The 112362-nt window shown below is 71.4% G+C and carries 113 protein-coding genes and 1 tRNA gene (1 of these 114 only partly in view); 72 read left to right on the plus strand and 42 right to left on the minus strand.

The genetic code is table 11. The annotated features are described in order from the left end of the window. Nucleotides 1-417: 417 nt before the first annotated feature. From BMW99_RS20305 to rox, 5 genes are all read left to right on the plus strand, one after another. On the plus strand, nucleotides 418-1365 hold the full coding sequence (locus BMW99_RS20305; RefSeq protein ID WP_069465475.1) for an SDR family NAD(P)-dependent oxidoreductase: 948 nt from the start codon (nucleotides 418-420) through the stop codon (nucleotides 1363-1365). A gap of 58 nt (nucleotides 1366-1423) precedes the next feature. Continuing rightward, nucleotides 1424-2059: a TetR/AcrR family transcriptional regulator gene (locus BMW99_RS20310; protein ID WP_176735594.1), complete on the plus strand. Its 636-nt coding sequence runs from the start codon at nucleotides 1424-1426 to the stop codon at nucleotides 2057-2059. A gap of 277 nt (nucleotides 2060-2336) precedes the next feature. Continuing rightward, nucleotides 2337-2885: a GNAT family N-acetyltransferase gene (locus BMW99_RS20315; RefSeq protein WP_069465473.1), complete on the plus strand. Its 549-nt coding sequence runs from the start codon at nucleotides 2337-2339 to the stop codon at nucleotides 2883-2885. A gap of 69 nt (nucleotides 2886-2954) precedes the next feature. Continuing rightward, a complete protein-coding gene (locus BMW99_RS20320) occupies nucleotides 2955-3707 on the plus strand; it encodes a 3-oxoacyl-ACP reductase family protein (RefSeq protein ID WP_218159308.1) in 753 nt (250 codons plus the stop codon). A gap of 176 nt (nucleotides 3708-3883) precedes the next feature. Further along, a complete protein-coding gene (gene rox / locus BMW99_RS20325; RefSeq protein WP_265737207.1) occupies nucleotides 3884-5350 on the plus strand; it encodes a rifampin monooxygenase in 1467 nt (488 codons plus the stop codon). A 32-nt stretch (nucleotides 5351-5382) separates the two neighbouring features. On the opposite strand, the gene BMW99_RS20330 is transcribed toward rox, so the two are convergent. From BMW99_RS20330 to BMW99_RS20390, 13 genes are all read right to left on the minus strand, one after another. Beyond that, on the minus strand, nucleotides 5383-6396 hold the full coding sequence (locus tag BMW99_RS20330; protein WP_079139061.1) for an MBL fold metallo-hydrolase: 1014 nt from the start codon (nucleotides 6394-6396) through the stop codon (nucleotides 5383-5385). Beyond that, on the minus strand, nucleotides 6368-6967 hold the full coding sequence (locus BMW99_RS20335) for an ArsR/SmtB family transcription factor (RefSeq protein ID WP_075017285.1): 600 nt from the start codon (nucleotides 6965-6967) through the stop codon (nucleotides 6368-6370). The genes BMW99_RS20330 and BMW99_RS20335 overlap by 29 nt, the downstream gene beginning before the upstream one ends. A 229-nt stretch (nucleotides 6968-7196) precedes the next feature. Then, nucleotides 7197-8453 (minus strand): DUF4032 domain-containing protein, encoded by a 1257-nt coding sequence (locus BMW99_RS20340; RefSeq protein WP_075017286.1) that lies wholly within the window; start codon nucleotides 8451-8453, stop codon nucleotides 7197-7199. A 244-nt stretch (nucleotides 8454-8697) separates the two neighbouring features. Then, on the minus strand, nucleotides 8698-9465 hold the full coding sequence (locus tag BMW99_RS20345; protein WP_069464725.1) for an enoyl-CoA hydratase/isomerase family protein: 768 nt from the start codon (nucleotides 9463-9465) through the stop codon (nucleotides 8698-8700). A gap of 6 nt (nucleotides 9466-9471) precedes the next feature. Next, a complete protein-coding gene (locus BMW99_RS20350; protein WP_107451624.1) occupies nucleotides 9472-10620 on the minus strand; it encodes a cytochrome P450 in 1149 nt (382 codons plus the stop codon). A gap of 352 nt (nucleotides 10621-10972) precedes the next feature. After that, on the minus strand, nucleotides 10973-12352 hold the full coding sequence (locus tag BMW99_RS20355; RefSeq protein ID WP_069464723.1) for a cytochrome P450 family protein: 1380 nt from the start codon (nucleotides 12350-12352) through the stop codon (nucleotides 10973-10975). Between the two features lie 7 nt (nucleotides 12353-12359). Beyond that, the gene (locus BMW99_RS20360) at nucleotides 12360-12917 is read right to left on the minus strand and encodes a GTP-binding protein (RefSeq protein ID WP_407640304.1); all 558 of its coding nucleotides are present in this window, start codon (nucleotides 12915-12917) and stop codon (nucleotides 12360-12362) included. Nucleotides 12918-12929: 12 nt separating this feature from the next. After that, complete coding sequence (locus BMW99_RS20365) at nucleotides 12930-13307, minus strand: DUF742 domain-containing protein (protein WP_069464721.1); 378 nt, start codon at nucleotides 13305-13307, stop codon at nucleotides 12930-12932. Further along, nucleotides 13307-14149, minus strand: coding sequence for a roadblock/LC7 domain-containing protein (locus BMW99_RS20370; protein WP_079176126.1), 843 nt, complete (start codon nucleotides 14147-14149; stop codon nucleotides 13307-13309). Before BMW99_RS20370 ends, BMW99_RS20365 begins: the two co-directional genes overlap by 1 nt. Then, a complete protein-coding gene (locus BMW99_RS20375; protein ID WP_069464720.1) occupies nucleotides 14146-15330 on the minus strand; it encodes an ATP-binding protein in 1185 nt (394 codons plus the stop codon). The genes BMW99_RS20370 and BMW99_RS20375 overlap by 4 nt, the downstream gene beginning before the upstream one ends. Before the next feature lie 761 nt (nucleotides 15331-16091). Next, nucleotides 16092-17375 carry a glycoside hydrolase 5 family protein gene (locus BMW99_RS20380; RefSeq protein ID WP_075017287.1) on the minus strand — a complete coding sequence of 428 codons (1284 nt, stop codon included), beginning with the start codon at nucleotides 17373-17375 and terminating at the stop codon, nucleotides 16092-16094. Between the two features lie 114 nt (nucleotides 17376-17489). After that, complete coding sequence (locus BMW99_RS20385; RefSeq protein WP_079176127.1) at nucleotides 17490-18548, minus strand: ornithine cyclodeaminase family protein; 1059 nt, start codon at nucleotides 18546-18548, stop codon at nucleotides 17490-17492. Further along, nucleotides 18541-19299: an IclR family transcriptional regulator gene (locus BMW99_RS20390; RefSeq protein WP_245791556.1), complete on the minus strand. Its 759-nt coding sequence runs from the start codon at nucleotides 19297-19299 to the stop codon at nucleotides 18541-18543. Before BMW99_RS20390 ends, BMW99_RS20385 begins: the two co-directional genes overlap by 8 nt. A gap of 153 nt (nucleotides 19300-19452) precedes the next feature. On the opposite strand from BMW99_RS20390, the gene BMW99_RS20395 reads away from it, so the two are divergent. The 4 genes from BMW99_RS20395 (at nucleotide 19453) to BMW99_RS20410 (ending at nucleotide 25797) form a co-directional block, all read left to right on the plus strand. Then, a complete protein-coding gene (locus tag BMW99_RS20395) occupies nucleotides 19453-20760 on the plus strand; it encodes an amidohydrolase family protein (RefSeq protein WP_075017288.1) in 1308 nt (435 codons plus the stop codon). After that, nucleotides 20757-21842 (plus strand): dipeptidase, encoded by a 1086-nt coding sequence (locus tag BMW99_RS20400; protein ID WP_069466522.1) that lies wholly within the window; start codon nucleotides 20757-20759, stop codon nucleotides 21840-21842. The genes BMW99_RS20395 and BMW99_RS20400 overlap by 4 nt, the downstream gene beginning before the upstream one ends. A gap of 1010 nt (nucleotides 21843-22852) precedes the next feature. Beyond that, a complete protein-coding gene (locus tag BMW99_RS20405; protein ID WP_075017289.1) occupies nucleotides 22853-23725 on the plus strand; it encodes a PhzF family phenazine biosynthesis protein in 873 nt (290 codons plus the stop codon). 179 nt (nucleotides 23726-23904) lie between these two features. Further along, nucleotides 23905-25797, plus strand: coding sequence for an arabinofuranosidase catalytic domain-containing protein (locus tag BMW99_RS20410; RefSeq protein ID WP_075017290.1), 1893 nt, complete (start codon nucleotides 23905-23907; stop codon nucleotides 25795-25797). A gap of 89 nt (nucleotides 25798-25886) precedes the next feature. On the opposite strand, the gene BMW99_RS20415 is transcribed toward BMW99_RS20410, so the two are convergent. Continuing rightward, nucleotides 25887-26297 (minus strand): Fur family transcriptional regulator, encoded by a 411-nt coding sequence (locus tag BMW99_RS20415; protein WP_069466761.1) that lies wholly within the window; start codon nucleotides 26295-26297, stop codon nucleotides 25887-25889. 150 nt (nucleotides 26298-26447) lie between these two features. Between BMW99_RS20415 and katG the strand changes: the two genes are divergently transcribed. Continuing rightward, nucleotides 26448-28679 (plus strand): catalase/peroxidase HPI, encoded by a 2232-nt coding sequence (gene katG, locus BMW99_RS20420; RefSeq protein WP_069466757.1) that lies wholly within the window; start codon nucleotides 26448-26450, stop codon nucleotides 28677-28679. A gap of 118 nt (nucleotides 28680-28797) precedes the next feature. Here the strand turns inward: katG and BMW99_RS20425 are convergent, their stop codons facing one another. Next, nucleotides 28798-29841, minus strand: a complete 1044-nt coding sequence (locus BMW99_RS20425) for a sigma-70 family RNA polymerase sigma factor (protein ID WP_069466758.1) — start codon at nucleotides 29839-29841, stop codon at nucleotides 28798-28800. Between the two features lie 140 nt (nucleotides 29842-29981). Between BMW99_RS20425 and BMW99_RS20430 the strand changes: the two genes are divergently transcribed. From BMW99_RS20430 to BMW99_RS20440, 3 genes are all read left to right on the plus strand, one after another. Further along, nucleotides 29982-30710 (plus strand): SDR family NAD(P)-dependent oxidoreductase, encoded by a 729-nt coding sequence (locus tag BMW99_RS20430; protein WP_069466759.1) that lies wholly within the window; start codon nucleotides 29982-29984, stop codon nucleotides 30708-30710. Between the two features lie 83 nt (nucleotides 30711-30793). Continuing rightward, a complete protein-coding gene (locus BMW99_RS20435) occupies nucleotides 30794-31531 on the plus strand; it encodes an SDR family oxidoreductase (RefSeq protein WP_075017291.1) in 738 nt (245 codons plus the stop codon). A 317-nt stretch (nucleotides 31532-31848) separates the two neighbouring features. After that, nucleotides 31849-32241: a RidA family protein gene (locus BMW99_RS20440; protein WP_075017292.1), complete on the plus strand. Its 393-nt coding sequence runs from the start codon at nucleotides 31849-31851 to the stop codon at nucleotides 32239-32241. A gap of 86 nt (nucleotides 32242-32327) precedes the next feature. Here BMW99_RS20440 and BMW99_RS20445 read toward each other — a convergent pair whose 3' ends face one another. Beyond that, the gene (locus BMW99_RS20445; protein WP_075017293.1) at nucleotides 32328-33437 is read right to left on the minus strand and encodes a hypothetical protein; all 1110 of its coding nucleotides are present in this window, start codon (nucleotides 33435-33437) and stop codon (nucleotides 32328-32330) included. Between the two features lie 192 nt (nucleotides 33438-33629). After that, the gene (locus BMW99_RS40765; RefSeq protein WP_143080548.1) at nucleotides 33630-34364 is read right to left on the minus strand and encodes a hypothetical protein; all 735 of its coding nucleotides are present in this window, start codon (nucleotides 34362-34364) and stop codon (nucleotides 33630-33632) included. Nucleotides 34365-34485: 121 nt separating this feature from the next. Between BMW99_RS40765 and BMW99_RS20455 the strand changes: the two genes are divergently transcribed. Beyond that, nucleotides 34486-35730: a LuxR C-terminal-related transcriptional regulator gene (locus tag BMW99_RS20455; protein WP_143080549.1), complete on the plus strand. Its 1245-nt coding sequence runs from the start codon at nucleotides 34486-34488 to the stop codon at nucleotides 35728-35730. 225 nt (nucleotides 35731-35955) lie between these two features. On the opposite strand, the gene BMW99_RS20460 is transcribed toward BMW99_RS20455, so the two are convergent. Continuing rightward, nucleotides 35956-37197, minus strand: a complete 1242-nt coding sequence (locus tag BMW99_RS20460) for a glycosyltransferase (protein ID WP_075017320.1) — start codon at nucleotides 37195-37197, stop codon at nucleotides 35956-35958. A 168-nt stretch (nucleotides 37198-37365) separates the two neighbouring features. On the opposite strand from BMW99_RS20460, the gene BMW99_RS20465 reads away from it, so the two are divergent. Further along, entirely contained in the window at nucleotides 37366-38082 is a 717-nt protein-coding gene (locus tag BMW99_RS20465) for a VOC family protein (RefSeq protein WP_069465985.1), read from the plus strand. 47 nt (nucleotides 38083-38129) lie between these two features. On the opposite strand, the gene BMW99_RS20470 is transcribed toward BMW99_RS20465, so the two are convergent. From BMW99_RS20470 to BMW99_RS20480, 3 genes are all read right to left on the minus strand, one after another. Then, nucleotides 38130-38849: a class F sortase gene (locus BMW99_RS20470; protein WP_075017296.1), complete on the minus strand. Its 720-nt coding sequence runs from the start codon at nucleotides 38847-38849 to the stop codon at nucleotides 38130-38132. A gap of 115 nt (nucleotides 38850-38964) precedes the next feature. After that, nucleotides 38965-39561, minus strand: coding sequence for a hypothetical protein (locus BMW99_RS20475; protein ID WP_141726359.1), 597 nt, complete (start codon nucleotides 39559-39561; stop codon nucleotides 38965-38967). 198 nt (nucleotides 39562-39759) lie between these two features. After that, nucleotides 39760-40194 carry a nuclear transport factor 2 family protein gene (locus BMW99_RS20480; protein ID WP_069466079.1) on the minus strand — a complete coding sequence of 145 codons (435 nt, stop codon included), beginning with the start codon at nucleotides 40192-40194 and terminating at the stop codon, nucleotides 39760-39762. A 225-nt stretch (nucleotides 40195-40419) separates the two neighbouring features. On the opposite strand from BMW99_RS20480, the gene BMW99_RS20485 reads away from it, so the two are divergent. Both BMW99_RS20485 and BMW99_RS20490 read left to right on the plus strand, forming a co-directional pair. Then, nucleotides 40420-41226: a hypothetical protein gene (locus tag BMW99_RS20485; protein WP_075017297.1), complete on the plus strand. Its 807-nt coding sequence runs from the start codon at nucleotides 40420-40422 to the stop codon at nucleotides 41224-41226. A gap of 163 nt (nucleotides 41227-41389) precedes the next feature. After that, complete coding sequence (locus BMW99_RS20490) at nucleotides 41390-41917, plus strand: DUF6985 domain-containing protein (protein ID WP_069463345.1); 528 nt, start codon at nucleotides 41390-41392, stop codon at nucleotides 41915-41917. Between the two features lie 98 nt (nucleotides 41918-42015). Here BMW99_RS20490 and BMW99_RS20495 read toward each other — a convergent pair whose 3' ends face one another. Then, complete coding sequence (locus BMW99_RS20495; protein WP_069463344.1) at nucleotides 42016-42324, minus strand: DUF7677 family protein; 309 nt, start codon at nucleotides 42322-42324, stop codon at nucleotides 42016-42018. Between the two features lie 102 nt (nucleotides 42325-42426). Continuing rightward, nucleotides 42427-42930, minus strand: a complete 504-nt coding sequence (locus tag BMW99_RS20500; protein ID WP_069463348.1) for a hypothetical protein — start codon at nucleotides 42928-42930, stop codon at nucleotides 42427-42429. A 301-nt stretch (nucleotides 42931-43231) separates the two neighbouring features. Between BMW99_RS20500 and BMW99_RS20505 the strand changes: the two genes are divergently transcribed. Continuing rightward, nucleotides 43232-43753: a GNAT family N-acetyltransferase gene (locus BMW99_RS20505; RefSeq protein ID WP_069463343.1), complete on the plus strand. Its 522-nt coding sequence runs from the start codon at nucleotides 43232-43234 to the stop codon at nucleotides 43751-43753. A gap of 142 nt (nucleotides 43754-43895) precedes the next feature. Here the strand turns inward: BMW99_RS20505 and BMW99_RS20510 are convergent, their stop codons facing one another. Next, nucleotides 43896-46262, minus strand: a complete 2367-nt coding sequence (locus BMW99_RS20510; protein WP_079138377.1) for a GH92 family glycosyl hydrolase — start codon at nucleotides 46260-46262, stop codon at nucleotides 43896-43898. Nucleotides 46263-47111: 849 nt separating this feature from the next. On the opposite strand from BMW99_RS20510, the gene BMW99_RS42170 reads away from it, so the two are divergent. The 3 genes from BMW99_RS42170 to BMW99_RS20525 all read left to right on the plus strand — a co-directional run bounded on the left by BMW99_RS42170 (nucleotide 47112) and on the right by BMW99_RS20525 (nucleotide 48742). Further along, nucleotides 47112-47357 (plus strand): lactococcin 972 family bacteriocin, encoded by a 246-nt coding sequence (locus BMW99_RS42170; protein WP_245791557.1) that lies wholly within the window; start codon nucleotides 47112-47114, stop codon nucleotides 47355-47357. Between the two features lie 170 nt (nucleotides 47358-47527). Beyond that, a complete protein-coding gene (locus BMW99_RS20520; protein ID WP_245791558.1) occupies nucleotides 47528-48163 on the plus strand; it encodes a hypothetical protein in 636 nt (211 codons plus the stop codon). A gap of 240 nt (nucleotides 48164-48403) precedes the next feature. Continuing rightward, a complete protein-coding gene (locus BMW99_RS20525; protein ID WP_075017298.1) occupies nucleotides 48404-48742 on the plus strand; it encodes a putative quinol monooxygenase in 339 nt (112 codons plus the stop codon). Between the two features lie 195 nt (nucleotides 48743-48937). On the opposite strand, the gene BMW99_RS20530 is transcribed toward BMW99_RS20525, so the two are convergent. Beyond that, nucleotides 48938-50074, minus strand: a complete 1137-nt coding sequence (locus BMW99_RS20530; RefSeq protein WP_075017299.1) for an FUSC family protein — start codon at nucleotides 50072-50074, stop codon at nucleotides 48938-48940. A gap of 276 nt (nucleotides 50075-50350) precedes the next feature. After that, nucleotides 50351-50905 carry a hypothetical protein gene (locus BMW99_RS20535; protein ID WP_143080550.1) on the minus strand — a complete coding sequence of 185 codons (555 nt, stop codon included), beginning with the start codon at nucleotides 50903-50905 and terminating at the stop codon, nucleotides 50351-50353. Nucleotides 50906-51177: 272 nt separating this feature from the next. Between BMW99_RS20535 and BMW99_RS20540 the strand changes: the two genes are divergently transcribed. The 4 genes from BMW99_RS20540 to hemC all read left to right on the plus strand — a co-directional run bounded on the left by BMW99_RS20540 (nucleotide 51178) and on the right by hemC (nucleotide 54680). Further along, the gene (locus BMW99_RS20540) at nucleotides 51178-51663 is read left to right on the plus strand and encodes a hypothetical protein (RefSeq protein WP_075017301.1); all 486 of its coding nucleotides are present in this window, start codon (nucleotides 51178-51180) and stop codon (nucleotides 51661-51663) included. Between the two features lie 47 nt (nucleotides 51664-51710). Continuing rightward, the gene (locus BMW99_RS20545) at nucleotides 51711-52625 is read left to right on the plus strand and encodes an acyl-CoA thioester hydrolase/BAAT C-terminal domain-containing protein (RefSeq protein WP_245791559.1); all 915 of its coding nucleotides are present in this window, start codon (nucleotides 51711-51713) and stop codon (nucleotides 52623-52625) included. Nucleotides 52626-52680: 55 nt separating this feature from the next. After that, nucleotides 52681-53502 carry a phosphotransferase gene (locus BMW99_RS20550; protein ID WP_069464982.1) on the plus strand — a complete coding sequence of 274 codons (822 nt, stop codon included), beginning with the start codon at nucleotides 52681-52683 and terminating at the stop codon, nucleotides 53500-53502. Between the two features lie 242 nt (nucleotides 53503-53744). Continuing rightward, a complete protein-coding gene (gene hemC / locus BMW99_RS20555; RefSeq protein ID WP_069464985.1) occupies nucleotides 53745-54680 on the plus strand; it encodes a hydroxymethylbilane synthase in 936 nt (311 codons plus the stop codon). A gap of 71 nt (nucleotides 54681-54751) precedes the next feature. Here the strand turns inward: hemC and BMW99_RS20560 are convergent, their stop codons facing one another. The 5 genes from BMW99_RS20560 to BMW99_RS20580 form a co-directional block, all read right to left on the minus strand. Beyond that, nucleotides 54752-55285 carry a 2'-5' RNA ligase family protein gene (locus BMW99_RS20560; protein WP_069464981.1) on the minus strand — a complete coding sequence of 178 codons (534 nt, stop codon included), beginning with the start codon at nucleotides 55283-55285 and terminating at the stop codon, nucleotides 54752-54754. Then, entirely contained in the window at nucleotides 55285-56475 is a 1191-nt protein-coding gene (locus BMW99_RS20565; RefSeq protein ID WP_069464980.1) for a serpin family protein, read from the minus strand. The genes BMW99_RS20560 and BMW99_RS20565 overlap by 1 nt, the downstream gene beginning before the upstream one ends. Nucleotides 56476-56674: 199 nt before the next feature. Continuing rightward, a complete protein-coding gene (locus BMW99_RS20570) occupies nucleotides 56675-57340 on the minus strand; it encodes a hypothetical protein (protein ID WP_069464984.1) in 666 nt (221 codons plus the stop codon). Between the two features lie 81 nt (nucleotides 57341-57421). Then, the gene (locus BMW99_RS20575; protein ID WP_069464979.1) at nucleotides 57422-57622 is read right to left on the minus strand and encodes a hypothetical protein; all 201 of its coding nucleotides are present in this window, start codon (nucleotides 57620-57622) and stop codon (nucleotides 57422-57424) included. Nucleotides 57623-57770: 148 nt separating this feature from the next. Next, nucleotides 57771-58169: a hypothetical protein gene (locus BMW99_RS20580; RefSeq protein ID WP_069464978.1), complete on the minus strand. Its 399-nt coding sequence runs from the start codon at nucleotides 58167-58169 to the stop codon at nucleotides 57771-57773. A 644-nt stretch (nucleotides 58170-58813) separates the two neighbouring features. On the opposite strand from BMW99_RS20580, the gene BMW99_RS20585 reads away from it, so the two are divergent. Together BMW99_RS20585 and BMW99_RS20590 are read left to right on the plus strand one after the other, a co-directional pair. Then, nucleotides 58814-59716 (plus strand): hypothetical protein, encoded by a 903-nt coding sequence (locus BMW99_RS20585; RefSeq protein WP_141726243.1) that lies wholly within the window; start codon nucleotides 58814-58816, stop codon nucleotides 59714-59716. Between the two features lie 111 nt (nucleotides 59717-59827). Then, nucleotides 59828-60433: a class F sortase gene (locus BMW99_RS20590; RefSeq protein ID WP_069464976.1), complete on the plus strand. Its 606-nt coding sequence runs from the start codon at nucleotides 59828-59830 to the stop codon at nucleotides 60431-60433. A gap of 136 nt (nucleotides 60434-60569) precedes the next feature. On the opposite strand, the gene BMW99_RS20595 is transcribed toward BMW99_RS20590, so the two are convergent. Both BMW99_RS20595 and BMW99_RS20600 read right to left on the minus strand, forming a co-directional pair. Next, complete coding sequence (locus BMW99_RS20595) at nucleotides 60570-60722, minus strand: heme-binding protein (protein WP_079138643.1); 153 nt, start codon at nucleotides 60720-60722, stop codon at nucleotides 60570-60572. Nucleotides 60723-60804: 82 nt separating this feature from the next. Further along, complete coding sequence (locus BMW99_RS20600; protein WP_069464975.1) at nucleotides 60805-61503, minus strand: type 1 glutamine amidotransferase domain-containing protein; 699 nt, start codon at nucleotides 61501-61503, stop codon at nucleotides 60805-60807. Between the two features lie 335 nt (nucleotides 61504-61838). Between BMW99_RS20600 and BMW99_RS20605 the strand changes: the two genes are divergently transcribed. Beyond that, nucleotides 61839-62132, plus strand: coding sequence for an acetate uptake transporter (locus tag BMW99_RS20605; RefSeq protein ID WP_069464974.1), 294 nt, complete (start codon nucleotides 61839-61841; stop codon nucleotides 62130-62132). Between the two features lie 66 nt (nucleotides 62133-62198). Beyond that, nucleotides 62199-62438: a DUF6197 family protein gene (locus BMW99_RS20610; protein ID WP_456049151.1), complete on the plus strand. Its 240-nt coding sequence runs from the start codon at nucleotides 62199-62201 to the stop codon at nucleotides 62436-62438. Here BMW99_RS20610 and BMW99_RS40770 read toward each other — a convergent pair. Continuing rightward, nucleotides 62435-62713 (minus strand): hypothetical protein, encoded by a 279-nt coding sequence (locus tag BMW99_RS40770; protein WP_143080551.1) that lies wholly within the window; start codon nucleotides 62711-62713, stop codon nucleotides 62435-62437. The genes BMW99_RS20610 and BMW99_RS40770 overlap by 4 nt on opposite strands. 551 nt (nucleotides 62714-63264) lie before the next feature. On the opposite strand from BMW99_RS40770, the gene BMW99_RS20615 reads away from it, so the two are divergent. Beyond that, nucleotides 63265-64374: a hypothetical protein gene (locus tag BMW99_RS20615; RefSeq protein ID WP_069463465.1), complete on the plus strand. Its 1110-nt coding sequence runs from the start codon at nucleotides 63265-63267 to the stop codon at nucleotides 64372-64374. Nucleotides 64375-64445: 71 nt separating this feature from the next. Here the strand turns inward: BMW99_RS20615 and BMW99_RS40775 are convergent, their stop codons facing one another. Beyond that, complete coding sequence (locus BMW99_RS40775; RefSeq protein ID WP_141726118.1) at nucleotides 64446-65252, minus strand: DUF6602 domain-containing protein; 807 nt, start codon at nucleotides 65250-65252, stop codon at nucleotides 64446-64448. A 153-nt stretch (nucleotides 65253-65405) separates the two neighbouring features. Between BMW99_RS40775 and BMW99_RS42175 the strand changes: the two genes are divergently transcribed. Further along, a complete protein-coding gene (locus BMW99_RS42175; protein ID WP_245791561.1) occupies nucleotides 65406-65912 on the plus strand; it encodes a DNA cytosine methyltransferase in 507 nt (168 codons plus the stop codon). Continuing rightward, nucleotides 65861-66418 (plus strand): DNA cytosine methyltransferase, encoded by a 558-nt coding sequence (locus BMW99_RS42180; protein ID WP_407640305.1) that lies wholly within the window; start codon nucleotides 65861-65863, stop codon nucleotides 66416-66418. Before BMW99_RS42175 ends, BMW99_RS42180 begins: the two co-directional genes overlap by 52 nt. Nucleotides 66419-66765: 347 nt before the next feature. Here the strand turns inward: BMW99_RS42180 and BMW99_RS40780 are convergent, their stop codons facing one another. Beyond that, complete coding sequence (locus BMW99_RS40780; protein ID WP_141726119.1) at nucleotides 66766-68262, minus strand: hypothetical protein; 1497 nt, start codon at nucleotides 68260-68262, stop codon at nucleotides 66766-66768. 595 nt (nucleotides 68263-68857) lie between these two features. Here BMW99_RS40780 and BMW99_RS20630 point away from each other — a divergent pair. Beyond that, on the plus strand, nucleotides 68858-69430 hold the full coding sequence (locus BMW99_RS20630) for an Imm21 family immunity protein (protein ID WP_069463451.1): 573 nt from the start codon (nucleotides 68858-68860) through the stop codon (nucleotides 69428-69430). A gap of 64 nt (nucleotides 69431-69494) precedes the next feature. Here BMW99_RS20630 and BMW99_RS20635 read toward each other — a convergent pair whose 3' ends face one another. The 3 genes from BMW99_RS20635 to BMW99_RS20650 all read right to left on the minus strand — a co-directional run bounded on the left by BMW99_RS20635 (nucleotide 69495) and on the right by BMW99_RS20650 (nucleotide 71086). Beyond that, on the minus strand, nucleotides 69495-69875 hold the full coding sequence (locus BMW99_RS20635) for a hypothetical protein (protein WP_075017304.1): 381 nt from the start codon (nucleotides 69873-69875) through the stop codon (nucleotides 69495-69497). Nucleotides 69876-70194: 319 nt separating this feature from the next. Beyond that, on the minus strand, nucleotides 70195-70632 hold the full coding sequence (locus BMW99_RS20645) for an ATP-binding protein (protein WP_069463453.1): 438 nt from the start codon (nucleotides 70630-70632) through the stop codon (nucleotides 70195-70197). Between the two features lie 46 nt (nucleotides 70633-70678). Continuing rightward, nucleotides 70679-71086 (minus strand): NUDIX hydrolase, encoded by a 408-nt coding sequence (locus tag BMW99_RS20650; protein WP_069463467.1) that lies wholly within the window; start codon nucleotides 71084-71086, stop codon nucleotides 70679-70681. A 106-nt stretch (nucleotides 71087-71192) separates the two neighbouring features. Here BMW99_RS20650 and BMW99_RS20655 point away from each other — a divergent pair, with 106 nt between their 5' ends. The 10 genes from BMW99_RS20655 (at nucleotide 71193) to BMW99_RS20705 (ending at nucleotide 78604) form a co-directional block, all read left to right on the plus strand. Next, the gene (locus BMW99_RS20655) at nucleotides 71193-71981 is read left to right on the plus strand and encodes a GntR family transcriptional regulator (RefSeq protein ID WP_069463454.1); all 789 of its coding nucleotides are present in this window, start codon (nucleotides 71193-71195) and stop codon (nucleotides 71979-71981) included. 177 nt (nucleotides 71982-72158) lie between these two features. Further along, nucleotides 72159-72509 (plus strand): SCO3933 family regulatory protein, encoded by a 351-nt coding sequence (locus BMW99_RS20660; RefSeq protein WP_069463455.1) that lies wholly within the window; start codon nucleotides 72159-72161, stop codon nucleotides 72507-72509. 5 nt (nucleotides 72510-72514) lie between these two features. Then, complete coding sequence (locus BMW99_RS20665; protein WP_069463456.1) at nucleotides 72515-73891, plus strand: FtsK/SpoIIIE domain-containing protein; 1377 nt, start codon at nucleotides 72515-72517, stop codon at nucleotides 73889-73891. 74 nt (nucleotides 73892-73965) lie between these two features. Continuing rightward, a complete protein-coding gene (locus BMW99_RS20670) occupies nucleotides 73966-74562 on the plus strand; it encodes a DUF2637 domain-containing protein (protein ID WP_069463457.1) in 597 nt (198 codons plus the stop codon). A gap of 328 nt (nucleotides 74563-74890) precedes the next feature. Next, nucleotides 74891-75082, plus strand: a complete 192-nt coding sequence (locus tag BMW99_RS20680) for a mobile element transfer protein (RefSeq protein WP_069463459.1) — start codon at nucleotides 74891-74893, stop codon at nucleotides 75080-75082. A 15-nt stretch (nucleotides 75083-75097) separates the two neighbouring features. Beyond that, nucleotides 75098-75292: a hypothetical protein gene (locus BMW99_RS20685; RefSeq protein WP_069463460.1), complete on the plus strand. Its 195-nt coding sequence runs from the start codon at nucleotides 75098-75100 to the stop codon at nucleotides 75290-75292. Between the two features lie 199 nt (nucleotides 75293-75491). After that, nucleotides 75492-75620 (plus strand): hypothetical protein, encoded by a 129-nt coding sequence (locus BMW99_RS42695; RefSeq protein ID WP_256090268.1) that lies wholly within the window; start codon nucleotides 75492-75494, stop codon nucleotides 75618-75620. A gap of 151 nt (nucleotides 75621-75771) precedes the next feature. Beyond that, complete coding sequence (locus tag BMW99_RS20695) at nucleotides 75772-77061, plus strand: replication initiator (RefSeq protein ID WP_069463462.1); 1290 nt, start codon at nucleotides 75772-75774, stop codon at nucleotides 77059-77061. Then, complete coding sequence (locus tag BMW99_RS42185; RefSeq protein WP_069463463.1) at nucleotides 77037-77234, plus strand: helix-turn-helix transcriptional regulator; 198 nt, start codon at nucleotides 77037-77039, stop codon at nucleotides 77232-77234. The genes BMW99_RS20695 and BMW99_RS42185 overlap by 25 nt, the downstream gene beginning before the upstream one ends. Next, nucleotides 77231-78604, plus strand: a complete 1374-nt coding sequence (locus tag BMW99_RS20705; protein WP_069463464.1) for a tyrosine-type recombinase/integrase — start codon at nucleotides 77231-77233, stop codon at nucleotides 78602-78604. Before BMW99_RS42185 ends, BMW99_RS20705 begins: the two co-directional genes overlap by 4 nt. 92 nt (nucleotides 78605-78696) lie before the next feature. Here the strand turns inward: BMW99_RS20705 and BMW99_RS40785 are convergent, their stop codons facing one another. Together BMW99_RS40785 and BMW99_RS20710 are read right to left on the minus strand one after the other, a co-directional pair. Then, complete coding sequence (locus tag BMW99_RS40785; RefSeq protein WP_141726117.1) at nucleotides 78697-79284, minus strand: hypothetical protein; 588 nt, start codon at nucleotides 79282-79284, stop codon at nucleotides 78697-78699. A 314-nt stretch (nucleotides 79285-79598) separates the two neighbouring features. After that, nucleotides 79599-79670: transfer RNA gene (locus tag BMW99_RS20710), tRNA-Arg, on the minus strand. A 244-nt stretch (nucleotides 79671-79914) separates the two neighbouring features. Here BMW99_RS20710 and BMW99_RS20715 point away from each other — a divergent pair. The 26 genes from BMW99_RS20715 to BMW99_RS20840 all read left to right on the plus strand — a co-directional run bounded on the left by BMW99_RS20715 (nucleotide 79915) and on the right by BMW99_RS20840 (nucleotide 108370). After that, a complete protein-coding gene (locus BMW99_RS20715; protein ID WP_075017305.1) occupies nucleotides 79915-80334 on the plus strand; it encodes a response regulator transcription factor in 420 nt (139 codons plus the stop codon). A gap of 204 nt (nucleotides 80335-80538) precedes the next feature. Continuing rightward, nucleotides 80539-81612 carry an ArgS-related anticodon-binding protein NrtL gene (gene nrtL / locus BMW99_RS20720; protein WP_075017306.1) on the plus strand — a complete coding sequence of 358 codons (1074 nt, stop codon included), beginning with the start codon at nucleotides 80539-80541 and terminating at the stop codon, nucleotides 81610-81612. A gap of 48 nt (nucleotides 81613-81660) precedes the next feature. After that, nucleotides 81661-83052 carry a diaminopimelate decarboxylase gene (gene lysA, locus BMW99_RS20725; protein ID WP_069467157.1) on the plus strand — a complete coding sequence of 464 codons (1392 nt, stop codon included), beginning with the start codon at nucleotides 81661-81663 and terminating at the stop codon, nucleotides 83050-83052. A gap of 216 nt (nucleotides 83053-83268) precedes the next feature. Next, a complete protein-coding gene (locus BMW99_RS20730; protein ID WP_069467158.1) occupies nucleotides 83269-84615 on the plus strand; it encodes a homoserine dehydrogenase in 1347 nt (448 codons plus the stop codon). A 43-nt stretch (nucleotides 84616-84658) separates the two neighbouring features. Then, nucleotides 84659-85723 (plus strand): threonine synthase, encoded by a 1065-nt coding sequence (gene thrC, locus BMW99_RS20735; protein WP_069467160.1) that lies wholly within the window; start codon nucleotides 84659-84661, stop codon nucleotides 85721-85723. 219 nt (nucleotides 85724-85942) lie between these two features. Beyond that, complete coding sequence (gene thrB, locus BMW99_RS20740) at nucleotides 85943-86866, plus strand: homoserine kinase (RefSeq protein WP_069467159.1); 924 nt, start codon at nucleotides 85943-85945, stop codon at nucleotides 86864-86866. Nucleotides 86867-87288: 422 nt separating this feature from the next. After that, a complete protein-coding gene (gene rho, locus BMW99_RS20745; protein WP_245791562.1) occupies nucleotides 87289-89262 on the plus strand; it encodes a transcription termination factor Rho in 1974 nt (657 codons plus the stop codon). Between the two features lie 424 nt (nucleotides 89263-89686). Beyond that, nucleotides 89687-91513: a trypsin-like serine protease gene (locus BMW99_RS20750; RefSeq protein ID WP_069465606.1), complete on the plus strand. Its 1827-nt coding sequence runs from the start codon at nucleotides 89687-89689 to the stop codon at nucleotides 91511-91513. A 202-nt stretch (nucleotides 91514-91715) separates the two neighbouring features. Next, nucleotides 91716-92816, plus strand: a complete 1101-nt coding sequence (locus BMW99_RS20755) for an LCP family protein (protein ID WP_069465605.1) — start codon at nucleotides 91716-91718, stop codon at nucleotides 92814-92816. 124 nt (nucleotides 92817-92940) lie between these two features. After that, entirely contained in the window at nucleotides 92941-93165 is a 225-nt protein-coding gene (gene rpmE / locus BMW99_RS20760) for a 50S ribosomal protein L31 (RefSeq protein ID WP_069465604.1), read from the plus strand. Nucleotides 93166-93262: 97 nt separating this feature from the next. Further along, nucleotides 93263-94342, plus strand: coding sequence for a peptide chain release factor 1 (prfA, locus tag BMW99_RS20765; protein WP_069465208.1), 1080 nt, complete (start codon nucleotides 93263-93265; stop codon nucleotides 94340-94342). A gap of 17 nt (nucleotides 94343-94359) precedes the next feature. After that, nucleotides 94360-95205: a peptide chain release factor N(5)-glutamine methyltransferase gene (gene prmC, locus BMW99_RS20770; protein WP_069465207.1), complete on the plus strand. Its 846-nt coding sequence runs from the start codon at nucleotides 94360-94362 to the stop codon at nucleotides 95203-95205. A gap of 37 nt (nucleotides 95206-95242) precedes the next feature. Then, entirely contained in the window at nucleotides 95243-95890 is a 648-nt protein-coding gene (locus BMW99_RS20775) for an L-threonylcarbamoyladenylate synthase (protein WP_069465206.1), read from the plus strand. Next, nucleotides 95887-96567, plus strand: a complete 681-nt coding sequence (locus tag BMW99_RS20780) for an arsenate reductase/protein-tyrosine-phosphatase family protein (RefSeq protein WP_079138683.1) — start codon at nucleotides 95887-95889, stop codon at nucleotides 96565-96567. The genes BMW99_RS20775 and BMW99_RS20780 overlap by 4 nt, the downstream gene beginning before the upstream one ends. Before the next feature lie 77 nt (nucleotides 96568-96644). Then, nucleotides 96645-97979 (plus strand): serine hydroxymethyltransferase, encoded by a 1335-nt coding sequence (locus tag BMW99_RS20785; RefSeq protein WP_079176129.1) that lies wholly within the window; start codon nucleotides 96645-96647, stop codon nucleotides 97977-97979. Between the two features lie 222 nt (nucleotides 97980-98201). Continuing rightward, on the plus strand, nucleotides 98202-99509 hold the full coding sequence (locus BMW99_RS20790; RefSeq protein WP_075017307.1) for an MraY family glycosyltransferase: 1308 nt from the start codon (nucleotides 98202-98204) through the stop codon (nucleotides 99507-99509). A gap of 372 nt (nucleotides 99510-99881) precedes the next feature. Further along, nucleotides 99882-100337 carry a hypothetical protein gene (locus BMW99_RS20795; protein ID WP_069464195.1) on the plus strand — a complete coding sequence of 152 codons (456 nt, stop codon included), beginning with the start codon at nucleotides 99882-99884 and terminating at the stop codon, nucleotides 100335-100337. Nucleotides 100338-100622: 285 nt separating this feature from the next. Next, nucleotides 100623-101429 carry a F0F1 ATP synthase subunit A gene (atpB, locus tag BMW99_RS20800; RefSeq protein WP_069464194.1) on the plus strand — a complete coding sequence of 269 codons (807 nt, stop codon included), beginning with the start codon at nucleotides 100623-100625 and terminating at the stop codon, nucleotides 101427-101429. Nucleotides 101430-101508: 79 nt separating this feature from the next. Beyond that, the gene (gene atpE / locus BMW99_RS20805; RefSeq protein ID WP_069464193.1) at nucleotides 101509-101754 is read left to right on the plus strand and encodes an ATP synthase F0 subunit C; all 246 of its coding nucleotides are present in this window, start codon (nucleotides 101509-101511) and stop codon (nucleotides 101752-101754) included. A gap of 42 nt (nucleotides 101755-101796) precedes the next feature. Continuing rightward, the gene (locus BMW99_RS20810) at nucleotides 101797-102348 is read left to right on the plus strand and encodes a F0F1 ATP synthase subunit B (protein WP_069464192.1); all 552 of its coding nucleotides are present in this window, start codon (nucleotides 101797-101799) and stop codon (nucleotides 102346-102348) included. Beyond that, complete coding sequence (locus BMW99_RS20815; protein ID WP_069464191.1) at nucleotides 102345-103160, plus strand: F0F1 ATP synthase subunit delta; 816 nt, start codon at nucleotides 102345-102347, stop codon at nucleotides 103158-103160. Before BMW99_RS20810 ends, BMW99_RS20815 begins: the two co-directional genes overlap by 4 nt. Nucleotides 103161-103276: 116 nt before the next feature. Then, the gene (gene atpA / locus BMW99_RS20820) at nucleotides 103277-104848 is read left to right on the plus strand and encodes a F0F1 ATP synthase subunit alpha (protein WP_069464190.1); all 1572 of its coding nucleotides are present in this window, start codon (nucleotides 103277-103279) and stop codon (nucleotides 104846-104848) included. Between the two features lie 4 nt (nucleotides 104849-104852). Next, complete coding sequence (locus BMW99_RS20825; RefSeq protein WP_069464189.1) at nucleotides 104853-105785, plus strand: F0F1 ATP synthase subunit gamma; 933 nt, start codon at nucleotides 104853-104855, stop codon at nucleotides 105783-105785. Between the two features lie 5 nt (nucleotides 105786-105790). Continuing rightward, the gene (atpD, locus tag BMW99_RS20830) at nucleotides 105791-107230 is read left to right on the plus strand and encodes a F0F1 ATP synthase subunit beta (protein ID WP_069464188.1); all 1440 of its coding nucleotides are present in this window, start codon (nucleotides 105791-105793) and stop codon (nucleotides 107228-107230) included. 126 nt (nucleotides 107231-107356) lie between these two features. After that, nucleotides 107357-107731 (plus strand): F0F1 ATP synthase subunit epsilon, encoded by a 375-nt coding sequence (locus BMW99_RS20835; RefSeq protein WP_176735522.1) that lies wholly within the window; start codon nucleotides 107357-107359, stop codon nucleotides 107729-107731. Nucleotides 107732-107935: 204 nt separating this feature from the next. Then, entirely contained in the window at nucleotides 107936-108370 is a 435-nt protein-coding gene (locus BMW99_RS20840; RefSeq protein ID WP_407640306.1) for a DUF2550 domain-containing protein, read from the plus strand. 88 nt (nucleotides 108371-108458) lie between these two features. Here the strand turns inward: BMW99_RS20840 and BMW99_RS20845 are convergent, their stop codons facing one another. Further along, nucleotides 108459-109031, minus strand: coding sequence for a cob(I)yrinic acid a,c-diamide adenosyltransferase (locus BMW99_RS20845; RefSeq protein WP_069464185.1), 573 nt, complete (start codon nucleotides 109029-109031; stop codon nucleotides 108459-108461). Between the two features lie 147 nt (nucleotides 109032-109178). Here BMW99_RS20845 and BMW99_RS20850 point away from each other — a divergent pair, with 147 nt between their 5' ends. The 3 genes from BMW99_RS20850 to BMW99_RS41375 all read left to right on the plus strand — a co-directional run. After that, nucleotides 109179-110027, plus strand: a complete 849-nt coding sequence (locus BMW99_RS20850) for a 3-hydroxyacyl-CoA dehydrogenase family protein (protein WP_069464184.1) — start codon at nucleotides 109179-109181, stop codon at nucleotides 110025-110027. Between the two features lie 163 nt (nucleotides 110028-110190). Then, on the plus strand, nucleotides 110191-110484 hold the full coding sequence (locus BMW99_RS20855) for an STAS domain-containing protein (protein ID WP_069464183.1): 294 nt from the start codon (nucleotides 110191-110193) through the stop codon (nucleotides 110482-110484). Between the two features lie 215 nt (nucleotides 110485-110699). Further along, nucleotides 110700-112362 carry the 5' portion of a tetratricopeptide repeat protein gene (locus BMW99_RS41375; RefSeq protein ID WP_177226090.1) on the plus strand. Its footprint extends 1538 nt past the window's final position, so 1663 of the gene's 3201 nt are visible here — the first part of the coding sequence; its start codon is at nucleotides 110700-110702; its stop codon lies off the right edge, out of view.

Genomic DNA, 112362 nt, shown 5'->3' on the forward strand with positions numbered 1-112362 from the left:
CCGCAGCGAAATGTGCGCGGCCCCCGGGTGCGTCGATGGAGGTACCCGTATGCACATTTCCGAGGAGACGCTTCCGGAGCGCCCCCGACCCCACGAACAAAGGGCACGCACACCAGGGGCGCGAGGAACTGCGCGAGCAACCACCCACCGGCCGGTGGACGGCGACGCACCGCAAGGGGCAGGACGAGCCCCGAAGGGGCGCGGGGAACGGCGCGAACAGCCACGACGAGACCCGCAGACGGCAGCGCGCAGCGCGGGGCAGGACGGAAGCCGAACCCCAAAAGCCCCGGTGGCACCCCGTCGGCCCCCGGGTGCAACCCGGACGGTGTATCCGGACACGCTGTATGGTGGAAGCGACACCCCGGTGGACGCGCAGCACCCGGTGCCGGGGGAAAGACACGGAAAGCAGGGACTGGAATGACGCTGACCACCACCCCCTTCGGGGTGCGCGCAACCGCCGCGGACATCCTCGACGGAGTCGACCTGAGCGGGCGGCGAATGATCGTCACGGGCGGCTCCTCCGGGCTCGGCGTCGAGACGGTGCGCGCGCTCGCGGAGGCGGGCGCGGAGGTGACCGTGGCCACGCGGAACCCCGCCGCCGCCGAGCCGCTGGCCAAGGAGTTCCCGGGGATGCGGGTGGCCGCCCTCGACCTGGCCGACCTGCGGTCCGTCCGGGCCTTCTGCGACGCGTGGAGCGGGCCGCTCGACGCCCTCGTGGCCAACGCCGGCGTGATGATGCTCCCCACCCGGCAGCTCACCGCGGAGGGCTGGGAGACGCAGCTCGCCACCAACTACCTCGGCCACTTCGCCCTGGCCGTCGGCCTGCGCGACGCGCTCCGGCAGGCCGACGCGCCGCGCGTGACCGTCGTCAGCTCCGGCGCGCAGCTGCGCGCGGGCGTCGACCTCGACGACCCGCAGTTCGAGCACCGCGCCTACGACCCCTTCGTCGCCTACGCGCAGTCCAAGACCGCCGACGTGCTGCTCGCCGTCGGCGTCAGCCGCCGCTGGGCCGAGTACGGCATCACCGCCAACGCGTGCGCGCCCGGCTGGATCCACACCAACCTCACCCGCCACCTCGACCCGGCGACGATGCGGGCGTTCGGCGCGATGGACGACGACGGCAACCTGCTCACCCCCGACTTCTACAAGACCCCGGCCCAGGGTGCGGCCACCACCGTGCTGCTGGCGGCCTCCCCGCTCCTCGACGGCGTCACCGGCCGGTACTTCGAGGACAACCAGGAGTCGGAGGTCGTCGACGGCGGCGCGGAGGTGATGGCGGGCGTCGCCAGGTGGTCGGTCGACCCCGCGGCCGCGGACCGGCTGTGGGACCTGGCACTCCCCGTGGTGCAGGGGGACGCGTTCTGATGGACTGAGGCCCGCGGACCCCGGTCCGCGCGCACGCGAACAGACTGGAAGGTGCCCGATGAGACCCGTGACCCGACGCCAGGCCGACCACCACGCCGCGCGCTCGGCCGCCACCCGGGCCCAGGTGATGGCCGCGCTGGAGCGGCTGCTCGACGCCGGCGAGAACTACTCGGAGATCAGCGTCCAGCGGATCCTGGAGGAGGCGGGGGTCTCCCGGGCCACCTTCTACGCCCACTTCCCGGGCAAGTCCGACGTCCTGGTGCAGCTCAGCGACGACCTGCGGGAGTCGGTGCTGGCGCTGGCCCGGCAGTGGGACCCGGCGGGCGAGGGCGCGGGGGCCGAACGGTTCGCCCGGTACTTCGAGGACGTGCTCGCGATCCACCGCGCCCACCAGGGCGTGCTCACCGCGGTACGCGAGGCGGCGGCGTACGACGCCGCGGTGAGCGACTTCTACACCGCCGACCTCGAAGGCTTCGACGAGACGGTGCTGCGCACGCTGCGGTCGGAACAGGCCGCCGGCTCCACTCCCGCGGACCTCGACGCGGTCGCGGCGAGCCGCGTCATCGTCTGGGGCGGCGCCCAGGCCATCGCCCACCACATCCGCGTCGACGACGGCCGCGGCGACGCGGCGTTCGCCCGCGAGCTCGCCCGCATCTGGTGGCACGGCGCGTACCGCCGTCCGGCGGGGGACTAGGCCGCGTCCGTCCCGCCCCGGGCCCGTCCCGCGGCGCCTGCCCCGCACGCGCGCCTCAGCCCGGCGGCCGGGTGCCTCCCGTTGTCAGTCGTCGGCGCGGCTCGCCGCGCGCTCACCCCCCGCCCGGCGGCCGGGAAGGGGGCCCGTGGCCGTTCCCCGGGTGTCGGGGCCCGGCCGCGAGGTGGGAGATGTGCTATCCGTCCGCGGGGCCCGGGCTCCGCCGAAGCCCGGCGAATATCCCGGGGCGTGCCCAGGCCCGCGGGGATAGGGTCGGGGGATGGCAGCCGAGGTCGAGAGAGACATACCGGTCGGGTCCGCCGCGCCCGCGGGCGCGGTGCTGCGGCGCCTGGAGTACGGGCTCGCGCCCGCGGTCCTCGCGTTCGAGCGCGCCAACCGGGCCTACTTCACGCGCTTCATCTCGGACCGCGGCGACGAGTACTTCGCGCGGTTCACCGAGTTCTTCACGGCGCTGCTGGCCGAACAGGCCGACGGGGGGTGCGCGTTCTACGTGCTGGTCGCCGAAGACGGCTCCGTGCTGGGCCGGTTCAACCTCGTGGACATCGAGGACGGTACGGCCGAACTCGGGTACCGCGTCGCGGAGTCCGCGGCCGGGCGCGGTGTCGCGACGGCGGCCGTCCGCGCGTTGTGCGGGTTCGCGGCGGAACGGCACGGCGTGCGCACGCTCAAGGCCGGGACGTCGGACGCGAACGTCGCGTCCCAACGGGTCCTGGCCAAGGCCGGGTTCACCCTCGTCGGCCCGGCCGACCCCGCGCACCTCGGCGGCAAGCCCGGCCGCTGGTACGCGCGCGAGCTGACCGCGGAGTGAGGGCGGCGGCCGAGTGCGACGGCTGAATCCCGCCAGCACCCCGCGGATCGCCGCACCATGATCGACCGCATGAACCCACTCGAAGGACACGCAGCCCTCGTCACCGGCGGCAGCCGCGGCATCGGCGCCGCCATCGCCCTGCGCCTGGCCGAGGAGGGTGCCGACGTCGCGCTGACGTACCGCACCGGCGCGGACCGGGCCGCCGAGGTCGTCGACCGCATCAAGGGCACCACCGGCCGCCGCGCCCTCGCCCTCCAGGCCGACAACGCGGACGCCGCGGCGCTCGTCGGCGCCGTGGACGAGACCGCGGCGACGTACGGCCGGCTGGACGTCCTGGTCAACAACGCGGCGATCTTCCTGGCCGGCCCGCTGGAGGACGTCACCCTCGCCGATCTCGACGGGACCCTCGCCGTCAACGTCCGCGCCGCGTTCGTCGCCTCCCAGGCGGCCGTGCGCCACATGGACGCGGGCGGCACCGGTGGCCGCATCATCAGCATCGGCAGCAACGTCGCCGTCCGCGCCGCGTTCCCGGGCCTCGCGCTCTACGCGATGAGCAAGACCGCGCTGATCGGCCTCACCAAGGGCCTGGCCCGCGAACTCGGCCCCCGCGGCATCACCGTCAACCTCGTCCACCCCGGCCCCACCGACACCGACGCCAACCCCGCCGACGGCCCCTCCGCCGCCGCCATCGCCGGGTTGACGGCCCTCGGCCGCTATGCCGCTCCCGCAGAGATCGCCGCCACGGTCGCCCACCTCGCGGCCCCCGCCACCCGCTACCTCACCGGCGCCACCCTCCCCGTCGACGGCGCCTTCACCGCCTGACGGCGGTGGGGTGCCGGAGGATGCTGGAGGAGAGCCCCTCCATTTTCAAGCTATAGCTGGTGGGGGGCCTTGCCGCAAGGGCCCCCTCGTGGTGCAGAATTCCCAGCCGGTGGCGGAAAACGGCGATATGCCGGGTTCGTGCCATGTGTGGCGATACGCGGGTGAAGGGGATTCTCTTGAGCGGTGGGTTCGACGGGGTGGACGTCGTCGTGGTGGGCGGCGGGCCCACGGGGATGATGCTGGCGGGGGAGCTGCGGCTGCACGGCGTCGGCGTCGTCGTGCTGGAGCGGGACACCGTGCCGACGGCGGTCGTCCGGTCGCTCGGGCTGCACGCGCGCAGCATCGAAGTGATGGACCAGCGCGGCCTGTTGGAGGAGTTCCTCGCGCACGGACAGCGGTATCCGCTCGGCGGCTTCTTCGCCGGGATCCGCAAGCCCCCGCCGGCCGGCGGCCTGGACACCGCGCACGGCTACGTCCTCGGCATCCCGCAGCCGGTGACCGACCGGCTGCTGACCGAGCGCGCCGCCGCACTCGGCGCGGAGATCCGGCGCGGGTGCGAGGTCGCCGGGCTGAGCCAGGACGAGGCCGGCGTCACCGTCACCCTCACGGACGGCTCGTCCCTGCGGGCGCGCTACGCCGTCGGCTGCGACGGCGGCCGCAGCACCGTCCGCAAGCTGCTCGGCGTGGGCTTCCCCGGCGAGCCCAACCGGGCCGACACCCTGCTCGGCGAGGTCGAACTGACGGCCTCACCGGAGATCGTCGCCGCCGCCGTCGCCGAGGTGCGCAGGACCCAACTCCGCTTCGGCATCGGCCCGTCCGGGAACGGCGCGCACCGCGTCGTGGTGCCCGCGGCCACCGTCGCGGAGGACCGCTCCGTCCCGCCGACCCTGGAGGAGCTGCGACAGCGACTGCGCGCGGTCGCGGGCAGCGACTTCGGTGCGCACGCGCCGCGCTGGCTGTCCCGGTTCGGCGACGGCACCCGGCAGGCCGAGCGCTACCGCGTCGGCCGCGTACTGCTCGCCGGCGACGCCGCGCACGTCCACCCGCCGATCGGCGGGCAGGGCCTCAACCTCGGCATCCAGGACGCGTTCAACCTCGGCTGGAAGCTCGCCGCGGCGGTGGCCGGCTGGGCGCCGCCGGATCTGCTCGACAGCTACGAGTCCGAGCGGCATCCGGTGGCCGCCGAGGTCCTGGAGAACACCCGCGCGCAGGCGCAGTTGATGTCACCCGACCCGGGGGCGCGGGCCGCACGCCGCCTCGTCGCCGAACTCATGGACTTCGACGAGGTCAACCGCCACCTGACCCTGAAGATCACCGCCACCGGCATCCGTTACGCCATGGGCGGCGGCCACCCCCTGGTGGGGACGCGGCTCAAGGACATGCCGCTGAAGCAGGGCGGCCGCCTCTACGCGTTGACGCGCACCGGCCGCGGCCTGCTGCTCGACCCGACGGGCGAGCTCCCGGCCGCGGGCTGGGCCGACCGCGTCGACCACGTCATCGACACCAGCGACGAGCTGACCGTCCCCGCGGTCCTGCTCCGCCCCGACGGCCACGTCGCCTGGGCCGGCACCGCCCGGCCGGACCTGTCCGCCGCACTCCACCGCTGGTTCGGCCCCCCGGCCCCGCCCGGCGCCGGGGCCTGAGACCTGGCTCCCGCGCCGGGGTGCGGACCCCGTCAGCGGCCGGTGACGCGGCGCAGCGCCTTGTGGGTCCGGCCGCGACGCAGAAGGCGCTTGAGGTCGGGCTCGGCGGGCTGGGAGTACAGGACGAAGTCGGGATGGCGGTGGACGCCGGGGGCGGACGCGGCCGCGGCCGCCGCGTCGCGCACCGCCGTGAGGTGCGCGGGGGTCAACTCAAGCGCGCGCTCGCGCGGTTGGTGGTCCGCGCCGATCGGGTAGTCGCGGCCGGGGCGGCCGGTCATCTCGATGTGGCAGCCCAGCACATGGGTGACGGGACGCGTCGCCGCGAACGCCACCAGGCGTTCCATGGTCGCCAGATAGGCCGCGGCGTCGAACGCGAAGAGCCGGCCGGGCAGCACCGTGTCGCCGGTGAGCAGCACGCCCGTCCAAGGGTCGTGGAGGGTGACGGCCGCCTCGTGGTGGCCGGGGGAGTGCAGCACCTCCAGCACACGCCCGCCGAGGTCCAACCGTCCCGTACGGTCGGGGACTTCGGGGTCCAGCCCGAAGAACTCCTGGACCGCGGCGGCCTCCCGCGGCACCACGGTGGTGCGGGGCCGGTCCGCGAACTGCGGGTCCGCCGCCACGTGGTCGCCGTGCCCGTGCGAGTGGGCGACCACCAGCGCGTAGTCCTCCCGCGGATGCTCCCGCAGCCACGCGTCGACCAGGCCGTCGACCGTCGCGCGCAGCGGGAACCGCTCGGGCTCCTCGGTCGCCCCGGTGTCCAGCAGCAGCGCCCGCTCGTTGCCGAACAGCAGGTAGAGGAACGGGGCTTCGTAGCTCAGTGACTTGCTCTGCCGCATGATCACGGTGTGCTCGTCGTAGTGGTGGACCTGGATCGGCGGCTCGCCGCCGTCCTTCCGGCGCCGCCGCGCCGAACCGGTGCCGTGCCGCCAGGCCACGTCCAGCGAACCGGGCCGCGGAGCCGCGCTCGTGAAGTCCACCGCGCCCGTGCTCGTGCCCGTGCTCGTGACCTCGGCCGTGTCAGCTGCCGGCCGCGTCGTGTCCGTCATCGCCGTCCCCCATCGTCTCGTGTGCCTGAAGCGGCGTCGCCGCCATGAAGTACCGGACAAGGCGCTGCCCGGAGTGTCGTTCCGACCCGCCGCCCGCCGCGGTCCTGGCGAGGTACGGCCCCAGCAGGGCCAGCCAGGCCGCCTCGATCTGCGCCGCCTCCTCGGGGGAGACGAGCGCGAGCCCGGCGACCACGCCGGCCTTGCCCCGCCACTCGGGGCTCTCCTGGCCGCGGCGGGTGCCGTAGTCCAGCACGGCGCGCAACTCCCGCTCGACCACGAGCCGTTCGAGCTCCCGGCCGACGACGGCCGCGCCGCTCGCGACCCGCACCGCCGGCTGCTCCGGCGGCACCCGCCACCTGCGCTCGCGCCGGTCCGCGCCGGGCTCCGCCTCCTCCACGAAGCCGTACTTCGCCAACTGCCGCAGATGGAAGGAGCAGTTGGCCTGCGGTACGTCCAGCTCCCGGCCGCACTCCGCGGCCGTGGCCGGCCCGATCGCCGCCAGCAGTTCCATGAGGTCCAGCCGCAGCGGGTGCGCCAGCGCCCTGATCGTCTTCGGGTCACTGATCTCCATGTGTCAAAGAGTACTTTGGGATCCGCAGATGTCAACGCATTCTTTGGCTTTTTCTCACGCGGGTCCCCGGCAAGCTCCGGCCCCGACCCCCGCGGGCCGCCTCGCGGCGGCCGGCGACGCGCCTGCCCGGCCGGCGGGCTCAAGTGGGTGGCGCGGGGGGGCCGTGCCCCGGTCCGTGGCGGTCGGGGCTCGGGCCCCGCCGGGGCGGGGTGGGTACTCCGTCGGAGGGTTACTCCTCGGCGGGGAGGGGGGCCGTCGGGTCGGGGACGTGGGGGAGGATGTCGGTGAGGTAGGACGCGACGGTCGCGTCCCAGCCGACGTCGTGCTGGGCCTGCTCCGACAGGTACCAGCGGTGTTCCAGCAGCTCGTGGTAGAGCTGCGCCGCGTCCATGCCGCGGCGCTGGTCGACCGGGACCGCCCGCACCGCCGGGCGGAACACCTGCCGCACCCATCGGTGGGCCAGCACCTCGGGCCGGGCGCCGGGCAGCCCGTCGGCGGTCAGCTTGCCGGACGGCGCGTAGTCGTCCTGGGTGGCCATCCAGCTCTCCAGGTCGTTGAGGAGGCTGCGCGCCTGGTTCTCCTCGGTGTCCATGCCGGTCAGCCGCAGCAACTGGCGCTGGTGGTGGCCGGCGTCCACGACCTTCGGCAGGAACGTCACGGTGTCGCCCTCGGGCGAGCGCTCGATCTGCATCTCGGCCACGTCGAAACCGAGGTCGTTGAGCCGCCGTATCCGGCGGTCGATGTACTGCCGCTTGCTCGCCGGGTACACCGACTCGCGGGTCAGCTCGTGCCACAGGTCGCCGTAGCGCGCGGCGATCGCCTCGCCGAACGTCACCGGGTCGACGGAGGGGTGCAGGGAGCCGCCCGCCTCCAGGTCCATCAGCTCGCCCGCGATGTTCACCCGGGCCAGCTCGATGTCGTACTCCCGCTGCCCGCGCGAGAGTTCCGGCTGCAGCTGCCCCGTCTCGGCGTCCACCAGGTAGGCGGCGTACGCGCCCGCGTCACGCCGGAACAGCGTGTTGGACAGCGAGCAGTCACCCCAGGCGAAGCCCGCCAGGTGCAGCCGCACCAGCAGGACGGCCAGCGCGTCCAGCAGCCGGTTCACCGTCCCCGGCCGCATCGTCGTCTCGAACATCGCGCGGTACGGCAGCGAGCCGCCCAGGTGCCGGGTGATCAGCGCCGGTTCCAGCGGGGTGCCGTCGGGGGCCTCGCGGCCGGTCACCACCGCCATCGGGTCCACCGCGGGTATCGCGAGCCGGTCCAGGTCCCGCAGCAGCCCGTACTCGCGCTCGGCCGCCCACTGGCTGACCTCCTTGATCGCCACCACCTCGTCGCCGGCCCGGGCGAACCGGACCACGTGCCGGGAGATGCCGCGGGGGAGCGCCACCAGGGTCTCGTCCGGCCACTGTTCCAGCGGGACGTTCCAGCACAGGTCGAGGAGCGCGGACGGGTGGTCGGCGTCGGTCGCCGTGATCTGCAGGGGCATGGCGGGGACGTCCTCTCCTGGGCCGGCCGGGCGCTGTCGTCCCGGGCAGCCCGATGGTGCCACGCCCCGGGTGCGGTCCGGCCTGCGGGTTCACAGGGCGGACACGGCGACCCGCCCGTGCGTCAGCTGATCCGCCGCACCGCCCGGAGCGCCTCGGACGGCGGCGCCGCGGGACCCGCGGGGGCGGACCCCGTCACGAAGGCGGGGTACTCCTGGGCCAGCCGGTACCCGGACTGGAGTGCCGTCAGCCCAGGGTGGTGCGGATCTGGCCGGTGAGGATGGCCGCGTCGAGCAGCGCCGTGCTCGCTCCGCGGCCGGAACGCCGGTGCTGCGCGAACAGCCGCTTGGTGAGGTGGACGGCCTCGGGCGGGCAGTGCAGCAGGCGCCGCAGCCACAGGTCCGAGATCGCGCGGTCCACGTCCGCGGCCGCCTCGACCCGCTGCACGAGATCGAGCTGGCGGGCGTAAGCGGCGGTGAACTTGGTGCCGGTGAGCATCAGTTCGAGGATGCGCGACTCCCCGCCCAGCTCGATGAGCCGGGCCAGGCCGCCGCCCCACGCCGGGACGAGGCGCACGTACAGCTCGGGCATGCGGAACTCCGCCGTGTCCGCCGCGATGCGGAGGTCGCAGTTCACCGCGAGGACGAGGCCCGCGCCGATCACCCGGCCGTGCAGCCGGGCGATCGTCGGGACGGGCAGGGTCTCCAGTGCCTCGCACACCCGGCGGCCCTTGTCGAGGCTCGCCATCGTGCTGCTCCCGCTCGGGTCGTGCACGAGGCCGTCCCGGAGCTCGGAGCGGTCGGCGCCGGCGCAGAAGTCCGCGCCGGCGCCGGACAGGACAAGGGCCCGGCAGTCGGACACCGCCGCGGAACCGAGGACGTCCAGCAGCTCGTCGAGCATGGCGTCGTTCAGCGCGTTGCCCGTGTCGGGCGAGTGGAGCTCGACCCGGAGCACCTTGTCGTCCTGGTGGACGCGCAGGAGCTGGTAGGGCGAGGAGGGCGTGTTGGGGATCATGGTCTCTCAGGCGAGTGCTACGTGGAGGCTCCGCGGTCGCCGGAAGACGACGCGGGGGGCCCATTGGGGTGTGCGGGCCAGGCTCAGGCGCGGGAAGCGGCGGAGTAGCCCGTGCAGCAGGGTCTGCGCCTCGAGGCGGGCCAGCGGCGCCCCCAGGCAGTAGTGGATGCCGCTGCTGAACGCCAGGTGGCCCTGGTTCGGGCGATGGATGTTGAAGGAGTCGGCGTCCTGGTGCCGGGACTGGTCGCGGCCCGCGGCCGCGACCATGAGGTGCACGGTCTCGTCCGTGCGGATGTCGACGCCGGCGAGGGAGGTGTCGGTACGGGCCACACGCGTGACGACATGCGTCGGAGGGTCGTACCGCAGGGCCTCCTCGACGGCACCCGGCACGCCCTCGGGATGCCGGGTCAGGTACCGCCACTGCCACTCGTGGCCGAGCAGGGTGAGGACGGCCTGCGACAGCATGGTCGCGGTCGTCTCCAGGGCCGCGAGCAGGACGAACAGCGCCAGGTGGTAGACCTCCTCGTCCGCCGCCTGCTGGTCGTCCTCGATCTCGTCCCAGGCCGTGATCCACCGGGAGACCGGATCGTCACCCCGGTCGCGGCGCCGCTCGGCCACCAACGTGAGGAAGTAGAGGCGCAGTTGCGCGACGGCCCGGTCGGACAGGGCCAACTGGCTCGCCGACGGCAGGAGTTCCTGCGTGTAGACCATGTCCCTGGTCAGATCCCGCAGGAGTGGGAGGTCCGCCTGCGGGAGGTTCAGCCAGTGGCCGATCGTCGCCACCGGCAACTCCTCGCTGACGACGGAGTGGAGGTCCGCCACTCCGCCGCCCATGCTGTGCAACTGCTCCTCCAGACGGTCGAGGAGCTTCCTGGTGATGACCGTGACCGGGGCCTGGAGCTCGTCGATCGTGGACCGGTCGAACATGCCGCCGGCCGAGCGCCGGACGCGCGCGTGGGCGAGGCCGTTGAGTGCCGGCAGCGTCCGGCTCATCTCCGTCGAGGAGGGAGAGGACCAGCGGGTGGACTCCGGCTGCCGCCTGCGCCATGCCGAATCCGGTTCCAGCCAGTCCTCCCTCGCCCGCAGGACGTAGTCGCACAGGTCGTACGAGGTGACGACGTGTCCGCCCCAGGGGGCTGCCACGACCTCCCCCATCGCTCGCAATTCTCCGTAGATCCGGAAGGGGTCCGCCTGGCCTGCCGCTGTCCGCAGACGAGAGAACAGCGGCGCAGCTCGACGCTGATCGACGGGCGGAGATATCGCGGGCTCCACAATGCCTCCTTGAGGGCTCACAGCACGCTACCGGCCGCTATGCCTACCCAGGCGGTTGAACTGTCACTCAGTCAGAACTAGCCATCGTCAGTTGCCTCGGTCACACGTCTCCGTCACTCGCCCGCGCCACACGCCTCTGCCACTCGCCGCCGTCACGCGCGACTGTCATGAGCCGTTTGTCATGGGCCGTTTGTCATGCACCGTTTGTCACGTGCCGGTGTTCATGCGCCGGTTGTCACTCGCCGTTGATCCATTCGACGAGCCGGCTGAACATTCCCTTGCGGCGCCGCGGGGCCTCCTGGGCGGACGGGGACGCCGCCGACGGCGCGGACGGCACAGGGGCGGCCGCCTCCACCGCCGGAGCCGCGGCCGGTACGGCACCGGCCGTGCCGTCGGCGCGCCGCGGGAGCGGGGCCGGCTTGGTGAACCGCACCGGCAGCGTCACCAGCGAACGGGTCCACGGCTCCTGGTTCCACGCCAACGCGGAGAACTCGCACCGCAGTTCGACGTCGGGCAGCCGGTTCAGCAGCGTCTCGACCGCCTTCACCGCGATGACCCAGGCCGGGTCCTTGGCGGGGCAGGCGTGCGGGCCCGCGCCGAAGGCCAGGTGCGCCTGGCCGTTGAAGTCCCGGCGCTCGTTCGGGTCGGTGTTGGCCGCGGCGAAGCTGATCAGGACGGGGTCGTTGGCGCGCAGGACGCGGTCCCCCACCTTGACGTCCATCACCGGGTAGTGACCCGCGTAGTTCGCGATCGGGGCGTAGTTCCAGAGCACTTCGCTGACGGCGTCCTCCACCGACAGGCGGCCCATGGCGTACTTGTCGTCGCCCAGCATCAGCGCGATGCACGTGCTGATCGCGGCCGCCAGCGGAGCCGTGCCGCCGGACAGCATGGTGACGAGCTGGTGCATCGCCTCCTCGTCCGTGAGGCCCGCCTGATGGGTCAGCAGGTGCGAGGTGACGTCCTCACCGGGGTGGCGGCGCTTGAGGGCGATGAGTTCGAGCAGCGAGCCGCCCAGCAACTGGTCGGCCCCCGGAGTGCCGGTGAAGATGCCGGTGATGCCCGTGATGATCCGGTCGCCGAGCTCCGGAGGGCAGCCGAAGAGGGTGCCGAACACCAGCAGCGGCAGCGGGCCCGCGTACTCCTGCACCAGTTCCGCGTGCCCGACGGGGCTGCTGAACTGGCTGATCAGGTATTCGGCGGCCTGCTGGGTCTGCCGTGCGAGCAACTGGACGTCGATGGCCTCCAGGCTGCCGGTCACGGCCGCGCGCAGGCGCGCGTGCGCGGCGCCGTCGGCGAACAGCGCGTTGGGCCGCCATCCCATCATCGGCAGCGCCGGGCTGTCGGCGGGTATCCGGCCCTCCTGCAGGGCCGCCCAGTTGCGGGAGTCCCGGGGGAAGGTCGCGGAGTCCTTGAGGATGGCGAGCGCCACCTGGTAGTTCGTCACCAGGGTGGCCTCGACGCCCTCGGCGATGTCCACCGGGGCCGTCGGACCGAACGTCCGCAGGTAGTTGTAGTGGGCTTCGGGGTCGGCTCCGAAAGCCTGGCCGTAGAGCTTGACGTTCTCCTGAGCGGGACCACCGGGCGGCGGGCCGCCGATGTCGGCGTGATGTTCCATGGGGTTCCTAGTCCAGGGACAGAAGGTGGTTGACAAGAGTGATGAGCGCTTTGCCCGATGAGGCACGATCACGGACGTCGCAGCCGACGACCGGCGTCTCGGGGGAGACGCTCAGAGCCTCACGGACCTCGTCGAGAGGATAGGTCCGCTGCTCGTCGAAGTGGTTCACGCCGATCACGTAGGCCAGCCCGAACTGCTCGACGAGGTCGAGCACGGCGAAGGACTGCTTCAGCCGCTCGGGTCGCGGATCGACCAGGACCAGTGCACCCAGAGCACCGCGTGTCAGGTCCTCCCACAGCTCCTTGAACCGCTCCTGGCCGGGCGTGCCGAACATGTACAGAACCAGGTCGTCGTACAGCGTGAGGCGGCCGAAGTCCAGGGCGACGGTGGTGGTCGACTTCTCCGGGGTCGCGGACAGGTCGTCGGTGCGCGCGCTGAGACTGGTGATCGTCTCCTCGGTCGTCAGCGGCTCGATCTCCGAGATGCTGGAGATGAACGTGGTCTTGCCGACCCCGAAGGGGCCCACCACGAGCACCTTCACCCATGTGGGCTCAGTTGCGTCCACTGGCACGTCTGATCACGCTCCGAGCTGTTCTTGGAGACCGGCACGAATCCGGGCGAGCAGTGCCCTGTCCGCCTGGGTGGCCTTGGGGATGGGGGGCCGTGCGACGATCAGTTCCTCGTCGCACAACTGGGTGAGCAGGGCCCTGCCCACCCCCAGCGGAACCTGGATCCGGGCGGCGACCTCGTAGACCGGCAGGTGGCGTCCCGAGCTCAGCAGGTCCCGGATCAGGGCCGCTTCGGGGAGGATGATCCTCGCCTCCAGGCCCTTCGCGGTCACTGCGACGAGCGAGTCACGGCTGAGCTCGTTCTCGGTGGGAAGCGACGCGCCCCCGGTGAGCACGAAGGCCGGTACTAATGAGTTCGTCAGTTCCAGCTCGCTGTCCGGGTCCATCAGGCGTTCCTCGCCATCTGCGCGGCCGGCCGCAGGCTGCTCAGCACGAGGTCCTGCATCCGGCCCGCGAGCTCTCCGATGTCGCCGTCCGGCTCCGCCATCGCGGCCAGGGACCCGCCGTCCTGTGTGGAGATGCTCACCAGCCAGCCGTGGCTGAACTCGACCACGGTCTGCCGCAGTTGAGGGCTCCCGTGCAGGCCCGCGAAGGGTCCCGTGGACTTGCTCAGGCCCTGCAGCCCGTGCATGGCCGCCGCGAAGAGGTCGGCGATGTCCGCACTCATGCCCTCCGAGGCGCCGCCCGGCATGCCGTCCGGCTGGACGAGGATGGCCCGGGTCGCCTTGGGGACGGAGGCGAGCATGTCGTTCAGGATCGGCACCACCCGCGCGGGGCGCGGCGGTTGACCACTCGCCGGGCCCGACGCAGCGCTTCGCCGAGGCGATGCCTCGGTGCGCGCGGGGGCCGTCAGCTCCCTGCCCAGACGCGTGACGAGCTGCTGCATGTTGAAGCTGATCTGCTGCATGTCGACGTCCGGCCCGGCCGCGGCCGCGAGGTACGACCCCTTGCCGGCCGCCACGACGAACACCAGCCCGTGATCGAACTCGATCAGGGTCTGCTTCCACTCATGCGTCGTCTGGGGCCCCACGATCAGTCCGGTGGCCCGGCTCAGCGACTGGAGTCCCGCGACCGTGGCCGCGATCGCCTTGAGCGGACGCTCGTCCAGGCCGTGGCTGGCGCCCTGTGCCACGCCGTCGGCCGACAGCAGCACCAGGTGCCGTGCGTGCGGCGTGTCGTCCACGACGCCCTGGAGCATCCAGGAGTACTTGTCCTTGTCGCCGATCAATGGGTCTCGTCTCCCTCGGTGGAGACCGACAGCACACGGCCCTCACGAGTACCCTGCTGCAGCCCGCTGAGCCGGCGCGCGAGGGTCTGACGATCGTTCGGTGCCTGTGCCGCCGGTGGTGCGGACGACTCGTCGAGGCCGGTCTCCAGGGTCCTGACGGCCCGTCGGGGCAGGCCGTGGGCCGTGGCGGCCTGGATGTGAACAGCTCCCTGGTCCTGCCCCTGGTCCTGCCCGGGCCCCTGGGTCGTCTGCGGCATCTGCGGTTCGATGGGCTCCTCCGTCAAGAGCTCGTTGGGCAGCAGGACAACCGCCCGAACGCCGCCGTACGCCGACCGGCCCAAGACATCGACCTGGAAGCCGAACTGGCTGGCGAGCATGCCCATGACTGCGAAGCCAATGCGCGGGGGATTGCCGAGTTGGGAAATCGTCGGAACGAATTCACCACTGAGCAGTGCGGCGGCCCGCCGCTTCTCCTCCTCGTTCATTCCGATACCCGCGTCGTCGATGACGACGCACAGGCCGTTGTGCACGTTCATGAATTGAACGGTCACGTCCGTATGCGGAGGAGAATAGTCGGTGGCGTTGTGGAGAATTTCTGCGATCGCGAGGGAGACGGCCGGAATCACTGGCGCCCGCAGCGCGAAAGGACTCTGGTCCATAATCTTGACGCGGCCGTACTGGCGAAGTGTGGACAACGCGCTTCTGACCACGTCGTAAACACTTGCCGCCTGGCGCCTGCGGCCGAGGGACCCGCCGCAGGCCACCGAGATGGTCTGCAGGCGCCGCAGCGTCTGGGTGATCGCGTGGTTGACGTTGAGCAGGTCCGGAAGCACCGGATGCCCGCCGTACTTCTGCTGGATGCCCTCCAGCTCGGTCTGGCTCCGGACGGCGAGACTCTGCAGCGTCGCCGCCCACGCCTTCATGATCGCCATCGTCCGTGACTCGGCGTCAGCGGAGGCCTGGGCCATCGCCAACTCCCGGTCCTGCAGCATCCGCTGGCGTTCCTGCTCCTGCCGGGCGTTCTCCTCGGCGAGGCTCCCGTAGTCCGCCTGCGCCTTGCGCAACTGCTGGGCCTGGCCCGCGATCACTCTGGCCCGGTTGCGCCCCTGTATCCATATCACGACGGCTGCGGCCAGAAACACGACAGCCAAGGTGCCCAGAAACACGTTTGCGCTACTCATGGAACTCTTTCCTGGCATAAAGCCTGCTGCAGCCGTAGGTAGTGCATCCTTGCGGGTAAGCCGATCAAACGCGATGTGTGTCTGACCGCAGTGGCCCAGGCCGGCGACGTCTCCCGACTGGGCGCCAGTTCGAAGTAGATCATGATCACAGGTTTGAAGATGCTACCACTGGCATAGTCAGCTTTCACCCGGCGTGAGATGCCCCAAAAATAACCTTTGGCGGGTATTTCACGGTCTTCGCGAAATTGTCGCTGATCGCTCCGCGGGAGCCCTTCCTCCGTACGCGTCCGGGGCAACATTGCCCTGACTGCGGAGGCGGCTTTCGGAAATCCGGTGCGCTGATCCGGGCGGTTCCGGACAGAACCCGTGGCCTGCCGCCGCCTTCCCGCGCGCCCTTTGCGGGCACGCGTCGGCCGGAAGGCGGCCTGGTATCCGGAAATTCACCCGAACGAGTGCGGTGACGGCGCGCGTGCACCGTGTGTGTCCGGGAGCTGGAAGCTACCCCTTCGGGCCGTCCAAGACGGCCCGACACGGCGGTAGTGGGGAAAATCCAGAACATCCCCGCTGCGCGCGAGGTCAACCACGCAGGTCAGCGCTGGTCGCCGCCCGCGACGGCGATCTGGTGAAACGCGCCCCGTGGCTGCCGCGAGGCCCGGCCCAGGCGTGGGCGCGCGACCTCGTCGGGCCACTGGTCACCGTCCCCGCGGGCAGGCGCGACGCAGACGAACGCGCCTGCCCGCTCTCGACGGTGCCGCTCGGCGTCAGGCGACCTCCTCCGGCCGCACCACCTCGGTGATCCCGCGGGCCGCGAGGTGCGCGGCGTCCCCGGCTCGTGAGGCCAGGACCGTCGTGGGCCGCGCGCCGTCCGCGGTGAGCCGGGCGAACGCCTCGAAGACCGCGCCGCCGGGTGCGCACGTCGAACGGTCCGCCACTTCCGGGGCGTCGCCGGGCGCCGCGTCGCCGTCCCAGCGCGCCGGAACGTCCACCACCAGGGCGGTGGTGCGCACCGGCGGCGCGTACGTGCGGCCACGCCGGTCGGCCACGATGCGGCGGATCGCCTCGCCGGCCGGCTTCACCTGCCGGTCGTTGGTCAACAGGCCCAGCGAGTACTCCAGTTCGGGGAAGTCCGCGAGGGAGCGGGAGACGTCGTGCGAGCACCACCACGTCACGCCCCACACGTCCGAACAGTCCAGCGCGTTCGCGACGGTCGCCTCGGTGAAGGCGGCCGCGTGCTCCGCGGGGACGAGCGGCGCGGGCGCGCCGACCTCCTGCAGCCACACCGGGCGGTGCGGGTCGTCCGCCCACGCCTTGGACAGCTCGATCATGTACGCCGCGTGGTGCTCGGTCGCCGTGCCGGTGCGGCCGTGCCGCTGCGCCGTCCCGTTGAACACCCAGCTGTGCACGGCCGTCACCGCGCCGATCGTCGCCGAGTGCTCGGGCGTGAAGGCGTGGCCGTCCTGGTACCAGGCCGCGTCGTACTCCGCGTGCAGGTGCAGCCGCCCCGGGGCGCCCTCCTCGCACGCGGCCAGCAGCCGCCGCAGCCACGCGCCGGCCTGCGCCGGGCCGATCCGGTCCGGGTCCGGGTGCGGCGGGCCCGAGAACTGGTTGATCTCGTTGCCGATGGTCATGCCGAGGAAGTTGGGCCGGTCGGCGAGGGCCGCGGCCAGCGTGCGCAGGTACTCCTCCTGGCCCGCCACGACGTCGGGGTCGGTGAAGATGTTCCGCCGGTGCCAGGTGCCGGTCCACGCGGGCAGGAAGTCGAAGCTCGACAGGTGTCCCTGCAGTCCGTCGACGTTGACGTCGAGACCGCGTTCGGCCGCGGCGTCGGCCAGTGCGACGAGCTGTTCCACGGCCCGCGGCCGGATCAGCGTCCGGTTCGGCTGGAACAGCGGCCACAGCGGGAACACCCGCACATGGTCCAGCCCGAGCGCGGCGATCGAGTCCAGATCCGCGCGGACGGCGTCGATGTCGAAGTCCAGCCAGTGGTGGAACCACCCCTGGCTGGGCGTGTAGTTCGCGCCGAAGCGCACCCCAGTCGAGCTCATGCCCCCAGCATGACCTGCCCCGATTCCGCGCGGAGCGCCGGGGGTGGCGGGAGCGGCGGGCGGCGCCCCGCCGCTCGGGACGGCCGCCGGGGACGGCCCGCCGGGGTGGTCGCCCTACCGGGGCGGCGGGGGTGCCGTCAGGACGACGTGGGCCGCGGCGACGTCGAGGGCGGCGTGGCCGGTGGACTTGAACACGGTGATCTCGTGCGGGTGGCGGCGGCCGGGGTGGCGGCCGGACAGGACGTCGCCGATCAGTACGGCACGCTCGGGCGGCAGACCCTGCAACTCGTGCGCACCCGCCGGCGGTGCGGCCGTCACCGCGCCCCGCCACTCGGTGAACAGGGCGCCCGCGCGCACCGTCCCGGCGTCCAGCTCCGGGCCCTCGGAGCCGCCGACCGAGCTGACGTGCGTACCCGGCGCCAGCCAGGCCGCCTCGACCACCGGCCGGTGCGCGCCGGTGCAGCAGAACACCACGTCGGCGCCGCGCACCGCGTCCTCGATCGGCGCGGTCAGCGCCCCGGGGCAGCTCGCGGCCAGGGCCCGGGCCCGGCCGGGGTCGCGCCCCGCGACGACGACCTCGGCACCCGCCGGCCCGTCCGCCGGCGTTCCGCGTCCCGCGGACGCGCCGGCGCGGGGACCCCGCCCCGTCGCGGCCAGCAGGGCGAGTTGGGCGGCGGCCTGCGCGCCCGTGCCGACGATCGCGATCCGGCGCGCGTCGGGCCGGGCCAGCACCCGCATCGCCGCGGTCGCCGCGGCCGCGGTGCGCACCGCGGTCAGCGGCTCCGCGTCCACCAGCGCCGTCAGATGCCCGCGCCGCTCGTCGAACAGTGCCACCACGCCCCGGTGGCCGCTGCGGCCGGGCCGCTCAGGATCGGGGAAGACCGTCACGAGTTTGGCCGCGAGCCCCAGCCCCGGCACGTACGCGGGCATGGCCCCGAGCAGGCCGTGCGGCCCGTGCGCGGCGATCCGCGGCGGCGCGCTCACCGTGTCCTCGCTGATCGCGATCAGGGCCCGCTCCACCGCCTCCATCACCCGCAGCGGGTCCAGCGCCGCCCGTGTGGCGGCCGGTCCGAGGATCAGCGGGCCCCCGGCCGCGGCGTCCCGGTCGCCCGGTGAATCGCCCGGTGAATCGCCCTGCGAAAGGGGCGAGTTGGGGCGTGCGGGGTCAGTCATGCTGCCTCCTCGGGGTGACCAGCGCCTCGCCCAGCCTGTCGACGGCCGTCGTCAACTCCGCCCGGAGCGCGGGCAGTCGAGGGTCGGCGAACTCCGCCGACGGGCCGACCAGGGTGATCGCGCAGATCGGCCCGGCGCCCGCGGCCGTCAGCGCGCGGCTCAGCGAGGCCACCAGCGGTTGCTCGCGGCCGCGTTGGAGCGCGAAGCCACCGGCCGCCGTGCCGTCCAGCGCCGCGAGCAGCCCGCCGGGACCGTCCAGGGGATGACCCGCCTCGCGGGCCGGGCGCAGGTACGGCAGGCGGGCCGGCGCGTCGAGCGCGGCGACCAGCGCCAACGGGCCGGAGAACCGGTGCACCGGGAGCAGCTCGTCGCGCAGGTCGCTGATCATCTCCAGCCGCGGCGGCCGCACCACGTCCACCACCCGCGACCGGTCCGCCGTCAGCACCTGGAGGTTGGCCATCATGCCGGTCGCCTGCGCCAGCCCGTCCAGCACGGGGCGCGCGACCAGGACCAGCGACTGCGCCGCCGCGGCGGGGGAGAGCTGCAGTACCGCCGGCCCCGGCACGTAGTGGTCGCCGAACCGCAGCACCCAGCGGCGCCGGACCAGATCGCCCAGCACCCGGTACGCCGTCGCCCGGTTCATCCCCAGGGCGTCGGCGATCTCGCTCAGCCGCAGCGGCCGGTCCGACCGGGCGACCGTCTCGATCAGGTCCAGGGCCTTGTCCACGGCGGACGTGGCGGACACGGGCACGGGCGGCCCTCCCTCACTCGGCGGCTCTGGGGTACGGTACGGCCCAACCGCGGTCGTTGCATCTGACGAGCGCAGTGTTTCACACCGTGAAATCAGCAGAGCCCTCATGCAGGACCATCAGGCAGGGCAATCGTGCAGGAAGAGGCAGGCCCGGTGACCGAACCCGTCCCCGCCCCGGCGCCCTTCGCGCCGGCGCCCCCCGGCGCCCTCGTCGTCTACCGCGGCGCCACCCTCATCGACGGCACCGGCGGCGCGCCGCGCCCGTCCACCACGGTCGTGGCCGACGGCGAGCGGATCGTGCGCGTCGCACCCGACGCCGAGACCGACCCCGCCGACCACCCCGGCGCCGAGATCGTCGACCTCACCGGGCACGTGCTGCTGCCCGGGCTGATCGACTCCCACCAGCACCTGGCCACCCCGCCCAACCGCCCCGTCGCCGAGGCGACCCTGCGCCGCGACCTGCTCGGCGGCGTCACCGCGGTCCGTGACATGGCCGACGACCTGCGGGAGATCGGCGACCTGGCGCGCGCCGCCCTCGTCGGCGAGATCCCCGCACCCGACATCCGGTACGCCGCGCTCATGGCCGGCCCCACCTTCTTCGACGACCCCCGCACCCATCAGGTCTGCCAGGGCGCCACCCCCGGCCGCGCCGCCTGGATGCAGGCCGTCACCGAGGACACCGACCTGCCGCTGGCCGTCGCCCGTGCGCTCGGCACCTCCGCCACCGCGATCAAGGTCTACGCCGACCTGCCCGGCGAGCGCGTCGCCGCCGTCGCCGCCGAGGCGCACCGCCAGGGCGCCCTGGTCTGGGCGCACGCCACCGTCTTCCCCGCCACACCGGGCGAGGTCGTGGCCGCCGGCGCCGACAGCGTGTCGCACGTCACGCTGCTCGCCCACGAGGCCGCCGGCCGCCCGCTCACCAGCTACCGGGACAAGCCGCCGGTCGACCACGCGAGCCTTCTCGGCGGCGACCACCCGCGGATCGAGCGGCTGCTGGCCGTGATGCGGCGCCGCGGCACCATCCTCGACGCGACCGCGAGCATGGCGGACCGCCTCGCCGGCGAGGCCGCCGCGAGCGGCGACGCCGAGGCGCGCCGCAGGGCCCTGGACTCCAGCGCCCTGTCCGCCGCGCTGACCGCGCAGGCCCGCCGGGCCGGCGTCCAGGTGAGCGCCGGCACCGACTGCGACCCCGATCCCGCACAGCCCTGGCCACCGCTCCACCAGGAGATCACCTTCCTCGTCAGGCGGTGCGGCTTCAGCGTCGAACAGGCCATCCACAGCGCCACGTTGGTGGGAGCACGGAGCATGGGCGCGGCCGCCGACATGGGTTCGGTGGAGGAGGGGAAGCTCGCCAATCTCGTCGTGCTGGCCGGGAACCCGGTCGCCGACATCGCCCGTCTCGACAGCGTCGTGCTCGTCGTCAAGCGCGGCCGGCGACACCCCCGCCTGGAGGAGCAGTGACCGCCGCCCCCGACACCCCGCTGATCGTCAACGCCCTCGGAGAGCTGCACAACCCGAACGCGGCGCTCGACGCCGCCTCGCGACTGCAGCAGGCCGGCGACGAGTTGGTGGTCGACGCCCGCGCCCTCGACGAGGCCCGCGCCTCCGGGCTGACCGCGGTCACCATCACCCTCGGCTACGTCATGGGCGACCAGCCGCCGTTCCGCCACACCCTGGACGAGATCAGCGTCTGGAACGGCATCCTCCACGACCACGCGGACCGCCTGCTGCACGTCCGCACCGCCGCCGACATCCACCGGGCCCGGCGCGAGGGCCGGATCGGCGTCATCTACGGCTTCCAGAACGCCGTCGCCGTCGGCGAGGACCTCAGCCGCGTCCGCACCTTCGCGGAACTCGGCGTCCGCGTCGTGCAGTTGACCTACAACCAGGCCAACCACATCGGCGACGGGTCGATGGCCCCCGGCAACCGCGGCCTCACGCCGTTCGGGCGCCAGCTCGTCGAGGAGCTGAACGACCAGCGCCTCATGGTGGACCTCTCCCACAGCGGCGAGCGCACCTGCCTGGAGGCCGCGGCCCTCTCCCGGCAGCCGGTCTCGATCAACCACACCGGCTGCCGGGCCCTCGCGGACCTGCCGCGCAACAAGACCGACGAGGAACTGCGGCTGGTCGCGTCCCGCGGCGGCTTCGTCGGCATCTACTTCATGCCGTTCCTCACCACCGACGGGCACCCCACCGCGGACGACGTGGTCGACCACCTCGTGCACGCGGTGAACGTGTGCGGCGAGGACCACGTCGGCATCGGCACGGACGGGCCGGTCACCGCGATCGACGATCTCGACGCGTACCGCGCGGCCATCGACGAGCAGGTCGCGGAGCGGCGGCGGGCCGGCGTCGGTGCGGCTGGTGAGCGACCGGGCGTCGTCCCCTTCGTGGTCGACCTCCGCGGCGTCGACCAGTTCCGCCGCGTCATCACCCTCCTCGCCGCCCGCGGCTGGTCCTCCACCCGCATCGCGAAGATCATGGGCGGCAACTTCCTCTCCTACGCGGCCCGCGTCTGGCCGACGGGCTCCGCCCCGGGCTGATCCGGCCGACGGGGTGCCCCCGGGGCTTGCCCTGTTCGGCGCTCGTCCTGCCCCGTGCGGTGCGTCGCCGTCCGCCGGTCTCGTCGTGGTTCCTCGCGCAGTTCCCCGCGCCCCCTGCGGGGCTTGTCCAGCCCCCGGGCCGCCGTTGCCGTCTGACGGTTCGCCGTGGTTCCTCGCGCAGTTCCCCGCGCCCCTTCGGCATCCGGGCTGCCCCCGGGGCGCCGTCGCCGTCTGCTGCGCCATCTCGGCTGGTCGCGCAGTTCCCCGCGCCCCCTGCGGCTTCCGGGGTGCCCCCTAGGCGCCGTGCCCGTCTGACGGTCTCGTCTCGGCTTGTCGCGCAGTTCCTCGCGCCCCTGGCGGTGCAGGTTCGTGGGTGGGGTCAGGGGCCACTCCGGGAGTGTCTCCTCGACCTTTGCATGGCGACTCTTCCCGGGACTTACCCGGGGCCTTGCAAAGCTCTGCGGGGACACACCCGGATCGTCCCCTTCCGGCCCGTCCCCGTCTGCGGGAGGGCCGAGCTTGGCCGTGTCCCATGTCCCCCGCCGCACGGTGGGTAAGCGGGAGGGGGTGGGGAGGAAGTGCTCCCCGCAGAGAAATGTGCGTGGCCCCCGGGCAACAACACGGACGAACCCGTATGCACATTTCCGAGGAGACGCTTCCGGAGCGCCCCCGACCCCACGGACAAAGGGCACGCATATCAGGGGCGCGGGGAACTGCGCGAACAACCACGACGAGACCCGCAGACGGCAGCGCGCAGCGCGTGGCACCCCGGAAGCCGAGCCACCCACCGGCCGGTGGACAACGGGCAAGCCCCGGGGGCACCCCGTTGGCGCGACAAGCCACGACGAGACCCGCGGACGGCAGCGCGCAGCGCGTGGCACGCCGGAAGCCGAACCACCCACCGGCCGGTGGCGGCCGGACTACCGACGCGCAGGGGCGCGGCATCACGTGCCGCGAGGTGTCGGGACGGCCGCACTGGCAGTACTGAGCGCGCCGGTACCGTACGGCGCATGGCACTGGTGCGTGCGTGTCTGCGCGACGGATCGGGCGGGAGCCCCACCGTCGTGGTGGAGGAGGCCGGGCAGGGGGACGCCGAGCGGCGGGCCGCGGCGGGGGAGTGGGGCGCGTCGCACGCCGTGTTCGTCGAGGTGGTCCACGAGGGGGCTCCCGGCCTCGCCGCGTCCCTGCGCTTCTTCACCGCCGCAGGCGAACTGCCGGCCTGCGGCCACGGAACGGTCGCGGCGCTCGCGTTCCTCGCCGCACGCGCGCCACGCACCCCGGCCCCCGCCGCGCTCCGCGTCGAACTGCGCACCGCGGCCCGCGCGTTCACCGGTCTCGTCGAGCGCCGCGGCCGGGGGTTCGCCGCGTCCTTCGACCCCGGTCCGGTCGTCCTGCGCGAACCCACCGCGGACGAGCGGGAGCCGGTGCGGGACGCGCTGGGCCTGACGCCCGGGGACGAGGAGGCCGAGCCGCGCGTCGCGTCCGCGGGGCGGCCCCGCCTCCTCGTCCCCGTCGCCTCGCGGGCGCGGCTCGCGGCCCTCGCCCCCGATCTGGACCGGCTGCGCGCCGCGTGCGACCGGTCCGGACTGCTCGGCGCCTACGTCCACTCCCCGCCGGACCCCCAAGGGCGCCTCGCCGCCCGCATGTTCGCGCCCTCCATCGGCGTTCCCGAGGACGTCGCCAACGCCAACAGCACCGCCTGCCTGGCCGCGCGCCTCGCCGTCGAGGACCCGTCCGGGACCGTCAGGATCGCCGTCGACATGGGCGACTCGCTGGGCAGCCCGGCGACCGTCACCGCGACCGCCACCGGCCCGGGCGCGCCGGCCTCCGGGGTCCTCGTCGGCGGCACCGCGGTGCTCACCCGGGCCACCTCCGCCTCGTGACCTTCGCACGCAATCCCACGGAATCAGACAGCCAGGGGAGCGCTCTCAGCAAATTAAGCAACAAATATTGACGCGCGCCGGGGGTGCGCGTAACTTCCGACCCGGTCGCCCACCAGCGTGAACTCAGCTGCCGCATAGATGACTTGAAGCTCCCACCCCCCACCAGCCAGGAGCACACCATGCGCAGAAAGAGACGAGCCGCTGCGTCCGCCCAAGGGGGCGGCGCACTGGGACGAGTTCTCCGGATCAGGAGCGTCCTGCTGTCGGCCGTGGCCTCGCTCGCCCTCGTCCTGGGGGCGCTGATCAGCCTTCCGGCCACCCTCTCGCAGGCGGCGGGCTCGCTGCCGTGCGACATCTACGGCGCCGCCGGCACCCCGTGCGTCGCGGCGCACAGCACCACGCGCGCCCTCTTCTCCTCGTACAACGGGCCGCTGTACCAGGTGACGCGCGCCTCGGACGGCGCGGCGACCGACATCGGCCTGCTGTCCGCGGGCGGTTACGCCAACGCGCAGCAGCAGGACGTGTTCTGCCAGAACACCACCTGCCGCATCTCCAAGGTCTACGACCAGACCTCGCGCCACAACGACCTGCTGCCGGGCCCGGCCGGCACCGCCGGCGGTGTGGACCGCGGCGCGGACGCCGGTGAGATCGCGGTCAGCGCCGGCGGCCACAAGGTCTACGGCATCTGGATCTCGCCCGGCGTCGGCTACCGCTACACCGGTGTGGCCTCCGGCGTCGCGGTCAACGGCCAGCCCGAGGGCGCCTACATGGTCGCCAGCGGCACCCACGTCGGGTCGGACTGCTGCTTCGACTACGGCAACGCCGAGCGCACCCCGTCCGACACCGGCAACGGCCACATGGACGCCGTGTCCATCGCCACGACCTGCTACTTCGCGCCGTGCACCGGCTCGGGCCCCTGGGTCGAGGCGGACATGGAGAACGGCATGTTCCAGGGCGACAACGGCTCCAACACGGCCAACCAGGGCAACAGCAGCACGTACGTCACGGCGATGCTGAAGAACGACGGCCAGACGACGTACGCCATCAAGGGCGGCAACTCCCAGTCGGGCGGGCTGTCCACGTGGTGGAGCGGCGGGCTGCCCACCCGCGGCGGGTACCGGCCGATGCAGCAGGAGGGCGGCATCATCCTGGGCACCGGCGGCGACAACAGCAACCGGAACATGGGCACCTTCTTCGAGGGCGTGATGGTCGCCGGCTACCCGACGGACGCCGCCGACAACGCCGTCCAGTCCAACGTCGTGTCCGTGGGCTACTCCGGCGAGACGAACGTGCCCAACGGCCCGCAGGGGACGATCACCGGCCCCGGCGGGCAGTGTGTGGACGTCGCCGCCGACGACACCGGCACCAACGGCACCGCGGTCCAGCTGTGGAACTGCCAGTCCTACGCCGAGGACCAGCACTGGCAGCACAACGCCAACGGCTCGCTGAGCACGATCGGCCGCTGCCTGGACATCAACGGCAACGGCACGGCGGCCGGCACCCAGGTCGAACTGTGGGACTGCAACGGCGTCGGCGGCCAGAAGTGGGTGCAGCGCTCCGACGGCTCGCTGTTCAACCCGCAGTCGGGCCGCTGCCTGGACTCCCCGAACGGCGCCACCGGCAACGGCACCCGGCTCCAGATCTGGGACTGCAACGGCGCCGCGGCGCAGAAGTTCAGCGTCAACGGCGGTGCCCCGGTCGCCGGTCCCGGCGGGAAGTGCCTGGACGTCGACGGTGACGACGTGGGCGGCAACGGCAAGGCCGTGCAGCTGTGGGACTGCCAGTCCTACGGGGTGGACCAGCACTGGTTCCACAACGGCAACGGCACCCTGGCGACGCTCGGCCGCTGCCTGGACATCAACGGCAACGGCACCGCCAACGGCACGCAGGTCCAGCTGTGGGACTGCGACGGCGCCGGCGGCCAGGTCTGGAACCAGCAGTCGGACGGCTCGCTCGTCAACCCGCAGTCCGGCCGCTGCCTGGACTCGCCCAGCGGGGCGACCGCCAACGGCACCCGGCTGCAGATCTGGGACTGCAACGGCAGCGCCGCCCAGAAGTTCGCGCTGACCTGACCTGACCTGACCTGACCTGACCTGACCCGACCCGACCCGGTGGCGCGGGCGCACCTCGGTGCGTCCGCGCCACCTTCGTGCGGGGGCGTTCAGGCGCAGTCGGGGCACAGCCCCCGGTAGGTGACCTGGACCGCGCTGACGCGGAAGCCGAACCGTTCCTCCGCGGGCAGGTCGGCCAGCGGGTCCCCGGCGGGGCGGACGTCGCGGATGCTGCCGCAGCCGGAGCACACCAGGTGCTGGTGCGGCCGGTGCGCGTTCGGGTCGTAGCGCTTGGCGCGCCCGTCCGTCGCGACCTCCATGACCTCGCCGAGCTGGACCAGCTCGCCCAGCGTGTTGTAGACCGTCGCCCGCGAGATCTCCGGCAGGCGCCGCGCCGCCCGGGCGTGCACCTCGTCCGCGGTCAGGTGGACGTGGTCGCCGTCGAGGACCTCCGCAACGACGCGCCGCTGGGACGTCATCCGCCAGCCGCGCCCGCGCAGTCGTTCCAGCAGGTCGCTCATCTCGTTCACCTGATTCGGATCATGGACACCGGCACCCTGACAGTCCGGGTCCGGAACCCGACGGGTTATGCGTTTGGCGTCCTTCTTGACTTGGACTCCGTCCATCGTAGGATCGGTTCCGGTGGTAGCCAAGGCCCGGAAGGATTTCCCATGTCCGACAGCAACGACGCAAACGTCGCACCCGTGACGACCGACGAGGGCAGCCAGTGCCCGGTCGCCCACGGGCGCGCCCCGCACCCCACGCAGGGGGGTGGGAACCGTGGCTGGTGGCCGGAGCGGCTGAACCTGAAGATCCTCGCGAAGAACCCCGCCGTGTCCAACCCGCTGGGTGAGGACTTCGACTACGCCGCCGCGTTCCAGACCCTGGACCTGCCGGCGGTCAAGCGGGACATCGCCGAGGTGCTCACCACCTCGCAGGACTGGTGGCCGGCCGACTTCGGGCACTACGGCCCGCTGATCATCCGCATGGCCTGGCACAGCGCCGGCACCTACCGCATCAGCGACGGCCGCGGCGGCGCCGGCGCCGGGCAGCAGCGCTTCGCGCCGCTCAACAGCTGGCCGGACAACGGCAACCTGGACAAGGCCCGCCGCCTGCTGTGGCCGGTCAAGAAGAAGTACGGCCAGTCCCTGTCCTGGGCCGACCTGATGATCCTCGCCGGCAACGTGGCCCTGGAGTCCATGGGCTTCGAGACCTTCGGCTTCGCCGGCGGCCGCGCCGACGTGTGGGAGCCCGAGGACGACGTCTACTGGGGCCCGGAGACCACCTGGCTCGGCGACGCGCGCTACAGCGGCGACCGCCAGCTGGAGAACCCGCTCGGCGCAGTCCAGATGGGCCTCATCTACGTCAACCCCGAGGGCCCCAACGGCAACCCGGACCCGATCGCCGCGGCCCGCGACATCCGCGAGACGTTCCGCCGCATGGCGATGAACGACGAGGAGACCGTCGCGCTGATCGCCGGCGGCCACACCTTCGGCAAGACCCACGGCGCCGGCCCCGCCGAGAGCGTCGGCGTGGAGCCCGAGGGCGCCCCGCTGGCCGAGCAGGGCCTGGGCTGGAAGAGCACCCACGGCACCGGCAAGGGCGGCGACGCGATCACCAGCGGCCTCGAGGGCATCTGGACCGACACCCCCATCACCTGGGACGACAGCTTCTTCAAGATCCTCTTCGGCTACGAGTGGGAGCTGTTCCAGAGCCCGGCCGGCGCCAACCAGTGGCGGCCGAAGGACGGCGCCGGCGCCGGCACCGTGCCCGACGCGCACGACGCGTCGAAGACGCACCAGCCGACGATGCTCACCACCGACCTGTCCCTGCGCATCGACCCGGCGTACGAGCAGATCTCCCGCCGCTTCATGGAGAACCCCGCGGAGTTCGCGGACGCGTTCGCCCGCGCCTGGTTCAAGCTGACCCACCGCGACATGGGCCCGATCGTCCGCTACCTCGGCTCCGAGGTGCCCTCCGAGACGCTCATCTGGCAGGACCCGCTGCCGGCCGTCGACCACCCGCTGGTCGACGACGCGGACGTCGCCTCCCTCAAGGAGCAGGTGCTGGCCTCCGGCCTCACCGTCTCCCAGCTGGTCTCCACCGCCTGGGCGTCGGCCTCCTCCTTCCGCGGCAGCGACAAGCGCGGCGGCGCCAACGGCGCCCGCATCCGCCTGCAGCCGCAGCGCGGCTGGGAGGTCAACAACCCGGACGAGCTCGGCACGGTGCTGAGCACCCTCGAGGGCGTCCAGGAGTCCTTCAACTCCGCGCAGTCCGGGGGCAAGCGGATCTCGCTCGCCGACCTGATCGTGCTGGCCGGCGCGGCCGGCGTCGAGAAGGCCGCCAAGGACGGCGGCGTCGAGGTCCAGGTCCCGTTCACCCCGGGCCGCACCGACGCCACCGCCGACCAGACCGACATCGAGTCGTTCGCCGCGCTGGAGCCGCAGGCCGACGGGTTCCGCAACTACACCGGCAAGGGCACCCGGCTGCCGGCCGAGTACCTGCTCGTGGACCGCGCGAACCTGCTGACGCTGAGCGCCCCCGAGATGACCGTCCTCGTCGGCGGCCTGCGGGTGCTGGGCGCCAACCACGCCGGGTCCACGCACGGCGTGCTCACCGAGCGCCCGGGCGTGCTGACCAACGACTACTTCGCCAACCTGCTCGACATGGGCACGGCGTGGACGTCCACCTCGGACGACCAGTCGACGTTCGAGGGCCGCGACACCGCGACGGGCGCCGTCAAGTGGACCGGCACCCGCGCCGACCTGGTGTTCGGCTCGAACTCCGAGCTGCGCGCGGTCGCCGAGGTCTACGCGAGCGACGACGCGAAGGAGAAGTTCGTCCGCGACTTCGTCTCCGCGTGGGACAAGACGATGAACCTGGACCGGTTCGACCTCGTCTGATCCGGCCGGCCGCCGCCGAGGCGGCCGACCCGCACGACCCCGGCGTCCCGGCCGGCCCCGCGAAGGGCCGGCCGGGACGCCGTCGTTGACGCCTGCGCGGCCCGTACCCGCGCGGGCGTCAGCCCGGCAGCTCCGCGGGCAGGCCGAACCGCGGCAGCAACGCGTTGTCGCCGAAGCGCGTGACGGCCCCGACGCCGTCGCCCGCCAGCGTCAGCACCACCAGCCCGTAGGCGTGCCCCGTCCCACCGCCCAGCCCGCTCAGGTACGCGCCGAACGCCGGGCCGCCGTTGGCCCGGGCCGGCCGCAGCCGCAGCGCGCCAGACCCCCACCACGGCAGCGCCCGGTAGAACCCGGCGATCGCCGCGCGGCCCCGGTACTCCAGCGGCTCCGGCGGCATCGTCAGCCGCGCGTCGTCCGTCAGCAGCGCCACCAGCTTCTCGACGTCCGCCTCCTCGATCGCCGCCGCGAACCGCCCGGCCAGCGCCCGTTCCCGCGCCGAGCGCGGCAGCGGCGCCCGGTCCCGGTCGCGCCGCGGCAGCTGACCGTCCAGCGACGCGCGGGCCCGCAGCAGGGCGCTGTTCACCGACACCCCGCTGGCGTCCAGCAGCTCCGCCACCTCCGCCGCGCGGAACCCCAGCACGTCCCGCAGCACCAGCACCGCCCGCTGCCGGGGAGGCAGCCGCTGCAGCCCCGCCACGAACGCCACCGTCAGCGACTCGCGTGCCTCGTAGCGGGCCTCGGGCCCGGGCGCCGCGTCCGGCAGCTCCGCCAGCAGATCGTCGGGATACGGCTCGTACCAGCGCGGCTCGGTGCGGCCGGTGGGCTCCGGCGCGGCGAGCGGCGGACGGGCCGGCAGCACCGGGCGCGGCCGGCGGCCCGCGTCGCGCAGCACGTTCAGGCACCGGTTCGTCGCGATCCGGTACAGCCATCCCCGGACCGAGGCCCGCCCCTCGTACCCGTGCAGCCCCCGCCACGCCGCCAGCAGAGTCTCCTGCACCGCGTCCTCCGCGTCCTGCACCGACCCGAGCATCCGGTAGCAGTGCAGCTGCAGCTCCCTGCGATAGGGCTCGGTCAGCTCCTGGAACGCCTCACCGTCGCCCGCCCTGGCCCGTGCCAGCGCCGGCCACGGCGCCGGCCTCCTGCCCGCCGCCACCTGTCCCATCGACGACACCTCCCGCCTTCCGCTGTAAGGACACCGTCCGGGCGCGGAAATCATCGGCGAATCCCCGTCCGCCGCCGGGTCTCCACCAGTGAACGGACCGTGCGCCCCGCACGGACGCGCCACCGAGGAGACATATCGCCATGACGACCATCACCGATCGCACCGTCCTGATCACCGGAGGCAACCGCGGCATCGGCCGGGGACTCGTCGACGAGGCCCTGGCCAGGGGAGCCGCCCGGGTCTACGTCGGCACCCGCCGTCCGCTGACCGCCTGGGACCCGCGGATCACCCCCCTCACCCTCGACGTCACCGACCAGGACGCCGTGCGGGACGCCGCCGCGCGGGTGGAGTCCCTCGACGTCCTGGTCACCAACGCCGGCGTCGCCCTGCCCGACGTCCTCGACGACCGCGCCGCCCTCGAACGCCACCTGGCCGTCAACCTGTTCGGGACGTTCGACGTCACCCGGGCGTTCCTGCCGCACCTGCTGCGGAGCCGGGGCGCCCTCGTCGCCAACCTGTCGGTGAACGGTCTCGCGCCGCTGCCGGTGCTGCCCGCCTACTCGGTGTCGAAGGCGGCCGCGTTCTCCCTGGTCCAGTCGCTGCGGGTGCTGCTCGCCGACCGCGGCGTGCGCGTGCACGCCGTCATGACCGGACCCGTCGACACCGACATGACCCGGGACCTGGACGTGCCGAAGGCGCCGGTCAGGGCCGTGGCGCAGGCCGTCTTCGACGGTGTGGAGAAGGACGAGGAGGAGATCTTCCCCGACCCGATGTCGGCGGAACTGGCCGACGGCTGGCGCGGCGGCATGGTCAAGGCGCTGGCCCGGCGGCTCGCCGAGATGCCGACGGGCCTGCCGGCCGCGCTCTGAACGACTTCAGGCCGCGCTCCGGCCCCACCCCGGCCACTCGCTGGCCAGACTCTCATCGCGCTCCGACCGCAGGAGGCACGACCATGAGCACCACCCCCGCACACACCGCCCCGGACACCACCGACACCAGGACCACGCCGGGCAGCGCGCTGGTCATCGGCGCCGCGGGCAGCATCGGGCGGGCCGCCGCCGACGCGCTCGGCGCGGCGGGCGCGCGCGTCCTGGCGGCCGGCCGCGAACGGGACGCCACGGATCCGGCGCAGGTCGCCGCGCTGCTCGCCGAAGCCGACCCGGACCTCGTGGTGGTCGCCGCCGGCGCCCGCCCGCGGATGGCGCCGGTCGCCGCGCAGGACTGGGAGTCGTTCTCGGCCGCCTGGAACGTCGACGTCCGCATCGCCTACGAGGTGGGACGCGCGGTGCTGGCCCGGCCGCTGCGGCCCGGCTCGACCGTGGTGATCGTCTCCAGCGGCGCGGCCCTCGGCGGGTCGCCGCTGTCCGGCGGCTACGCGGGCGCAAAGCGCATGCAGATGTTCCTCGCCGGATACCTCCAAGGCGCCGCCGACGCCCGCGCGTCGGGCATCCGCTTCGTCGCGCTCGTCCCCGGCCAGCTGGTGGCCGGCACCCCCATCGGCGAGGCGGCGGCCGCCGCGTACGGCGCGCAGGACGGCCAGTCTCCCGCGGACTACCTGGCCGCCCACTACCCCGTCCCCCTCGACCCGCCGGCCGTGGCCCGCGGCATCCTCGCCCTCGCCGGCGGCGCCGGGCCCGCCGGGGCCACCGCCCTGATCGTCACCGCGGAGGGCCGCCTGCGCCCCCTGTGACCGGGCCACCGCCCCGCTGCCGGCCGCCCCGGGGTGGCCGGCCGGCGGCGGGGACACGGCTGCGTAGTGGGGCGCGTTCGGCTCGTGGAGCGGCCCGGAGAAGGTGAAGGTCCAGGCCGCTCCGACCGCCGACGTGCTGGCCCCCACCGCCACCTGGCAGCGCGCCTCCGACACGGACGTGGTCACCCGCCCGGCCTTCGCCGGCACCTGCCCGTAGCTCGTCCCCACTCCCGCCCCGCCCCTGCGGACGTCCGACGCCGCGGGGGCGGGGCGTCATCCGCCCTTCCTGGGCGGGGGCGGCCGATTATCGTGGGCGCATGATCACCCACATCGCACCCGAAGGGGTCGCCCCCGCCACCGGTTACAGCCATGTCGTGCTGGGCGAGGGCCGGTTGGTGGCCGTGTCCGGTCAGATCGCCCTGGACGAGCGGGGCGAGGTCGTCGGCGTGGGGGACCCCGCGGCGCAGGCCCGCCAGGTCTTCGAGAACCTCCGGCGCTGCCTGGACGCCGCGGGCGCCACCTTCGCCGACGTCGTCAAGTTCACCTTCTTCGTCACCGACGTGGCGTTCCTGCCCGCGGTCCGCGAGGCCCGCGACGCGCACGTCGACACCGCCAGCCCGCCGGCCAGCACGGCCGTCCAGGTCGCCGCGCTGTTCCGCCCCGAACTGCTGCTGGAGGTCGAGGCGCTGGCCGTCCTGCCCACCACCTGATCCCGGTCAGCTCGGGGACGCACTGAACGCGCTGGGCGGGTGGCGGACGCCGTGGACGCGGCGGACGGGTGGCGGACGCGGCGGGCTCAGGCGGGCGGGCCCTGCCCGTTCCAGGCCAGCCACGACTGGACGGCCGGCGCCGGCAGGGCGGCCTGCTGCCCGAACGCCGCGAACGCGCTGCCGACGGCCGCCGGCGGCGCGGCCGCCGGGCCGAACACCTGCTGCGCGACGGCCGTCGCGATGCTCATCGCCGGCCCGACCGTGCCGCCCGACACCAGCGCGCCCAACCCGCCTCCCGCCTGTACGAGTTGGAGCACCATCCGGCGGTTCTCCGCGCGGGCCGCCTCGTACGGGTCGTACGCCACGACCCGCCGCACCGCGTCGGCGATCACGTCGACCGGCAGGAACAGGTGGCGCCCGATGCCGGCGACCGCGACCTGCAGCACGCTGTAGTGGTGCGCCAGCGGGTCGAGTTCCGAGCGGTACTGGACGCGGGCGGTCCGCGCGAAGTGCTCGCCCCCGCTCACCGACATGCCCAGCCGCACCAGCAGCGGCACGATGCGGCGCGCCGCCTCCTCCTCGCCGACCGCGTTCGCGTACGCGTGGAACGCGTACGTCGCCACCGCGTCCCGCGCGTCCGGCTCCAACTGCGGGACGACGAGCGCCTGCTGGGAAGCGGGCACAGGGGCCGCCGCGAGCTGGTCACGCGTTCGCGGGTCCAGTTCCAGCGCGTCCAGCACCCGCCAGCGCAGCGCGTCGTTGTACGCGTTCACCGAACCCCGCGCCAGCGCCGCAACGTTGACCACCTGCCACACCAGCCGGCCGACCGCCTCGCGGCGCCGCCGGTCGTCGTGGCGGACCTTCGCCCGGGCCAGGCCGCCCCCGACCACGCCCCCCAGCGCGGCAAGCGCCTCCACCAGTTCGGCCTCCTCGGCCCGCTTGCGCGGCGACACCCCGAAGTTGCGCTCCCAGAACGTCCGGTTGCGCTCGTTGGTGTACCGCGCGAGCCGGCCGGAGGCCGCCGCCCCGAACGACGCCGCCTCGTCCACCATCCGCTGTGCGGCCTGCTGCGCCTCCGGGGCGTGGTCGAGCATCCGCCGCACCTCACCGAAGAGCGTCGCTCCGCGCGTGCTCGGCAGGTAGCTTTCCAGCCGGGTCAGCCCCTGGCCCATCGTCCGCGCGACCTGAGCGGTCATCGCGCCCTCCCCTCCCTGATCCCTGATCCCTGATCCTTGGTGGCCGGTGGCCGGTGGCCGGTGGCCGGTGGCCGGTGGCCGGTGGCCGGTGGCCGGTGGCCGGTGGCCGGTGGTGGGCGGCGGATTGCCGTTCGCCCAGCCGCGCCCGCGTCCGAACCCGCGTCCGCGTCCGAACCCGCGTCCGAGCCCGGGTCAGCCGAAGCTCACGGGCACGTCCGCGTTCCACGCCACCGAGTTCGCCGACGCGAAGCTCTGGCCGTCCACCACCGCGCCCATGCCGGACGACGCGACCCAGTGCAGCGTCATCGTGTGCGCGCCGAGATCGACGCTCCCCTGGATCTCCAGCGTCGTGCTGCCCGCGGGCCCCGGCGTGACCGACTGGCCCTCGAAGTCGACCTCGGAGCCGGAGACCGTGTAGGACCCGCCGAGCGGCACCCCCACCGTGTCGACCGTGGTGAAGCTGAACGAGCCGTTCGGATACAGGTCCAGCACCGAGTTGGCCGCCCGGTTCTGCGCCGCGGACTGCCAGGCGGGCCGGCCCTGCACCATCTCGAACTGCGTCAGACCGGTCGCGCGCACCTCGCCCGGCACGGTCGGGGTGGTGTCGCCGGAGTCCCCGGCCGAACCCCCGCTCGACCCTCCGTCCGACCCTCCCGAGGCGTCGGACCCGCCGGACCCGCCGTCGTCCGACGGCGTTCCCCCGTTGTCCGGCGTGCCGCCGTCGTCCGTACCGGACGAGGTGCCGTCCGTCGCCGGGTCCGTCGACGGCGACGACACGTCATCGGCCGGCTCCGTCACCGACGTGTCCGGGCCCGTCGGCGTCGGCAGACCCCCGTCCTCGCCATGGGAGCCGCCGCCACAGCCGGCCAGCACCACCAGCACCACCGGAACCGCCGGCCACACCGCCCGGCGCCACGTCCGCTTCACACCCGCCCCCTTCGATCCCCCTGACCGGCCGTCCGTCCGAGGCCGTCCCCGGGTTCACGATAGGGGCACCAATACGGCACAACCCATCCCAGATCCCTGGGATATTTCCTACGCTTCAGGCATGTCAGGCAACGGCCAGCCGGCCGGCAAGCGACCGCCCGCTTCTCGGCCCGCCGCCCCCGTCCCCCCGTCTCCCGCCTCCCCCGCCACCCCCTCGGCACAGAGCCCCGGCACGCCCCGGCCCGACCGCGCGCGGCAGCCCCGGGACGCCCGCGGGTCCCGCGCACCCGGTCGCCCGCAGGAACCGCTCGACGCCCTCGCCGCCGCCAGCGCCGACCTGCTGCGCCAGGTACCCGCCGACGTGTGGTGCGGCGTGATGCTCGACCCCGCCACGCTCCTCGACACCGGAGGCCTCCACGAACACGGCTTCCCGGCCGAACTCATGCCGCGGCTCTTCGAGATCGAGCACGGCACCCAGGAAGGCACCGAGCACATACGTGCGCTCGCCGCCCGTCCCGGCACCACCAGCCTGCTCAGCCAGTCAGCGGGCGGCGCCCCGGCCCACACCGGCGGCACCTACTACCGCGACATCCTGGCCCCGGCCGGCCTGTCCGACGAACTGCGCGTCACCCTCAAGGCCGACGGACGCACCTGGGGCCTGCTCGTCCTGTGCCGCGGACCGCGCTCGCGCCCCTTCACCGCCGAGGACGTGCGCCGCGCGGCGGCCGTCAGCGGACCCGCCGCCACCGCACTGCGCCGGGCCCTGCTGCTCAGCGGCGTCGACAGCGCCGGCGCGCCCGGCGCCCCCGGACTCGTCGTCACCGACCGCGACGGGCAGGTCAGTTCCGTCAGTCCCACCGCCGCATACTGGCTCGGACAGCTCGCCGAGGACCACCGCGCCGGGCAGCGGACCTCCTCCTACACGCTCTCCGCGATCCTCCAGCAGGCCGGGCACGCCGCCGACGGCGCCACCGTCTCGGCGCGGGTGCGGGCCCGCAGCGGGCGCTGGATCACCCTCAGCGCGTGGCGTCAGGGCCCGCCCGGCGAGGAGGTCACCTACGCGGCACTGACCCCCAGCCAGCCCAGCGAGCTGGCCGCCCTCGTCCTCGACGCCTACGGCCTGACCCAGCGCGAACGGGACGTGACGCAGCAGGTCCTGCTCGGCCGCGCCGGCGCCGAGATCGCCGCGGCGCTGCACATCAGCGAGTACACCGTCCAGGACCACCTCCGGAAGGTGTTCGACAAGATCGGCGTGCGCAGCCGGCGTGAGCTGACCGGAACCCTCTTCCTGCGCCACTACCTGCCGGCCCTGCCGCACCCGCCCCTCTCGACGGACGGACGGCTCGTCGACGCGGCCGGTCACTGAGGCGGGGGGTACGCGGCGGCGGTTCGTCGCCGGTGGCGACCGGGCGGCCCTGGCCCGGACCGGCGTTCGTCCCGGGTGGCACCGGGGGCGTCGCGTACGCCCGTCCGTCGGGTTCAGTGCGGGCCGCGGGCGGTCCGTCGGGCTCAGCGTGGGCCGCGGCCCGGTCCGCCCGGGTGGAGGCCGGCCGAAGACCGGCGCCCCAGTGGGAAGTTGGGGCGCCGGCCGTCACGTCGCGCCCAGGGCCAGTCGGTCCACTGCCTCCCGCACCGGCCGCACGCCGTCCTCCGCGCGGATCGCCTCGGCCACGGCTGTCGCCCGCTGCCCGTACGACGGGTCGCCGATCGCCTCGCGCACGGCCGCGCCCAGCGCGTCCGCGGTCAGCCGGCGCAACGGGACCGGTCGCGGCGCGACGCCGAGCGAGGCCAGCCTGCGGGCCCAGAACGCCGCGTCGAACTGGACCGGCACCGGGACGGCCGGCACTCCCGCCCGCAGTCCGGCCGCGGTCGTCCCGGCACCCGCGTGGTGCACCACCGCGGCCATCCGCGGGAACAGCAGGCCGTGCGGCACGTCCCCGACCGCCAGCATGTCGTCGCCCTCGGCGCGCAGCCCGCTCCAGCCCCGCTGGACGACGCCGCGCACCCCTGCCGCGCGCAGCCCCCGCGCCACGGCCGCGCTCAGTTCCGCCGGGTCCGGCACCGTCGCGCTGCCCAGCCCCACGAAGACCGGAGGCGGACCCGCCGCGAGGAACTCCTCGACGTCGTCCGGGAGTCGGGCCCCGGGGGCTTCGTGCGGCCACCAGTACCCGGTGACCGCCAGCCCCGGGCGCCAGTCGGCGGGGCGCGGGACCACCAGCGGGCTGAAGCCGTGGAAGACCGGCCAGTCCGCCCGCTCGTACGCCCGCCGGGTCGCGCGCACGCCGCGCCGGGGCAGCCCGAACCGGGCCCGCAGCGCGCGGCAGGCGTCCGGGAAGACCAGGTCGAGCGCCGCGCTCACCGCGCCGGCGCCCAGCAGGTTGGCCGGGCCGCCCCACGACCCGGTGCCGATCATCGGCGGTGCGAACTCCCGGGTCCCCGACAGTGGTTGCAGGTAGACGCCGACGCACGGCACGTCCAGGCCCTCGGCGATCACCTGCCCCAGCGGTGCCACCGCCCCGTTGACGAGCAGGAGTTCGCTGTCGACCGCCGCCGCCAGCAGGGCCTCCGCCACCTCGCCGACCAGCGAACGCGCCAGTCCCAGCAGCCGGGTCAGCTTCCCGGCCGGGCTCCACGACCGGTGCAGCCGCTGGCCGGACCGCGACGCCAACTCCGCCCGCGGATCGACCGGAACGGCGCGGAAGCCGAGCCCGGCCGCGGCCACCGGGCCGGCGAACCGTTCGTGCGTCACCACCGTCACCTCGTGGCCGGCCCGCGCCAGACCGTGGCCGAGCCCGGTGTACGGCGCGACGTCGCCCCGTGAACCCGCCGTCATGATCGCCACACGCACGGTGATCAGTATGGCCCCCGGCGAGGCCCCCGCAAATACGTTGCGTGGCACGGGCGTCCCCGCCTAGCGTCCCTTGACCATGCAGTCCCGTGCGGGCGCGGCCGTCGTGTCCCGGCTGCGACGACGACGCATGGATCGGAGGTGCGGAGCGGCATGACCCGAATCGACGCGCTCTGCTTCGACGCGAACGACCCCCAGGAACTCTCCCGCTTCTGGGGAGAGTTCCTCGGCTGGGAACGGACCGACGAGGTGGACGGCCCCGCAGTCCTCCCCGCCGACGACACCGGGTTCCGGCTGCGCTTCCTGCCCACCGAGGCGACGAAGTCGCGGCAGAACCAGATGCACTTCGACCTCACGAGCCGCACCCCGGAGACCCAGCAGGAGACGGTGGACCGCGCCCTCGCCCTCGGCGCGCGGCACATCGACATCGGCCAGCGTCCCGAGGAGCGCCACGTCGTCCTCGCGGACCCCGAGGGCAACGAGTTCTGCGTCATCCCGGCGGGCAACTCCTTCCTCGCCGGCTGCCCGTTCATCGGCGCGGTCTCCTCCGACGGCTCCCAGGCGGTCGGTTACTTCTGGAGCAAGGCGCTGGACTGGCCGCTGGTGTGGGACCAGGACGAGGAGACGGCGATCCGCTCGCCGCACGGCGGCCCGAAGGTCACCTGGGGCGGCCCGCCCGTGGCGCCCAAACACGGCAGGAACCGCCTCCACTTCGACCTCGCGGTCCCGTCCGGCGGCGCCCCGGCGTCCGCGGCCGACCGCCTCGTCTCCCTCGGCGCGGCCCGCGCGGACACCGCCCCCTGCGCGCCCGGCTGGATCGCCATGACCGACCCCGACGGCAACGAGTTCTGCCTCCGCCCGGCCCGCTAGCGGTCCTGCTCGACGACGCGAGGGAGCCGCGGGCAGCGAGCGTCGTGCTACGACTGGCCAGCGGCCGTCAGGCGGGCGTAGACCACGACGTTGCCCAGGTAACCGGTGGCCCTCGCGTAGCCGCCACCGCAGGTGAGGAGGCGCAACTCCGGTTCACGCGTGGGGCCGTACACCCGCTGGTCCGGAAACGCGGCCTTGGCGTAGACCTCGACGGCGTACACGGAGAACACGGCCACGCTCCGGTCGGCGCGCGTGACCAGGACGGTGGCGCCCTTGTGGAGAGCGCCCAGGCCGTAGAAGACGGCCGGGCCCCGGGTCGTGTCCACGTGGCCGTCCATGATCGCGTTCCCGGCCGCGCCCGGACTCGGGCCGCCCTCGTACCAGCCGACCAGCTCGCCCTTCTCCGCCGGCGGTACCTGCAAGTGCCCCGCGGCGTCCGCGCCCAGAGGCATCACGGGGGCGTCGACCCCGATGCGGGGAATCCGGATACGGACGGGCGGCGCGTCCGCCATGGCGCTCGGCGGCCGGGGCGCGGGGGTGCTCGTCCGGGGCGCGGGGGCGGGGGAGCGGCTGGGAGCCGCGGAGTCCGGGGGTGCGGAGCCGGTCGTCACGGGAAGCGCGTCGGCCGCGGACGGGACCGGCGGCGCGGGCGGCGCGGGTGCGTTCCTGGCGTGCAGGCCGTCCACGGCCAGCCAGCCGCCGGCCCCGATCGCGGCTACCGCCACCACGGTGACCGCGGCCCGCGTCAACGGTCGGTGGGACCTCATGCGATGCCCTCCCCAGCGGCCGGCTGTGGGTCTGTGGGGCGCGGCTGCGTCGCCCGCGCCCCACGGTCATGGGCCTCGTGCCCTCGGGTGACGCGACTCCGTACCGCCGGGCGGATCAGACGTCGCCGCGGACGGTGGTGCGGACGTCGCCGCGGACGGTCACGGTGGCGCGGCGGCGGCGCAGCGCGGCCAGACCGAGGAGGCCGGAGGCCACCAGCGCGCCCCCACCCGCGAGTTCGGCGGTGTTCACGCCGGCCGGCGACCCGCCGGACCCGGCGTCCACCCCGCCCTTCAAGCTGCCGCTCGGCACGAACGCCGAGGTGGTCGGGAATCCCTGGCTGCCGCACGTGACACGCGCGGTGACCCCCTGGACGGTCACCTTCACCGTCCCCTTGACCACGGTCACGACCTTCGTCCCGGCGGGCGTGGTGAAGGTCGTCCCGGCGCCACCCGTGCCGCGGATGGTGCCGTCGCTCTGCGCGACCTGCAACTGGCCGACACCGGCACACGCCACGATGTCCCCGTCCTTCAGGAGCAGGCTCCCGCCCTCGCTCCGCCCCTTGAACGGTGTCCCCGCAGTTCCCCCAGCGGCCTGCGCCGGTGCGGCCACCGCCACCGTCATCGCTGCGGCCACGACCGCCACGCCGGCCCAGGCCCTCACCCCGCGGGGCACGCCCCTTCCCGGCCGTCCGGCCGTCCTCTCTGCCGACATCAGTCCTCCTCGTGCACCAGGAGCCGACGTGGATCGCCGGCCTCCGGGCAGCAGTGTCCCGCGCAGAAGAGTGCTGTGTATCCGCCGATAGAGGGATCAGTAGAAAATATACGTCTTTGCACCGGATCCCGGCCGCTCCAACGTGCGTTGAGCTCGGCTCGGCCCAGGTCAGCTCAGTTCTGGTCGGCTCGGCCCGGGTCAGGACGAGCTCACCGCGGGGTTCCCCTCGCTCCACACCTTGGTGACCTCGCGGTGGGTGATCCGCCAGCCGTCCGGGGTGCGGCGCAGCCGGTCCTCGTAACGGCCCCCCGCCAGGAGGTTCTCCCCGCCGGGCAGGCCGCGGCGGACGTGCTGGGCCTGGAAGTAGCAGGTGTGCTCGGCCTCGTCGCCGTGGACGACGACGACATGGTTGCCGTTGAGGTGATGAGTGGCGTCGTAGTGGCCCATGCCGGCGCTGAGCCGGGCCAGGATCGCGTCCCGCCCGCGGACCTGCTCGCCGGAACCGCTGTACGCCCAGGACGCGTCCTCGGCGAACACGCTCCCCAGCAACGTCCAGTCCCTGGTGTCCAGGGCCGTCGCGTACGCGACGGCGACGTCGACGATCGCGGCGCGGTCTCGGTACTCCTCGGACATGGAGCCGCCCTTCATCGGTGCACGCGGGGATACGGAGTTGATGCTCGGTGACCGCCGAACAGCGCGCAAGGACGACGGGCGCGACCGCGGTGAGGGATGGATCGCGGCTGCATCCCCCGTCGAGCCGGAACGGAGCGAGCCCCGATCGTCGGTCGACCCGGCCGTGCCACGGCGACCGCGACATCCGCGCCGCCCGCCGTTCGCACCTCGCTAGGCTCTCGCCCCATGTCCGAACTCCAAGGCCTTCACACCGCGACGATCAACGCGATCGTCGACCACGCCGGTCGTGCGACGCTCCCCCTCCAGCGGGCTCACCGCGACGAGCGCCACGCAACCGCCTTCTGGTTCAACGAGCTTGTGGAGACCACGGCTGAAGAGGAGGTCGTCCGGCAGTACCTCGTGACCGCGGGTGAGCCTTCGCGGATCGATCTCGCCGAGTTCACCCTGCGCCCCCAGCTGTGCGCGCCCACGATGAGTGCCACGAAGCTGCTGATGCCGGACTTCGCCGACCAGTGGATTCACCTCGACGGTCTGGGCGTCGCGGTGATGCCGACCTCCGGGCTGCACGCCCACGGCGCTCGCAAGGGGTGGCACTGGACGACCGACGAGATCACCGACGGCATCGCGGCCAGGGAAGAGGACCTGGCCGGCATCGGTGCGACCCCGGTCGCGGCCTACGCGCTGGGTCACCTCGCCGAAGAGGCCGACGACGCCCGGGAACAGGCCGTCGTGATGGGCGAGGTCGCCCGCACCGGCAGCGGCGGCGACATCCGGTGGATCGGCGACCTGCCGCGAGGGTGCGTCGGTGCGCCGGTCTTCTTCAGCCGCGGCCTGGGCGGCGACAGGTTCACGATGCTGTGCCTGGGCGTGGCCCTCCCCGGCGAAGGCAGCCACACGATCGCGACCTTCGACCGCATCCGCACCGCCCTCTCCGCCCTCGCCGCCCCCGCCCCTGAACCGGCCCCCGAGCCGCACACCCCTGCCCCACCGCTCCCCGCATCCAAGCGCCCCCGATGGTGGCGCCGCAGCTGACCCCCGGGTCCCGAACGCGAACGCGTTCCCGCAACGCCTCACCGGGAAGCCGGGCTTGGCCCGTCCCCACACTGGGGGCGGCACGTTGCCACCATCGTCGCCGCGGCTGAGCCGGAGAGAGGCTGAGGCTTGGAAGCCTCGACGGAAGCCCTAGAGTGCGCCCATGGAGATCGTCGGCCTCGGTCCTGTCACCCTCGATGCTGACTTCGGCGACTACGTGAGCCGGTCGCTTCCCGTTCCGGTCTTCGGGCACGCCCCCTGCCGATTCGTCGTCGTGGGCTATGACGACGACGAGGCGAAGGTCGACTTCGAGGCGGCCATCAGTGCGTTTCTGGGGCTCGGCGAGTCGGCCCTGAGGTCCGCTTCCGTGCCGGTCTTCCAGTACTACCTGGATGTGAAGGCCGAGGTGGGCGGCGATGAGGGCCTCGTGTCCATCGCCGGACCGGACGACGTCTGGTCGCATGTCCGGCCCGGCGGTGAGGTGACCGTCCAGCGGGACGCCCATGGCGACCGACAGGTATATGTCTCAGCGGAGTGCGAATGCGCTTGGGAGCCCGAGCACGGTCTTCAGATCGTGTTCCGCGGCGGTTGCTCGGTGACGAAGGTAGGCCCATTCGACAGTCACCTCACCAACGTCTCCGCCTTCGGCCGCGCTGATCTCGCTGACGTCGTCTACCACCGATTCGGCTAAGGTCCCGCAGCGCTGAGGTCCGACCGCACTGGTCCTCCTTCGCCGGGAGCTCCCCGCGCGCAAGTCCCTGGAATCGGTGTGCGGTGGCGTTCACGGAGTCAGTGGAGTTCGCACTCCCACGGCTCGAAGCGCGCCTCTCCCGGGGGGAGTTGTCCCGTGCAGTACTGGTAGAGCCACGCCGCAGCGCGACGCTCCGCGTACTTCTCGTTCACCGGCTCCCCCTGCCCGTCCAGTTCGAGGACGTTGGCGAAGATGGCGAAGCAGATCTCCATCTGCGAGGGCGACTCCCTCAGGTGCTCCCAGTAGTCGATCCCGGCCAGCATCGGGTGACCGACCGAGCCACGGGCGAGCCATCCGGCGAAGCGACGAATGGCTCGCGAGGTGCCGTGACTGAGATGTGCGGGCATGCGATGACCCTAGGCCTGCCCGAAGGGGAGGGGACGCGTGGGCGGCCGCGCGCGCCTGAGGGACCCGCAGAACCGGGGCGAGCGAGGCCCTGCGGAAGCAGTTCAGGCCGTCGCGCTGAGCGAAGCGTGAATGCGGCTGACGGCACGCAGGATCTCGTCCCGGTTCTTCGCCCGCTTGATCCACACCGGAAGGCGGGCCACCAGCGTCATCTTCCGGCCGGTGTCGTACCAGGGTGCTCGCTCTCGAAGCGAGGCTTGGACGAAACGGCGTATCACGTCGAGGTGTTCGAGGTTGTACGCCCACAGCCACCCGTTTCTAGTGCGGACCTGAAGCAGCAGGGGTGCACCGAAATACGGATCCGTCGCGCGCTGAACCGTGCCATGCACCAACGTCACGTGACGGCCGCTCCACTTCCGCGACAGACCGCAATTGCCACACACCATGCGCCTCGGCAAGAACAGCGCTCGACTTCTCCGCCCGGAGTCGTCGGGGGCCGGGATGACGCGTGCGGCCCGCCCGCAAGCCGGACATCGCACAAGGATCAGGCTGATGACGTCGTACTCGGTGCTGCGCGGGTCTCGGAACCGCGCGGAGTGCCGGGCCATGCGGAGATTATGCGGTCGACCGTCGGACCGATGCATCACCATTCGACTCCGCGAGACTCACGCTGATCACCGCTACGAGAAGGGGCGCCGGTCTCCCGGCGCGGCAGCCATCCGATCCGCGGCCGGCAGCTGTGCCACGGGCCCCGCGGCTGTGGGATCGTCGTGCGGTGAGAAACCAGCAGGCGCCCGTCGCAGGAGATCGCCCTGAAAGGGCTTACGGCACGGTCCCGTCCACCGGCAGAGCGCTGCGGGCCCGCTCGGGGCGCGGCCGGCTCGTCGGGGGCCCGGGGACGGCCGCGGCGTGAGCGCACTGAGGGCCGGGCGCATCAGGACCGGGCGGCTGGACCTGCTGCCGCTCCTCGTCGAGCATGCGGACGAGATGGCGCTCGTGCTGTCGGACCCGGCCCTGCACACGTTCATCGGCGGTGCTCCGGACACGCCGGACGCCCTGCGCTCGCGCTACCGGCGCATCACCGCCGGCTCTCCGGACCCGGCCGTGTCCTGGCTGAACTGGGTGATCCGGCTTCGTGAGGAGTCCTGCCTGACGGGCACGGTGCAGGCCACCGTCAGCCCATCCGCGCGCGGCCCGGTCGCCGAGGTCGCCTGGGTGGTCGGAACCCCGTGGCAAGGGCGAGGGCTTGCGACCGAAGCGGCCGCAGGACTCGTCGGCTGGCTGAGCGGACAGCCGGTCCACGCCGTCATCGCCCATGTCCACCCCGACCACCGGGCGTCCGCCGCCGTGGCCGCCGCCGTCGGGCTCGCGCCCACGGACGAACGGCACGAAGGCGAGATCCGCTGGCAGCGGTGCCTCAGCCGGGACTGAGACCGTGAGTCCCAGGCGGTGAGCCGTGCCGGTGCGGCCCCTCGGAGCGAGGGCCGCACCGGGCTCAGTGTCAGGGCGGGCGGAACTCACACCCGGGCCAGGGCGAGCCCGGGCTCACACCCGGGCCAGGGTGAGCCTGGGCTCAGTCCCGGGCCAGAGCGGGCGGGGCCGCGTTCACGCCCCAACTCGTCGGCTGGGACGAGAGGTTGACGTTGATCGTGCCGGACCGGAGCAGGTCCTGGTGGGAGAGCCAACTCTGGTTCAGCGCACCACCGTTCGTGCTCACCGACGACACGTACTGCATCTTCGACGCGTCGGCGCCGGGCGCGTTGATCGCGATGGTGTGCCCGTGCGCCGGCCGGATCTCGACCTTGTCGAACATAGGCGCACTGATCACGTACGTCGCGGAACCGGGCTGCGCCTCGAAGATGCCGGCCATGGCGAAGACGAGCAGGGACGACGTGGCGCCGAGATCGTCGTTGCCGGGCATGCCGTACGCGTTGTCCGTGAAGAGCGTCCGCAGCGCGCGCAGCACGGCCGAGGTCTTCCACGGCGCGCCCGTCCACGTGTACATCCACGGAGCGCTGAAGTCGGGCTCGTTGTTCGGGTTGAACGCGAAGTTGTTGTGGTAGTCGTAGGCGCCGGTCACCCAGGAGTCCTGCGCGGCCTTCGCCGGGTCGGTGAGCACGGTCGGCATGTCGAAGAACTTGTCGAGCCGCTGCTCGGCCTGCGCCTGGCCGCCCATGAGCCCGAAGAGCGTCTCCGGGTCCTGCTGGGCGAGCCACTGGTACTGCCACGCCGTGCCCTCGTGGAACGGGGCGCTCTGCGTGGGGTCGGGGTCGCCGGCGACGGAGCCGTCGGCGTTCCGCGCCACCGGGAACCCGGTGAAGCCCTGCGACGTGACGCCCGGCTCCCAGAGCTTGGTGAAGTCGTCGCAGCGCGAGGCGAGCGTCGCGGCCTTGTCCTGCTGCCCCAGGCTCTTCGCCATCGTGGACAACGCGCAGTCGGCGAGCGCGTACTCGAGCGTGGCCGAGCCCGCCTGCCGGCTGTCGCCGTACGTGTAGCCGGGCAGGTTCTGGTAGGCCACCCAGCCGTTCTTCACGTACGACGGATTGCCGTCACGGCCGCGGAAGATCGACTGGTCGGCGGGGACCTCGTTGACGTTCTTCCACAGCGCGTCGAAGAGCTGGTTCGCCGTACTGCCGTCCAGCAGGCCGCGGTTGTAGATGTCGACGATCCACGGAGTGATCGGGTCGCCGCTCATGACGTTGGTCTCGCTGTTGGCGAGCGCCCAGCGCGGCAACCATCCACCGTCCTGGTAGATGTGCAGCACGGACTTGGCCATGTCCGCGGCCCGGCCGGGTTCCAGCAGGTCCACCAGCTGGTTCTGCGAGCGGTACGTGTCCCAGAGCGAGAACATCTGGTAGTAGGTGGAGTCGGCCTGGTGCACCTTGTCGTCGAAGCCGCGGTAGCGGTGGTCGACGTCGGACCCGATCGCCGGGTCCAGCAGCGAGTGGTACAGCGCGGTGTAGTAGGTCCGCTGGTCCGCGGTGCTGCCACCGGCCACCCGCATCCGGTTCAACTCGTCCTGCCACGACGCGTGCGCGGCGGAGCGGGCCCTGTCGAAGGAACTCGGCTGCTCGGCAGTGCGGTTGAGGCGCGCGCCGTCGATCGAGGTGTAGGAGAGGCCGACGGAGGCGCCCACCTGGCCGCCGCCCTTGGCCGGGTCGAACGTCACCCACGCACCCGCGCGCTGGCTGCCGCGCGACGCGTCACGCTGGTTCGGCGTGAGCGTGTCGTCCGTCCACGTGCCGAAGCTCGCGAACTTCCGGTCGAACCTGGCGCTGAAGAAGATCCGGTAGCGCTCCTTGCCGGTCTCACCGCAGAAGTTGCCCCCCTGCAGCCAGCCCTCCACGGTGTCGTTCCCGACCACGTGGACGTCACCGGCGTAGGTGCTGCCGTTGCTCTGGCCGGCCTCGATGAGCACGTTCTCCTGCCCCGACCCGGCGGGGTAGGTGTAGCGCTGCTGGCCGGTCCGCTCCGTCGCGCTCAGTTCGCTCTTGATGCCGTTGTCGAACGTCACGCCGTAGTAGCCCGGTGCGCGCGTCTCGTGGTCGTGGCTGAACGTCGCGCCGTACTGCGCCGGGTCCGACGACGTCACGGCGCCGGTGGTCGGCATGAACCGGAAGTTGCCCATCGTCTGGCAGCCGACGCCCGACAGGTGGGTCATGCTGAAGCCGAGGATGCTGTTCTGGGCGTAGTCGTACGAGGCGTAGTGGTTCAGCTGCGTGTCCGGGCTCAACTGCACCATGCCGAACGGGACCGCGGCCCCCGGGAAGGTGGTCCCGTCCCCGTTGTTGCCGATCGAGGTGTCGACCAGCGTGGTCGGGTCCTTGGCGAATCTCGGCCCCGCGTCGGCGGCGTCCGCGAAGCCGCCGGTGGTGGCGGAGGTCACGGTGACGGTGGTGGCGAAGGCCAGGGCGGCAACCACGCGTTTCCACGCTCTCATGGCGATCCTTCCGTGCGACAACGTTGTCAGTCCCGCCCGACCGATCCTGGCCGCTTGGCGCTGCACCGTCAATCCCCCCAGGCTCATGCGTTGCGGTCGTCCCGGGCGGCCCGGCGCCTGCGCGCCGGGGTGGGCGGTCGCCGTGGAGTGGCGCGCCGTGCGGTCGTTTCCGGACGTCGCATCCGGCCTCGGGTCGGCGGTCCTGCGCTGGGGTCATCGCCGATTCATGCCTCGATGCGGACGGGAATGAATGACGTCAGGTCCGCCGCAAATCCGATGCATTCACCATTGCGGATCGTGTCAGGCTCCCGGAATTTCGGAATCCGATAATCCGCTCCCGTGTGAGCGGGTGCCTGATTTCGGCCAGCGGCCAAGGCTGGCGGAGACGGACTTCGGACGTGTGGATGTTCAGCCTTCAAAGAAATATTGATGCAATTGCCTTGTTGCATGCACCATGAAAGCCGGGCATGTCTGGACAAGGATGCATGAAGTGGGCGGAGAGGTTTTCGGTCAATGAGTTGAACCTCCCTTTACGGTCGAGTGCGGGCCTTCATAGGATCGATTCCGTTCCCAACACGGGGAATCAGGGGAGGGGATTTCGTGAAGATCAACGGGAGATCCGTCATATTCGCCGTCTCGAGCGCGGTCCTGGCGGTTGGAGCTGTCGCGGCGCCGGCCACCGCGGATGCTCATCACTCCGGTGCCGCCGTCACTGCCGGTGCCTCAGGAGCCACCGTCACCGTCCACCACCGCGGGGACGGCACCCAGCCGCCCGCGGAGTTGGGCAACCCCTCGGAATGGGGTGAGGTGACGTTCACGATGAGCGCCTCGGCGGGTACCGTCAGCCCGATGTCGGAAGCGTGCACCAACCCGTCCAGCGGGGGGACCTGGTGTTACGGCTGGTACTCGACCGGGCTCACGCCGCCTCAGAAGTTCTGCTACTCGAATTACCTGCAGGAGACGAAGGGGCATGCGTCCACGGTGAAACTCGCGGGCGGCACGCGCCGCGTGCACGCCCTGGCCGGCGACGTCTCCGAGGCGAACCTCACCGCGGGATTCGCCTACACCTGTTCCACCTACTACAGCGTCGACTAGCCAGGCGCTGAACCCCACCCGGCGGTAACTCCACCGAACATGGGGTAGGTTGGTGCGCCGCTCTGAGCCTGCCCGGTTTGCCCGCGCGGACTCGGAGCGGCGCCATCTCCAGCTCTGGCCCACTCGCTGAACGGGGAAGTGACATCGCACGCTTCACGGGTGCTCGCGTCGTGCCGGTCGCCGGCTCTCTCGGGGCGGGGCTCCTGCTGGGGCTCGCGGGCCCCGTCGCCGGGAAAGGGGACAACGCCGCCTGTACCGCCGCGAGTATCGTCCTTTCCAGCGGCTGGCCGTGGGCCTGTTACGCGTTCGTGGTGGGTTTCCTCCGCCGGTCAAGGATCGAATCGGCGGTGCTGGCGTCCTTGGGTCTGGCAGTCGGCGTGATCACGTACTACCTCTTCAAGGACATGGACCCCACCGTTCCGATCGGAATGGATTCCGCCACCTCCGTTCCGGACGGCCTGAGATCCGGTGCCTCCAGCGGGGGGCAGATTCTCGTGTGGGGAACAGCGGCGTTCCTTTTCGGTGCGCCGGTAGGACTCGTGGGGAACGTCGCGCGCACGCCCGGAGTGGGCGGCCTTCCGTTCCGTCTGCTCGTTCCGCTCATCGCCTTCTTCGAGGGCACCGAGCGGCTGGGTACCGAGGCTCACGCGCAGGGGACGACGTTCTCCCTGACCTGGAACGTGGTGCGGGTCGCCGCGATCCTTTCCGCTGCCGCGCTCGTCGGCCACACGGTGTGGAGCCGGCGCGCCAGGCGGTACGACACCGAGGAGCCTGCGGAAGCCGGCCTGGCGGAGAAGCGCCGCTGACAACCGGCGCGACGGACGGCCACCTCACCCGCACTTCCGCGAAGCCCGTTCGGTCCGCGGGTCCGCGCTCTCAACCACCCACGCCCGAGCGTCCGTTCGCCCCCGCGGGAACGTCCGCCACCAGCCGCGGCCGCCCACCGGCCGGTAGACTCGCCGCCGGCGAGGAGAGCCGCGGGGACCGCGTCCCCGGACGGGGCACCGCAGGCTCTCATGGGGACGGTTCGAGCGAGGGGCGGCCGCGTGTCCACGGGGAACATGTTCAGCGTCTACGGGCGGATGACCGCGCTGCCCGGCCGGCGTGACGAGTTGATCACCGTGCTCCGCGAGGGCTTCCTCGCGGGCGGCGACGACAGCGGCCTGCTCACCTACAGCATCAACACGGCCTTCGACGACCCGGACACGATCTGGCTGACGCAGCTGTGGATCGACAAGGACGCGCACGACGCCACCACCCGCTCCGAGCCGGTCGCGGCCGTGAGCCGCCGCCTGCCTCCGCTGCTGGCCCGGCAACCCGAGGGCTTCTACGGCCGCGCCGTCCACGTCCACGGCCTGACCCCCGGTCCTGACCCCCGGTCCTGACCCCGGGTCCTGACCCCCGGTCCTGACCCCGGGTCCCGACCCCCCGGGTCCTGACCCCGAGTCCCGACCCCCGGGTCCTGACCACGCGGCGTCAGCTCAGGTACGCTCGCCACACCCTTGGCCGGTCCGCGGCCCGCTCCACGAGCCGCCCGCCACCCGCCCACCCGCCCGCTCCTCGCCCCGCCGCCGGCCGCCTCACGCGCCCGGCGCCGGTGCCTTCCCGTGCCGCTTCGCGAGCAACCCGGCCAGCACCATGGTGAAGACGCCGATCGCGACGCCGCACAGCGTCCACAGCACCCGGTCGCCCTCGGCGCCGTAGTCGGAGGGCTGGGGGAGGTCCACCAGGATCAGCGCGGCCGCGGCGATCACGGCGGTGTAGAGCGCGTAGTTGCAGGTGCGTACCGCCACGCCGTGCATCAGCAGGACGAGGGCGACGACCTCGAGCCCGTGCGTCACCGCGAACAGCTTGCGGCCGGTCTCGGCGGCCGGAATCAGCAGGAGGAGCCCGGCCACGACCGCGCCGATCACCGCCCCCGCCAGCCGCTGCAGGGCCGTGACGGTGGCCTGCTCCAGGCTCGGCTTCATCGCGACCAACGTGGCGATGGGCAGCCAGTAGCCGTGGGACAGGTCCAGCCCGAAGGCGAGCGCGACGGCGCCGGCGAGGGCCAGCGCGCGGATGACGGCGAACGCGATCACCGCCGCGGTCAGCGGGCGCCGCGACGTGTCACCGGGGAGTTCCATCAACGGTTGGGAGGAGTCGTGTCGCCCGCCGACCAGCCACCACAGGAACTCCACCACGATCCACAGCGCCGACCCCGCGGCCCAGGAGGCCACCTGAGCCCAGGTGTAGTCGGTGATGCGGGAATGATGATGGAGGCTGACGGCGACCCCCAGCGCGACGATGAACCACACGTTCAGCAGCATCGCCGTGACGAATCGGCGGACGCCGAACGTGACGGCCAGGCCGCACACCACCGTGACGAGGAAGGTCGCCAGCACCAGCCAGCCCCACGCTTCCCCGCCGATCCCGAAGGCCAGGGCGGTCAGCCCTGCCCCGAGCAGTCCGAACACGGACAACCGCACGGCCCGGTCGCCGAACCCGCCCCCCGGGTCGGACAGACCCGTCAGCACCACGCCGAACACCGCGCTGAGCAGGTACTGCTCGTAGCCGATCGCCCAGAAGACGATCATCGGCACCAGCAGCACGTCCAGGACGGCCACGCCCCGCGCCCAGTTCAGCTCCCCGCGCTTCAACGCGAACACCTGGGACAGCCAGCCCCTGACCTTCCCCGCGTGAGCGGGACCCTGCTCCTGTCCGCTCACACTGGCCATGACGGTCCTCGCTGGGTCGGGTGGCGCGCCGTGCCGCACCTGCCCGCATTCTGCGACCGGACCGGGACGGCCGCGAAGCGACCCGCAGGGGGCCGGGGGAAGACGGCCGGTCCGTCAGCCGTACGGCGCTGCGCCGCGTCACCCTCCTGGTGGTCCCCCCGAAGGACCCCGTGGGCCCGTGGGCCGGGCGGCCGTCGGTGATCCGTCCGCGCCGCGCGCCGTGCGCGCACCGGCCGGAGGGACGGGCGGGGCGCACGGGAGTGCGGTGCGGAACCGTCAGCCGGCGGCCGGGGCGTCGATGACCCGCGTCCACCCGACGGTCAGGGCCCACTGGTTGTCCAGGCCACCCGTCACCGAGACCGCGACCGACGTCTTCGCGCTGCCGAGCGCGATCTCGTTGGAGACGCCCGGGCCGGAACCGCAGGCCACCTCGGACGACGCGATGTCGCCGAGGTGCACCAGGACGCTGCCCGGTCCGCTGCAGAGAGCCACCACGTCCACCGTGCCCTTGGGGATGCGGGGGAGCGTCGTCAACCGCACGGACCCCCGCCCGCCCGCGGTGCGGAACAGGATCTTCTGCGAGCTCAGGGGCAGGCTCGGCGCGTGCCCGGGATCGTAGGCGCCGGCCGGCCGGACCGCCGGCACCTTCCCGCTCGCGGACGGGGAGGGGGACGGGGGCGGGGACCCGAACGGGGATGCGGACACGGACGAGGACGGGGGCACGGCCCTCGCCGCGGCCGGCTGTCCCGACCCCGAGCAGCCCACCACCCCGCCGACGAGCAGTACGCAGCACCCGGCCACGGCCGAGCGCTTCACTCTTTCCACAGACATCCGGTTCTCCCACCACGGCCACGGAGTTCGGCGACGCCGGCACGGCCGGTGGACCCCCCCCGTCCGCTGTGCGTTGACCAGGCGAGACGTTAGACGGCCGCGGACGGAAAGGGAACACGTGCAGGCGCCCGGGAACGCCACGGCGGCTCCCTCACCCGCGAGACGGTCCTGCGGCCGGCGTGCCAGGATGCATCGTCAGAGGTTTGCCGCCCGGGGCCCGTTGAGCCCTTGCCACTGATCCAGCGGAGCAACGGCCCGCCCCGGAGGCCCGGATGCCCTACTACCTGCTCACCGTCGAAAGCTCGCGCCGCTCCGGCTTCGGCCACCAGGTCGAACCCACCGTCAGCATCATCGAGTTGGCGTCCCGCGTGAACGACCTCGACGTGCCCCTGCCCGGCGACCGGCTCCTGCTCCGCCTCCCGGACGGGGGGACGTGGACCGCCCCGCTGGCCCAGTTCGGCATCGAGGCGTGGCGAGGTGACGACGGGAAGGCCCACAGCCGCAGCGATCCCGCCGACCCGAGGTTCACGCTCGCGATCGGCGGCCAGGGCGGGCCCGACGAACTGCCCGTGGGAACGCGGATCCGGCTCGACGACACCGTGCCGACGCAGGGCCACCGGACCAAGGGCTGGAAGTACATCATCGAGGCGCTCGCGTCGGCACCATGGCAGCGGCGCGACCCGGACGCGACCGCCGACCCCGACGCGACCGCCGAGCCGAACGCGACGGCCGACCCGGACCCGGACGAGGCGCGATAGGTTCGGGACCAGCGGAGTTGACTGGTCCCGAGCTGGGGGAGCGTGCCGTGGCCGCCGAGAACACCGAGATCGCCGAGCACGAACTGACCTCTCCCTGGCAGGGCTTCCTCGCGGGGCCGACCGAACGGGCCCTCGAACGAGGCGAATCGGTGACGGGCTCCGCCGCGGGACGGCCGGCGGCAGGCGTCGTCGTGCTGTCCGGATCGAGCGGTCGCATCGAGCGCGACCGGTGCCGGCTCCTCGCCCGCGCGGGCGTGACGGCACTGTCGATCCGCTGGTTCGGCGGGCCCGAACAACCGGCCGGTGTCTGCGAGATCCCGCTGGAGACCTTCGCCGCCGCGACCGAGCTGCTGCGCGACCGCGGCGCCGCGCGCGTCAGCCTGCTCGGCGTCTCCAAGGGCGCCGAGGCGGCGCTGTCGCTGTCCACCGTCTCGGGCTGCGCCGACGCCGTGATCGCCCTGGCCCCGACGTCGGTCGTCTGGGCCAACGTCGGCCCGGGCCGGGACGGCCACGACCGCCCCTACCGTTCCTGCTGGACATGGCAGGGCCGCCCCCTGCCGTTCGTCCCCTACGACGAGACCTGGACGCGACGGGAGCCGGAGGGCGCCCCGGTCTCCGTCCTCGGCTGGTACGAACGCAGCCTCGCGACCCACGCCGACCGGCTCGCCGCCGCCGCGATACCGGTGGAGGCGACCGCCGCCGACCTGGTGCTCGTCGCGGGCGGCGCGGACCGCATGTGGCCCTCCCTGCGCTTCGCCCGCGAACTCGCCGGCCGGCGTGCCGCACACGGCATCGGCACCACACTCGTCTCCCACCCGGACGCGGGCCACCGGGTCCTCTTCCCCGACGAGGTCCCCCCGGCGCCGTCCACCACCTTCGACCACGGTGGCAGCCCCGAGGCCGACGCGGCCCTCGGCACGACCGCCTGGCCCACCGTCCTCGCCGCCCTTCGCGGCGCCTGAACACCCGTGCCCCACTGCGGTCGCGGCCTGACGCGAGGCGGAAGGATCACGCCCCATGAGTTCGGGTCAATGGACCACCCACCACGTCGTCCTGGACGCCGCCACGGTGACCAAGCGCTTCCGCCGGGGGAGTTGCGAGGGCGCTACCCGGGAATGGCGTGCGCTGGAGCTGCTCGCGCGCCACGCCCCCGGGCTGGCTCCCGTCCCCGTGCGTGCGGATCTCACCGCCGACGAGCCGGTGGTGGTCATGTCCCGTTTGAGCGGGCGGCCGTTGAGAGGCCTGCCGCTCGGTGACGACCAGGTCGGGGCGCTGGCCGCGGCGATGGCCAGGGCGACCGAGGCCGTGCCGCGGGATGTGCTGGCCGGCGTCCCGCCGCGGCGCGGACATCCGGGAGAGCTCATCGGCCACGTCCGTGCGTGGTTCCCGACGGCCCGGCCGCATGCCGGGCGCGTGGTCGGGGCGGCCATGGACCAGGGCATGGAGTGGCTGGCCGGTTCAGGGGAGGCGGCCTGCCGCGGGCCCCGACTGCCCGGCGTCTTCGGTCGGGGTGACGGGAATCCCGCGAACTTCCTGTGGGACGGCCGGCGCGTCCTGATGGTCGATTTCGAGGACTCCGGGCGCAGCGACCGCGCTTTCGAACTGGCCGAGATCACCGAGCACGTGGGCAGTTGGGTCGAGGAACAGCCTCTCGACGTCGCGTCGTTCCTCGGCCACTTCGACCTGACCGCCGACGAATCCGCCCAGCTGGTGACCTATCGCCGTCTGCTCGCCCTCGTATGGCTGTTCCTCCTCACCTTCGACGACCCCCAGGCGCCGAGGAATCCCCCGGGGACCGCCGCACGGCAGGCAGCCCGCCTGCGGGAACTGCTGGCCTGAGCAGCCCTTCCGCCAGCACCGGTGGCGAGCCGTCGCGGTCGCCGCGAGCCACGGGGGTCGTCGCGCCGGGGTCGTCGCGCCGGGTACGGACGCCTATTGCGACAGCGGCCCGGCGTCGAATGCCCGTCCTTGCGGCCCGAATTCCCCGTACCGGCATCCGCACCGACAATTGGTCGGGAAAACAGTCCGTAACCCCGGCGTACGATGACGTGAAGGTCCTCTCCTCCCGGGAGTCTGTCGCCGTGCCACTCTTTCTCGTCGGATCGCGGGCGAGCAATCTCGCGAAAACGCAGGTGCGCGCTTATCTCGCGCCCCTTCGGGAGCGATTTCCCGACGTGACGTTCACCCACCGCGTGATTCTGGAAGGCGGCGACAAGGACCGGACCTCGCGCATGGCGGACGTGTCGGCCGTGAGCGGCGGAAGCGCGTTCAGCTCGGCACAGGAAGCCGCCCTCGCCCGCGGGGACGTGGACGTCGTGATCCACTCGCTCAAGGACCTGCCGACGGCGAACCCGCCGGGCCTGACGCTGCTGCCCCCGCCGGGACGCGAGGACGTACGGGACGCCCTCTGCGGGTCCACGCTCGCCGGACTGCGCAAGGGCGCACGCGTGGGGACGGGAGCGCCGCGGCGCATGGCCCAACTCCTCGCCGTCCGGCCGGACCTGGAGGTCGTGCCGATCCGGGGGAACGTCCCGCCCCGGCTGAAGAAGATCGAGACCATGGGTCTGGACGCCGTGGTCCTGGCGGCCGCCGGCCTGCGCCGCCTCGGCCTCGACGAGGCGATCACCGAACTCCTGCCGCTGGACACGTTCCCGCCGTCCCCCGGGCAGGGCGCCCTCGGCATCCAGGTCCGCGAGGACGACCGTCCCCTCCACGACCTCCTCTCCACCGTCGGCGACCACGCCGTCCACGCCCAGGTACGCGCCGAACGCGCCCTGCTCGCGGAGCTGCACGGCGGATGCAGCGTGCCCGTGGGCGCCTACGCCGAGACCCGGCCGGACGGCTCCCTCACCCTCCACGCCCAGGTCACCTCGCTGGACGGCACCCAGCGCGTGTCCGGCTCCGTCTCCGGCCCCTCCGACGCCCCGGAACGCCTCGGCACGACCCTGGCCGACCACCTCGTCTCCCAGGGCGCCCGCGCCATCCTCACCGCCATCCGCGGCGACGCGGGGGCGTAGCGCGGCCGAGTGAGGCTGCGGCGGCCGGTGGAGCGCTTCCCCGTGGAGCTGCGACGAGCGGCCGTCGACCGTCAGCCCCCGCTCAGCGGGAAGCAGGCCCGATGCCGCCACCGCGTCCCGTCGTGGACCAGCAGGTCGACCGACGACACGCGCGCGGAGACGGGAAGCCCCGCGGCCAGATCGGCCTCCACCTCCGCCATGACCGCCTCGTCCTGCCCCTGGGCGACGGTCAGATGGGGCACGACATCGTCGAACTGCCCACCGAACGGCGGATGTTCCGGCCACCGCTCGACGACCGCCTCGGTGAGGCGCCGGAAGGGGCCGTCGGGCTCGGGCACGAGGTACAGCACCCCGGGGAACCGCCCGCACCGCTCGAACCTGACGTCGAACGCCCGCTCCCGGCACAGGACTTCGCCGATCCCGGCCATGGCCTCCGCGTCGAGCCGGCTCGCGGGGAGGAACGGAAAGAGCACGGTGACGTGCGCCGGCACACCCGCCCGAGCCGACGGATCCAGCCGCTCACGCCACGCCCGCACGACCGGTTCCGCCCCCGGGGCCGTCACGACCAGCCCCGACCGCCCCGCCTCGAACCCCTCATCGCTCATCAGTCGTAGAAGTCCTCTTCGAAGGCGTCGGGGTCGGTGACCCAGCCCGCGTTGAGGACGAGTCGGGACGTGCGGTGCAGGGCGAGGAACCCGAACGGACGGTCGAAGCGGACATCGATCTCGCGGGCCCGGAAGGGGTGACGCGGGATGCCGGCCGCCATGCCGGACAAGGCAGTGACGGCCGCGGAGCGGTAGCCGCGCGCCCCGAAGGTCGCCGTCATCGCCTGCGCGGCTTGCTGGACGGCCACGGGCTCGGCGCTGATGCCGGGGAAGTGACCGTGCGAGGCGTCCGTCGCCGCCCGCAGGCCGAACAGGTCGGCGCGCTTCAGCAGGTCGTGGTGGGCCTTGACGGTGAACGGCACGGTGGACACATGGAGCGTCGGCTCCCCGTCGACGCTGGGGACGCGGCTCACGGACAGCCCGGGGCCCGGGTCGCCGTCAGGGAGGCGATCGCCGGGGACGACGGCTCGGCGGTCGTGGAGCGTGGCGACGGCGGCGGCCAGCACCTGGCCCGCGGTGGCCTCAGGCGGCCCGAGGTAGAGGTGGACGTCCGTGCCGTGGGTCCCGACGACCTGAAGTTCGGTGAGGGGACCGGCTGTCGTGTCCGCGACGCCGACCCGGTTCAGCAGACTCGTGCTCCGGTGCAGGCCGGCCAGGTTCCTGTCCTGCCAGGGGCCCGCACCGGCCTCCATCACGCCTGGGCGGAAGGGCCGGATCCAGTCCGTGCGGAGGGTCAGGGCGCTCGCCAGCACCAGCAGCGTCTCGTCGTCCACGGCGACCGGCATCGCGTCGATCCGCCCGTCCGTGCACGCGGACGCCCACGCGTCGAGCCGCGACCGGTCGGCGACCGGGTCGCCGGTGAGCCGGCGGTGCACGTCGGCGGGCAGGCGGTCCAGCCAGGCCGCTTCGACGGGCAGGGTGCCGCGGGTCCACAGGCCCAGCGCCGCACTCAGGCCGGGCATCGCCCCGAGAACGGACAGCACGTCCCGTGCCGCCGCCGCGGCGTCGTCCGCCGGGATGCCGAGTGCGGCCGAGAGCTCCCGCCGGGCGGGCCCCGCGGCACCGTCGGCCAGGAGCCCGAGCAACGGCCACACCCCCACCGCGGCCAGCACGGTGCCGGCCGGCGGCAGGTCGGCGACCCACCGCGCCGTCAGCCCGTTGACGGCCTCGACCGTCGCCCGACTCCCCATGCGTGCCCCTTCGTCGCTCCCGGTTCCCCGCGAAGGTAGAGCGGGGGAGAGTCGCCTGGCGAGCGAATTCCACGTCACGACTTCTGGGCGAACGCCGTTGCTGCGAGGGCGGGTTGGGCCCGGCGGGGCCTTTGAGTGCGCGGCCGACCGGGCGCCGGCCCCGGACTCGTCCCCGTCCGGGGCCCCGGGCAGTTCCGTCTCAACGTGCCGAGTAGCCGATTCCCGCGATGTCCTCGGCCAGATCCGCGAGAGCGATCTCCGGATTCAGGGCACGGACCACTTCTTCGGTCAGGGGCCGTGAGGCGAACACGTGGCGAACGGCCGCCAGATCGACCGGGACCTCGTAGTAGTCCTCGGCCCACTCCTGAAACGCTTCCGGTGAGCGATCCACCAGCAGAGCGAACAGGTACCGGCTTCCGTCCGGGTCTCCGTTGCCTCGTTCGGGAAAGTCGATCGTCCCCGCGCTCCAACTCTCCCCGTCCGCCTGTCGCCAGAGGCACGCCGTGACGACGGGCATCCCGTCCTCGTCCCCGAACGCCGGCTCCTCGACGCACGGCCGGAAGACCTCCGGAACCTCGTCGAGCACCCCGGGCCACGGGCCGTCCCCCGCATAGGGGCTCATGGGCGATTCGTGGTCGAAACCACGGACGTACGCGCCGGCGGCGGAGAACACGATCGCGTACTCGTTGCCTGACCCGTCCCGCATCGAGGCCATCGACTCCTCCTCGGACCAGTGGTCGTCGAACGAGCAGTAACGGCTCTCCCAGTCAGGGCTCAGGACCGCCTCCAGGACGGCCAGGGAACGGCAGTGCTCACGAAGCACCTCTATCTCGGGCAGCACCCGAGCAACATCATGAACGGTCACCGTCCCATCCAACCGCAGCCCCGGACACGCGACGCCACCTGGGAAAGCGCGCGAGGTTCGCGGGCGCGGGGTGACGGGGCTTCAGAACGGGCGATCGGTCGTGCCCAGGACGGCGAGTTCGGTGCTGTCCAGCACCTTCGCGTAGGCCTGCGGCTCGCCGCGCACGTGGTCCACCGGGCCGGCGGCGAAGTCCAGGAACGCGGCCGGATCGGCGTCCCGGGGTGTGCCGTCGGCGGTCTGCTTGTCCCAGTGCGGCCGAGTGTCGTAGCGGTGTGCGCGCACGTGGCGGCTTTTCCCCGGCCGCCGGCGGCGCCGCTGGACGGTGCACCCGGGGGTCAGGCCGCCCGGCCACCCGCCCGCGGCCGGAGAACGCGGTACGGGACCGGTCTCGCCGACGGCGGGCCGGTCCCAGTACGGCACGTCGTGAGGTTCAGGAAGTGCCGTGCACCCAGCCGGGAGCACAGTCGGTGATGGGGTCCCCCGCTGTGTGCTGCCCCAGGCACGGCATGTAGTTCACGGTGATGTTCTCCGCCATGTTCGTCCCGTAGGAGTAGCTCACGATGGTGTCGCAGCCCAGGTTGTTCCAGATGTTGTCCGCGATGCCGGACTCCGGTGCGTAGACCTTGGCGACCGCGGCGTGCCCGTCGCACGACTGGTCGCTGATATGGATCACGTCACCGTTGTTGGTGAACCACACGCAGGCCCCGCCAGTCGGGTTGCAAAGGGTGGGACCGTCGGCCGACGCGCTGGCCGACTGGGTGACGCCGATCGCGAGGGCGGCGACCGCCCCGGCCACCGTGAAGGCTCGGGCGGCTCGTCGTGCGTTCATGCGTGGTGGTTCCTGTTCTGTTGGTGGGTCGTGAAGGAACGTCTGGCGTGCGGCGTACGTGGGTGCACCGAGTGCGTGCTGCCAGGCGTATTGGTTGGTGCTTGTGTGACGCCGTCCGCTGGGGCCAACGGGCCACATCCGGGCGGGCGTTGCCTTCCTGACCGGGTCTGGAGGTGACGATGGAATCACACCCGATCGCGCCGCGGGCGGGCGCCCGTTCACCTGCCCGGTTCTGAGCGCCGAGCAGCCTCGCCCGGCCTGTGTGCTGTTCGGCGGGCCACACCCGCGAGGGCGCCTCGGGTAAGCCGTCTGCTTCCTGCTCGTGCAGCACGTCAACCGCCGCACCGACGACGGCGGATGACTCCAGCGGTGGCGGTGACTCCACGGTGGCGGTGACTGCGACGGTGGCGGTGACGGTGACGGTGACGAAAGGGTGACGGGGAACGGATGGTTCCGGCCGTACCCGGCCCCTAGGTTTGAGGCACAGCCGCTCGAGGTTCCCGATCACAGGGGGTGGGCGGGACGGCGGCTGATCGAGCATTCTTTCCGGCCGCTCTCGGGCGGCCCTGTTCCCAGGGGGGATTTCCATGTCCGTTGTCGTTTCTGCTCCCGCCATGTGCCGTCGCCGTGCCGCTCTCCGCGTGATGGTGGGTTCCGTCGCACTGGCGGGTGCGTTGGGAGTGCCGGCGGCCGCGGCGTATGCCGACCAGGGCGCCACGCCGACACCGTCGGTCTCCGACAAGGGCGGTTCGGGGCAGGGGCCGGTGACGCCGGCCGGGGTGCTGGTGCACACCGACGCGCTCAAGGGCGGTCTGACCGCCAAGGTGTACCGGTTCGGCACGACCGCCCCGTACTACGGCGCGGACATCACCAAGAGCGGAAAGCTGCTGGGGTCGCTGACCGCCGGGTCGGGTCACGCGTCGTCGCAGACCAGGGTGTTCGACGACGTGTCGGTGACGCTGTACGGCGACGGCCGGGTGACGTCGGCGGCGGACAAGGGCGGTTCCGGGCAGGGGCCGGTCACCGACACGCGGTGCACGGTGACGCACCGCCAGAGCATCGGTGCGGGCACCGCGGCCCTGATGACCATCAGCCCGACCGGCCCGTCCGTGCTGTTCCAGGTGGCCGGCGAGACGGGCGTGATCCCGGGCCTTTCGCTGGACCGCCACCACCCCAAGCTGCCGGCCGGGCACTTCACGGCCGAGATCCTGCGTCCCGACAGCACCCGGCCGCAGTTGCTGACGAACATGGAAGGCGGCGGCCACAAGGCGATGATCACCGACTTCCCGCGTCTGCCGCAGGGCTGCCACTTCGACTACACCACCACCGAGGGCACTTCGGGCACCGGCACACCCACCGCCGCCGCTCCGACCGCGACGCAGCAGACCAACGTCGTGCCCAAGGGCTCCGTCGCCGCCGGCTACCAGGCTCGGGACAACGCCGGGCACCAGACGCTCCTGGCCGTGGGCGGCTCTGCCGCGGCCCTCGGCGCCGCCGGCATCGCCTTCGTCGCGGTGCGCCGCCGCCGGGCCACCACCACCCGCTGACCGCGACCGGAGCCAGGCCATCACCGCCGCCGGGCGGCCCGCGCACATCCAGCGGGCCGCCCGGTCCGGCATTACCAGGAGCCCACCGTGCACACTCCCGCCACGTCGCGCATGCGACACCGCCTGACCTCGCTGCTGCTCGCCCTGCCCCTGGCGGCCCTCGTCACGGCCTGCGGCAGCAGCCACCCGCGGACCACCGCACCGGCGAACCTTCCTCCGGCCGCGACCCACACGCCCCGCCCGGGGCAGGGGAGCGGCGCGGCGATGCCGGCCTCCGAGCCCGTCCGCGTCACCATCCCCGCGGCCGGCGTCGACACCGGGCCCCTGCTGCGCCTCGGGCTCAACACCGACGGCACCCTCCAAGTCCCGTCCGTGGAGCAGGCCGACCGCATCGGCTGGTACACCGGAGGCGTCACGCCCGGCCAGAACGGCCCGGCCGTCCTCGTCGGCCACTTGGACACCGTGAACGGCCCCGCCGTCATGCGCAACGTCACCCGCATCAAGCCCGGCGACCGCATCACCGTCCTGCGGGCCGACGGCACCCGCGCGGTCTTCTCCGTCACCAGCCTGCAACAGGTCAGCAAATCCGGCTTCCCCACCCAGCGGGTCTACGGCAACACCAGCACTCCGCAACTCCGCCTCATCACCTGCGGCGGCACCCTCACCGGCGGCCACCACCCCGACAACATCATCGTCTACGCCACCCTCACCCCATAGGCCGCGGCCGAAGGGCGGGTTGCGGGTCGTCTCGATTCCGCCTCCTCGTAGCCCATGCGCGGGCAAGCGGGCCAGGGAGCCGGTTCTCCAGCCCAGCCAGGTCAGGTGAGGTGAGGTGAGGTCAGGTCAGGTCAGGTCAGGTCAGGCAAGCCTCGGCGACGGTGACGTCCTCCGAGACCTTGCCCCCGGAGACTCCGACGGCACCGATCACGCGGCCGTCGGTTGTCACGATGGGCAGACCGCCCCCGAACGTCACCAGCCGGCCCTTGGCGACCTCGACGTTGTACAACTCGCCGCCGGGCTGGCGCCTCGCAACCCCAGACGCCCAGCCTGAGCCAACGTCCCCCGGGTTGAGGTGGCCTGCCCCTCGCTCAGCCGGGCAGCACCTCGAGCAAGCGGTCCGCGAGGATGGCTGCGGAGTGCGGGTTCTGGCCCGTGATGAGGTTCCGGTCCTCGACCCTGTAGGGCTCCCAGATGGGGCCGCGGCTGAAGTTCACGCCGACCTTCTCCTTGATGTCGGTCTCCAGCAGCCAGGTAGCCCTGGAAGCAAGACCCACCCCTTCCTCTTCCTCGTTGGTGAAGCAGGACACCTCGTAGCCCTTGAAGGGCGATTCGCCGTGAATCCTTGTGGCGAGGATCGACGCCGGGCCGTGGCACACGATCGCCAGCGGCTTGCCCGAGGCGAGCTGCTGCGTCAGCAGCCGGCCGACGTCGGCATCGAACGCGAGGTCGGCCATCGGCCCGTGGCCGCCGGGAAGGTACACCGCGTCGTAGTCCTCGAGACGGACGTCCGACAGTTTCAGGGGACGCCGCATCACCTCGGCGGAGCGGATGATCTCCTCCAGCTCCAGGGCCCCGTCCTCGCCGCCGGCCATGGACGGCCGCAGGCTCATCATGTCCACGTTCGGTGTCACGCCGCCCGGCGTGCCTACCGTGACCTGGTGCCCGGCCTCCGTGAGTTTCTTGTACGGCATCGCGAATTCTTCGGCCCAATAGCCTGTCGCGTACCGGGTGCCGTCCTTGAGAACCCAGTACGTCGCCCCGCTCACGATGAAGAGTACTTTCGCCATTGCGCTTAGCCTCCCGGCTGATTTCCCGACCAGGGGCCCAACCTCTTCAAGCCTAGGCACACGCGTCATGCCTCGCATGCGGGCACCGAGCGGACGGACCGGCCGGTGGGCCCCAAGGGACTCAGCCGGCAGGAATTGAGAGCCGGGTCCGGCGGCCTGGCAATCCAAGGGCCAGGATGCGGCCGGACACCGCGTGGCGGGTCCCGCACGCTTGGTCACTCCCGCCTGTGCGTCTGTACATCAAACGGTCGGGAGCCACGCGCCACGCGAGGAGGAGGGGGCCCTCCGACGGGTTCCGGTGCCATTCTGCGGGAGTCGCCAACAGGGGAGCCGCCATGCCGGAGTCCCCAGCCCGCGTCGTCGCCGACCCTGCTCCGCTCGGATTGGCGGCGTTTGGCTGCACGACCCTGATGCTCAGCCTGTTCAACGCCGGGATCCGGCCCGCGCTGATCGCCGCGCTCATCCCCACCGCGTTCCTGCTCGGTGGCGTCGTTCAACTGGTGGCCGGGATCTTCGAGCTGAAGCAAGGCGCGACATTCGTTCTGGATGTCGTACGCCGCCTACGCCCGCTTAGCTCTGCCACGTCGGAGCCCCTATGCACGGCTGATGTCACGCTGAACGCGATCTGAGCGGCATCGATCGATCCCTCCGCACTCGCTGAGAGCTGGACTCGGAACAACGCGTGAAGGGCGAGACTGCGCGTCTCTAGGCCTCGGTCTCGATGCCGCTGCATCCTCGGCGCACAACGGGCCTTGTTCCACCTCGGCTACGGCATCGAACATACCGCCGCCGCTGCCGGCCAGCACATCAACACCGTGCTCCAGGCTCGCGGCATCACGCAGCCCTACCCCCGCTGGAACGAACAGTCCCACGTCAGCGGTGAACAGGCGCTCGCCGTGGCGCGGGCCGTGGGGAGCCTGGCTGCCTGCGACTAGCGATCTGCCTTCCAGCTCGACGGGTCATCGCTGCCGGAATCCGCCGGGAAGTCTGAGCGCAGACTGCGCGCGCGACGGCGCTCGGACCAGCCACCCCGAAGCGCGCGACGGCCCCCAAAGCACAGGCTTCGCAGGGTGGCCAGGGCCAGCGCGATGACAAACACGAAGGCAATCGCAACGACAGCGCCCCAGCTAGGGCCATTTCGGTACAGATCAATCCCGCCGATAGCCACCGTCAGAAACGCGCTCTGCACCACGTTGTCGCGTCGCACCATGACTTCCCCCTGTCCGCCCCACCCCTGATATCGCCGCGGCGGCGGGACTCCCGGCCAGGTCCGCCCACCACCACGGCTCTCCCCGCCCGTCCGAAGACCGACAGGACAACCCCAGGATGCCCCATACCAACCCCGCCCCGCTGCTGGCCGCGGCCTTAGAGTTCGCTTCCCGCCGGCTCACTCGCTACTCACTCGGGACCCGTGCACAACAACGATGAAGGGCCGGACTCAGCGGGACTGAGTGCGGCCCTTCATGCGTGGCACTTACGCTGGTCAGGGGACTGATCACCCTGCTTGTCGCGAAGTGCCCCCGGCAGGATTCGAACCTGCGCACACGGCTCCGGAGGCCCCGCGCGTCTCACCTATCTCACCAGGTCAGAGGGTCGGGTGTGTCTGGTCACGGCGAATCTGTCCACACGTAGGCCGCGTCCGGGTGGGGCCCTCGACGGCGATCGACGTGGGGCCGTGGATGGACTTGACATGCGGCGGGCCCAATCGTCGTTCGACACAAAGCTGCTTGGGGTGTCAGCGCGGTGATCTAGGGTCCACTCATGACCGCTAGCGTCGATGTGATCAACCCCGGTGACGTACGTACGCGCACTGAGATCCGTGCAGCGTTCGGCGGAAGCCCTCAGGGAGGGATCTGTCCCTCTGACCACAAGCACAGCGTCAACTTGTACTCGGACCCGGACGTGGGCGAGCAAGCGGGCTACTACGACGGCTGGTTGGCTGAGCAAGACGAGCAGGGGTCGGTCTTCGAGTACACCGGTGCAGGCAAGTCTGGTGACCAGACCTTTGGCGGATTCGCCGGCTCAGGTAACCGCGCGATCCTGCGACATGCAGAGCAGGGCCGCGTGCTTCGCGTGTTCACTCGCGTGGGCAAGGTGCCTGGGAGCGATACAAAGACGCACCGATACCTGGGGATGTTCACGCTGGACGGCATGCAGCCGTACGTCTGGCGCCGAGTCCATGGCGAAGATGGTCAGGACCGCAGTGTCATCGTGTTCCGGCTGCGTCCCGAAGGCACTGTTCAGCATGCAGTGCAAGACGTGATCCCTCCCGCTGAAGAGACCACGGCCGAGTTCGTCCCCTACCAAGCTGTTACCTCGGCGATGTTCCAGTCCGAACCGGCAACCACCGGTGCTCTGCCGTTTCCCAAGCAGCGCGTCCGCAAGGGGGGCACCGCACGAAAGCCTGCCCCTAACGCGGAGACCAGCGGTACTTTCGTCGTGCCTGAGGCGTTCGGCGCCAAGCTGAGCATCCGTGCCGCCACGGCCGCGACGGTAGCCGTCCGACATGAGGCCGAATTGACGCAGACCTACAAAGCTCACTTGGAGTCTGCTGGCCACAAGACCGGTGCGTACCAGATCAGAGTCAAGGGCCTTACCTCAACGCTTCGTACCGACCTATACGATGCAACAGATCACGTGCTTTACGAGGCAAAGGGATCGAACTCCCGAGAGGACATCCGGATGGCTCTAGGGCAGATCCTGGACTACAGCCGCTACATCAAGGCGCCTGAACATGAGGGCGAACCGAAGCGCGTAATTCTGCTGCCGTCAGCGCCCACGCCCGACATGTTCACATTGCTCGATCGCTACGACGTCGAGGTGGTGTATCGATCCGACGATGGCCATTTTGTTGGATCGATCGTTCCCTAGGTGGCACGAGTGCAATTCAGTTCTCCGTCGCCCCGCTTCTAGCGGTAGAGGGGTATTTTGCGTTTATTCTTCTAAATCGCCCAACGGTTGGAGATGTGTCCCAACGGTGCCGCTCCGGCATAGGGGATTAGGTCGAGCGGATTCATCCAGGCATCAGAGAAGTGGATGTTGAGATGAAGCGCCAGCGCGAGCAGGATGTCTTGCTCGGGTTCGGCATCGATCTGGAATAGCGAAGCGCCCGCCACCGGAGACCTGAAGAGTGAACCCGTGCGAGGGTCTCCCCATTGCAGATGCCCCTTGCCGGCGACCCACACGCTATCCGGCCATTCAATGGGGTTCCGGGTCCGGCACCAGTCCACAAGATGAGACCCGATGGTCTCCAACTTGAGGCTGTCAAACGCCACAATCATGCCCGATGTTGGAAAGAAGTCATGCGTCTCGCCGTACGCCTTGGTGGATCGGACGATAATGCCAGAAATAGGACGGTATGCCGTCTTGGGCATCCTGCGCATCCGGCTGATCTTGCCGCAGGCGTCCAGCAGCTGTACCCCGTCGAGTTTGGTCTTAACCTCGACCACGCCGTACACGCATTCGTTCGGAATGATGCGGAAACCCTGAAGGGTAGTAAAGGGTGGTGTGCCACGGTCAATAAGGACAATATCCGACTGGGGCGATACGTCACCATTCGTTGCGATGACCTCTACGTTGTGTACAGCTTCGACGTGAGTCGGTAGGTACCCACTAAGAAACTGCTGGATGAGTACCTCGCGTGACGTTCCGGCCTCGCCGTTATGATTGAAGTTCTGTGACTGCTCGAAGTCGGCGCGCATCCTTTTCGCGACAGAGCTAAGGATCTTTCCCAATTTTTCTGAAGTCATCCCTTGATCATACGTTGTGCTCGCCAGGTCGGCTCTGGGTTCGGTCTGCCAGTAGAGGCGGGGAGCGCATAGTTCCTGGGTGATACGAAGGGTGTGACGGTGATTTGAATCGGCTACCGATCCTGGTATGCCTGATTGTTCGAAAGGAGAGCTATGGGCGAGTACGGGCTGATAGACCTATTCGCCGGAGTCGGCGGTCTGGATCTAGCCGCGCGTAGCTTGGGTGTTCCGGCGGTTGGTATCGAGTGGGATCACGATGCTTGCGCCATTCGCCGGGCCGCAGGGTTGGCAACCGTGGAAGGAGATGTCCGTACTTTCTCCCCGGCCGACTTTCCGCATGCGAATGTCCTGGTGGGTGGACCGCCGTTCCAGCCTTTCTCCGTCGCCGGCCAGGGGGTGGGGAAGCGCCCTATAGTGGGTGTGCAGCAATTTGCGCGACGTGTGGCGCATCGGGAGGTATCTCGGCATGCTTGGCCGAGATGGACGACGAGCGTACGGGCCTGGTATTGGAACCACTGCGGTGGGCCCTTGCTGCCGTGGATGCGGGACGCCCTTATGAATCCGTCGTGCTGGACCAGGTGGCAACCGCATTGCCAGTCTGGGAAGAAGTGGGGGAAGTGCTCCTCGCTGAGGGTTACTCGGTCGTGCACGGAGTGTTGAATGCCGAGGAGTTCGGTGTCCCACAGACGTGCCGTCGTGCCGTGCTCATCGCCCGCCGTAGTGGAGCGGCGGCACTCCCGCGGCCGACGCACCAGCGGTATCGCAAGGATGTGTCAGGCGCTGCGAACGACCTAACGCTTCCCCAATGGGTGACCATGGGTGAGGCGTTGAAACGCGATCGGCCGTTCGTCCTAGTTTCCCACTACGGCTCTATTGGAGATCCAACGGCTCGCAGTCGGCGCACCTCCGACCAGCCGGCTCCCACGGTCACAGGGAAGATCCACCGCAGCAGCATCGTGACCGCAGAAGGGATCGACTTGGACAGGCTAGGGGTCGCTGAGGCAGGCTGTCTGCAAGGGTTTCCGAGCAGCTATCCATGGTCAGGGAAAGGAATTTTCCAGCAAATCGCTAACGCCACGCCGCCATGCTTGGCCGAACACGTGCTCACGGCCGCGCTCGCTCTCGACCAAGAATCCGCCTCCGACCGTGCTGGGGCTGTGGAGTGACCCTTTGGGCAGTGAAGAGAATGCCTCACTATGGTGATCAGCTCCTGAACTGTGACCCAGCAGTCGGCTGGCGGAATCTGTTCTCACGACCTCTTCGCTCCGAAGCAGTTCTGGTGCGCTCATGACCTGTCGTTGCGTCCCCGGCTTCCTGCGCAAACAGTCGACTGCCGTCCGCCGGAATCCTCTGAAGCACAGGGCGGTTGTGGCGCAGTTGGACGCTCAGCGACTCGTCGCTATGAGCCGACACTGGTTAGGTCGCACGGCGCCGGTGGGCGGCTTTTCCCGTCAAAGGGTGGTCCACGACCGCGGAGTCATCGCAATGCCAGCCGTGCAAGTTGGGCCGCGGGTCAGTCAGATGCCGGCTCTTCTGGGCTGGGATCCGATTCGCCCCTTTTTAGCTCCTCTGATAGCTCAGGATTGTGCAGTTTTGAGGCCGACTTCTTGGGGCGGGCGTCGACTAGAATCCCCGTTATCTTCTTGCCGCTTACTTTCGTAACCAGAGCGGCTGCCCTATCGATCTTTTCTTTTATTTCAGGTGCGCAATGAGCATCGGTGTATCCGATTGCTACGAAAAAGCCGCAATTTACTTCTTCGGATACTTGATACTGAGGCTGTTGCGCCAGAACGCCATCCCAGAATTTACTGTTACGCACCAGCTTAATCTCGACAAGTGCGCGACTGTCCCATCCTTGGGAGAATTTGAAGTCGACCGGACCGCGACCGGCATTTGATTCGCCGGTCAAGTCGATGTTGTTGGCGCGGCAGTAGTGTATAACCGAACTGCGAAACAGTGCCTGCCCCGCTCGTTCCTCTCTTGCATGCCCATCATGCCAAAGCAATTGCCAGGCGTCTTGCTCCTCGATCCCGTGCTTATAGGATGCGACTACTGTCGCAATGAAACTCTCGAAGTCTTCAGGTTCTTCAGGTATGTATCGCAGAGGTGATTCCCGTGCGATCTTCGATCCGAGTTCGTACCACTTGACCACGAGTCCCGGGTCGTCAGATATTGAGTAAGGTTTTTTCTCCTCTTCTTCGAGTGCGTTGAGATATAGAGCTACAACGTCAGGGTTTTGGCGTGCAAGCTTAGCTTTTTCTCGGCGGCCTACATTGCGAGCGATGTCGAAGGTCAGGTCGCCACGTAACTCCGCTGATGCAGTCGACCAGGCGTAGCTCCAGAATCCGTCCGGAGTGGCTACGGGAATCTGTCTGAGGAATCTTTCTGGGGTGAGCAGTACAGGCTTGTTGATGTAAGGGTTAATCGGGAGCTCGAAAACTCCAGATTTCCAGCGACAGAACTCGCTGTCCCAGGTGGCGTTGGCCACGGTGACGCGGCTGCCCTTGATGCCATGCCGCTGGGCGACTTGCTGAGTGTACGATATGAAATAGCTCTTCAAGATATTGCACGTCATGTCGCTGAGTCGGTCTACTCCCATTCCGCCTTGGAACAGGTTTAGCATCTCCATGTGTGCGATTCGGTTGATGCCAAGGCCGGTGGCTACTTTTACCCCCTCTAGCATATCCGACTGTAGGCCTTTACCTGATCCGGAGCCGTGGGGAGAACCCTCCGCTACTCCGAGGCAGAATTCGTAGGGTTCGGGAAAAAGAAGGAGTTTTTGGGCTTGCTTCCAGGAGATTCCCTTTTCGTCTCCATCGGATTCCTTGACAAGTCCGAACACCATCTCGAAGAAATCGATGAGGTGGCCGTGTGCGCCAGTCCAGTGCCCTTCTTTCTCTTCCCAGATCAAAAAGGGATCGATGAAGAGCTTGGTATCGGACGGCAAAAACGTGTCGAACCAGTCGTCCTCGGAAGTGGTGGATAAGGAAAAAATCTCACTGAAACGCATAGACCCTCCCCTATTGTGCGGTGTGATGAGTGTGGCACTGGTTGTAGCCATTTGGGTAGAGGGCGTCTGAGCGCGGGTGTCAGCTCATCACGACCCCCACTCACCACTCGCCCCAACTTCCGTCCCGTCTGCCGTCGGCCCGCACTCCTGTGGAGCGGGCGTGGTCCCTGGCGTCCAGGTGGAGCGCGCCACTGTACGAACGACCTGGACGCCAGGGACCACGTCTGCTCGGCTTGTCCCGGGTCGATGGCAGTCGGGAGGGGAGTTCCCGCACCCCTTCCACGATGCTCGCGCGGTCGCCGGTGGGGCCTGGTCCATCTCGGAGCCTGAGCGCCCCCGCCGGAGGCACGTCTTTGATCCCGGCTGTGCGTACTCGGCTCATGCCATCGGCCTCCCCCTCGTGGGCGCGCGCGGCGCGGGCCGTGCCGAGCGGGGCGGAGACAGGAGCGACGGCGCGGCCAGGCGCCGGACGCGCGCCCGGCGGAGCGGCAGCGACGCCGGGTGCCTTGAAACCGTAGAGAAGGTTGTTACTCACCGCACGGGCCGGGCTCTGGGCGCTCAGGGGAATGTCCTTGGCTACAGGCACACTGCTCCCATGAGTGAGCAGACCATCCTCGCGGACCGTTCGGATGCCGATCTGACCTGGGTGAGGTCAATGGGCGGTCCGTTGGTGGTCGTCCCTGTGTCCGCGCTGGAGCGCTGGGGCGGGTGCACTATGGACAGCTTGATCCTGGACGGGTCCCGGCGCGACGACTACGCCCGTGCGTGTGAGGTGGAGGAGTACGCGGGTGTGATCCCTGTGGGGGAGGCGTCCGCCTTGGTACTCGGGCAAGAGCCGGCGACGACTTGCTATGTGCCAGAGCACAGGGTTTTCGTGCGGTGGCTGGCTGCTGATTCCGAGGCTGAGCTGTTCGAGGCCGTCGAGGCTGTGTTGGCTGGCCCGGACACAGCTTGGGAGGACGGCGGTACTTGGACGACGGACGGCGATGCGGTCCTCATGGACTCCGCCGAGGCAGGAGCGGATCTCGGAGTGGAGTACCCCACTGGAGGCGGCTTTCCGGATCAGGCCCCGGTTCCCATTCCTGCCGGGACGTGGCGTGTGCGCGCGGTCCACACGGGAGGGGAGTCCCCGTGGGTCGGGGTGGTCCAGCTCCTGCCGGCTTCGTGAGCGTGGTGGGGGCTGATGCAGCCCCCTGTACATCGAGGGGCGCTCACCTGGTCCGAGGGCCTGATCATGGATGGGGCCTGAACGTGTCCGCGCATGGTGGGGCGTTGGGCCTTCGGTGGACCAGGGCGAGGAAGGTGACCGGGCGGGCGGTCCATTCGATCGTGGTTGTGGCGTGGTGGGCCACGTAGAAGCAGGGCTTGCCTGCCTGGAGAGCTTCCACGGCGTCGAGTTGGCCGGTGGTGAGCCAGGCCCAGGCGACACGGGATGCGGAGCGGTCCAGGGCGGGTGTGATGGTGCGCAGGGCGATGCGGATCCAGCGGATGGCATCGGCAGCCGTCGCTACGTCGATGGAGGCGACCAGCGTGGGGGCTTCGCCCGGCGCGGGGCTCTGGGTCCAGCACTCGCACCAGTAGCCGGGGCGGAGTAGACGCGTGGGGTTGTTCATCGGGAGCTCCCGCGCGGGTGGATGGTCAGGCGGTAGCGGCAAGCGTCGTCGGCGAATGTCACGCTGTACGGGGCGCCTTGTGCAAGGACGGCCATCGCGCGTTCGTGCTCGGCCATGTCCGTCAGCCAGTGGCGGCCTGGGCGGGCGTATGGCTCGTCGAGTTGGTCAGTCACGTCCTGGGCGCGGTTCCTGAGCCAGCGCAGGGCCAGGCGCCGGTTTTGCGGGGCGAAAGATCCCAGGGGGATGACGTGTCCGCTGGCCGCGTGGGCGGTGACCTCGCACCAGTAGCCGACGCCAACCGCCGTCCCTTGTAGGGGACTCAGAGCGGTAAGCACGTGGCTCCATCCACACCTGTGGACGAGAACAAGTACGCCGTGACCGTGCGGCCGTCCTCGCCTCCGAGCGTCTCGACGTGCTGAGCCAGCGCCGCCACCATCCCCAGCCCGCGGCCGTGGGTGCCCCCGTCGTCCGGGTGCTCGACTGTCGGCACGGTCTTCGCGCCGCCGGCATCAGTCACCGACACGCACACCACGTGCTCTGACAGGGCCAGGCTGACGTGGAAGGACCCGGCCGGATCACCGCTGACCGTGTGCAGGAGCGCGTTCGCGCCCAGCTCGGTGACGATCAGCGCCGCGTCGTCGGCGTGCGGCGAATCGCCCAGGACTTCCCGGGTCCAGCGCCGTGCGCGACCGACTTCCTCCAGCGAACCCGGGCAAGTGAGTCCCCAGATCCGCACTCTACTCATATACTCGTCCATACAAGTTCCTTTGTGCTGGTAGGCGGCCATGGGTAGAGAGTTCGAGCTAGACGAGTTTCACGCCGTCGTGCGCACGCACGGCCGGCGGGGATGTGGCGTCGAGAGCGTCCAGGACGCGGATCGCGTACGCCTCGTCTGCGAGTTCGGAGACTTCGTCGCGGGTGGCCCAGCGCAGGGCACTGGTCTCACTGCCGGTGGCGGGTCGGCCGTCGATCGCCTCGCAGCGGAAGACGAGGGAGACGATCAAGCCGGTCATGTTCTTGTAGACGCCGGTAAGGGTCGCGGGCAGTGCGATCTTGACACCGGTCTCCTCCAGGACCTCGCGCTGGAGAGCGTCGGGGATGGTCTCGCCCGCCTCCAGCACTCCGCCCGGCGGTTCCCAATGTCCGTTGTCCCGGCGCTTGATGAGCAACGCGCGGCCTTCGTCGTCGACGATGACTCCGGCGACGCTCACCGAGTGCGGGCGCTCGATCGGCACGTACCTGATCCTCTCGGGTGGCTAGGCTCTCCACCGTAGCAACAAGGGTCGGCCGCTCGTCTAGATATCCAAAGGAGTACGCATGCCCGTTATCCCCTCCGGTGCGCTCGGTGCACTGGACCCGACGAGCGACCGGGCGGTCTTCCGCCAGATCGCCGACCAACTACGCGAGGCCATCGACAAGGGACGATTCTCCGAGGGCGACAAGCTGCCGTCGGAGACCGAACTGGTCGAGCACTACGGCGTCTCGCGGATGACCGTCCGCAACTCCCTGTCCGTCCTCCAGGGCGAAGGTCTCGTGTTCTCCGAGCACGGCAAGGGCGTCTTCGTCCGCCCTCGCCCCCCGGTCCGCCGCCTGGCCTCCGACCGGTTCGCCCGCCGCCACCGCGAGCAGGGCAAGTCCGCGTTCACCGTCGAGGCCGACGCCGCCGGCAGTCACCCCACCGTGGACAACCTGGAGGTCAAGGAAGAGCGGCCGAGTCAGGACATCGCCACCCGTCTCGGCGGCCCCCGCCGCGTGCTGGCCCGGCACCGCCGCTACCTCCTCGACGGCCGCCCCGTTGAGTTCGCCACCTCCTACCTCCCGTTGGACATCGCCCGCGGCACCCAGATCGCCGAACCCAACCCGGGCCCCGGCGGCATCTACGCCCGACTCGAAGAACTCGGCCACCGCCTCGACCACTTCGAGGAAGAGATCCGCGCCCGCATGCCCGCCCCCAGCGAGGTTCGCACCCTGCGCCTGGCCGCCGGCGTCCCCGTCATCCACCTCATCCGCACCGCCTTCGACACCGGGGGCCGCGCGGTCGAGGTCTGCGACACCGTGATGGCAGCCGATGCGTACGTGTTGGCCTACCAGCTCCCTGCCACGTGACCAGGGCGGATGACGTGACGGGTGTTCAACTCCCGCTATTCGTACGCCTCCAGAGGTAAACTCGTATAGACGAGTAGGTGGGGTGTGTGGCACAGTGGTTCTCGTGCCCGGGTCTTCGGGTACGACGAATGGCACTTGTCTAGACGACTAGCTGTCACACTGTGAGGAGACTCAACCTTGCGTTCCATCCGTGTGGAGACCTCGGCGGCAACGATCCTGCTGACCGAGGCTCCGGAAACGAAGATCAAGGACCGGCAGACCGGAGAGGTCGCCACCGACGCGAACACCGGTGAGGCGCTGATGACCGTCGGCGTCGTCTACATCGAGGACGGGGAGTCCTCGCTGGTCAAGGTGACCGTCCCGCAGAGCGGCGTGGGCGAGGGGTTGGCGCTCGGTGCTCCGGTCGCGCTGCCGGGGCTCATCGCCCGGCCGTGGGAGAGCACCTTCAACGGTCAGCAGCGGCACGGCATCGCGTTCCGCGCCGCTGCCGTCACCCCGTCCGCCTTCCCGGCCCAGGTCGGAGCCTGATCGGCATGTCCGACCTGACGACGATGTTGGAGGTGGGTGGCTCCCTCGCCGCTGTCGGCGGTGGCGCTGCCTACCTCCGGGCCGAGCAACCGGCCGCGTACTGGTCCATGGTCGGCCTGCCGCTTTCGGCGGCTCGCCTCGTGAGCTCGTACGGGTCGGTGATGGACGCCTGCGGGCTGACCGTGGCCCCGTCCCGCTTACGCACCCTGGCGGTACGGGCCACGACCCGGCGAGAGGTGCGGCCTGTCCCTCCCCGGCGAGGCATCATCCGCCCGACCACGACCGGTATGCGGCTCCGCTTGCGGCTCGCTCCCGGTCAGGAACCGGCGGACGTCGCCGCCTCGGCCGAACGGCTGCGGCATGCATGGGGCGTGCACGCCGTGTACGTGTCCGTGGTCAAGCCGGGTGTCGTCGAACTGCGGCTCGTCGGCTTCGACGTGCTGCGCAAGGTCCGCATGCCCCGCAAGGCCGGCGGTGACTTCCTCAAGGTGCCGGTGGCGCTGCGCGAGGATGCGACCGCCTTCGTGCGGGACTATCGCGCGATACCCCACCAACTGACGCTCGGTGCAACGCTGGCGGGCAAGTCCATGTACCTCCGCCACCTGATAGCGGGGCTCGCCTCGCAGCCCGTCGCCCTGGTGGGGATCGACTGCAAGCGGGGCGTCGAGCTGGCCCCGTTCGCCTCCCGGTTGTCCGCCCTGGCGACCGACCCTGAGCAGGCTGCCGACCTGCTTCCCGCGCTCGTCCGATTGATGGAAGACCGGTACGACCTGATCAAGGCCCGGCAGGGCATCGCCTCCTCGACGCCGGACGGGGACATCACGTCCGACGCGTGGGGGCTGCCCGAATCCGAACGGCCCGTGCCCGTTGTGCTGTTCGTCGACGAGGTGGCGGAACTCTTCCTCGTCGCGTCCCGCAAGGACGAGGAACGGCGCGACGAGATGGTGACCCACCTCATCCGGCTCGCCCAGCTCGGCCGGGCCGCCGGCATCTACCTGGAGGTCTGCGGACAGCGCTTCGGCGCCGAACTCGGCAAGGGCGCGACCATGCTCCGCGCCCAGCTCACCGGACGCGTCTGCCACCGCGTGAACGACGAAGCGTCCGCCAAAATGGCACTCGGCGACATCGCCCCCGAAGCTGTCATGGCCGCCTGCGCCATAGCTCCCGAACGCCCGGGCCTCGCCGTCGCCGGAGACACCTCCGGCGGCTGGTCCCGCATCCGCACCCCGTACCTGTCCCTCGGAGACGCCGCCGCCATCTGCGACGCGTCCGCCGCCCTCGTACCGGCCCTGCCCGCGCTGGACCCCTTCCGGCCCGCTGTCCCGGCTCGTCCGGTCGGCGCGCCCGACCCACTTGCCAAGCGCCGTCCCGTCACGGGCTGAACCCGCGCCCTCTTCTCGTACAACGCCACGTCCCTACCCCGTCATGTCCTGAACCGAGAGAGGAGGTCCCGCGCGTGCGTGCTCGCCTGGCCCGTATCGACGCCGTGCTCGTCCAAGCCGTCATCGCCGCCGCGCTGTCCTTCGCCCACCTGCACGACATCGCGGGCGCCGCCGGACAACACGGATGGAAGGCGTGGGCCTACCCGGTCTCCGTGGACCTGCTGCTGGTCGCAGCCTGGAAACGGCTCCGCGGCGGGACGAGCAAGGGCGCCGCCTGGTGCTGGTTCGTGATCGCGCTGTCCGCGTCGCTCGGCGCCAACATCGCCACCGCCGGCCTCCTGGACGCGCACGCCGTGCCCGCATGGCTGCGGATCCTCGTCGCCGGTTGGCCTGCGGTCGCCTTCCTGGGCGGAACGCTCCTCGCACACAGCGCTACCCGGCCGGATCCGGCGGCCCCGCCGGAACCCGTCACTACCGAAGCCAGCTCGGCGCCACCGCCCGCTCGTCCCGCTCCTGCGGTCCCGGCAGTCCCGGCTGCGCTGGTGGCTCATGCCCGCAAGGTCGCAGCCGAGCACCTCACTCGCACCGGCAACGCCATCGACACACCGACCCTGCGCGCCCGCCTCGGCGTCCCCGCACTGCTCGCCGAAGCCATCGCCGCTCAGCTGTGAAGGAAGACCTCATTGAGGAGGGAGGAGACCCGCACGCTTCCGCCTGCGCCGCCTGACCTCCGCCACGACAAACCACAAAAACATGAAGACGCACAGGCTGATCACCTGCCACAACGACTCATGGGCCCACAACCGGGCCGTCGTGATGGCGAGTCCGAACAACACCACCAGCGAAGCGATGCAAAGCGCGAGGCGCACTCGCTGACTCATTACGGCTCCTGACCCCACAGTTCGCGCGGGGCGTTCCTCGAACACCCACGGCCACGCGATCTGCCTACCGGCCCTCACCTCAACCAGGCAACCAAGCACCAGGAAAGGAAGGTTTCCCGTGTCCGCCCGTCGCCGTTTCCGCAACCTGATCCGCATCGGGCCCGTCCAGGTCGGCACCGCCTACGACCAGCGGGGCCGGGAGAAGCACACCGCCGCCTGCACCGCGCCGCGCTGCGGCTTCTCCAGCGAGTACGACAGCCGCTCCGCCGCAGAACTGGCCGCCCGCACCCACCGCTGCCCCGCCCGCTGAAAGGACCGTCCACCCGTGACCGTCAGCTTGCCCCTGGTCGTCGTCCTCGGCGTCATCGCCTGGGCCGCGATCAAGTTCCTCGGCATCCGCCTCTGGGTTGCCGTCTTCATCGCTCTGTTCGGCTTCTACCTGGCCCACACCTTCCTGGCTCCTGCCATCGACGACAGCACGCGCACCGGAGTGGGCGTCGTCAACGGCACACACACCTAGACGAGTAGTCGAGAGAGGTTCCGCCGTGCTCCTCAGCCCCAAGTACCCGCAGACACCCACCCCCTCGGCCCACATCACCACGGCGCCCGTCTCCGTCCAACACGCGCACCAACCAACCGTCTGCGCCTGCCAGGCGACCACTCCGCCCGCTGCGCCTCCCCGGCGCGTGACGCCCGCGGCCGGAGTCGTCGTCGGGGCCATGGCCGCAGTCATCACGGTCGGCGTCGTCCTCACCGCGCTCCTGGTCGCCGTCGCCGTCGCGGCCGTCTCGGTCGCCGTCGTCGCCCTGGTCCTGCGCTCGCTCCTGACGCAACCGCGTCAGCGCTGACCTAACGACCTGCCGGGGCGGCACCGACGCCGCACATCCGCCGCCCCGGCCCCCATCTCTACGCACCGAAGCCCGTGAAGGGAGCTCCGTCATCACCCGCGCAACACCGCCCCCGCTGCCCGAACTCGGCGCCCTGGCCGCGCTCGGCACCATGCCCGCACTCCTCCGCCAACTCTCCGGACTCGGCGGCTGCACCCACCCCATCCGACTCGACGGCCACCGCACCGAACACGAACTCAACCCCACGACCGGCGAGATCGGCCCGGCCGTACACCGCCTGCTCTCCGACCAACTGGCCGCCGGCCACCTGCTCGTCCGCTGCAACAACCGCCGCACCACCCGCTGCGCCGCCTGCGCCGAGACCTACCGCCGCGACACCTTCCACCTGATCACCGCCGGACTCCGCGGCGGCAAGGGCACCCCAGAAGACGTCACCGACCACCCCCGCGTCTTCGCCACCTTCACCGCCCCCGGCTTCGGCCCCGTCCACAACCGGCCCGACTCCGGCACCTGCCGCTGCGGCACCGCACACCCCGCCGACGCACCCGAACTCGGCACCCCGCTCAACCCCGACACCTACGACTACGAAGCCGCCGTCCTGTGGAACGCCTATGCCGGAGCCCTGTGGCGCCGCTTCTCCATCTACCTGCGCCGCGAGATCGCCAAGCGCGCCGGGCTCAGCCAACGCGCCTTCCGCGACCACGCCCGCGTCTCCTTCGCCAAGGTCGCCGAGTACCAGAAGCGCGGCGCGGTCCACTTCCACGCCGTCATCCGACTCGACGGCCCCGACGGCGGCACCACCCAACCGCCCGCCTGGGCCACAGCCGACCTGCTCACGGACGCCATTCGTGCCGCAGCATCCGCCGCCTGCGTCACCGGACCCACCATCGACGGCCGACCGCACACCTTCGCCTTCGGCCGCCAACTCGACGTCCGCACCATCCGCGGCGCCGACTTCGCCGGCTCGACCGCACTCACCGACCGTGCCGTCGCCGCGTACATCGCCAAGTACGCCACCAAGGGCGCCGAGACAGCGACGGGCACCCTCGACCGCCCGATCCGCTTCCTCGCGGAGCTCCCGCACCTGGCCATCTCCGACCATGCGCGCCGGATGATCCGCACCGCGTGGAACCTGGGGGCCCGCAAGGAGCTGGAAGAACTGAGGCTGCGGGCCTGGGCTCACATGCTCGGCTTCCGCGGCCACTTCTCCACCAAGACTCGCCGCTACTCCACCACCCTCGGTGCCCTCCGCAACGCCCGCGCCGAGTACCGCCGCGCCCAAAGCAGCCAGGCACGCCCGCAGGAGACCACCTACGTCCTCTCTCACTGGGCCTTCGCCGGCACCGGCCTGACTCCCGGCGAAGCCTGGCTCGCCGCGACCCTCGAACCCGCCCCCGGAACGGAAGGAGAATCCACATGGATGCCCGTCGCGACGAGTTGATGACCGTTCCCCAGATCCTTGCGGAACTCGGGGGAATCTCGCGACGGACCTTCTACCGCTGGCGAGAGCTGGGGGAGGGGCCCGTCGCGTTCAAACTCCCCAATGGTGAGCTCCGGGTGTGGCGGAGCGACTTCCGGGCGTGGCTGCGAGAACTGGAAGGAGCTGCGGCATGAAGTCGCTCGATGTGAAGGTCTGGGGTGTTCGGAAGCGGAACACGCAGAAAGGTTCCTACGACGTGCGGTGGTCGGTCGCCGGCCGCGTCTTCTCGGACTCCTTCCGTACGAAGGGGCTGGCGGACAACTTCCGCTCCAAGCTGATGCGGGCCATGCGCGACGGCGACGAGTTCGATGCCGAGTCCGGGCTGCCGGAATCCATGACAGAGAAGAAGTCACCACTCTCCTGGTACGACTTCGCGTTGAAGTACCTCGCAATGAAATGGCCGCACGCCGCTCCCAACACCCGGAATTCGATCAATGAGTCACTGGTGACGGCGACTCTCGCCCTACTCGATGACCGGCCCGGCAGGCCGGCGAATGACGTCCTCCGTACCGCACTGCGGAACTGGGCCTTCGTGCTTCCTGGCCCCGCCGATCGCGAGATCCCCGCTGAGATCGGCAACGCACTGCACTGGGCAGCCAAAGCCGCACGGCCACTCTCTGACTTGGCCGACCCGGTCATTGGGCGTGCGGTGCTCGATTCGCTCAAGCTCAAGATGGACGGTACGGCTGCGGCTGCCGAGACAGTGCGACGGAAGCGACGGACGCTCGTCAACGCCGCTCACTACGCGGTGGACCTGGGGGAGTTTCGGGAGAATCCGCTCACCGTGATCCGTTGGCAGAAGCCCAAGGTGTCAACTGACGTTGATCCCCGCGTGGTGGCGAATCCGGAGCAGGCTCGTGCACTCCTTGTCGCCCTGTCCTACGTGGGTGGCTACAGCCGAGCCCGGGGCCGGCGCCTGGTGGGCCTCTTCGCTGCCATGTACTACGGCGGCCTGCGTCCCGCTGAGGCGGTCGGGCTCGCGGAAACGGATCTGGTTCTCCCGGATTCAGGCTGGGGCTCTGCCCTTCTTCACCGCACGCGTCCGATCGTCGGGAAGCAGTGGACCGACTCCGGCGAGAGCCATGACGACCGCGGGCTGAAGAACCGGCCGGCTGAGGCTGTCCGGCGCGTGCCGATCCCTCCGCATCTCGTGACGGTCCTCCGGGAGCACGTCGACACCTTCGGGACGGCTGAGGACGGGCGCCTGTTCTTCAGCGAGACCGGGGGAGTGGTCGCCTCCTCGACGTACTCCCGGGCCTGGAAGGAAGCCCGGGCCCTGGCACTGCCGCCGGCCGCGGCCGCCTCTCCTCTGGCCCGGCGGCCGTACGACCTGCGGCACTCCGCACTCTCCACCTGGCTTAACGCCGGTGTCGACGCCACAGAGGTGGCCGAACGGGCCGGCAACAGCGTGGAGGTGCTGCTGAGTCGCTACGCCAAATGCCTCGACGGCAGGCAGGAGGTAGCCAACGGCCGGATTGAGGAGCTGCTGCGCGAGTACGAGTGACCAGTCTTGTGCCTGACTCAGGCCCCCAGGGATCCTGGGGGCCTGAGCGTTGTCTCTGATAGATCTGCAGGAGCCGGCCTGCTGGTGTGCTGTCAGCTCGACGTTGTCATCGCGCGGGTTTCGTCTGGAGGCCCCTGGGCGGCACGCACCTCAAGCCGCATGCGTGCTCGCACATTTTCTTGCTGCGAGACGATTGAATCCAACAGGACAATGACCCGGTCAAGCCTTTCCAAGCGAGCAGGTGACTCTTCCCCGCCTGCGATCTTCATGAGCTCCCTATAGGCGATCGTGAGCCGGTCGTTGACCGTGTACTCAAGTTCAAGTACTGCGTCGCTGGCCACTAGCTGAGCCTCGGCCCGGGTATCCCGTTGGGTACGCCGGGCGTTACTGACCTCCGCTGCTTCTGCATCGAAGGATCCCGATTTCAGTGCATAGGCGTATGCGAGCATCGCGTCTCTATAGTGGCGATCATGAGCGTTGAGCTGCACGTAGCAGTCGCGGAGCTGGTCGATCCTGCGTTGATCCTTGGCTGCCCGTCGTTTCGCGGCACGGACCCGTTCTTCGTGCTCCAACCTCCGCGACTCTGTCCGTTGAGCGAAGATTTGAGTGACCACTGCTGACGTCAGCGTGCCGCCAACGCCAACGACTGCAACGATCACAGAGATCGTTTCGCCTGACATCCCCACCCCTTGGCTACCTAGTTCCCCTGATGCGCAGACGGTAGCTAACACCCGAACGGCTCGATCGAAGCGCTGATCGTCATGAATGAGCTGCTGCTGGCCTGCAACCGCGACCTATGCCCTATGAGGGCTCCTTCGCCACACGGCCCTTGTTCGCCTGAGCTGACCTGGGCAGATGCTCCAAGATCCTGTCCACGTACTGTCCACAGCCCCCGTCATAGGGCCGCATTCGACGGCATACGCCTGCGCACATGCAAAAACCCCGCCGTCAGCGTTTCGGCTGGTGGCGGGGTCTTTTGGCACCTACTGCGAGGTGCCCCCGGCAGGATTCGAACCTGCGCACACGGCTCCGGAGGCCGTTGCTCTATCCCCTGAGCTACGGGGGCGACGGGAAGAACACTACCAGCTCGAGGGGGGTGGGCCGGACAGGGTTTCGTGGGGGTGGGGGAGGCCGGGAGGAGGGGGAGGCGGGGGTCGGGGGGAGGCCTGTGGAGTGGCGGTGGGCGGGCTTCGCGGAGGGGGCGGGGACGGGGCCGGTGAGGGGCAACGGGGGGAGGGAGGTTCACCCGTGGCGGGGAAGAAAGGGGAAAAGGGGGGCGGCTCCGCGGCCGCGCGCCTAACCTTTCTGGTGTGACGGGCGCGTCCGGCCGGGTCCTTGTGGTGGATGACAACAAGGTGATCCGGCAGCTGATCAGGGTCAACCTTGAGCTGGAGGGCTTCGAGGTCGTGACCGCGGGCGACGGTGCCGAGTGCCTGGAGATCGTCCACAGCGTGTGCCCCGACGTCGTGACCCTGGACGTGGTCATGCCGCGGCTCGACGGGATCAGGACCGCGGCCCGGCTGCGGGCCGACCCGCGGACCCGCGGGCTGGGCATCCTGATGGTGAGCGCCGGGTCGGTGGCCGACGGGGTCGGGGACGCGTATCTGGCCAAGCCGTTCGAGCCGGCCGAGCTGGTGGAGACGGTGCGGCGGCTGGCTCGCCGCGCCTCGGGCCGCGAGCAGCCTCCGGAGCAACCGCGTGGCCGCACCGCCGCACATCCGGGTGCTTGAGCCAGCCCGACGCCTCCGGTCCGCCCCGGCCGAGCCCGACGTCCACGCCCCAGCCCAGCCCGAGGCGCCCGCCCCGCCCCGGCGCAGCCGGACCTCGGCGTCCTGACCTGGCGGACCGGCCGTCCGCCGCCCGCCCCGAGGGGCCGTCCCAGCAGGTGAAACCCCCTCGCCGTAGCACCCCCGTCCTCGCCTACGCTTGCCCCCGTGACACCCGCCGACCTCTCCCGCACCGTCCTGGCGACGGTGCGGCGTGCCGTCCTCGCGGACGAGCTGCGGGTGGACGTGGACGCGCTCCCCGAGCGGATCGCCGTGCAGCGGTCGTCGCGCCCGGGCTGCGGGGACTACGCGACGAACGTCGCGCTCCAGCTCGCCGGCCCGGCCGGGCGCTCCGCCGGTGAGGTCGCGACGATCCTCGCCCGCCGGCTGGAGAAGGAGCCGGGCATCGCCCAGGTCGACGTCGCCGCCCCCGGCTTCCTCAACATCACCCTGCACGCCCTCGCCCACCACGACGTCGTCCGCGAGGTCCGCGAGCAGCGCGAGGCCTACGGGCGCGGTGACGGGCTGGCCGGCGAGGCGGTGACGGTCACCGCCTCCGGCGGCCCGGACGCCGTGCGCGCACCCGTCGTCGCCGAGGCCGTCAACCTGCTGCTGCGCGCCGCCGGCGCCGGCCCGGGACCGTCCGAGCCGGTGCGGGTCGAGGAGCCGGAGCCCGGCATCCTGGACGGGCTCGGCCGCGACGCCGCCCGCTGGGCCCTGCTGCGGCCCCCGGCCGAGGACCGGCCGCGCCCGACGGCCGAGCTGCTGCGCCAGCACGAGTCCAACCCGCTCTTCCGGGTCCGTTACGCCCACGCCCGCACCCGGGCCCTGCTGCGCAACGCCCGCGACCTGCACGTCGACGTCGACGCTCAGGTCCCGGTCGACGCCCACGCCGAGCCCGCGCCGGGCGGCGGCGGCACCGATCCCGGCGGCCCGCCGCCAGGCGACCCGCACCATGCCGCCCACCACCCCGCCGAAACCGAACTCCTCGGTCTCGTGGCCGACTTCCCCCGCGTGGTCGAGACGGCGGCCCGCCGCCGCGCGCCGGACCGGGTGGCCCGCCATCTGGAGCGGCTCGCGGACGCGTTCCTCCGCTTCCACGACGAGTGTCCCGCGCTGCCCCGGGGCGACGAGAAACCCTCGGCCGTCCACGCCGCCCGCGTCCGCCTTGCCGACGCCGCGGGCATCGTGCTCGCCGACGGCCTGCTCCTGCTCGGCATCAGCGCCCCCGACCACCTCTGAGATCCCTCCACGGACCTCCGAGATCCCTGAACAGAAAGCCCGAGAGACGTGAGCCGCTCCGCACACCCCGCAGGTCCCCGCCACGCCGACGTCCTCCCCGAGGGCCACTACCAGGCGCCGCCGAGCGACCTCAACCGCCTCGACCCGCGCGTCTGGTCGCGGACCGTCACCCGCAACGACGACGGCGCCGCCGAGGTCGGCGGGCTCGATGTCCGGGCGCTCGCCGAGGAGTTCGGCACGCCCGCCTACTTCCTGGACGAGGCGGACTTCCGGGCCCGCTGCCGCGCCTGGCGGTCCGCGTTCGGGCAGGACGCCGACGTCTTCTACGCCGGCAAGGCGTTCCTGTCGCGGGCCGTGGTCCGCTGGCTGACCGAGGAGGGGCTGAACCTCGACGTCTGCTCGGGCACGGAGCTGGCGGTGGCGCTGGACGCCGGGATGCCCGCCGAGCGGATCGCGCTGCACGGCAACAACAAGAGCACCGCGGAGATCGAGCGCGCGGTGACCGCGGGTGTCGGCCGGATCGTGCTGGACTCGTACCAGGAGATCGTGCGGGTGGCGGCCGTCGCGCAGGAGCACGGCGTGCGGCAGCGGGTGCAGATCCGGGTGACGGTCGGCGTCGAGGCGCACACCCACGAGTTCATCGCGACCGCGCACGAGGACCAGAAGTTCGGCCTGGCGCTCGCCGACGGCATGGCGGCCGAGGCGGTGCGCCGGGTGCTGCGGCTGGACAGTCTCGAACTGGTCGGCATCCACAGCCACATCGGCTCGCAGATCTTCGACATGGCCGGCTTCGAGGTGGCCGCGCGCCGTGTCGTGTCGCTGCTCGCGGACGTCCGCGACGAGCACGGCGTCGAGCTGCCGGAGATCGACCTGGGCGGCGGCCTGGGCATCGCCTACACCTCCGAGGACGACCCGCGCGAGCCGCAGGACATCGCCAAGGCGCTGAACGAGATCGTCACCCGCGAGTGCGAGGCGGCGGACCTGCGGGTGCCGCGGCTGTCCGTGGAGCCGGGCCGGGCGATCGTCGGCCCGACCGCGTTCACGCTCTACGAGGTCGGCACGGTCAAGCCGCTGGAGGGGCTGCGCACCTACGTGAGCGTGGACGGCGGCATGTCGGACAACATCCGCACCGCGCTGTACGACGCGGAGTACACCGTCGCGCTGGTGTCCCGTACGAGCGACGCGCCGCCGATGCTCAGCCGGGTGGTGGGCAAGCACTGCGAGAGCGGCGACATCGTGGTCAAGGACGCGTTCCTGCCGTCCGACCTGGCCCCCGGCGACCTGGTGGCCGTGCCGGCCACCGGCGCGTACTGCCGGGCCATGGCGAGCAACTACAACCACGCGCTGCGTCCGCCGGTGGTCGCGGTCGCGGACGGGGACGCGCGGGTGATCGTGCGGCGGGAGACGGAGGACGATCTGCTCCGCCTGGACGTGGGCTGACCGAAAATACACGGCAAGATCGCCGGGCGGACGCCATATCGTCCGGTGATCAGCCGGTCTCGCGATCCGGACAGGGAGTGGCTTCTCCCGTCCGGTGCGTGAGACTGGTGACCTCCGCGCGGTGGGCTCCCCGCGTGAGGACCGGGCCCGGCCCCTGGGCCCCGGGGACTCCGCCCGCGCGCACAGAAGTCGATGCAGGACGAGAAACGAGGTCGGATGATGCGTACGCGTCCGCTGAAGGTGGCGCTGCTGGGCTGCGGTGTGGTCGGCTCCGAGGTCACGCGCATCCTCACGACGCAGGCCGACGACCTCGCCGCGCGGATCGGCGCGCCGATCGAGCTCGCCGGGATCGCCGTGCGGCGGCCCCACAAGGTGCGCGAGGGCGTGCCCGCCGAACTGCTGACCACGGACGCGACGGCGCTGGTCAAACGCGGCGACCTCGACGTGGTCGTCGAGGTCATCGGCGGGATCGAGCCGGTCCGGACGCTGATCACCACCGCGTTCGAGCACGGCGCGTCGGTCGTCTCGGCGAACAAGGCGCTGCTGGCCGCCGACGGGGCGAGCCTGCACGCCAAGGCCGCGGAGCACGGCGTCGACCTGTACTACGAGGCCGCGGTCGCCGGTGCGATCCCGCTGATCAGGCCGCTGCGCGAGTCGCTGGCGGGCGACAAGGTCAACCGGGTGCTCGGCATCGTCAACGGCACCACCAACTTCATCCTCGACAAGATGGAGTCCACCGGCGCCGGCTACAGCGAGGCGCTGGACGAGGCCACCGCGCTCGGCTACGCCGAGGCCGACCCGACGGCCGACGTGGAGGGCTTCGACGCGGCCGCCAAGGCCGCGATCCTGGCCGGTATCGCCTTCCACACCCGTGTCACCATCGACGACGTGCACCGCGAGGGCCTCACCGAGGTGACGGCCGCGGACATCGCGTCGGCGAAGAAGATGGGCTGCACCGTGAAGATGCTCGCGATCTGCGAGCGCAGCGCCGACGGCCGCTCGGTCACGGCCCGGGTGCACCCCGCGATGATCCCGCTCAGCCACCCGCTGGCCTCCGTCCGCGAGGCCTACAACGCCGTCTTCGTGGAAGCGGAGGCGGCCGGGCGGCTGATGTTCTACGGTCCCGGCGCGGGCGGCGCACCCACCGCCTCCGCCGTCCTCGGCGACCTGGTGGCCGCCTGCCGCAACAAGCTCGCGGCGACCACCGGTGCCGGCGAGTCCGCCTACACGCAACTGCCGGTCAGCCCGATGGGCGATGTGGTCACCCGCTACCACATCAGCCTTGACGTGGCGGACAAACCGGGCGTCCTGGCTCAGGTCGCCATGGTGTTCGCCGAGCACGACGTGTCGATCGACACGGTGCGTCAGCAAGGCAAGAATCAGGGCAGCGGCGACGAGGTCGCCGTCGAGCAGGGTGCCGGTGGGCGACGGGCGGGCGAGGCGTCCCTCGTCGTCGTCACCCACCGCGCGTCGGACGCCGCGCTCTCCGCGACGGTCTCCAGCCTGAGGAAGCTCGACACCGTGCGCGGAGTCGCCAGCATCATGCGTGTGGAAGGGGAGTAAGGCCGCCATGAGCACCACCGACGGAACCATCGAACGACCGCGAATGTCCGGCACCCACCAGTGGCGCGGCATCATCGAGGAGTACCGGGACCGGCTGCCGGTCACCGCGAGCACCCCGGTGGTCACGCTGCTGGAGGGTGGCACCCCGCTCGTCCCGGCCCAGCTGCTGTCGGAGCGGACGGGCTGCGACGTCTACCTGAAGGTCGAGGGCGCCAACCCGACCGGGTCCTTCAAGGACCGCGGTATGACGATGGCCATCTCGCGCGCCAAGGAGGACGGCGCGAAGGCCGTCATCTGCGCGTCCACCGGCAACACCTCCGCGTCGGCCGCCGCGTACGCGGTGCGCGCCGGAATGGTGTGCGCGGTGCTCGTGCCGCAGGGCAAGATCGCGCTGGGCAAGATGGGCCAGGCGCTCGTGCACGGCAGCCGCATCCTGCAGGTCGACGGGAACTTCGACGACTGCCTCGACCTGGCGCGCGGGCTGAGCGAGAAGTACCCGGTGGCGCTGGTCAATTCGGTCAACCCGGTGCGCATCGAGGGGCAGAAGACCGCCGCGTTCGAGATCGTGGACGCGCTCGGCGACGCCCCGGACATCCACGTCCTGCCGGTCGGCAACGCGGGCAACATCACCGCGTACTGGAAGGGGTACCGGGAGTACGCGGCCGACGGGGTCTCCACCCGCAAGCCGCGGATGTGGGGCTTCCAGGCGTCCGGGTCCGCGCCGATCGTCAACGGGGCGCCGGTGCGCCAGCCGCAGACCATCGCCACGGCGATCCGGATCGGCAACCCCGCGTCCTGGACGTTCGCCGAGGAGGCCCGGGACGACTCCGGCGGCCTCATCGAGGCCGTGACGGACCGTCAGATCCTGTCCGCCTACCGGCTGCTGGCCGCCAGGGAGGGCGTCTTCGTCGAGCCCGCGTCGGCCGCGTCGGTGGCCGGACTGCTCAAGGCCGCCGAGGAGGGCCGCGTCGACGCCGGCCAGCGGATCGTCTGCACGGTCACCGGCAACGGGCTGAAGGACCCCGACTGGGCGGTGGCCGGAGCCCCGCAGCCGACCACGGTCCCGGTCGACGCGGACGCCGCCGCCGACCGCCTCGGCCTGCGCTGACGCCGGTTTTCCGGTGGGGGCGCACGCACCGCTGACGACACGCATCACGCGCGGTGCGTGCGCCCTATGTCGCAGGGGAACCTTCCTTCGATAGGCTTACCCCGGTGGCACCGCAGAGTGCCCCGCATCCGGCGGATGCCAAACCGCCATTCCTGCCCAGCCGCGCCGGCAATGGAGCCGCGCCCGCAGGGCGCACCGCACAAGGAGATTCGTCGAACGATGGCCGGTCCCGCGTTCCGCGCCGCCGCAGTACGGGTGCGCGTCCCCGCGACCAGCGCCAACCTGGGCCCCGGTTTCGACGCCTTCGGCCTGGCCTTGGGGCTGTACGACGACGTGGTCGTCCGTGTCGCCGACTCGGGCCTGCACGTCGACATCGCGGGTGAGAGCGCCGACACGCTGCCCCGCGACGAGAAGCACCTGGTCGTGCGGTCCCTGCGGACCGCGTTCGACCTGCTCGGCGGGCAGCCGCGCGGCCTCGAGGTGGTGTGCGCCAACCGCATCCCGCACGGGCGCGGCCTCGGCTCCTCCTCCGCGGCGATCTGCGCCGGCATCATCGCCGCCCGCGCCGTGACGATAGGCGGGCCCGCCGTTCTCGACGACACCGCGCTGCTGGAGCTGGCCACCGAGATCGAGGGCCACCCCGACAACGTCGCGGCCTGCCTGCTCGGCGGATTCACCGTAGCCTGGACAGAGGGCGGTGCCGCCCGGGCGGTCCGCATGGACCCTGCCGCTTCACTGATTCCGGTGGTCTTCGTGCCCGCCGCCCCGCTGCTCACCGAGACCGCGCGCGGCATGCTGCCGCGCAGCGTCCCGCACGTCGACGCGGCGGCCAACGCCGGCCGGGCCGCGCTGCTCGTCGAGGCGCTCACCAGGCGCCCCGAGCTGCTGCTGCCCGCCACCGAGGACCGGTTGCACCAGGACTACCGGGCGCCCGCCATGCCCGAGACCATCGCCCTGGTGAACCGTCTGCGCGCCGAGGGCGTCCCCGCTGTCGTGTCCGGCGCCGGGCCGACGGTGCTCGCGCTGTGCGACGAGGGGGACGCGGACAAGGTCTCCCGGCTCGGGGGCGAGGGCTGGGCCGCCCATCGTCTGGCGCTCGACCCGACCGGGGCCAGTGTCCTGCCGCTCGTCGGGGGGCAGTGACACGATTGCCGGTCGAGGAGAGGGGGAATATGTGTGGGATCCGGTAGTGTTAATCTCAAGCCAGCATTCGCCGCCCAATGGGCGCGATGCGCTGTGTCCCCGCCTCTGCTGAATGAGGATGCCGAATGAGGCAGCGGACGACACATCTTCCGGGAGCCTCCCACACCGCATAGGCAGCCTGACTGGGGAGTCGGACAGCCTGCCTTCGCAGTGTCGAGCACGCTCCGGATTCGGTACGAGTTCCAGCTCCGGAGTCGGTAGGAGTTCCGGGGGCCATCTCCGTACCGAGAGCACGTATGTATTTCTGCCGCCATCTGGCGGACCACCGCCCCGGATCTGAACAGCGGAAACGCCCAGACCCGGACAGCACGACCGGTCGCCGAGCCATTCAGGCCGACGTCCGCTCCAGGGAAGGACCCTTCGTGAGCGACACCACCGATCTGATGGGCGTGCGCGCAGACAACACTGTCGCCGCGTCCGAAGCCGCTGCGCCTGCCTCCGGTGCTGCGCCCAGCGCCGCACGGCGACGCCGGTCCGGTACCGGTCTTGACGGCATGGTCCTGGCCGAGCTCCAGCAGCTCGCCTCCGGCCTCGGGATCAAGGGCACGGCGCGGATGCGCAAGAGCCAGCTGATCGAGACCATCAAGGAGCGTCAGGCCGGCGGCGGCGCCGCCCCGCAGGCCGAGGCTCCCGCGGCCGAGAAGCCCAAGCGCCGCGCCACTTCCCGGACGCGCGTCGAGCAGTCCGACGAGGGCAGCGCCGCGGCCGCGGGTGGCTCGGCCACCGCGACGAGCGACCAGCAGATCGAGATCCCCGGCCAGCCGGCCGGTGACAAGGGCGAGAAGTCCGCGCCGAAGGGCGAGGCGAAGACGGCCGAGCAGGCCGGCGGCCGCGCGGAGCGCGCCGCCGAGGCCGCCGCCGACACCGCCGAGGGCAAGGGCGACGGCAAGCAGGGCGGCGACGACCGCCAGGACCGCCAGCGCGGCCAGCGCGGCGACCGCCGCGAGCGGCAGCGCGACCGCCGCAACCGGGACGGCGACGACCGCCAGGACCGCCAGGACCGGCAGGACCGCCAGCGCGGCGGCCAGCAGGGACAGCAGGGCCAGGGCGGCGGCCAGAACCAGCAGGGTGGCGGCGGCCAGCAGGACGACGACGAGTTCGGCGATGGCCGGGGCCGGCGCCGCGGCCGCTACCGCGACCGCCGGGGCCGCGGCCGGGGCCGCGAGGACTTCGGCGGCAGCGAGCCGCAGGTCGCCGACGACGACGTGCTGATCCCCGTCGCCGGCATCCTCGACATCCTCGACAACTACGCGTTCATCCGCACCTCCGGCTACCTGCCGGGCCCGAACGACGTGTACGTCTCGCTCGCCCAGGTCCGCAAGAACGGCCTGCGCAAGGGCGACCACGTCACCGGCGCGGTGCGGCAGCCCAAGGACGGCGAGCGCCGCGAGAAGTTCAACGCGCTGGTGCGCCTGGACTCCGCGAACGGCATGGCCGCCGACTCCGGCCGCGGCCGCCCGGAGTTCAACAAGCTCACCCCGCTGTACCCGCAGGACCGCCTGCGCCTGGAGTCCGACCCGGGCGTGCTGACCACGCGGATCATCGACCTGGTGTCGCCGATCGGCAAGGGCCAGCGCGGTCTGATCGTGGCCCCGCCGAAGACCGGCAAGACCATGATCATGCAGGCGATCGCCAACGCGATCACCACCAACAACCCCGAGTGCCACCTGATGGTCGTGCTCGTCGACGAGCGGCCCGAAGAGGTCACCGACATGCAGCGGTCGGTGAAGGGCGAGGTCATCTCCTCGACCTTCGACCGCCCGGCCGAGGACCACACCACGGTCGCCGAGCTGGCCATCGAGCGCGCCAAGCGCCTGGTGGAGCTGGGCCACGACGTGGTCGTGCTGCTCGACTCCATCACCCGCCTGGGCCGCGCGTACAACCTCGCGGCGCCCGCCTCCGGCCGCATCCTGTCCGGTGGTGTCGACTCGACCGCGCTCTACCCGCCGAAGCGCTTCTTCGGTGCCGCGCGCAACATCGAGGACGGCGGCTCGCTGACCATCCTGGCCACCGCGCTGGTCGAGACCGGTTCGCGGATGGACGAGGTGATCTTCGAGGAGTTCAAGGGCACCGGCAACATGGAGCTCAAGCTCGACCGCAAGCTTGCCGACAAGCGCATCTTCCCCGCGGTGGACGTGGACGCGTCCGGCACCCGCAAGGAGGAGATCCTGCTGGGCGGCGAGGAGCTGGGCATCGTCTGGAAGCTGCGCCGGGTGCTGCACGCCCTGGACCAGCAGCAGGCGATCGAGCTGCTGCTGGACAAGATGAAGCAGACCAAGTCCAACGCCGAGTTCCTGATGCAGATCGCGAAGACCACCCCGGGCAACAACGACTGACCCCACCGCCGGGCGCCCGCCCGGCAGTTGGGGGAGTACCGGATCTTCTTCCCTTGCTGATGCCCTGCCCGCCGGCCCGCCCGGCGGGCAGGGCTTTTTTCGTTGACCTGCCGTCGACCGTCTGTTGACGTCCCGCAGAGTTCCGCCGAAGGTTTCGCTCGACGTTTCTTTACCGAATCATGTGACGGACCGATTCTGTGCGGCTGGTGTGAACCCGTACGGCGGTCATATGATCGGCCAGCCGCAGGTGGGGGGGAGTCCATCTTCGGACCCGGTCCCGCGCCGGCGGCCCAACGGCCCGCCCGCGCCCGGACGGGTCCGTTTTTTTCTGCGCCTTCCACTCACTCCTGCGTGCACGTTTCCGGTGCCGCCGCGCCGTGTCCCACGCGCCCGCGGCACGACATCCGAACATCAGGAGATCTGAGTGTCCTCTGCCCACCAGGGCGTCAAGCCCGGACGGCGCAGCCTCAAGGCGCTTCCGGTTGCCGCCCTTGCCGTCGGCACGGCGGGCCTGTTCCTCACGGCCCCGTCCGCCCACGCCGACGGCACCCCGCTGCCGCACGCGTTCAACGCGGCCGCGACCCACAGTGCCGCGAGCCCGGCCGAGTTGAAGTCCCGCATCGCCGGAGCGGTCCGCACCGCGGCCCGCACCGTGTCGCGCTCCTCGCTCGCCGGAAGCACCACCACCGGCAGCAGCACCACCGGCCCCAAGGCCACCCCGTACATCATCGGCGGCACCACCACGACGTTCTCCCAGGCGCCGTGGATGGTGCAGCTCTTCTACTACGACGACAAGGGCACCGCGTCCACGTCCGACGACGTGGGCTTCTTCTGCGGCGGCACCGTCGTCAGCCCGACGAAGATCCTCACTGCGGCCCACTGCGTCAAGGGTTACGACTGGTACGACAACGGCGCCATCATCACCGGCACCGACCAGCAGCCCACCACGGACGCGGCTGGCAACACCGACTTCCACGGTGGCACGGTCAGCGACCTGAGCACGCAGTGGAACCACCCGTCGTTCAACGCTACGACGATCGACAACGACGCCGCGCTGCTCACGGTGGACCCCGGCTACCCGATCGCGTCGACCGCCAAGGCGCTGCCGATCACCAGCAGCACCGACACGGCGTCGTACGCGGCCGGCAAGACGGCGACGGTCTACGGCTGGGGACGCACGTCGTCCACCACCCAGGACCCGTCGCAGACGCTGAAGACCGCGCCGATCCCCCTCAACTCGGACGCCACCTGCACCCAGTGGGCCGGTACCGAGTTCGTGCCGGGTCACATGGTCTGCGGCGGCTCGCCCGCCAGCGGCACCGACACGGGCACCGTCACGCCGTGCAACGGCGACTCCGGCGGTCCGCTCGTGGAGAGCGGCAAGATCATCGGCATCGTGTCGTGGGGTGTCGAGGACTGCGTCGAGTCCGGTGCCCACAGCGTGTTCACCAAGGTGAGCACGTACGCGGGCGCGATCAACCAGCGCATGGACGACGCGAGCCTGCTCGGCGCCAACTCCGGCGACACCCTGGCGGACCTGTTCGCCCGGACGCCGGCCGGCGAGGGCTACATGTACCAGTCCAAGGGCAGCAGCTTCGCCACCCGCCTTGACGTCGGCCCGAGTTGGAGCACCTTCAACCTGGTGCGGCAGGCCGACCTGAACGGCGACTGGGTTGGGGACCTGGTGGTCCGGGACACGTCCGGCCACCTGCGCTTCCTCAACGGCATGGACGGTTCGGCCACGGACATCGGCGCCGGCTGGAACGCGATGAAGTCGATCACGCTGCCCGGTGACATCACCGGTGACGGCAAGTCCGACCTCTTCGCGACCGACAGCTCCGGCGTGGCGTACGTCTACCCGGGCACGGGCACCGGCAAGTTCGGTACCCGGATCAAGGTCGGCTCGGGCTGGGGCATCTACGGCTCCGTCATCTACGGCAAGGGCGACCTCACCGACGACGGCAAGGCCGACCTGGTGACCCGCGACAGCACCGGTGCGATGTGGCTGTACAAGGGCACGGGCGTCGCGTCCGCGCCCTGGGCGGCCCGCGTCAAGATCGGTGCCGGCTGGAACACGTACAACGCCTTCGCCTCCACCGGCGACATGACCGGTGACGGCAAGGCGGACCTCCTCGCGCGCGACACGGCGGGCAAGCTGTGGCTCTACAAGGGCACCGGCTCGTCCACCGCGCCGTACGCGGCACGGGTCCTGATCGGCGCGGGCTGGAACATCTACAACCTGTTCGGCTGATCACCGTGAACACGCTCAGTGACCGCGACCGCAGGTCCGGTCACTGAGCGGGTTTTCACCCGGGACTCCCGCATATCCCCTGTTCAGGGGGTGTGCGGGAGTCCTGTCGTATCACCCGGATGGTCCCCCGGATGCCGGAACCCGCACCCCGGGCGCACGATGGAGAGTCCGACAAAACGGACCTACGCCGGAGGTGCCGCCCATGGTCGACGATCAGCTGCCGCGGACCGGCTCCAGCCCCAGCGGGGCCGGGGACGCCCGCAGGCGCCGCCGGCGCGGCCTGAAGATCGTGGCCTGGGTGACGGCGGGCCTGGTGCTCGTGGGCGCCGGCGGAGCCGCGTACCTGTACGAGCGGCTGAACGGCAACATCCACAGCGTCGACATCAACCGCGCCCTCGGCGGCCACCGCCCCGCCCCGCTGGGCAACGGGGCCATGGACATCCTGGTCCTCGGCTCCGACTCCCGGTCGGGACCCAACAAGGTGTACGGGCACAACAGCGGAGCGCGATCGGACACCGCGATGATCGTGCACCTCGCCGCCGGCCACCGCTCGGCGAGCGTGGTCAGCATCCCGCGCGACACCCTCGTCGACCGCCCGGCCTGCCGGACCGCGAAGAGCGGTACGGCGCCCGCGGCCTCCCAGGTGATGTTCAACAGCGCCTACGACGTCGGTGGGCCGGTGTGCGCCGTCAAGACCGTCGAGCAGCTGACCGGGCTGCGCATGGACCACTACATCGAGGTCGACTTCACCGGGTTCAAGAACCTGGTCAACGCCCTCGGCGGGGTCCCGCTGACCACGAGGCAGGCCATCAACGACCCCAAGAGCCACCTGGACCTGCCGGCCGGCAGCCACACCCTGGACGGCGACCAGGCGCTCGGCCTGGTACGCACCCGGCACGCGATAGCCGACGGCAGCGACCTGGGCCGCATCCAGCTGCAGCAGGCGTTCATGCGCGCCCTGGTGGACCGTATGTCCGGCATCGGGCTGTCCACCAGCCCCGGCAAGCTCTTCTCGGTCGCCGACACCGCCACCAGGGCCGTCACGACCGACACCGGGCTCGGCTCGGTCAACAAGCTCATGGGCCTGGGGCAGAGCATGCAGCACCTGAAGGCCTCGCAGGTGCACATGGTGACGCTGCCGGTGCAGTTCGCGGCCGACCGCAACCGGGTCGTCCCGATCCCCGCCAAGGCGGCGATGGTGTGGTCCGCGCTGCGCGCCGACAAGCCCATTCCGCCGGCCGCCACCAAGGGTTCGGTGGCCAACGAGGTCAAGGCGCGCAAGGTCGTCAGCGCCCGGGAATGAACCGGCCCGGCCCCTGGTTTTGGGAGATGCGGTCAGTACTGGCAGACTGGTCCGCTGGTCCCGGTTCACGCACCCGCAATTCCGCGCGTGCGACCCGGTGCCCTCCCGAACCTAGGAGAATCCCTTGAAGCGCGACATCCACCCCGAGTACGTCGAGACCCAGGTCACCTGCACCTGTGGCGCGTCGTTCACCACCCGCAGCACCGAGTCGAGCGGCCAGATCCGCGCCGACGTGTGCTCCGAGTGCCACCCGTTCTACACGGGCAAGCAGAAGATCCTCGACACCGGCGGTCGCGTCGCCCGCTTCGAGGCCCGCTTCGGCAAGGCCGCCGGGTCCGCCAAGAAGTAGCGACCCGCGAGCGCCGGTCCACGGCCGCCCCCAGGGCGGCCGGACCGGCGCTTTGTCGTCCCGCACACTTCTTCTTCTTTCACTCCAGGGATCCATGATGTTCGAGGCGGTCGAGGACCTGATCGGCGAGCACGCCGGTCTTGAGAAGCAGCTTGCCGACCCCGCGGTGCACGCGGACCAGGCCAACGCACGCAAGCTCAACAAGCGCTACGCGGAGCTGACCCCCATCGTCACCACCTACCGCTCCTGGCGGCGGGCCGGCGACGACATCGACACCGCCCGCGAGCTCGCGGCCGACGACCCGGACTTCGCCGCCGAGGTCAAGGACCTGGAGAGGCAGCGCGAGGAGCTGACCGACAGGCTGCGGCTGCTGCTGGTCCCGCGCGACCCCAGCGACGACAAGGACGTCATCCTGGAGGTCAAGGCGGGCGAGGGCGGCGAGGAGTCCGCGCTGTTCGCCGGCGACCTGCTGCGGATGTACCTGCGCTACGCCGAGCGGGTCGGCTGGAAGACCGAGATCCTCGACGCCAACGAGTCCGACCTCGGCGGCTACAAGGACGTCCAGGTCGCCGTGAAGGCCAAGGCGAGCCACGAGGCCGGCCAGGGCGTCTGGGCGCGCCTGAAGTACGAGGGCGGCGTGCACCGTGTGCAGCGCGTGCCGGCCACCGAGTCGCAGGGCCGCATCCACACCTCCGCGGCCGGCGTGCTCGTCACGCCGGAGGCCGAGGAGGTCGAGGTCGAGATCGGCCCCAACGACCTGCGGATCGACGTCTACCGCTCGTCCGGCCCCGGCGGCCAGTCGGTCAACACCACCGACTCCGCGGTCCGCATCACGCACCTGCCCTCCGGCCTGGTGGTCTCCTGCCAGAACGAGAAGAGCCAGCTGCAGAACAAGGAGTCGGCGATGCGCATCCTGCGCTCCCGGCTGCTCGCCGCCGCCCAGGAGGAGGCCGAGCGCGAGGCGTCCGACGCCCGGCGCAGCCAGGTCCGCACCGTCGACCGCTCCGAGCGGATCCGCACCTACAACTTCCCGGAGAACCGCATCTCCGACCACCGTGTCGGCTTCAAGGCCTACAACCTGGACCAGGTGCTCGACGGCGACCTGGACGCCCTGATCCAGGCGGCCGTCGACGCCGACTCCGCGGCCAAGCTGGCCGCCGCGGGCGACGCGGCCTGAACGGGGAGGACGCGCACGTGAACCTGCTGCTCGCCGAGGTGGCCCAGGCCGCCCAGCGGCTCGCCGACGCCGGCGTGCCGTCGCCCCGGTTCGACGCCGAGGAGCTCGCGGCCTTCATCCACGGCGTCAAGCGCGGCGAGCTGCACACCGTGGCCGACGCGGAGTTCGACGCCCGCTACTGGGAGGCCGTCGCGCGCCGCGAGGCGCGCGAGCCGCTCCAGCACATCACCGGCCGGGCCTTCTTCCGCTACCTCGAACTCCAGGTCGGGCCAGGGGTGTTCGTGCCCCGCCCGGAGACCGAGTCGGTGGTCGGCTGGGCCATAGACGCGGTGCGCGCGATGGACGTCGCCGAGCCGCAGATCGTCGACCTGTGCACCGGCTCCGGCGCCATCGCGCTCGCGCTGGCCCAGGAGGTGCCCAGGTCACGGGTGCACGCGGTCGAACTGTCCGAGCAGGCCCTGGAGTGGGCGCGCAAGAACACCGCCGGCAGCAAGGTGGACCTGCGGCACGGCGACGCGCTGACCGCGTTCCCCGACCTCAACGGCCAGGTGGACCTCGTCATCTCCAACCCGCCCTACATCCCGCTCGGCGAGTGGGAGTACGTTGCGCCCGAGGCCCGCGACCACGACCCCGAACTCGCCCTGTTCTCCGGCGAGGACGGACTGGACACCATCCGCGGCATCGAGCGCACCGCGCACCGGCTGCTGCGTCCCGGCGGCGTCGTCGTGATCGAGCACGCCGACTCCCAGGGCGGCCAGGTGCCGTGGATCTTCAAGGAGGACGCGGGCTGGGCGGACGCGGCCGACCATCCCGATCTCAACAACCGGCCGCGCTTCACCACCGCCCGCAAGGCGACGCCGTGACCACGGCACCAGCTCAGCAGCTTCAGGAGGTCAGCTAATGGCACGGCGATACGACTGCTCCGACGCGACCGACCGGATCACCGGCCTGCGCGAGGCCACCTCGGCGATCAAGCGCGGCGAACTCGTCGTGCTGCCCACCGACACCGTCTACGGCATCGGTGCGGACGCCTTCGACAAGGACGCGGTCGGCGACCTGCTGGAGGCCAAGGGGCGCGGCCGCAACATGCCCTCGCCGGTGCTGGTCGGCTCCCCGAACACCTTGCACGGCATCGTCACCGACTTCTCCGAGCAGGCGTGGGAGCTCGTCGACGCCTTCTGGCCCGGCGCCCTGACGCTGGTCACCAAGCACCAGCCGTCCCTCAACTGGGACCTCGGCGACACCCGCGGCACCGTCGCGGTCCGGATGCCGCTGCACCCGGTCGCCATCGAACTGCTCACCGCCACCGGGCCGATGGCCGTCTCCAGCGCGAACCTCACCGGGCACCCGTCGCCGCAGGACTGCGACAGCGCCCAGGAGATGCTCGGCGACTCGGTGGCCATCTATCTCGACGGCGGTGCCACGCCGGCCGCCGTGCCCTCGTCCATCGTGGACGTCACGGGCACGGTGCCGGTGCTGCTGCGGGCCGGGGCGATCAGCGCGGAGGAGCTGCGCAAGGTCGTACCCGACTTGCAGGAGCGCAGTTGACGCCCGATGGGCGTGGCATACGGGGGTACGAAGGCGCACCGACCGTCCCGGCACCGGGCGGGGGCCCGGCAGGGCTGGGCTCGCGCGACGTATTCCGGGTGCTCCACGTCTGCACGGGGAACGTGTGCCGCTCGCCGATGGCCGAGCGGCTGATGAAGCACGGCCTGGCCCAGCGGGTGGGGGCCGCCGGGTCGGGCATCATCGTGGAGTCGGCGGGCACCTGGGGCCACGAGGGGGCGCCGATGGAGGCGCACGCCGCGGCGGTCCTCACCGAGTTCGGCGCCGACCCGTCCGGCTTCGTCGGACGGGAACTGCTCGACGACCACGTCATCGACGCCGACCTGGTGCTCACCGCCACCCGCGACCACCGGGCCCAGGTCATCTCCATGGGCCACGCGGCCGGGCTGCGCACCTTCACGCTCAAGGAGTTCACCCGCCTGGTGCGGGCGATAGACACCGCCACGCTGCCCGAGGACGGCGTCACCGCCCGGGCCCGCGCCCTGGTGCAGGCCGCCGCCGCGCTGCGCGGCTGGCTGCTGGCCCCCAGCCCCGACGCGGACGAGGTGCACGACCCCTACGGCGCGCCCGTGGGGTACTTCCGCAGCATCGGCGACGAGATCCAGACCGCGCTCGACCCGGTCGTCACCGCGCTGACCGGAGTCACCGCCACCGTTTAGGGCGCATCCGCAGCGCGGCCCCCCGCACCCGCCCCTACAGTGGGAGGCGAGATCGCCTCTCCCGCAGGGAGTGCACCATGCCGGTCGCCGACATCACACTGACATCCGCGCCAGCCCTGGCGGCCGACGCACGGCCCGCAGCCGGCGGCCCGTCCGCCGCCACCCCGATGCCCGCGGACTTCGCCGCGCTGCGCCGCCAGGACCCCGAGCTGGCCGGCGTGCTGCTGGCCGAGCTGGACCGGCAGAGCAGCTGCCTGCAACTGCTGGCGGGGGAGAACTTCACCTCCACCGCCGTGCTCGCCGCCCTCGGCTCGCCGCTGGCCAACAAGTACGCCGAGGGCTATCCCGGCCACCGCCACCACGCCGGCTGCGAGCTGGTGGACCTGGCGGAACGCCTCGCCGTCGAGCGCGCCACCGCCCTGTTCGGGGCGGCGCACGCCAACGTCCAGCCGTACTCCGGCTCCTCCGCGGTGCTCGCCGCCTACGCGGCGCTGCTGGTGCCCGGCGACACCGTGCTCGCCACCGCTCTGCCGCACGGCGGCCACCTCACCCACGGCTCGCGCGCCAACTTCTCCGGGCGCTGGTTCCACTTCGTGGGCTACGGCACCGGCCAGGACGGGCTGATCGACTACGACCAGGTGCGCGACCTGGCCCGCAAGCACCGCCCCAAGGCCCTCGTGTGCGGGGCCATCGCCTACCCGCGGCACCTGGACTACGCGGCCTTCCGGGAGATCGCCGACGACGTCGGCGCCTACCTGATCGCCGACGCCGCGCACACCCTGGGCCTGGTCGCGGGGGGCGCCGCCCCCAGTCCGGTGCCCTACGCCGACGTGGTGTGCGCCACCACCCACAAGACGCTGCGCGGACCGCGCGGCGGCCTGATCCTGTGCGGGGAGCACCTGGCGGACCGGGTGGACCGGGCGGTCTACCCGTTCTCCCAGGGCGGCCCGCACATGCACGCCATCGCCGCGAAGGCCGCCGCCTTCGCCGAGGCGGCCACCCCCGCCTTCTCCGCCTACGCCCACCAGGTCGTCGCGAACGCGCGGCTGCTTGCGGAGGCGCTGTGTGCGGAAGGTCTCGATGTGGTCACCGGTGGCACCGACACCCACCTCGTCACGGCCGGCGTCGGCCCGCTCGGCCTCGACGGGGCGACCGCCCGGGGACGCTGCACGGCGGCCGGGATACTCATCGACAAATGCCCCATTCCCTACGACCCGCGGCCCGCGGACGGCTGCACCGGCGTGCGCCTGGGCACTGCCGCGGTCACCACCCAGGGGATGGGTGAACGAGAGATTCCGCAGGTCGCGGGGCTGATCGGGCGGGCGCTGCGGGAGGACCGGGACACCGGTGCGGACGTCGCCGAGCTCGTGCGGCGCTTCCCGCCCTACCCCGGTTCCTACCCCGGCCGCTGACCCGGCCGCCCGCCCCGCGGACCCCTGGACCACGGCCTGCGCGGCCGTGGTCCCAACCCCGGGACTTTCCCGCCGCGGCGCGGGTGCAACCGTCCGCGCTCCCTGTGAGTCTCGGAAGGTGTTCGCCGTCTCGGCCCGGCCACCACTAGGGTGTGACGCTGTGAGGTACCCCCGGACGTCCGCGCGAGCCCGTTGCGCCTTCGCACCCGTCGGAGGCGGCTCGTGCGCGAGTATCTGCTGACACTCTTCGTCACCGCGGCCGTGACCTATCTGCTGACCGGCCCGGTGCGGAAGTTCGCCATCGCCGCGGGCGCGATGCCTCCGATCCGCGACCGCGACGTGCATCAGGAGCCCACCCCGCGGCTCGGCGGCATCGCCATGTTCGGCGGGCTGTGCGCCGGCCTGCTGGTGGCCGCGCACCTCAGCAACCTCGGGGACGTCTTCACCCTGTCCAACGAGCCGCGCGCGCTGCTGTCCGGCGCCGGGCTGATCTGGCTGCTGGGCGTGCTCGACGACAAGTGGGGCGTGGACGCGCTGATCAAGCTCGGCGTGCAGATGATCGCCGCCGGCGTGATGGTCCTGCAGGGCCTCACCATCCTGTGGCTGCCGGTGCCGGGCGTCGGCACCGTCGCCCTCACCCCGATCCAGTCGACGCTGCTGACCGTCGCGCTCGTCGTCATCACCATCAACGCGGTGAACTTCGTGGACGGCCTCGACGGGCTGGCGGCCGGCATGGTCTGCATCGCCTCGATCGCGTTCTTCATGTACGCGTACCGCATCTGGTACGGCCACGGCATCGAGGCGGCCGCACCCGCCACCCTGTTCAGCGCGATCCTCATCGGGATGTGCCTCGGCTTCCTGCCGCACAACATCCACCCGGCGCGGATCTTCATGGGGGACTCGGGCTCGATGCTGATCGGCCTGGTGCTGTCCTCGGGTGCGATCTCCATCACCGGCCAGGTCGACCCCGACGCGATCACCGGGTTCACCGGGTCGACCCGCGAGACCGTCCACTTCATGGTGCCGGTCTACATGCCGCTGCTGCTGCCGATGACGATGATCGCCATCCCGGCCGCGGACCTGGTGCTCGCGGTGGTGCGCCGCACCTGGAAGGGCCAGTCGCCGTTCGCCGCGGACCGCGGCCACCTGCACCACCGGCTGCTGGAGATCGGCCACTCGCACGCCAGGGCCGTGTGGATCATGTACTTCTGGGCCGCGCTGATCGCCTTCTCCGCGGTGGCCTTCTCGGTGCGGTCCTCCAGCCTGGGCATCGTGCTGGTGATCGTCGGCCTCAGCGCGCTCGGCCTGGTCGTGCTGCTGCTGCCGCGCGTGCGGCCGCGGGCCCCGCGCTGGGCGGAGTCGGTCGTTCCGCCGCGGTACCGCCGCCGTCGCCGCCGGATGGCGGCCGCCGCGGCCGCCGCCGAGCGGGAGATGCGCTCGGCCGACCGGCCGGCGCTCAACGGCTCGACCGCGATCGGCGACCGCTCGCGCCTGCCGGAACGCCGCAGCCCGGTGGACACCCGCCGCTGAGCAGGGCGGATCCCCGGCACAGCCGCGGCACATCCGCGCGGCATCCCCGGCACATCCCCGCACACCGCGGGACCGCTGCCGCGGCTGACCGCCCCCGGTGCGCCGAGTCGGATGTCTCACACCCGAACAAGGTCCGCGAAACGCCCGAACGCCCTAAATTGGGCGGCGTGTCGTGGTCACAGTCATGTGACAGGCAGCACACCTCCATGGTAAAGACCGCCTCAAATACTTTGTGATACCGTTCACGAAAGCAGGGAAGTCGCCGATAGACCGGAGGAGTGGTCTACCGGCGCGAGGCACACCCTCGCTCCCTGACTACGCTCGTCTCCGACGACACCCGCTTGCCCAACTCCCGCCGGAGGAGCAGTCCCTATGCAGAGCAACGATGCCCGGATTCTCCGCGGCTCGGCCTACGCCGCCGCGCCCGTCGGTGTGATCGCCACCGTCGTCAGTGCCTTCGCCGCAGGCGAAAAGGGCCTGGTCGGTGGGCTGGTGGCGATGGCCGTGGTGGCCGTCTTCTTCGCGGCGGGGTCGTGGGCCCTGATGCGCCTGACCCAGGACCGCCCGCAACTCGCCATGAGCGCGGGGATGCTGGTGTACGTGGTGCAGATCCTTCTCATCGGCGTCTTCATCGTCGCCTTCAAGGGCACCACCGCCTTCAACGGCCGCGCCTTCGGCCTGACTCTGCTCGTGACCGCGCTCGCCTGGGTCGGCGGCCAGATCCGCCAGACCCTCACGAGCCGGATGCTCTACGTGGACCCGCTGCCGTCGGTTCCTCCGCAGGAGGAGGCGACCCCGGTGAAGACGGGCTCCACCGATGGTGTCTAAGGGGCGGGTAAAGAGCGTTCAAGCTGATCTGCTATCGTCCGGAATCGCATCTGGACGTGGAGGCCCCCTGCACTTGAGGAAGGTGCTGCCCCCGCGCCCATCGGTGTACTCGATTCCAGGGCCGCGGACGCGGCGCGGAATCCGGGTGACCGGTCTTCGATGCGGGCTCCCAGCGGACCGTGGCGGCTTTGCCACGCCTCGTTCGCAGTGCCGACCAGCGGCCTCAGCAGCCGCGCAGACACACAAGGTTGCCGTTTCTTATGCGTCACGACGAAGGAGTCACGGGTGAGTGCCCACACGCTGCTCGCTGAGGCTGGATGTCACATCCAGCACGACTGCGCATTCCCCGCTCCGGGCCTCAACTCGTTCGACTTCAAGCCGATCTTCAGCATCGGCAGCTTCGACTTCACCAAGCCCATGCTGCTCGCGCTCATCTGCATGGTGCTGGTGGTCGGGTTCTTCTGGGCCGCGTTCAGCAAGCCCAAGCTGGTGCCGGGCAAGATGCAGATGGTCGGTGAGATCGGCTACAGCTTCGTCTCCCGCAGCATCGCCCGCGAGGTGATCGGCAAGAAGGGCGACAAGTACGTCCCCTTCCTCACGTCGGTCTTCTTCTTCGTGTGGATCATGAACGTGATGTCCGTGATTCCGCTGGCGCAGTTCCCCGCCACCTCGCGGTTCGCGTTCCCGGTCGGCCTCGCCGCGCTCGTCTACATCACGTACATGTACCTGACGTTCAAGACGCACGGCTTCCGCGGCGGCATCAAGAACCTTGTCTGGCTCGACGGTCTGCCCAAGCCGCTCGTGCCGCTCATCGTGGTGCTGGAGTTCTTCTCCAACGTCATCCTCCGGCCGTTCACCCTCGCGGTGCGGCTCTGGGCCAACATGTTCGCCGGCCACATGCTGATCGTGATGTTCAGCGTCGCCACCTGGTACCTGCTGACCCCCGCGTGGTTCGCGGCGGTGTCCGGCGGTTCCTTCATCGTCGCGATCCTGCTGACCGCGCTCGAGGTGCTGATCCAGTTCCTTCAGGCGTACATCTTCACGCTGCTCGCCTCCATCTACATCAGCGGAGCGCTCGAAGAGGGCCACTGACCCCCAGCACCGCCTCTCCACCACCGGACTTCCGCTGGGAACCCCCCAACGGACCCCACCGCAAAGGAAGACAAGGACAATGTCTGCCGAGTTCGTTAACCTCGCCGCCGCCACCGTCGCGGGTCGTCTGGGCGCCGTCGCCTACGGTCTCGCCGCCATCGGCCCGGGCGTCGGTATCGGCCTGGTCTTCGGCCACTCCATCGAGGCCATGGCTCGCCAGCCCGAAGCCATGCCGATCATCCGCACGAACATGTTCCTCGGCTTCGCGCTCTGCGAGGTGCTCGCGCTGCTGGGTCTGGTCGTGCCCTTCATCTTCCAGAGCTGAGCTGTCCCTCACCGGTAGCTCAACTCGACGAAAGGTTCAGACATGATGACCTTCCTGGCGGCTGAGGGGGCCCAGAACCCGCTCATCCCCGACACTGCCGAACTGATCGTCGGCCTGCTCTGCTTCTTCATCGTCTTCGGCATGCTCGGCAAGAAGCTCCTGCCGAACATCCAGAAGACCCTGGAGGAGCGCCACGACGCGATCGAGGGCGGCCTCGAGCGCGCGGAGAAGGCCCAGGCAGAGGCCAACCGCACGCTTGAGGAGTACAAGGCCCAGCTCGCCGACGCCCGTCACGAGGCTGCCCGGATCACCGAGCAGGCGCGTGAGCAGGGTGCGGCGATCATCGCCGAGATGCGCGAGGAGGGGCAGCGCCAGCGCGATGCCATCATCGCCGCGGGCCACGCCCAGATCGAGGCGGACCGCCGTCAGGTGACGGTGACGCTGCGCCAGGAAGTCGGCCGTATCGCCACCGACCTGGCCGGCAAGCTCGTCGGCGAGGCGCTGGAGGACAACGCCCGCCAGAGCCGCACCATCGACCGTTTCCTCGACGGGCTTGAGGAGTCGGCGTCCTCGACCGCTGAGGCGGCGCGATGAATGGCGCGAGCCGCGAGGCGCTGGCCTCCGCGCGCGAGCAGCTCGACGCGTTGACCGACAACACCTCGGTCGACGTGGCGAAGCTCGCCGACGAGCTGGCCGCCGTCACCGTCCTGCTCGACCGCGAGAGCACGCTGCGCCGTGCCCTGACCGACCCGGCCCAGCCCGGTGACGCCAAGGCCGCACTCGCGCAGCGGCTGCTGGGCGGGCAGCTCGGCAGCGACGCCCTCGACGTGGTCACCGGCATGGTGCGGGCCCGCTGGTCGCAGTCCCGCGACCTGGTGGACTCCCTCGAGGAGCTCGCCGACAGCGCGGACCTCATCGCGTCGGAGCGGGCCGGCGGTCTGGACGACGTCGAGGACGAGCTGTTCCGGTTCGGCCGGATCGTCGGGGGCAGCGGCGAGCTGCGCGCGGCGCTCACCGACCGCGTCGTCGGCACCGAGGCCAAGACCCGCCTGCTGCACCAGCTGCTGGACGGCCGGGCCAACCCGGTCACCGAGCGCCTGGTCATCCGGCTGGTCACCGCACCGCGAGGACGTAGCCTGGATGGCGGGATCGAATCCCTGTCCAAGCTGGCCGCCGCCCGCCGGGGCCGGATGGTCGCGGAGGTCGTCTCGGCGACTCCGCTCAGCGACCGGCAGAAGGAGCGGCTCGGCGACGCGCTGGCCTCGATCTACGGCCGTCGTGTGCACCTGAACCTCGACGTGGACCCCGCGGTCCTCGGCGGCGTGCGGGTGCGGGTCGGCGACGAGGTGATCAACGGTTCCATCGCGGATCGCCTCGACGAAGCGGCCCGGCGCATGGCCGGCTGACAGCCACCAACTCAACAGGTATGAACGCGGCCCCGAGTTGGGCCGACAGTGTCCCCTGGGGGAGTCCCCCAGACCCCCCAGAATTTCGGGCCCAACAAGGAGAGCAGGGAACCCAGATGGCGGAGCTCACGATCCGGCCGGAGGAGATCCGGGACGCGCTGGAGACTTTCGTCCAGTCGTACCAGCCGGACGCCGCCTCGCGCGAGGAGGTCGGCACGGTCAGCGTTGCCGGAGACGGCATCGCGAAGGTCGAGGGGCTTCCCTCGGCGATGGCGAACGAACTGCTGAAGTTCGAGGACGGCACCCTCGGCCTCGCCCTCAACCTTGAGGAGCGCGAGATCGGTGCCATCGTCCTCGGCGAGTTCAGCGGCATCGAGGAGGGCCAGCCGGTGCAGCGCACCGGTGAGGTGCTCTCGGTGGCAGTCGGCGAGGGCTACCTGGGCCGCGTCGTCGACCCGCTGGGCAACCCGATCGACGGGCTCGGCGAGATCGCGACCGAGGGCCGCCGCGCCCTGGAGCTGCAGGCTCCCACGGTCATGCAGCGCAAGTCGGTGCACGAGCCGATGCAGACCGGTCTGAAGGCCGTCGACTCGATGACGCCGATCGGCCGCGGCCAGCGTCAGCTGATCATCGGCGACCGCCAGACCGGCAAGACCGCCCTGGCGATCGACACGATCATCAACCAGCGCGACAACTGGCAGTCCGGCGACCCGAAGAAGCAGGTCCGCTGCATCTACGTCGCCATCGGCCAGAAGGGCTCCACCATCGCGGGCGTGCGCGCCTCGCTGGAGGAGGCCGGCGCCCTGGAGTACACGACGATCGTCGCCGCCCCGGCGTCCGACCCGGCCGGCTTCAAGTACCTCGCCCCGTACACCGGCTCGGCCATCGGCCAGCACTGGATGTACCAGGGCAAGCACGTGCTGATCGTCTTCGACGACCTCAGCAAGCAGGCCGACGCCTACCGCGCGGTCTCCCTGCTGCTGCGCCGCCCGCCGGGCCGTGAGGCCTACCCGGGCGACGTGTTCTACCTGCACTCCCGTCTCCTGGAGCGTTGCGCCAAGCTCTCCGACGACCTGGGCGCGGGCTCGATGACCGGTCTGCCGATCGTCGAGACCAAGGCCAACGACGTGTCGGCGTTCATCCCGACCAACGTCATCTCGATCACCGACGGCCAGTGCTTCCTGGAGTCCGACCTGTTCAACGTCGGCCAGCGGCCCGCGCTGAACGTCGGTATCTCGGTCTCCCGCGTCGGTGGCTCCGCGCAGATCAAGGCCATGAAGAGCGTCGCCGGCCGGCTCCGCGTGGACCTCGCCCAGTTCCGTGAGCTGGAGGCGTTCGCCGCCTTCGGTTCCGACCTGGACGCGGCGTCCAAGGCGCAGCTGGAGCGCGGTCAGCGCATGGTCGAGCTGCTGAAGCAGGGCCAGTACGCGCCGTACGCGATCGAGGACCAGGTCGTGTCCATCTGGGCCGGTACCACCGGCAAGCTGGACGACGTCCCGGTCGTGGACGTGCGCCGCTTCGAGCGCGAGCTGCTCGCCTACCTGCGCCGCGAGAACAAGGCGCTGCTGACGGGCATCGTCGAGACGGGCAAGCTCGAGGACGGCACGATCGACGCGCTGACCGAGGCCGTGGCCGCGTTCAAGAAGCAGTTCGAGACGTCCTCCGGCGCTCTGCTGGTCGAGGGCTGATCGTATGGGCGCACAGATTCGGGTCTACAAGCGCCGGATCAGGTCCGTCTCCGCCACGAAGAAGATCACCAAGGCGATGGAGATGATCGCCGCCTCGCGCATCGTCAAGGCGCAGCGCCAGGTGGCGGCCTCTTCCCCCTACGCCGACGAGCTGACTCGTGCGGTGACGGCGGTGGCGACCGGTTCGAACACCAAGCACCCCCTGACCACGGAGGCCGAGAACCCCACTCGCGCCGCGCTGCTGCTCGTCACGAGCGACCGTGGTCTGGCGGGCGGCTACTCGTCCAACGCGATCAAGGCGGCCGACCGGCTCACCGAGCGGCTGCGCGCGGAGGGCAAGGAAGTCCTGCCGTACGTGATCGGCCGCAAGGGCCTGGCGTACTACAGCTTCCGCGACCGTGACGTCGTGGACTCCTGGACCGGGTTCTCGGACAGTCCGCAGTACGCCAACGCCAAGGCCGTCGCCGCGCCCCTCATCGAGGCGCTGACGACGGACACGGCCGAGGGCGGCGTGGACGAGCTGCACATCGTCTTCACGGAGTTCGTGTCGATGATGACGCAGACCCCGGTCGGGCGGCGGCTGCTGCCGCTCAGCCTGGAGGACGCGGGCACCGCTGGTGAGGAGGCGGCCGCCGAGCGCAAGAAGGGCGAGGCGCTGCCGCTGTTCGAGTTCGAGCCGTCGGCGGAGGGCGTGCTGGACGCGCTGCTGCCCCGCTACGTCGAGAGCCGGATCTACAACGCGCTGCTGCAGGCCGCCGCTTCCGAGCACGCGGCCCGCCGCCGGGCGATGAAGTCCGCCACCGACAACGCGGAAGACCTCATCAAGTCGCTCACGCGGCTTGCCAACGCGGCCCGACAGGCCGACATCACCCAGGAAATCAGCGAGATCGTCGGTGGCGCGAGTGCTCTGGCCGACGCGAACGCGGGGAGTGACTGACCACTATGACCACCACTGTTGAAACCACTGCCACCGGCCGCGTGGCGCGGGTCATCGGCCCGGTCGTCGACGTGGAGTTCCCCGTCGACGCCATGCCGGAGATCTACAACGCCCTGCACGTCGACGTGGCCGACCCGGCCGCGGACGGCCAGATCAAGACGCTGACCCTGGAGGTCGCGCAGCACCTGGGCGACGGCCTGGTCCGCGCCATCTCCATGCAGCCGACCGACGGCCTGGTCCGCCAGTCCGCGGTGACCGACACCGGCAACGGCATCACCGTGCCGGTCGGCGACGTCACCAAGGGCCGCGTCTTCAACACCCTGGGCGCGATCCTGAACGAGCCCGAGGCCGAGGCCGAGGTCACCGAGCGCTGGCCGATCCACCGCAAGGCGCCCGCCTTCGACCAGCTCGAGTCGAAGACCGAGATGTTCGAGACCGGCCTGAAGGTCGTCGACCTGCTGACCCCGTACGTCAAGGGCGGCAAGATCGGCCTGTTCGGCGGCGCCGGCGTCGGCAAGACCGTCCTCATCCAGGAAATGATCATGCGTGTGGCGAAGCTGCACGAGGGCGTTTCCGTGTTCGCCGGCGTCGGCGAGCGCACCCGTGAGGGCAACGACCTGATCGAGGAGATGGCCGAGTCCGGCGTTCTCCCGCAGACCGCGCTGGTCTTCGGTCAGATGGACGAGCCGCCGGGCACCCGTCTGCGGGTCGCGCTGGCCGGTCTGACCATGGCGGAGTACTTCCGCGATGTGCAGAAGCAGGACGTGCTGTTCTTCATCGACAACATCTTCCGCTTCACCCAGGCCGGTTCCGAGGTCTCCACGCTGCTCGGCCGCATGCCCTCCGCGGTGGGCTACCAGCCGAACCTCGCGGACGAGATGGGTCTGCTCCAGGAGCGCATCACCTCGACCCGTGGCCACTCGATCACCTCGATGCAGGCGATCTACGTGCCCGCGGACGACCTGACCGACCCCGCACCGGCGACCACCTTCGCCCACCTCGACGCGACGACCGTGCTCTCGCGGCCGATCTCGGAGAAGGGCATCTACCCCGCGGTGGACCCGCTGGACTCCACGTCCCGCATCCTGGACCCGCGCTACATCTCGCAGGAGCACTACGACACCGCCTCGCGGGTCAAGGGAATCCTGCAGAAGTACAAGGACCTCCAGGACATCATCTCCATCCTCGGCATCGACGAGCTGGGCGAGGAGGACAAGCTCACCGTCTCCCGCGCCCGCCGCATCGAGCGCTTCCTGTCGCAGAACACCCACGCGGCGAAGCAGTTCACCGGTGTCGACGGCTCGGACGTGTCGCTGGACGAGTCCATCTCGGCGTTCAACTCGATCGCCGACGGTGACTTCGACCACTTCCCGGAGCAGGCGTTCTTCATGTGCGGTGGCCTGGAGGACCTGAAGGCCAACGCTGCCAAGCTCGGCGTCAACTGACTCGGGCGCCTGGCGCACGCGTGACGGGGGGCGGCCCGGCCCATTGGCGCCGCCCCCCTCTCGCACCCCTTATTCTGTGTCTTACGCACCCGTCGCAGGCGGTGGGTGCCAACCCGAGGAGCCGTCTTGGCCGATCTTCACGTCGAGCTGGTCGCCGCGGACCGTAATGTCTGGTCCGGCGAGGCCACCATGGTCGTCGCCCGCACCATGTCGGGTGACATCGGCATCATGGCCAACCACGAGCCGCTGCTCGGGGTGCTGCGATCCGGTCCGGTGACCATCCGCACCAACGACGGCGGCACGGTGATCGTCGCGGTCCACGGCGGGTTCATCTCGTTCGCGGACAACAAGCTCTCCATCCTGGCGGAGATCGCCGAGCTGGCCGACGAGATCGACGTCGACCGTGCGGAGCGGGCGCTGCAGGCGGCGAAGTCCGAAGCGGACGCCGGCGCCGAGCGGCGCGCCGAGGTGCGGCTGGCCGCGGCGGCCGGAACGCACTGAACGGCGTCAGCCGACCGCAGGACCACGGTGCCGCGGACTGCCCTCAGGGGCGGTCCGCGGTTCCGGCAATACAGGTAGCGACACGCGGCAACAGGCAGTAGCGGCGGTCGCAGCAGGCAGCAGGCAGCAGGGCGCAGTACCAGGGCCGCGGCACGGGGCCAGCAGCCGTTTCTACGCGAGGAGGTCGGTGAAGTGATCGTCTCCGTGGAAGTGCTGGTCGCCCTGGTCGTGGCGGGTGTGCTCGGCCTGTTCCTCTTCGGGCTGCGCCGGCGCCTGATCCAGCGCCCCGGCGGCACCTTCGACTGCTCGATGCGCGCCGCCCCGGCCGAGGACGCCGATCCCGGCGGCAAGGGCTGGGTGTACGGCGTCGCCCGCTACAGCGGTGACCGTGTGGAGTGGTTCCGCGTCTTCTCGTACGCGCCGCGCCCGCGCCGCGTGCTGGAGCGCCCCGCGATCGAGGTGCTGGGCCGGCGCGAGCCGCAGGGCTCCGAGGAGCTGGCGCTGCTGTCGGACGCGGTGGTGCTGCGCTGCGAGCACAAGGGCGCGCGGCTGGAGCTCGCGATGAGCGACGACGCCCTGACCGGTTTCCTGGCGTGGCTGGAGGCCGCTCCTCCCGGCCAGCGCGTCAACGTCGCCTGAGCCGCTCTCCGCGGCCCCGGGCCGGCGTCCCGGCCCTCGCGTCGGGCCGGCCCCTCGGGCCGGCCCCAGCACCGCCTCAGCCTTGTTCTCAGCGGTTCTCGCCGGGCACCCACAGGACGTCGCCGCGCTCCTTGTTCGCCGTGCGGGCGAGGATGAACAGCAGGTCCGACAGCCGGTTGAGGTAGGTGGCGGTCAGCGGGTTCATGCCGGCGCCGTGCTCCTCCAGCGCCGCCCAGGTGGACCGCTCGGCCCGGCGCACCACCGTGCACGCCTGGTGCAGCAGCGCCGCCCCCGGGGTGCCGCCGGGAAGGATGAAGCTGCGCAGCTTCTCCAGCTCCGCCAGGAACCGGTCGCACTCGGCCTCCAGCCGGTCGACGTACCCCTGCTCGACGCGCAGCGGCGGGTGCGCGGGATCGGGCACCACGGGCGTCGCCAGGTCCGCGCCGACGTCGAACAGGTCGTTCTGCACGCGGACCAGGACCGTCACCACGTCCTCCGGGAGGGCGCCGAGCGCGAGCGCCGTCCCGATCACCGCGTTCGCCTCGTTGGCGTCGGCGTAGGCGGCGATCCGGGAGTCCGTCTTCGCGGTACGGCTCATGTCGCCCAGCGCCGTGGTGCCGTCGTCGCCGGTGCGGGTGTAGATGCGGGTGAGGTTGACCATGGATCAGAGCTTAGGGTCTGCGCGGACGCCCGGCCGATGCGACCAAGGACACACGGTGACGCGGCCGACATCCTGTCGCGCCGGATGGTGAACGGGCGTTAAGGTCCGGCCAGATACCCGGAATTGTCCATGGGAGAGGTGTGTGACGTGGCGAAGAAGCTCGCCGTCATCGGAGCGGGACTGATGGGCTCCGGCATCGCGCAGGTGTCGGCCCAGGCCGGCTACGAGGTCATCCTGCGGGACGTCACGGACGAGGCGCTCGCGCGCGGCAGGGACGGAATCGCCGCCTCCTACGAGAAGTTCGTCGCCAAGGGCAAGCTGAGCGCGGAGGACGCGGCCGCCGCGCTGGACCGGATCACCACGACCACCGACCTGGACGCGGCCGCCGAGGCCGACCTCGTCGTCGAGGCCGTCTTCGAGAAGATCGAGGTCAAACAGGAGATCTTCCGTACCCTCGACCGCATCGCGGGCGAGGGGACGGTGCTGGCGTCCAACACCTCGGCCATCCCGATCACCAAGATCGCCGCCGCCACCGCCCACCCCGAACGGGTCGTCGGCACCCACTTCTTCTCGCCGGTCCCGCTGATGCAGCTGTGCGAGCTGGTGCGCGGCCACAAGACCAGCGACGAGACCCTCGCGCGGGCACGGGAGTTCGCCGAGAGCGTCGGCAAGACCTGCATCGTCGTCAACCGCGACGTGGCCGGCTTCGTCACCACCCGGCTCATCTCCGCGCTCGTCGTGGAGGCCGTCAAGCTCTACGAGTCCGGGGTCGCCACCGCCGAGGACATCGACGTCGCCTGCAAGCTCGGCTTCGGCCACGCGATGGGCCCGCTGGCCACCACGGACCTCACCGGTGTCGACATCCTGCTGCACGCGGCGGACAACATCTACACCGAGTCGCAGGACGAGAAGTTCGCGCCGCCGGAGATCATGCGCCGCATGGTCGACGCCGGGGATCTGGGCCGCAAGAGCGGCCAGGGCTTCTACACCTACTGAGATCGATCACCCACAGGAGTGAATTCGGTATCGGTTCGCTCACAGACGGCAACTTCTCTTTGCGACGGACCGTCAGTTGTGTGAAGACAGACGGATATGCGCCGTCAGCACGGGCCCTGCCGTTCGAGACGGGGGCTCCGCCAGCACTGCCCGGGGAGTGACTATGCACATCAGGGGCGACCACGCCGAGCTGGTCGTCGGGGGCCGACTCGACGTCCGCAGCGCGGCGGACGCCCGTACGGCCCTGCACACCGCGGTCGACTCCGGCCGCGGTGACCTGGTCCTCGACCTGACCGAACTCGACTCCTGGGACGCCACCGGACTCGGCGTCATCATGGGCGCCCACCGCCGTGCCGGCCGCGCCAACCGCAGGCTCGTGCTGCGCGGCGTGCCGCCGCAGATGCAGCGGCTCCTGGTGGCCACCCGGCTGCACCGGATTCTCGCCATCGAGTCCTGAACCCGTTTCCGTGAGGTGACGTTGGGCACGTCACGGGAGCGCCGTACCCCCGGTACTTCATCGTTGCGGCGGGAGCCTCTAGAGTTTGGCCATCGATGGCCAGGAGGCGTGCAGCTGTACGCCGGGGTTGGGCGATCGGGCCGGAGGCCGGCTGCCGAGGCAGACGGGGGCCCGAGCAGGCCCCCTCACGTGACCCGCCCTGGGGGGCGCACAACATGGAACAGCACAGCGGCCGGCCGGGCGAGGAGCGGATAGCCCCGGAGGCCGCCGGAGAACCGGTGGAGCCCTTCGGCCTGCCCGTGTTTCCCGGAACCGCCGAGCCGGGCCGCCGCCCGGCGGCCGAACCGGGCACCGGGCGCGTCGTCGACCTCCGGGCCGCCGGCCGCGGCGAGGGCCTGCTGCCCGCGCTGCCCGGCCAGGGCGACGACCCCGGCGAGGCGTTCGGCGCGCGGCCGGCCGTACGGGACGCGGGCGCCGGCGGTGTCCTCGACACCTACCGCGCCCCCGGCGCGCTCGACGTCACCACCGCCGGCGGCCCGTCCGGCGCGCCCGCGGACACCGGCGCGTTCGGCGCCGCGCTGCCGGCGGCCCCCGAGCGGCCGGCGCTGCCGCAGCGCCAGCCCGCGGCCGACCGCTCCGGGCTGCCCCAGTTGCCCGTGCGCCCGGCGCCCGAGGCGCAGAGCGGCACCCCCTTCGACGCGTTCGGCGCCTCGGGCGGCTCCAGCAGCCCCTCCGCGCCCGCCGGTGGCGGCTCCGACCGCACCACCCCCGGCCTCGGCAGCTTCGGCTCGCTCGGCGGCAACGGCAGCTTCGACGGCTTCGCGGCCGGCTCGCCCGCCCCGCGCTCGGACCTGCGGCCGCTGTCCGACCGCGCGCCCGGTGCCGAGCCGGGCGCCGGCGACACCGCCGCCGGGCCGGACGCGCCGGGGCACGGCGACGTGGCGCTGTTCGACAGCGCCCTGCCCGCGCCGCGCACCCCGCGGCCGCCCCGCGATCCGCTGCTCGCGGGGGACACGCCCAGCGGCGGCTCCGCCCGCGTCAGCCGGGTCGCCACCACCGAGTTCCTGCTGACCGTCAACCCCATCGACGGCACCGAGGTCGTGCCCAGCCCGCCGCAGGAGCGGCGGACGCCGGCCCGGCGCACCCCGCAGGAGCGCGCGGCACGGATGGACGGCGCCCGCCCCACGCCGCCGCCCGGCCCGCCCACCCCCGAACTCCCGCTGCTGGAACGGGACGAGGAGCGCGAGCGGCTGATCCGGCTGCTGGCCCGCGGACGTTCCGTCCGGGTCACCGGCGCGTCCGGCTCCGGCCGCAGCTCCCTGCTGGACTCCGTGGCCAACGCCTGCGGCGACCTCGCGCCCGACGGCGTGCTCCGGCTGTCCGGCTACCGCCGTAGCACCGCGGACGTGCTGCAGGACCTCCACACCCTCGTCCACACGGGCGAGGGCTACCGGCCCGATCGCGCCGAACTGCTCACGCTGCTCGCGGGCGTCGGCGCCGTCGTCGTCCTGGACGACCTGGAGCTGGGCGGCAGCGCGCTGGAGGAACTGCTCGCCGCCGCCCCCGAGTGCGCGTTCCTGATGTCCGCCACCCCGGACGTGCCCGCGCCCGCCGCCGACTCGATGGTCGAGGAGGTGTTCCTGTCCGGGCTGAGCCGTTCCGCGTGCATCGACCTGCTGCAGCTGTCGGCCGGTCGGCGCCTGGCCGAGGACGAGACCGCCTGGGCCGCCGACCTGTGGTTCGAGTCCGAGGGACTTCCACTGCGGTTCGTCCAGGCCGGCGCGCTGCTGCGGCAGCGCGACGCCCTGCGGATGCCCGTGGAGCCTCCGGACTGGGACGACTCCGTGTGGGACAACGGCGCTCCCGGCGCGGCCGCGC

Origin of the sequence: Actinacidiphila rubida (assembly GCF_900110255.1) — a bacterium.
Lineage (GTDB): Bacteria > Actinomycetota > Actinomycetes > Streptomycetales > Streptomycetaceae > Actinacidiphila > Actinacidiphila rubida.

Coding starts and splice junctions, on each gene's coding strand:
- BMW99_RS20315 (WP_069465473.1), top strand. CDS start 2,337: ATGGCAGCCGAGGTCGAGAGAGACATACCGGTCGGGTCCGCCGCGCCC.
- BMW99_RS20510 (WP_079138377.1), bottom strand. CDS start 46,262: ATGAGAGCGTGGAAACGCGTGGTTGCCGCCCTGGCCTTCGCCACCACC.
- BMW99_RS20795 (WP_069464195.1), top strand. CDS start 99,882: ATGCAGAGCAACGATGCCCGGATTCTCCGCGGCTCGGCCTACGCCGCC.
- BMW99_RS20440 (WP_075017292.1), top strand. CDS start 31,849: ATGATCACCCACATCGCACCCGAAGGGGTCGCCCCCGCCACCGGTTAC.
- BMW99_RS20500 (WP_069463348.1), bottom strand. CDS start 42,930: ATGGCCCGGCACTCCGCGCGGTTCCGAGACCCGCGCAGCACCGAGTAC.
- BMW99_RS20845 (WP_069464185.1), bottom strand. CDS start 109,031: ATGGTCAACCTCACCCGCATCTACACCCGCACCGGCGACGACGGCACC.
- BMW99_RS20600 (WP_069464975.1), bottom strand. CDS start 61,503: ATGGCGAAAGTACTCTTCATCGTGAGCGGGGCGACGTACTGGGTTCTC.
- BMW99_RS42175 (WP_245791561.1), top strand. CDS start 65,406: ATGGGCGAGTACGGGCTGATAGACCTATTCGCCGGAGTCGGCGGTCTG.
- BMW99_RS20615 (WP_069463465.1), top strand. CDS start 63,265: ATGACCGCTAGCGTCGATGTGATCAACCCCGGTGACGTACGTACGCGC.
- BMW99_RS20435 (WP_075017291.1), top strand. CDS start 30,794: ATGAGCACCACCCCCGCACACACCGCCCCGGACACCACCGACACCAGG.
- prfA (WP_069465208.1), top strand. CDS start 93,263: ATGTTCGAGGCGGTCGAGGACCTGATCGGCGAGCACGCCGGTCTTGAG.
- BMW99_RS20540 (WP_075017301.1), top strand. CDS start 51,178: ATGCCCTACTACCTGCTCACCGTCGAAAGCTCGCGCCGCTCCGGCTTC.
- BMW99_RS20425 (WP_069466758.1), bottom strand. CDS start 29,841: ATGGGACAGGTGGCGGCGGGCAGGAGGCCGGCGCCGTGGCCGGCGCTG.
- BMW99_RS42185 (WP_069463463.1), top strand. CDS start 77,037: ATGGATGCCCGTCGCGACGAGTTGATGACCGTTCCCCAGATCCTTGCG.
- BMW99_RS20375 (WP_069464720.1), bottom strand. CDS start 15,330: ATGAGTAGCGCAAACGTGTTTCTGGGCACCTTGGCTGTCGTGTTTCTG.
- BMW99_RS20560 (WP_069464981.1), bottom strand. CDS start 55,285: ATGAGCGATGAGGGGTTCGAGGCGGGGCGGTCGGGGCTGGTCGTGACG.
- BMW99_RS20490 (WP_069463345.1), top strand. CDS start 41,390: ATGGAGATCGTCGGCCTCGGTCCTGTCACCCTCGATGCTGACTTCGGC.
- BMW99_RS20305 (WP_069465475.1), top strand. CDS start 418: ATGACGCTGACCACCACCCCCTTCGGGGTGCGCGCAACCGCCGCGGAC.
- BMW99_RS20405 (WP_075017289.1), top strand. CDS start 22,853: ATGGCACTGGTGCGTGCGTGTCTGCGCGACGGATCGGGCGGGAGCCCC.
- BMW99_RS20755 (WP_069465605.1), top strand. CDS start 91,716: ATGGTCGACGATCAGCTGCCGCGGACCGGCTCCAGCCCCAGCGGGGCC.
- thrB (WP_069467159.1), top strand. CDS start 85,943: ATGGCCGGTCCCGCGTTCCGCGCCGCCGCAGTACGGGTGCGCGTCCCC.
- BMW99_RS20310 (WP_176735594.1), top strand. CDS start 1,424: ATGAGACCCGTGACCCGACGCCAGGCCGACCACCACGCCGCGCGCTCG.
- BMW99_RS20365 (WP_069464721.1), bottom strand. CDS start 13,307: ATGGACCCGGACAGCGAGCTGGAACTGACGAACTCATTAGTACCGGCC.
- katG (WP_069466757.1), top strand. CDS start 26,448: ATGTCCGACAGCAACGACGCAAACGTCGCACCCGTGACGACCGACGAG.
- BMW99_RS20465 (WP_069465985.1), top strand. CDS start 37,366: ATGACCCGAATCGACGCGCTCTGCTTCGACGCGAACGACCCCCAGGAA.
- BMW99_RS42695 (WP_256090268.1), top strand. CDS start 75,492: ATGGCCGCAGTCATCACGGTCGGCGTCGTCCTCACCGCGCTCCTGGTC.
- BMW99_RS20335 (WP_075017285.1), bottom strand. CDS start 6,967: ATGGAGATCAGTGACCCGAAGACGATCAGGGCGCTGGCGCACCCGCTG.
- BMW99_RS20855 (WP_069464183.1), top strand. CDS start 110,191: ATGCACATCAGGGGCGACCACGCCGAGCTGGTCGTCGGGGGCCGACTC.
- atpD (WP_069464188.1), top strand. CDS start 105,791: ATGACCACCACTGTTGAAACCACTGCCACCGGCCGCGTGGCGCGGGTC.
- BMW99_RS20495 (WP_069463344.1), bottom strand. CDS start 42,324: ATGCCCGCACATCTCAGTCACGGCACCTCGCGAGCCATTCGTCGCTTC.
- BMW99_RS20480 (WP_069466079.1), bottom strand. CDS start 40,194: ATGTCCGAGGAGTACCGAGACCGCGCCGCGATCGTCGACGTCGCCGTC.
- BMW99_RS20340 (WP_075017286.1), bottom strand. CDS start 8,453: ATGCCCCTGCAGATCACGGCGACCGACGCCGACCACCCGTCCGCGCTC.
- BMW99_RS20655 (WP_069463454.1), top strand. CDS start 71,193: ATGCCCGTTATCCCCTCCGGTGCGCTCGGTGCACTGGACCCGACGAGC.
- BMW99_RS20530 (WP_075017299.1), bottom strand. CDS start 50,074: ATGGCCAGTGTGAGCGGACAGGAGCAGGGTCCCGCTCACGCGGGGAAG.
- atpA (WP_069464190.1), top strand. CDS start 103,277: ATGGCGGAGCTCACGATCCGGCCGGAGGAGATCCGGGACGCGCTGGAG.
- BMW99_RS20785 (WP_079176129.1), top strand. CDS start 96,645: ATGCCGGTCGCCGACATCACACTGACATCCGCGCCAGCCCTGGCGGCC.
- BMW99_RS20460 (WP_075017320.1), bottom strand. CDS start 37,197: ATGACGGCGGGTTCACGGGGCGACGTCGCGCCGTACACCGGGCTCGGC.
- atpE (WP_069464193.1), top strand. CDS start 101,509: ATGTCTGCCGAGTTCGTTAACCTCGCCGCCGCCACCGTCGCGGGTCGT.
- BMW99_RS20550 (WP_069464982.1), top strand. CDS start 52,681: ATGAGTTCGGGTCAATGGACCACCCACCACGTCGTCCTGGACGCCGCC.
- BMW99_RS20645 (WP_069463453.1), bottom strand. CDS start 70,632: ATGGACGAGTATATGAGTAGAGTGCGGATCTGGGGACTCACTTGCCCG.
- BMW99_RS20410 (WP_075017290.1), top strand. CDS start 23,905: ATGCGCAGAAAGAGACGAGCCGCTGCGTCCGCCCAAGGGGGCGGCGCA.
- BMW99_RS20695 (WP_069463462.1), top strand. CDS start 75,772: ATGCCCGCACTCCTCCGCCAACTCTCCGGACTCGGCGGCTGCACCCAC.
- BMW99_RS20635 (WP_075017304.1), bottom strand. CDS start 69,875: ATGAACAACCCCACGCGTCTACTCCGCCCCGGCTACTGGTGCGAGTGC.
- BMW99_RS20810 (WP_069464192.1), top strand. CDS start 101,797: ATGATGACCTTCCTGGCGGCTGAGGGGGCCCAGAACCCGCTCATCCCC.
- BMW99_RS20320 (WP_218159308.1), top strand. CDS start 2,955: ATGAACCCACTCGAAGGACACGCAGCCCTCGTCACCGGCGGCAGCCGC.
- thrC (WP_069467160.1), top strand. CDS start 84,659: ATGTCCGGCACCCACCAGTGGCGCGGCATCATCGAGGAGTACCGGGAC.
- BMW99_RS42170 (WP_245791557.1), top strand. CDS start 47,112: ATGTCGGAAGCGTGCACCAACCCGTCCAGCGGGGGGACCTGGTGTTAC.
- BMW99_RS20730 (WP_069467158.1), top strand. CDS start 83,269: ATGATGCGTACGCGTCCGCTGAAGGTGGCGCTGCTGGGCTGCGGTGTG.
- BMW99_RS20585 (WP_141726243.1), top strand. CDS start 58,814: ATGGTGGGTTCCGTCGCACTGGCGGGTGCGTTGGGAGTGCCGGCGGCC.
- BMW99_RS20485 (WP_075017297.1), top strand. CDS start 40,420: ATGTCCGAACTCCAAGGCCTTCACACCGCGACGATCAACGCGATCGTC.
- BMW99_RS20380 (WP_075017287.1), bottom strand. CDS start 17,375: ATGAGCTCGACTGGGGTGCGCTTCGGCGCGAACTACACGCCCAGCCAG.
- BMW99_RS20580 (WP_069464978.1), bottom strand. CDS start 58,169: ATGAACGCACGACGAGCCGCCCGAGCCTTCACGGTGGCCGGGGCGGTC.
- BMW99_RS20590 (WP_069464976.1), top strand. CDS start 59,828: ATGCGACACCGCCTGACCTCGCTGCTGCTCGCCCTGCCCCTGGCGGCC.
- BMW99_RS20825 (WP_069464189.1), top strand. CDS start 104,853: ATGGGCGCACAGATTCGGGTCTACAAGCGCCGGATCAGGTCCGTCTCC.
- BMW99_RS20630 (WP_069463451.1), top strand. CDS start 68,858: ATGAGTGAGCAGACCATCCTCGCGGACCGTTCGGATGCCGATCTGACC.
- BMW99_RS20430 (WP_069466759.1), top strand. CDS start 29,982: ATGACGACCATCACCGATCGCACCGTCCTGATCACCGGAGGCAACCGC.
- BMW99_RS40770 (WP_143080551.1), bottom strand. CDS start 62,713: ATGGTGCGACGCGACAACGTGGTGCAGAGCGCGTTTCTGACGGTGGCT.
- BMW99_RS20350 (WP_107451624.1), bottom strand. CDS start 10,620: ATGGGGGAGGTCGTGGCAGCCCCCTGGGGCGGACACGTCGTCACCTCG.
- BMW99_RS20385 (WP_079176127.1), bottom strand. CDS start 18,548: ATGACTGACCCCGCACGCCCCAACTCGCCCCTTTCGCAGGGCGATTCA.
- BMW99_RS20415 (WP_069466761.1), bottom strand. CDS start 26,297: ATGAGCGACCTGCTGGAACGACTGCGCGGGCGCGGCTGGCGGATGACG.
- BMW99_RS20705 (WP_069463464.1), top strand. CDS start 77,231: ATGAAGTCGCTCGATGTGAAGGTCTGGGGTGTTCGGAAGCGGAACACG.
- BMW99_RS20605 (WP_069464974.1), top strand. CDS start 61,839: ATGCCGGAGTCCCCAGCCCGCGTCGTCGCCGACCCTGCTCCGCTCGGA.
- BMW99_RS40775 (WP_141726118.1), bottom strand. CDS start 65,252: ATGACTTCAGAAAAATTGGGAAAGATCCTTAGCTCTGTCGCGAAAAGG.
- BMW99_RS20775 (WP_069465206.1), top strand. CDS start 95,243: ATGGCACGGCGATACGACTGCTCCGACGCGACCGACCGGATCACCGGC.
- BMW99_RS20815 (WP_069464191.1), top strand. CDS start 102,345: ATGAATGGCGCGAGCCGCGAGGCGCTGGCCTCCGCGCGCGAGCAGCTC.
- BMW99_RS40780 (WP_141726119.1), bottom strand. CDS start 68,262: ATGCGTTTCAGTGAGATTTTTTCCTTATCCACCACTTCCGAGGACGAC.
- BMW99_RS20535 (WP_143080550.1), bottom strand. CDS start 50,905: ATGTCTGTGGAAAGAGTGAAGCGCTCGGCCGTGGCCGGGTGCTGCGTA.
- BMW99_RS20445 (WP_075017293.1), bottom strand. CDS start 33,437: ATGACCGCTCAGGTCGCGCGGACGATGGGCCAGGGGCTGACCCGGCTG.
- BMW99_RS20565 (WP_069464980.1), bottom strand. CDS start 56,475: ATGGGGAGTCGGGCGACGGTCGAGGCCGTCAACGGGCTGACGGCGCGG.
- BMW99_RS20355 (WP_069464723.1), bottom strand. CDS start 12,352: ATGGAACATCACGCCGACATCGGCGGCCCGCCGCCCGGTGGTCCCGCT.
- BMW99_RS20330 (WP_079139061.1), bottom strand. CDS start 6,396: ATGACGGACACGACGCGGCCGGCAGCTGACACGGCCGAGGTCACGAGC.
- BMW99_RS20475 (WP_141726359.1), bottom strand. CDS start 39,561: ATGTCGGCAGAGAGGACGGCCGGACGGCCGGGAAGGGGCGTGCCCCGC.
- BMW99_RS20345 (WP_069464725.1), bottom strand. CDS start 9,465: ATGATCCCCAACACGCCCTCCTCGCCCTACCAGCTCCTGCGCGTCCAC.
- BMW99_RS20665 (WP_069463456.1), top strand. CDS start 72,515: ATGTCCGACCTGACGACGATGTTGGAGGTGGGTGGCTCCCTCGCCGCT.
- BMW99_RS20455 (WP_143080549.1), top strand. CDS start 34,486: ATGTCAGGCAACGGCCAGCCGGCCGGCAAGCGACCGCCCGCTTCTCGG.
- BMW99_RS20470 (WP_075017296.1), bottom strand. CDS start 38,849: ATGAGGTCCCACCGACCGTTGACGCGGGCCGCGGTCACCGTGGTGGCG.
- BMW99_RS40785 (WP_141726117.1), bottom strand. CDS start 79,284: ATGTCAGGCGAAACGATCTCTGTGATCGTTGCAGTCGTTGGCGTTGGC.